General features: G+C 38.1%; 80 protein-coding genes. 51 read left to right on the forward strand and 29 right to left on the reverse strand.

What is annotated here, in order from left to right; translation table 11 throughout:
* Positions 1-331 precede the first annotated feature (331 nt).
* Positions 332-979: a YiiX/YebB-like N1pC/P60 family cysteine hydrolase gene (locus tag LVD47_RS18160; protein ID WP_236979465.1), complete on the reverse strand. Its 648-nt coding sequence runs from the start codon at positions 977-979 to the stop codon at positions 332-334.
* A gap of 185 nt (positions 980-1,164) precedes the next feature.
* Here LVD47_RS18160 and LVD47_RS18165 point away from each other — a divergent pair, with 185 nt between their 5' ends.
* The gene (locus LVD47_RS18165; protein ID WP_236979466.1) at positions 1,165-2,574 is read left to right on the forward strand and encodes an RNA-binding domain-containing protein; all 1,410 of its coding nucleotides are present in this window, start codon (positions 1,165-1,167) and stop codon (positions 2,572-2,574) included.
* A 679-nt stretch (positions 2,575-3,253) separates the two neighbouring features.
* Here LVD47_RS18165 and LVD47_RS18170 read toward each other — a convergent pair.
* The 6 genes from LVD47_RS18170 to LVD47_RS18195 form a co-directional block, all read right to left on the reverse strand.
* Positions 3,254-4,486, reverse strand: coding sequence for a hypothetical protein (locus LVD47_RS18170; protein ID WP_236979468.1), 1,233 nt, complete (start codon positions 4,484-4,486; stop codon positions 3,254-3,256).
* Positions 4,464-5,201 carry an SGNH/GDSL hydrolase family protein gene (locus tag LVD47_RS18175; protein ID WP_236979470.1) on the reverse strand — a complete coding sequence of 246 codons (738 nt, stop codon included), beginning with the start codon at positions 5,199-5,201 and terminating at the stop codon, positions 4,464-4,466. Before LVD47_RS18175 ends, LVD47_RS18170 begins: the two co-directional genes overlap by 23 nt.
* Positions 5,202-5,227: 26 nt before the next feature.
* Entirely contained in the window at positions 5,228-8,263 is a 3,036-nt protein-coding gene (locus LVD47_RS18180; RefSeq protein ID WP_236979472.1) for an FAD-dependent oxidoreductase, read from the reverse strand.
* Between the two features lie 44 nt (positions 8,264-8,307).
* Positions 8,308-9,759 carry a RagB/SusD family nutrient uptake outer membrane protein gene (locus LVD47_RS18185; RefSeq protein WP_236979473.1) on the reverse strand — a complete coding sequence of 484 codons (1,452 nt, stop codon included), beginning with the start codon at positions 9,757-9,759 and terminating at the stop codon, positions 8,308-8,310.
* 19 nt (positions 9,760-9,778) lie between these two features.
* Positions 9,779-13,099, reverse strand: coding sequence for a TonB-dependent receptor (locus LVD47_RS18190; RefSeq protein WP_236979474.1), 3,321 nt, complete (start codon positions 13,097-13,099; stop codon positions 9,779-9,781).
* Positions 13,100-13,203: 104 nt separating this feature from the next.
* Entirely contained in the window at positions 13,204-14,436 is a 1,233-nt protein-coding gene (locus tag LVD47_RS18195; protein WP_236979475.1) for a FecR family protein, read from the reverse strand.
* Between the two features lie 90 nt (positions 14,437-14,526).
* Between LVD47_RS18195 and LVD47_RS18200 the strand changes: the two genes are divergently transcribed.
* Positions 14,527-14,682 carry a hypothetical protein gene (locus LVD47_RS18200; RefSeq protein WP_236979476.1) on the forward strand — a complete coding sequence of 52 codons (156 nt, stop codon included), beginning with the start codon at positions 14,527-14,529 and terminating at the stop codon, positions 14,680-14,682.
* A gap of 761 nt (positions 14,683-15,443) precedes the next feature.
* On the opposite strand, the gene LVD47_RS18205 is transcribed toward LVD47_RS18200, so the two are convergent.
* Positions 15,444-15,737, reverse strand: a complete 294-nt coding sequence (locus tag LVD47_RS18205) for a nucleotidyltransferase family protein (protein WP_236979477.1) — start codon at positions 15,735-15,737, stop codon at positions 15,444-15,446.
* A 139-nt stretch (positions 15,738-15,876) separates the two neighbouring features.
* Here LVD47_RS18205 and LVD47_RS18210 point away from each other — a divergent pair, with 139 nt between their 5' ends.
* Positions 15,877-16,380 carry a hypothetical protein gene (locus tag LVD47_RS18210; protein ID WP_236979478.1) on the forward strand — a complete coding sequence of 168 codons (504 nt, stop codon included), beginning with the start codon at positions 15,877-15,879 and terminating at the stop codon, positions 16,378-16,380.
* Here the strand turns inward: LVD47_RS18210 and LVD47_RS18215 are convergent.
* Positions 16,337-16,873 (reverse strand): RNA polymerase sigma-70 factor, encoded by a 537-nt coding sequence (locus tag LVD47_RS18215; RefSeq protein ID WP_236979479.1) that lies wholly within the window; start codon positions 16,871-16,873, stop codon positions 16,337-16,339. The two genes, LVD47_RS18210 and LVD47_RS18215, sit on opposite strands and share 44 nt — an antisense overlap.
* Before the next feature lie 155 nt (positions 16,874-17,028).
* Between LVD47_RS18215 and LVD47_RS18220 the strand changes: the two genes are divergently transcribed.
* From LVD47_RS18220 to LVD47_RS18275, 12 genes are all read left to right on the forward strand, one after another.
* The gene (locus LVD47_RS18220) at positions 17,029-17,994 is read left to right on the forward strand and encodes a FecR family protein (protein WP_236979480.1); all 966 of its coding nucleotides are present in this window, start codon (positions 17,029-17,031) and stop codon (positions 17,992-17,994) included.
* 150 nt (positions 17,995-18,144) lie between these two features.
* On the forward strand, positions 18,145-21,567 hold the full coding sequence (locus tag LVD47_RS18225; RefSeq protein WP_236979481.1) for a SusC/RagA family TonB-linked outer membrane protein: 3,423 nt from the start codon (positions 18,145-18,147) through the stop codon (positions 21,565-21,567).
* A 33-nt stretch (positions 21,568-21,600) separates the two neighbouring features.
* Positions 21,601-23,367, forward strand: a complete 1,767-nt coding sequence (locus LVD47_RS18230) for a RagB/SusD family nutrient uptake outer membrane protein (protein ID WP_236979482.1) — start codon at positions 21,601-21,603, stop codon at positions 23,365-23,367.
* Complete coding sequence (locus LVD47_RS18235; RefSeq protein WP_236979483.1) at positions 23,364-25,523, forward strand: alpha/beta fold hydrolase; 2,160 nt, start codon at positions 23,364-23,366, stop codon at positions 25,521-25,523. The genes LVD47_RS18230 and LVD47_RS18235 overlap by 4 nt, the downstream gene beginning before the upstream one ends.
* A gap of 16 nt (positions 25,524-25,539) precedes the next feature.
* Positions 25,540-27,681 carry an alpha/beta fold hydrolase gene (locus LVD47_RS18240; RefSeq protein ID WP_236979487.1) on the forward strand — a complete coding sequence of 714 codons (2,142 nt, stop codon included), beginning with the start codon at positions 25,540-25,542 and terminating at the stop codon, positions 27,679-27,681.
* A 13-nt stretch (positions 27,682-27,694) separates the two neighbouring features.
* Complete coding sequence (locus LVD47_RS18245) at positions 27,695-30,094, forward strand: alpha/beta fold hydrolase (protein ID WP_236979488.1); 2,400 nt, start codon at positions 27,695-27,697, stop codon at positions 30,092-30,094.
* A gap of 117 nt (positions 30,095-30,211) precedes the next feature.
* The gene (locus tag LVD47_RS18250) at positions 30,212-30,412 is read left to right on the forward strand and encodes a hypothetical protein (protein ID WP_236979489.1); all 201 of its coding nucleotides are present in this window, start codon (positions 30,212-30,214) and stop codon (positions 30,410-30,412) included.
* Complete coding sequence (locus LVD47_RS18255; RefSeq protein WP_236979490.1) at positions 30,402-30,737, forward strand: addiction module toxin RelE; 336 nt, start codon at positions 30,402-30,404, stop codon at positions 30,735-30,737. Before LVD47_RS18250 ends, LVD47_RS18255 begins: the two co-directional genes overlap by 11 nt.
* A 135-nt stretch (positions 30,738-30,872) precedes the next feature.
* Positions 30,873-32,204, forward strand: a complete 1,332-nt coding sequence (locus LVD47_RS18260) for a sulfatase family protein (protein WP_236979491.1) — start codon at positions 30,873-30,875, stop codon at positions 32,202-32,204.
* Positions 32,205-32,206: 2 nt separating this feature from the next.
* Positions 32,207-33,658, forward strand: a complete 1,452-nt coding sequence (locus tag LVD47_RS18265) for a sulfatase (RefSeq protein WP_236979493.1) — start codon at positions 32,207-32,209, stop codon at positions 33,656-33,658.
* Between the two features lie 47 nt (positions 33,659-33,705).
* The gene (locus LVD47_RS18270; RefSeq protein ID WP_236979494.1) at positions 33,706-34,587 is read left to right on the forward strand and encodes an endonuclease/exonuclease/phosphatase family protein; all 882 of its coding nucleotides are present in this window, start codon (positions 33,706-33,708) and stop codon (positions 34,585-34,587) included.
* A 13-nt stretch (positions 34,588-34,600) separates the two neighbouring features.
* On the forward strand, positions 34,601-36,148 hold the full coding sequence (locus LVD47_RS18275) for a sulfatase family protein (RefSeq protein WP_236979495.1): 1,548 nt from the start codon (positions 34,601-34,603) through the stop codon (positions 36,146-36,148).
* Positions 36,149-36,323: 175 nt separating this feature from the next.
* Here LVD47_RS18275 and LVD47_RS18280 read toward each other — a convergent pair whose 3' ends face one another.
* From LVD47_RS18280 to LVD47_RS18290, 3 genes are all read right to left on the reverse strand, one after another.
* Positions 36,324-36,668 (reverse strand): hypothetical protein, encoded by a 345-nt coding sequence (locus tag LVD47_RS18280; protein WP_236979496.1) that lies wholly within the window; start codon positions 36,666-36,668, stop codon positions 36,324-36,326.
* 144 nt (positions 36,669-36,812) lie between these two features.
* Entirely contained in the window at positions 36,813-40,913 is a 4,101-nt protein-coding gene (locus LVD47_RS18285) for a hybrid sensor histidine kinase/response regulator transcription factor (protein WP_236979497.1), read from the reverse strand.
* Between the two features lie 171 nt (positions 40,914-41,084).
* Positions 41,085-42,191, reverse strand: coding sequence for a copper resistance protein NlpE N-terminal domain-containing protein (locus LVD47_RS18290; RefSeq protein WP_236979498.1), 1,107 nt, complete (start codon positions 42,189-42,191; stop codon positions 41,085-41,087).
* 43 nt (positions 42,192-42,234) lie between these two features.
* On the opposite strand from LVD47_RS18290, the gene LVD47_RS18295 reads away from it, so the two are divergent.
* Positions 42,235-43,605 carry an arylsulfatase gene (locus tag LVD47_RS18295; RefSeq protein WP_255785296.1) on the forward strand — a complete coding sequence of 457 codons (1,371 nt, stop codon included), beginning with the start codon at positions 42,235-42,237 and terminating at the stop codon, positions 43,603-43,605.
* A gap of 198 nt (positions 43,606-43,803) precedes the next feature.
* Here LVD47_RS18295 and LVD47_RS18300 read toward each other — a convergent pair whose 3' ends face one another.
* Both LVD47_RS18300 and LVD47_RS18305 read right to left on the reverse strand, forming a co-directional pair.
* A complete protein-coding gene (locus LVD47_RS18300) occupies positions 43,804-44,643 on the reverse strand; it encodes a ferritin-like domain-containing protein (RefSeq protein ID WP_236979502.1) in 840 nt (279 codons plus the stop codon).
* Between the two features lie 31 nt (positions 44,644-44,674).
* Positions 44,675-45,400, reverse strand: a complete 726-nt coding sequence (locus LVD47_RS18305; protein WP_236979504.1) for a ferritin-like domain-containing protein — start codon at positions 45,398-45,400, stop codon at positions 44,675-44,677.
* Between the two features lie 780 nt (positions 45,401-46,180).
* Between LVD47_RS18305 and LVD47_RS18310 the strand changes: the two genes are divergently transcribed.
* From LVD47_RS18310 to LVD47_RS18355, 10 genes are all read left to right on the forward strand, one after another.
* Positions 46,181-47,557 (forward strand): alkaline phosphatase PhoX, encoded by a 1,377-nt coding sequence (locus LVD47_RS18310; RefSeq protein ID WP_236979506.1) that lies wholly within the window; start codon positions 46,181-46,183, stop codon positions 47,555-47,557.
* 336 nt (positions 47,558-47,893) lie between these two features.
* A complete protein-coding gene (locus tag LVD47_RS18315; RefSeq protein WP_236979508.1) occupies positions 47,894-48,259 on the forward strand; it encodes a hypothetical protein in 366 nt (121 codons plus the stop codon).
* 154 nt (positions 48,260-48,413) lie between these two features.
* Entirely contained in the window at positions 48,414-49,310 is an 897-nt protein-coding gene (locus LVD47_RS18320) for a transporter family protein (protein ID WP_236979510.1), read from the forward strand.
* Positions 49,311-49,328: 18 nt separating this feature from the next.
* Positions 49,329-50,186, forward strand: a complete 858-nt coding sequence (locus tag LVD47_RS18325; RefSeq protein ID WP_236979511.1) for an MbnP family protein — start codon at positions 49,329-49,331, stop codon at positions 50,184-50,186.
* 21 nt (positions 50,187-50,207) lie between these two features.
* Positions 50,208-51,236, forward strand: a complete 1,029-nt coding sequence (locus LVD47_RS18330) for a cytochrome-c peroxidase (protein WP_236979512.1) — start codon at positions 50,208-50,210, stop codon at positions 51,234-51,236.
* 20 nt (positions 51,237-51,256) lie between these two features.
* Entirely contained in the window at positions 51,257-51,688 is a 432-nt protein-coding gene (locus LVD47_RS18335) for a hypothetical protein (protein ID WP_236979513.1), read from the forward strand.
* 144 nt (positions 51,689-51,832) lie between these two features.
* Complete coding sequence (locus LVD47_RS18340; protein WP_236979514.1) at positions 51,833-52,300, forward strand: hypothetical protein; 468 nt, start codon at positions 51,833-51,835, stop codon at positions 52,298-52,300.
* Between the two features lie 8 nt (positions 52,301-52,308).
* A complete protein-coding gene (locus LVD47_RS18345; protein ID WP_236979516.1) occupies positions 52,309-52,956 on the forward strand; it encodes an SCO family protein in 648 nt (215 codons plus the stop codon).
* Positions 52,957-53,030: 74 nt separating this feature from the next.
* Complete coding sequence (locus LVD47_RS18350; protein WP_236979517.1) at positions 53,031-55,346, forward strand: TonB-dependent receptor domain-containing protein; 2,316 nt, start codon at positions 53,031-53,033, stop codon at positions 55,344-55,346.
* Positions 55,347-55,435: 89 nt separating this feature from the next.
* Positions 55,436-56,680, forward strand: coding sequence for a PepSY-associated TM helix domain-containing protein (locus tag LVD47_RS18355; protein ID WP_236979518.1), 1,245 nt, complete (start codon positions 55,436-55,438; stop codon positions 56,678-56,680).
* Between the two features lie 339 nt (positions 56,681-57,019).
* On the opposite strand, the gene LVD47_RS18360 is transcribed toward LVD47_RS18355, so the two are convergent.
* Entirely contained in the window at positions 57,020-57,268 is a 249-nt protein-coding gene (locus LVD47_RS18360) for a DUF7218 family protein (RefSeq protein ID WP_236979519.1), read from the reverse strand.
* Positions 57,269-57,383: 115 nt separating this feature from the next.
* Complete coding sequence (locus LVD47_RS18365) at positions 57,384-57,578, reverse strand: CsbD family protein (protein ID WP_236979520.1); 195 nt, start codon at positions 57,576-57,578, stop codon at positions 57,384-57,386.
* 558 nt (positions 57,579-58,136) lie between these two features.
* Here LVD47_RS18365 and LVD47_RS18370 point away from each other — a divergent pair.
* Together LVD47_RS18370 and LVD47_RS18375 are read left to right on the forward strand one after the other, a co-directional pair.
* Positions 58,137-59,135 (forward strand): AraC family transcriptional regulator, encoded by a 999-nt coding sequence (locus LVD47_RS18370; protein WP_236979521.1) that lies wholly within the window; start codon positions 58,137-58,139, stop codon positions 59,133-59,135.
* Between the two features lie 622 nt (positions 59,136-59,757).
* Entirely contained in the window at positions 59,758-61,896 is a 2,139-nt protein-coding gene (locus LVD47_RS18375) for a catalase (protein WP_236979522.1), read from the forward strand.
* A 55-nt stretch (positions 61,897-61,951) separates the two neighbouring features.
* On the opposite strand, the gene LVD47_RS18380 is transcribed toward LVD47_RS18375, so the two are convergent.
* The 4 genes from LVD47_RS18380 to LVD47_RS18390 form a co-directional block, all read right to left on the reverse strand.
* Positions 61,952-62,491 (reverse strand): hypothetical protein, encoded by a 540-nt coding sequence (locus LVD47_RS18380; protein ID WP_236979523.1) that lies wholly within the window; start codon positions 62,489-62,491, stop codon positions 61,952-61,954.
* 302 nt (positions 62,492-62,793) lie between these two features.
* Positions 62,794-63,114 (reverse strand): four-helix bundle copper-binding protein, encoded by a 321-nt coding sequence (locus tag LVD47_RS24135; RefSeq protein WP_369427823.1) that lies wholly within the window; start codon positions 63,112-63,114, stop codon positions 62,794-62,796.
* 81 nt (positions 63,115-63,195) lie between these two features.
* Positions 63,196-63,627 carry a hypothetical protein gene (locus tag LVD47_RS18385; RefSeq protein ID WP_236979525.1) on the reverse strand — a complete coding sequence of 144 codons (432 nt, stop codon included), beginning with the start codon at positions 63,625-63,627 and terminating at the stop codon, positions 63,196-63,198.
* Positions 63,628-63,840: 213 nt separating this feature from the next.
* Complete coding sequence (locus tag LVD47_RS18390) at positions 63,841-64,305, reverse strand: DUF2267 domain-containing protein (protein WP_236979527.1); 465 nt, start codon at positions 64,303-64,305, stop codon at positions 63,841-63,843.
* Between the two features lie 614 nt (positions 64,306-64,919).
* Between LVD47_RS18390 and LVD47_RS18395 the strand changes: the two genes are divergently transcribed.
* The 12 genes from LVD47_RS18395 to LVD47_RS18450 all read left to right on the forward strand — a co-directional run bounded on the left by LVD47_RS18395 (position 64,920) and on the right by LVD47_RS18450 (position 77,625).
* Positions 64,920-66,755: a peptidase MATCAP family protein gene (locus LVD47_RS18395; protein WP_236979529.1), complete on the forward strand. Its 1,836-nt coding sequence runs from the start codon at positions 64,920-64,922 to the stop codon at positions 66,753-66,755.
* Complete coding sequence (locus tag LVD47_RS18400) at positions 66,752-67,807, forward strand: ATP-grasp domain-containing protein (protein ID WP_236979531.1); 1,056 nt, start codon at positions 66,752-66,754, stop codon at positions 67,805-67,807. Before LVD47_RS18395 ends, LVD47_RS18400 begins: the two co-directional genes overlap by 4 nt.
* A gap of 12 nt (positions 67,808-67,819) precedes the next feature.
* Positions 67,820-68,701, forward strand: coding sequence for a M14 family metallopeptidase (locus LVD47_RS18405; RefSeq protein WP_236979533.1), 882 nt, complete (start codon positions 67,820-67,822; stop codon positions 68,699-68,701).
* Between the two features lie 313 nt (positions 68,702-69,014).
* On the forward strand, positions 69,015-69,863 hold the full coding sequence (locus LVD47_RS18410) for an SDR family oxidoreductase (protein ID WP_236979535.1): 849 nt from the start codon (positions 69,015-69,017) through the stop codon (positions 69,861-69,863).
* Positions 69,864-70,313 carry a transporter substrate-binding domain-containing protein gene (locus LVD47_RS18415; protein WP_236979537.1) on the forward strand — a complete coding sequence of 150 codons (450 nt, stop codon included), beginning with the start codon at positions 69,864-69,866 and terminating at the stop codon, positions 70,311-70,313.
* Entirely contained in the window at positions 70,300-71,265 is a 966-nt protein-coding gene (locus tag LVD47_RS18420) for a cation diffusion facilitator family transporter (RefSeq protein ID WP_236979538.1), read from the forward strand. The genes LVD47_RS18415 and LVD47_RS18420 overlap by 14 nt, the downstream gene beginning before the upstream one ends.
* 275 nt (positions 71,266-71,540) lie before the next feature.
* On the forward strand, positions 71,541-72,533 hold the full coding sequence (gene sbnA / locus LVD47_RS18425; RefSeq protein WP_236979539.1) for a 2,3-diaminopropionate biosynthesis protein SbnA: 993 nt from the start codon (positions 71,541-71,543) through the stop codon (positions 72,531-72,533).
* Positions 72,484-74,280: an FAD/NAD(P)-binding protein gene (locus LVD47_RS18430; protein WP_236979541.1), complete on the forward strand. Its 1,797-nt coding sequence runs from the start codon at positions 72,484-72,486 to the stop codon at positions 74,278-74,280. Before sbnA ends, LVD47_RS18430 begins: the two co-directional genes overlap by 50 nt.
* Positions 74,261-75,679, forward strand: a complete 1,419-nt coding sequence (locus LVD47_RS18435; protein ID WP_236979543.1) for a type III PLP-dependent enzyme domain-containing protein — start codon at positions 74,261-74,263, stop codon at positions 75,677-75,679. The genes LVD47_RS18430 and LVD47_RS18435 overlap by 20 nt, the downstream gene beginning before the upstream one ends.
* Before the next feature lie 236 nt (positions 75,680-75,915).
* Positions 75,916-76,098 carry a hypothetical protein gene (locus tag LVD47_RS18440; protein ID WP_236979545.1) on the forward strand — a complete coding sequence of 61 codons (183 nt, stop codon included), beginning with the start codon at positions 75,916-75,918 and terminating at the stop codon, positions 76,096-76,098.
* A gap of 286 nt (positions 76,099-76,384) precedes the next feature.
* On the forward strand, positions 76,385-76,867 hold the full coding sequence (locus tag LVD47_RS18445) for a YciE/YciF ferroxidase family protein (protein WP_236979547.1): 483 nt from the start codon (positions 76,385-76,387) through the stop codon (positions 76,865-76,867).
* Positions 76,868-77,184: 317 nt separating this feature from the next.
* Entirely contained in the window at positions 77,185-77,625 is a 441-nt protein-coding gene (locus LVD47_RS18450; RefSeq protein ID WP_236979549.1) for a hypothetical protein, read from the forward strand.
* 334 nt (positions 77,626-77,959) lie between these two features.
* On the opposite strand, the gene LVD47_RS18455 is transcribed toward LVD47_RS18450, so the two are convergent.
* Positions 77,960-78,490 carry an RNA polymerase sigma factor gene (locus LVD47_RS18455; protein WP_236979550.1) on the reverse strand — a complete coding sequence of 177 codons (531 nt, stop codon included), beginning with the start codon at positions 78,488-78,490 and terminating at the stop codon, positions 77,960-77,962.
* 206 nt (positions 78,491-78,696) lie between these two features.
* On the opposite strand from LVD47_RS18455, the gene LVD47_RS18460 reads away from it, so the two are divergent.
* The 7 genes from LVD47_RS18460 to LVD47_RS18490 all read left to right on the forward strand — a co-directional run bounded on the left by LVD47_RS18460 (position 78,697) and on the right by LVD47_RS18490 (position 90,569).
* Positions 78,697-79,671, forward strand: a complete 975-nt coding sequence (locus LVD47_RS18460; RefSeq protein ID WP_236979551.1) for a FecR family protein — start codon at positions 78,697-78,699, stop codon at positions 79,669-79,671.
* A 73-nt stretch (positions 79,672-79,744) separates the two neighbouring features.
* Positions 79,745-83,203 carry a SusC/RagA family TonB-linked outer membrane protein gene (locus tag LVD47_RS18465; protein WP_236979552.1) on the forward strand — a complete coding sequence of 1,153 codons (3,459 nt, stop codon included), beginning with the start codon at positions 79,745-79,747 and terminating at the stop codon, positions 83,201-83,203.
* Between the two features lie 19 nt (positions 83,204-83,222).
* Positions 83,223-84,635, forward strand: coding sequence for a SusD/RagB family nutrient-binding outer membrane lipoprotein (locus LVD47_RS18470; protein WP_236979553.1), 1,413 nt, complete (start codon positions 83,223-83,225; stop codon positions 84,633-84,635).
* A gap of 92 nt (positions 84,636-84,727) precedes the next feature.
* A complete protein-coding gene (locus tag LVD47_RS18475; RefSeq protein WP_236979554.1) occupies positions 84,728-86,227 on the forward strand; it encodes a BNR-4 repeat-containing protein in 1,500 nt (499 codons plus the stop codon).
* 289 nt (positions 86,228-86,516) lie between these two features.
* Entirely contained in the window at positions 86,517-86,717 is a 201-nt protein-coding gene (locus LVD47_RS18480; protein ID WP_236979556.1) for a hypothetical protein, read from the forward strand.
* Positions 86,689-87,648 (forward strand): sulfatase-like hydrolase/transferase, encoded by a 960-nt coding sequence (locus LVD47_RS18485; RefSeq protein WP_236979559.1) that lies wholly within the window; start codon positions 86,689-86,691, stop codon positions 87,646-87,648. The genes LVD47_RS18480 and LVD47_RS18485 overlap by 29 nt, the downstream gene beginning before the upstream one ends.
* 245 nt (positions 87,649-87,893) lie before the next feature.
* The gene (locus tag LVD47_RS18490) at positions 87,894-90,569 is read left to right on the forward strand and encodes a heparinase II/III family protein (protein ID WP_236979561.1); all 2,676 of its coding nucleotides are present in this window, start codon (positions 87,894-87,896) and stop codon (positions 90,567-90,569) included.
* Positions 90,570-90,943: 374 nt separating this feature from the next.
* Here LVD47_RS18490 and lipA read toward each other — a convergent pair whose 3' ends face one another.
* Positions 90,944-91,807 (reverse strand): lipoyl synthase, encoded by an 864-nt coding sequence (gene lipA, locus LVD47_RS18495; protein ID WP_236979563.1) that lies wholly within the window; start codon positions 91,805-91,807, stop codon positions 90,944-90,946.
* A gap of 225 nt (positions 91,808-92,032) precedes the next feature.
* A complete protein-coding gene (locus LVD47_RS18500; RefSeq protein WP_236979565.1) occupies positions 92,033-92,827 on the reverse strand; it encodes a hypothetical protein in 795 nt (264 codons plus the stop codon).
* A gap of 144 nt (positions 92,828-92,971) precedes the next feature.
* On the opposite strand from LVD47_RS18500, the gene LVD47_RS18505 reads away from it, so the two are divergent.
* The 4 genes from LVD47_RS18505 to LVD47_RS18520 all read left to right on the forward strand — a co-directional run bounded on the left by LVD47_RS18505 (position 92,972) and on the right by LVD47_RS18520 (position 100,224).
* Entirely contained in the window at positions 92,972-94,468 is a 1,497-nt protein-coding gene (locus LVD47_RS18505) for a sodium:solute symporter (RefSeq protein ID WP_236979566.1), read from the forward strand.
* Positions 94,469-95,047: 579 nt separating this feature from the next.
* On the forward strand, positions 95,048-97,915 hold the full coding sequence (gene uvrA / locus LVD47_RS18510; protein ID WP_369427824.1) for an excinuclease ABC subunit UvrA: 2,868 nt from the start codon (positions 95,048-95,050) through the stop codon (positions 97,913-97,915).
* Between the two features lie 481 nt (positions 97,916-98,396).
* The gene (locus LVD47_RS18515; RefSeq protein ID WP_236979568.1) at positions 98,397-99,935 is read left to right on the forward strand and encodes a GH3 auxin-responsive promoter family protein; all 1,539 of its coding nucleotides are present in this window, start codon (positions 98,397-98,399) and stop codon (positions 99,933-99,935) included.
* A complete protein-coding gene (locus LVD47_RS18520; protein ID WP_236979569.1) occupies positions 99,925-100,224 on the forward strand; it encodes a hypothetical protein in 300 nt (99 codons plus the stop codon). Before LVD47_RS18515 ends, LVD47_RS18520 begins: the two co-directional genes overlap by 11 nt.
* Before the next feature lie 426 nt (positions 100,225-100,650).
* On the opposite strand, the gene LVD47_RS18525 is transcribed toward LVD47_RS18520, so the two are convergent.
* The 6 genes from LVD47_RS18525 to LVD47_RS18550 form a co-directional block, all read right to left on the reverse strand.
* Positions 100,651-101,742 (reverse strand): metallophosphoesterase, encoded by a 1,092-nt coding sequence (locus tag LVD47_RS18525; RefSeq protein ID WP_236979570.1) that lies wholly within the window; start codon positions 101,740-101,742, stop codon positions 100,651-100,653.
* Positions 101,743-101,947: 205 nt separating this feature from the next.
* Positions 101,948-102,775: a PI-PLC domain-containing protein gene (locus LVD47_RS18530; RefSeq protein WP_236979572.1), complete on the reverse strand. Its 828-nt coding sequence runs from the start codon at positions 102,773-102,775 to the stop codon at positions 101,948-101,950.
* 57 nt (positions 102,776-102,832) lie between these two features.
* Positions 102,833-103,825 (reverse strand): bile acid:sodium symporter family protein, encoded by a 993-nt coding sequence (locus LVD47_RS18535; protein ID WP_236979574.1) that lies wholly within the window; start codon positions 103,823-103,825, stop codon positions 102,833-102,835.
* A gap of 2 nt (positions 103,826-103,827) precedes the next feature.
* A complete protein-coding gene (locus tag LVD47_RS18540; protein WP_236979575.1) occupies positions 103,828-104,733 on the reverse strand; it encodes a dihydrodipicolinate synthase family protein in 906 nt (301 codons plus the stop codon).
* A complete protein-coding gene (gene dapA, locus LVD47_RS18545) occupies positions 104,714-105,646 on the reverse strand; it encodes a 4-hydroxy-tetrahydrodipicolinate synthase (RefSeq protein ID WP_236979576.1) in 933 nt (310 codons plus the stop codon). The genes LVD47_RS18540 and dapA overlap by 20 nt, the downstream gene beginning before the upstream one ends.
* A 7-nt stretch (positions 105,647-105,653) precedes the next feature.
* Positions 105,654-106,868 (reverse strand): exo-alpha-sialidase, encoded by a 1,215-nt coding sequence (locus tag LVD47_RS18550; RefSeq protein WP_236979577.1) that lies wholly within the window; start codon positions 106,866-106,868, stop codon positions 105,654-105,656.
* Between the last annotated feature and the right edge of the window lie 149 nt (positions 106,869-107,017).

The following is a 107,017-nucleotide window of genomic DNA, read 5'->3' on the forward strand; positions in this document are numbered from 1 at the left end:
ACTACTCTAAAGACAAAAATCGAACTTCACATTGTGAAAAAATATATTTGTTAAATCTTAATTCTTCCTAATGCGTATCCTTTCGGGACCCCGTAGTTATGACTATGTCTTCGTTTTCCCCTTCGTTATCGACGATTTTTCCCACCACATCGAACCCCGGCGATTCTGCCGGGACAGCCCGTCAAATTTATCGCATTTCGAGACCAAAACGTCCCGGATATAACCATTTCAAAGATAGTTTGTAAGAACATCCGTTCTAAACATCGACATAGGAAAAACGGAAATGATACATTGACAACACCAAGAATTACTGACCTCTAAAATTGACAGGTTATTGTATTTGATCCTCCGTAACCCTACCCAATATCTTTAGCTTTGGTGAGTTTGCCATTCCATTAGGATTACATCCGGGTAAGCCTTCGGGAATATCAATTCCCAACTCCTTATAATGATCTATCCAGGCTTTCGGAAATTCACCGGAATTTGCTGATTTAAAAGTCATCGACTCCAATTCAAATACTCCGAAATCTTCAAAAATAGTGTACACAAATTCAGAACAATAGTAGCCCGTATCTTCCAAAATATACGTAAAGTTATAAGGCTCCCCTATCAATGCCTCAGCGGCTAAAAGAACATCATCAAAGTCAACAAAAATCTGTGAGTCTACCCGATAAGCCACCACGTCTCTTTTTCCCTTATTCTTTACCGATTTGAATTCTTTCAACGGCTCACGAACCACTCCATTCTCCGAAGATGCATGAATCACATAGACGCTATCGTCTTCTATATCCACCACCCCCATATGTGAATAATTCGTGCCTTCGCTTGTTTGCGTTACGTCATTGATAGCCTGGGATAAAGAATCAGAAGTATTTCCGCGAAAGAGAATGTCTCCGTCCCGGAGTACAACCCGATCAAACTCCGAAGTATTACATGATACGACCACAAGTAGTATAATTCCCATAAATATCCGCATCATAATAATTGAGATTTACAGGTAAAGATAAGGAAAAAATGAAGTATTGGATTCGGAGAATAGATTGGAACCCACTTTTAGAGAACACATACAACAACAATCTTTCTCTTCTCATTTTCATATCGATCATAATTGTAAATAGATTATAAATCTGATCAAATAATGCCTACTTTTAAAGTTCATAAAAGATGACGCCAACACAACTCCAACATATCATCCAAAAAGGTGAAAGCATTGCCGTTGAGTTCAAAACCTCGATGAAAAAACTGAATAAAAATGCTTTTGAGTCTATATGTGCGTTTCTGAACCGAAGGGGTGGGCATTTGATATTAGGAGTGAACGACAAGAAAGAAATTACCGGAATCGATGAGCATGCTATCCGGCGAATATTGGATACCCTTGCCAAGAATGCCAATAATCCTCAAAAGCTCAATCCGCCTTATTATTTGTCTCCGGAAGTAATTGAAATCAAAGATAAGAAAATCATTGTCGTTTACGTACCGGAAAGTTCACAGGTCCATAGTACGGCCGGAAAGATATTCGATCGTAACGAAGACGGTGATTTTAACATCACCAACAATTCGGACCTGGTCACGCAATTGTTTTTAAAAAAGCAGAAAACCTATTCTGAGAACCAGGTATTTCCTTATGCAACTATTGATGAATTTAAACCTGAGCTGTTTGACAAAGTGAGAACACTAGTACGCAGTCAAGGCCCCAACCACCCATGGATATCCATGAGCAATGAAGAAATACTGAAGTCAGCCGGGCTATACAAACAAGATATCCAAACGGGAAAATCCGGCTATACGCTCGCAGCGATTCTTTTGTTGGGTAAGGATGAGGTTGTATTAAGTGTATTACCCCACCATAAAACAGATGCCATCGTACGGATTGAAAATATAGATCGCTATGATGACCGGGATGATATCCGGGTAAACTTGTTTGAAAGCTATGATCGTTTAATGGCGTTTATGATCAAACATTTACCGGATAAATTTTATCAGGAAGGAGACCAACGAATCAGTCTTCGGGATCACATATTCAGGGAAGTAATTGGCAACCTTTTGATTCATCGTGAATTTGCCAATGGTTTTCCGGCCAAACTCATTATTGAAAAAGACAGAGTATATACGGAAAACTGGAACAAACCGCACGGTCATGGCAATATTGACCCTGTTAATTTCACTCCTTATCCTAAAAATCCTATGATCGCCCGTTTCTTTAAGGAAATCGGTTGGGTGGACGAATTAGGTTCGGGGGTTCGCAAGGTTTTCAAGTTTACACCGTTATATACCCCCGGTGCAAAACCCGAATTTATTGAGCAGGATGTTTTTAAAGCGCTAATTCCTTTGACTACCCAGAAGACTACCCAGAAGACTACCCAGAAGACTACCCAGAAGACTACCCAGAAAACGGAAGACCGAATTGTAGCGCTGTTAAAAGAAAATCCCGAATTCAGTAGAACACAGATTGCGCAGGTATTGGGAGATATTACGGAAGACGGAGTAAAATACCATCTAAGCAAACTCAGGGAATCTGAAAAAATAGTAAGAATCGGACCTGACAGAGGCGGATATTGGAAAGTGATGGAGTAGCATTCATAAAAAGACATTGAAAAAAAAGTACAGTTGTTAGTATATTACACAATGATGCAACCTTGAATTAGTACATTTTTTGTAGCCTACTGACACTTTTTCTCTTTTTTACTCTATCGAACGCATGCACTTCACAGCATAAATGTTAATATTAGAGAACTAAAAATAGAACTGGGGGGCATTCAATTTTTTATGTAACTAACCTTCCCGATAATAAAAATATTAGCTACTCTGATTACCCTGGCGCTTTGTTTTCCTGAAGCTACTTCACAATTTCATCTTGCCCCTGTATTGGGCGCAAGTATTTCCAGTTTCCGGCAGAAATAAAACACTTTTTCTGATTTCACTAACATCAACTAATTTTAAGCAGGACTTCATTCAAAATTAGACATAACAAACAAATTTAGTATTGGCTTTGAAGTTCACTATTCGCAATAAGGTACTAAAGGAGACCTTTACCCCAAAAAACCAAAGTTGGATCAATCAAGTCGATTCCCAACTGGGGAGGTTGGCTGGGTCTGACCACTCACTTAGGCAAACTGCTTGTAAATTTTCGCTACCATCATGAATTTAGCCAATTGAGCGAGATCCAGCTTACGGATCTCAATGGTGAATCTACAGGTGAAAATGGTCAATTATATGACAAAACCTTCCAAATCGGTTTGGGGTATTGCATTTTTTAATTATTATCTCGTTTAACTTGGTTATGCAATAATTCTTCTTCTTTCGTGGCTTTATCTGCTTTTGAACGCTTTTGAAGTTCATTATGTTTTCCTAAAAATTCAAGAGCTTTATTTGTAAGAAATTTATTGTCATTTTCTATTAAGCTTTTTACCTGTTGAATCGCTTTGATACTTACTTGATTCATCTTTCCCAATAAACTTATAATTTCGACTTGCAAAATTACAGGAAAAAATAATAGGCGGTCTTCAAAATAAGATAATACGCTTGAATCTGGGTTTTCAGTTTCTACTAATTTCCGAAGAATTCGAGCCTTTATGTTATAATCATGAACTATATTGAATCTATTCAAAAGACTGGTTTGAATGCTTATACAGTTTAAATCATTGTCCGTCAATAGATCAAGGATATGTTTAGTGACAAAAAAATTATCTGGAGTTATTTTGTTGATTAGAGCAACCTTTAATTTTCGATACTTATCCTCTTCTATATCGACATGATTCAAAAGCCATGAAATATCACTTATATCTCCATATTTAATGAGATATATTCCACCTTCCGGAGTCATTGCTTCAACTGCCCTCTTTGCAATGAAGCGAGCAGTTTGACCGTTTGCTATATGCCAAAGAGTATAACAGGTATAAACTGCTCCTTCAACGCATACATCATTTACCACTTTTACCGTCGCTGAAGTAATTGCATCTATTCTTTTATCATTTATACCATTTGATTGAACTAAGTCCTCAATACTATATGTTCCTAAAACAGATTGTGGGTTGGCCAGCAATCGATCTAATTTTTTGTAATCAGTTTTGGAGAAGGGAATATGATCTTTTTTAGTTAAGATTTCATTGCTTGGCAATTCAAAACCAACATACCTCCCTGCCATATTCCAATATATATTAACCTCTATAGGTAAGCACTCACCGGTTTTGCATACATAAGTTTTAATATTTCGACAGTAACCTATTGGTAATCTTTCTTTTGAATACAGCACATAAATACAACTACTACTTATACTATCATCAAAAGGGAGTTCTAATTTATTTCGATCTGTTTTTGAAATAAAACTAAACGGCATAGTATCAAGACAGACAATATTTTCAGAATTGATACAATTTACATTCCCATATTTCGATTTAATGATTAAATATTCATTACTCCCATATAGATAAACAAATACAGTAAGGAATCCTGAAATAACATTTTTAGTATTGATTAAGATATTCACAAATCATTTGTTTTAATTGTCCTGGATAGGTTTCCCCTTTTGTCGATCCCTCTCCTTTGACATTTATCCCATACGTTATAGAATCACCAAAGCATATAATCTTTAAACCATTCTTTATCTTATTTCCATTTTGCAAACTGTGAAATACTTCTCTTGCAATAATTCGATACCCCAGGCCAGTGGGGTGAACACCGTCTCTTGAACCGCTGTTATTTCTATTTCTTATGCATTTATCTTTATCGTGATTTGGTACTCCCAGTTCTACATAATATTTAAAAATATCGACAAAGGAGGTATTATATTTTTCTGATTTTTCTTTTAGTATTGCATTAATTGTTTGAAGCTTAAAATTTGGGGGATCAAAGAATTTATTCTTATCGTGTCTTTCAAATAAGTATACGGAATCAACTGGAGGTGGACTCACAAATAAAACACCTATTTTATTGATGTGAAATATCTTAATAAGCTCCTCTATGTTTTTTCCGAAAGCGTCATATGAGATCATTTTGGAGGTATTAACCATTTCATTTGTACCAATCATAACGACAACCCAATCCGGATTCTGAGATACCACATCCTTTTGAACTCGCGAAATCAACTCAAAAGTGGTATTCCCCCCTACCCCGGAATTTATAATCTCTAAATCACATTGACTAAAGCAAAAAAAGGGAATCAATAATACATTAAGCAAAAAATATGTCCTAGTTAAAAACACTTCATTATATATTTAAAAAGGATTCATTAATAAAGTTTTCTTTCAGACATTCGTAGTACTCCGCTCGCATGCCGGTAGAAATGACCTCTGAGGTCTTTGGAATAATTAATAAGTATTTCCTTCCCTAAGCCTTTATAATCCCCGCATCTATACAGTGCTCTTGCCAATATCAGCTCTCTTAATGAATTTCTTCTTATTACATTATCCAACAAACTAGGTTGAATAATTCTTTTAGAAAATACCTTTTCATTGATTTCTTTCGAAGTAATAATATCCGGCATTGAATGCCCACTCATACCTTCCATTATTAATAAGTCATAAAGAGGTTTTGCACCTTCTTTTCTTTCAATCATTTCCAGTGCTTTACTTACCGCCCTAAAATGAGAAAAAGCACTTTCAGGGTTTAATTTTTCTGCAAGCCTGACAATAGTAGATAATGCGTTTTTTTTCTTTGTTTTGCCAAGAGCAATAATCAAACTGTCAAGATAGCTCATACTTGCCCCAAACTGTCCACCGGCTGCTTTAAATTCCCAACCCTCATCCCAGTCTTCATAAGAGTCTATTTTCTCCTGAAGCACTTGCCAGCCCTCATCATTGCCACACATTCCCAAAATCAAAGCATATAACAATCTATCGGATTCAATACGAGAGGAATTGAATTTAGATTCCAGTACTGGAATAGATTTATTTTTGTCCCAAAGAATAATTTCCAAACCTTGTAAATCATTCACTACGTTGTCAGAAGCTGCTTCTATCATTTCTAAAGTCGGTGGGTAATTGTCCCGATCTGTGATAACCGCATTGGGTAAGCTTTCAATTTTTACAAGTTCTTTTTGAAGCGCTTTAATATCTACATATCTTATATACTGATTTTTTTTAGCTACCATGGAGGAAGCCCACCCTACTGCATAACCCTGATTTTGTAAGCACGCTTGCATTCTTATAACAGGCATAGCATCCCTGTGAGCACTCGCTCCCAACCCTGTAACAATAATGCCTTCTAATCCTTTCGGCAACAAAGATCTGAAAGGCACATATGCTTTTACATCTATTCCTCCCAATTCTGGAGGTTTCAGTGCAAAAAATGGTTCTTCAGTAAAACCATGTGTATCAAAAGAACTTTGATGAATTGAGATGGTATCCGGATAAGTCCTTCCGTTATAGATATCGAGAGCCGACACAGTAAAATCTCCGACCACCCTGCGTCGTTCACGTGTCTGCGGTAATTTCCCAATATCATATTGATCTTTAAATTTATCCTTTGCAACTATAAATGCACGCCACACATCCAACATGTCGGTATCATCTATGTATGTCCAATCCGTATTATTATAAAAATCATCAAAATTCTTATATGGCAATCCTGAACCCTGCACTGCAACAGAACTTCCATCCACATATGCAAAATCTGCTCCTGCTGAAATTGCAATATCTGCGCCTCCGGTAGAATCAATAATAGTATGTCCCAATACTACTCCTTTTCCATATGGAGTAGCCACAACTACACCTTTGACCCTTCCTTGATCTACATAAGCTCCACATCCTATAACCCCAAACCAAATCGTACCTCCTGAGTTTCTAATTTCTCTTCTGTAATATTCGATTTTCCAATCAAACACCCATTCTCCCAAATTGTCTTTTTTTCTTGTAGTATCCTCCCCCATTTCACTTACTCCAACATCAATTTCACGGGTAAATCCCTTGCGATACCCGTGATAATATTTCCCCACCATCCCAAAAGTCCCTATCCCCCCCAATCCATGCATATATTCTACAACCAAAGTATTAGCATTGTGACTTGCAGCACCGATTGTTGCAGGAGCACCGGACGTCCCTCCTCCTACAACTATTGTATCATACTCACCAAAAACTGGAAGGAAAGTTTCATTAGCCAATACTACTCCTTTGTTAAGCCTAGGTCGTAGTCCATCCAAAAGTTCGCCCACATCTCCCGAAACAACATCATAATCTCCCAAATCACCTTTAACACTTAAATTGGGATTATTAATTATTGTCGAAGATAAAACCGCTGAAGCTTTTCCTACTTGATCGGCAATTTGCAACATTGCCAATGGTTCTAACAATTGTTCCGCCAATTCTCTAGGAATATCGGCGCATCCTCCAAGTACGAATAAGTTTTCTTTATTTTTAGGTATAAAAGCATCTAAATCCAACTGATCGATAGTTAAGTTTTTGCTGCTAATTTTCTTCTTTGATACTACAGGGTCGGAAGGCACGAAAAAAAGCAGATCTCCTGAATCTACCTGACTGGCATTCCAGGTCAAGTCACGAATTTTTTGTTCGGCTTCTGCAAATGAAGCAAATGAATCATCCCGCATATCAACGGGAATCGAATATTCATAAGCATTATACGATTGATCCTTGAATATCAAAGGTTCAGGAAGCTGGTGTAACTTCATCCCCTTAGAATGATTTGCTTCTCTTCCTACAGTTATAAATTTAAATACTTGTTTTCCTTTCGGAAACCTTTCAAACTTTGCTCTACTCATCCTCGCTACCACAGCTCTAGGTGTAGCGTCAATTATTGTTTTTGCAAGAATAGCCTGACTTCCAGATCGATTGGAAATAATTATTCCTGAAAGAAGATCTTGTTTATCGGTTACCACATCGGCAACAAAACTGGAGTATAAAAAGTCTACCCCATTATCAATAAGCTCCTTGTCCAGAGTACGCTTCACGTGCAATGGGGTTGGTATTCCATTCTTATAGAGTTTGTCTGAGATTGGATGTTTTGGGATCTGTGTTCGAGGCCAAAAACGATAAGTTCCACATATATCATCACCCAGATAGGGCAAATCTGTAACAAGGCACACCTTAGCCAGATTTTGAGATGCGGCAACTGCTGCTGAAATAGCGGCTGTTGAACCGCCAATCACAACTACATCTACATCATAAGCGACTGGAATTGATCTTTCTGATTGATTGCAATATTTAACTGTTTCTTTTGAAACAGAACCCAAATCTGAAAAAGCTTGCAACGGATTATAAGATAATAAAGTAGCACCTACAGTTCCAGCCTGCAAAAATTTTCTTCTCTTCATAATTTTTGATTTTATAAAAAACTACACTGCTTACGAATCCTTAATCAGTACCCCGGATTTTGGTCGGCTTTACTTATAGCAGGATTATTATTAATTTCATTTTCAGGAATTGGCCAAAAGAATCGCTCATCAATGAATGTTTTGCCAACCTTGGCAAAAGCTTCTTTCACTCGCCCGGTTCTTTTCAAATCATACCACCGTCTTCTTTCGAGAATAAACTCATATCCCCTTTCGCGTAAAACCACATTACGAAACTCTTCTTTTGTCATTCCGGAACTAAAATCAACAGGTGAACTTTGTTCAGGATCATACCCGTAAGCCCTGCGTTTAACCATATTGAGCCTTTCCAGAGCTAATTCCGATGGTCCCCCCTGGACCATATTTGAAGCTTCTGCGTATATTAACAAAGCCTCAGGATATCTAAAAACAGGGATTGAATAAATTGACTGACCATCAGGCGTTTTAATAAATTTTTTAAATAAAATAGGAGATGTTGATGGTAGAGAGACCAACTCCCCATTTCCATCCTGATAATGGGTGTATAGATTAAAGTCCTTTCGTAGATCTTGATCGTTCCAATCATTACCTATCCATGAATTTGAATCTGGTAACCAGGCATAATAGCCACTTCCCAAATTCCAGGGCAAAGCATTTGCCCGGTGCATAAAGGTCGCTACTGCGTACTGAACCGTAGTTGAATGGTGAACAGACATAACATCTTCTGATGACGTTTGGGTCGCAAATATTTTATAAAAATCATTGGGTTTATTAATAGATACCAAAGAATACACTTCACTATTAATAATGTCACTAGCCTTTTCTGCAGCTTTTTCCCATTCTTCAAGGGTCAAATAAACCTGTGCCAAAAGCATCTTTGCCGCCCATTTAGATGCTTTACCGGTATTCTCTCCCACATCATTTGGAAGACTCTTTTCAGCGAATGAAAGATCTTCAACGATCAAATCATAAACTTTATCCTCTGGCTCTCTTGGAGCTTCTAACGTACTAAAGTCATTTGGGGCATGCAATCTAATAGGAATTGGACCAAAATTCCTGACTAAATTAAAGTAGGACATTGCCCTTAAGAATCTTGCTTCAGCAATTATCCTATTCTTAGAATTTTCAGAAATATCCATTACGTTCGGAACATTATCCAAAACATCATTGGATCGATTAATAGTATTGTAAAAGGAATTCCAACAAGCCGCAGCGTAGTTGATACCACGAAAATCCAAGAGTTGATCAAAATAAGAAATAGGTCCTTGCCCTCCCCTTCCATTTAAATAATCTCCATGTAAAACTTCCATGAGATAAACCTCTATGCTAAAATAATTGGGGCTTAGAGTAGAATAAACTCCATTGATCGCTTTTTGGGCATCACTTTCATTCTGGTAAAAGTTTACTTTTGAAATAAAATCCTTAGGAACTTCCTCCAGAGAATTTTCACAGGAGGTATGCCACATAATAAATACTATCGCCAATAAAATATTTTTCATTATTCTTAAATTTTTTCAATTAAAAATTAAATCTTACTCCTACTGAAAAAACCTTACTCATGGGGTATGCACTTTCATCGACTCCTGTTGTTAAACGGTTCTCTATATTATTTGAATCCGTACCTGCAGTATTTACATCAGGATCAATTCCGGGATAACTTGTTACTGTAAATAGATTAGTACATAAAAAATAGATTTGAGCTCTTTCGACAAATTTCTTGACTGATATATTATATGCCAACCTCATGGATTTCATCCTGAAATAACTACCATTTTTTACAAATCGGTCCGAATCACTTATTTGACTCGATGAACTAACCTTAGGGTATTTTGCATTCGGATTGGGATTTTCCGCTGTCCAGTAATTCCCATATAAGTCTGCAAACTGATTAGAACCACGTTGAAATGAATTTAAATGAGTAGCAGCTGTAGCCCACCAGAGATTGTTTCCATTAACTCCTTCTAAAAAAATACTTAAATCGAAATTTTTATACGAAAAATTGGATGTGAGTCCGTAAATAAAATCAGGATAAGGATTACCAATAATGGTCCTATCTTGTATATTAATTTCACCATCATTGTTTAAATCAACATATTTTATGTATCCTTCTTCGTTAAGCCCGTTCTCAACGAAACCATAAAAGACACCTAAAGGTTCCCCCTCTCTTGCTAGACTTATATTTCCAAAAATCCCAACACCACCTCCATATATATCCGCCCCTCCTGCTAATTCGACTACTTCATTCCTGTTTACTGAAAATTGAGTCGAAATATCCCATTTGAATTCGGTTCTTAGAATATCTGCCCCTAGTGAAAGTTCAATTCCTTGATTTTGAATTTTTCCAATATTTTGAAGACTAGAGGTGAACCCAATAGAAGGAGGTAAAGGAACCGAGGCTAAAAGATCAGAAGTACTTTTCTTATAATAATCAAATGTTAACTTCAGTCGCTCATCAACCATCTCTATATCAAATCCAACATCAAACTGAGTAGTTGACTCCCATTTCAAATCACTATTGGCAATTCCAGCAGGCGCAAACCCTATTTCTTCAGTATGATTGCCATAAACTACTCGTTCAGCGCTAAGTCTATTTAAAGATTGATAGGGTGAAACTGCAGTATTGCCTGTAACTCCATAGCTAGTACGTATTTTTAAGTAGTTAATAAACTTTATATTTTGCATAAAAGATTCTTCCGTAACTCTCCATGCAAAAGCTCCTGATGGGAAAAGTCCCCACTTATTATTCTTTCCAAATCGAGATGATCCATCCCCCCTTATGCTAGCGGTTAATAAATATTTATCATTAAAAGAATAGTTTAGCCTTGATAGCCAGGATGCCAATGTCCATTCCGAATATCCAGATATTGGATTATTAATAATTTCTGCGGACCCCAAATTATAATTCTCGGTAATGTTATTTGAAAAGCCTCTTACACTAGCTGAAAAGCTCCTGGCTTTATACGTTTGATATGTAAAACCACCAAGTAATTTAAAATTGTGATTCTCATTTATATTCTTAGAATATGTTAAAATATTTTCTGTTAAAAATGAATTTTGGGTATAACTCGATTGAGCCCCTGATCCTATATCACCATCATATACGATTGGGATATAATCATCCCCACTTTGATCATCGTATTCGATTCCAATTAGTGTCTTAAAGGATATTTCATTTGTCAAATCTACATTCACTGATGTATTCCCAAGCACAGTATTATTCAAAACATTATTTTTTCTCGGCGGAAAGTAAATAGCCGGATTCTCCATTCCAATTGAACCGAAAGAATACACCTGACTAATTCTCACTATTCCACCTTCTTCATCATAAATTGGTAAAGTAGGAGGTGCAGCCATTGCTCCTGAAAGCATGCTCCCCCCATGTGCACTATTATCAACAGGGACACTTTCTCTTTCTCTCCTTGCCAAATTTGTATTTACCGCCCATCTGATTTTATCACTAAATTTATGGTCTAGGTTCAAGCGAAAAGACCCTTTTTCAACTCCAGAATATTTGATTATTCCATTTTGACCAAAGTAATTGCCAGATAGAGCAAACCTTGTTTTGGAAGTCCCGCCAGAAAACGTTAAAGTATGATTATTTAGCGGAGCATCTCTGAATATAAAATCTTGCCAATTCGTTCCAGGTCCCTGCACTTCATTCAAATCAAAATATGGCTCTTGTCCTGAATTTACTAACCATTCATTTGCAACTTCTGCATATTGTCTTGCATTCAACATTTCATAGCGATTAGTTTCAAATTGAATTCCGTATTGACTATGAATTTCAATTTTACTTTTTTGATTAGTACTTCCTTTTTTCGTACTGATCATAACTACACCATTCGCCCCTCTGGCTCCATAAATTGCTGTTGCTGATGCATCTTTTAATATATCAATTGATTCAATATCGGACGGATTAAGGAAACTAATATCTCCGGTAATTGGAAATCCATCTACAACATACAGAGGTTGATTACTTCCAATCATTGAATTCCCCCCTCGAATACGTACCTCAATTCTGCCCCCTGGTGTTCCTGAATTTTGTCTAACAGTTACTCCGGCAGCTTGCGATTTAAGAGCCTGTTCAACGTTATAAGAAGGCACTGCTTCCAATGCTTCAGTCTTAACTTGTGAGACAGCACCCGTCAAATCACTCTTCTTCTGCACTCCATACCCCACTACCACCAACTCATCCAGCGTCTCCGCATCTTCCATCATTTGAATACTGATTTCGGTTTGTCCGTTTACATCAAGCTCTTGTGTCTGATACCCCACGTATGAAAAAATCAAAACATCATCTTCCCCTGCATCTATGGAGTATCCACCGTCAAAATCCGTCACTGTCCCACGCGTAGTTCCTTTTACCTGAATATTTACGCCTATCAAAGGATCACCGCTTCTGTCCGTCACCTTCCCGATTATTGTCAATAGCAGATTTACAGTTACTGGTCGCATTACTCGACGTAATGGTAAGGGACGTAATCCTTTTGAAGGCTCTAAGATTTTTAGCCGCTCCGGAGGCTTTCGTGTAAATACAATCTGATCTTTCAAAATGGTGAACGAAATAGGAGAATCACTAAACATTTCTCCAAGGACATTTTCAACTGTTTCATTTCGAACTTTAAGAGACATTTTTCGAGATAGGTTGATAACGCCTTTTTCAAAGAAAAATCGGTAATCGGTCTGTACTTTAATTTCTTCAAGAATCTCATCCAGAGAGGCATTTTTCACGTCAATATTGATCCTTTCCTGCCCAAATCCCGTGGCAGCGGTTATTTGCATAACACAAAAAAACGTTAAAAACACCGATAGCTTCATCTTAAGGTGCTTGATTTTCATACCTTTATTAATGGTTTATGGTTAGTAAATTTATTTATTAATCATCTTGAGGGAAATGTGCCACCATTTCCCTTTTTGATTTTTCTGGTCCTGACCTTTTTATTTCATTTTTCTGATGTATCTTTTATTGTTATTAATCCATTTTCAATACTATAATCAAACGGCTTGCCCGTTGCAAATACCTCTAAAACGTCTTCTATATTTTCGTCTTCAAGCTGAAAATCCCCGTAAAACCGGGCATTTTCAAGTGTTTTACTTTTATTAATAATCGTCACACCGTAACTCCTCTCTACTTTTTTAATGATCTCATCAAAAGGTTCATCAACAAATACCAACCGATTGTCTTTCCAGGCGATATAGCTCAAGACATCCACCTGTTTTTTATCCCATTCATCACCGGTTTTGTGGTAAGTGACCAAATCTCCCGGCTTTAATGTGAGGTCCTGACGGTCCGTTTCAGATTGGTTATTTACCATTTCTAATTCTACAGCCCCTTCTACCAACACTGCCCTAACAGTATTATCCTCATCGTAAGCAGATACATTAAATTCCGTTCCCAACACTTTGACATTCATTTCATTGGTATGTACGGTAAAAGGACTATTCTCATTACGAGTTACGGAAAAATAAGCCTCTCCATTTTCCAATTCGACTTCCCGGGTTCCACCCTTCCCAAAAACAACGGGGTAACGAATAGTACTACCGGAATTAACATGGATCCGGGTTCCATCCGACAACGTAATCCCAAACCTTTTGCCGTGCGGAACCGTCAGCCGGTTGTACGCTGTCTCTTTATTGGTTGATAGGCCATCACCAGGACTGTAAATCAATTGATCTTTGCTTTTTGAAATAACTTGCGAACCGTTGCTTCCACTAATGGTATCGTTCCCCGTAATGTCGAGAATCCGTGTACTACCATCTGCTAACTGCAGAACGATCTCATCTCCACTCTCCTTCATAAAAGGTTCCGGATGTTCTTTGAATCCAACTATGTAAACTGCGTAGCCGGTTAAAACAAGACCTATAAAAACAGCGGCATACCTTACAATCCATGATATTTTCAGGACACTTTGTTTCTTTTCCTTACCAGATTTTTTCGTATTACCATCTACAGAGTTATATGATTCCATACCCACAAGCAAACGATCCCATGATTGGTCATTGTCCAAATATTCTGACGGTATTTGCCCGGTATCTTCACTCATTTCACGCATTTGATCCAATAAAGCCTGCAATCCCGGATCATTCTCCGTTTCGTTTTCCAAAATGGATTTCTCAGCAATCGTCAATTCTTTGCCCTGAATGATTTTTAGGTATATGTTGTGAAGTTCACTCATTAATTTTTGTACGTCTCTTTATCTGTTAGAGTCTAAAAAATTAAAATGATGTGAACGAAAGAATAATTTTTTCAAAAAAAATTTTAAATAGTGCTTTGTGAACTAAGTTGCTATGGTGTAAGTTGCGGGAATTTTGGCGCAGATCGAGGCGCAACGAGGAAAGATAGCCGGTCCCGATTTCTATCGTATTGGGAAGAATTAAGATTTAACTTACCTGCCCGCCAGGCAGGCGGGTATGACGATTAACAATGTTAAATTATGGGACATTAACAGTAGCTTTGATCAGCTTATTTAACTATTTTTTATCCTTTTGTCTTGACACAAAAGGATGAAAAGTCAAGACAAAATAATTGCTCTTTCACATGGCAGGCACCCGCCCCCTCGTATTTTGTCGATTGCTCGCGCGCATTTCTTGCATTAAAAATAACTGGTATAAAAGTTATGCATTGGACTCGATTAAACAATATGCAGATCTTGAAATGACTGCAATTACACCTAAGAAAAATAATTTATTCATTACTATCCTTGAAATATACCTGCCACCTTAAACTTTAATAGAAAGCAGGTTGTAATTTATGTACGACTTTTTTTCTTTTTCAACAGCATATGTAGCAAAAGGGCGTTAAGAATTTTCGAAGCCCTGGAGAAAATTTAGCTCTTTTGATACGGTTTTTGCTTGGGGGAAAGCAAAAAATGCCTTTGAAAAAGTGCCCTTTCTTTTGTTTCGTTTTCTTTGGGCACGCAAAGAAAATGAAAAGCCACAACAATAATTTGATTTTATAGTCATTTATAAGCACTTTGTTCGATCATATATATCACTACAAGTATTTAATCAATAGCATATTACATAGTCACAAACATAATATATGTTAACATTTACTTCATCCGTATGCGTTTTCTATCGGGATGACTGAGAAGCAACGAAGAAATGCACCAAAAGATCAAGACTTGGCATCAGGAGAATATCCTCAAGATATAGTAAATATGACCTTCTTTCCCTCTTCAATTTATATATACTGTACTTGTTCCAAAATAAGGTCTCTCAGTTGTTTTTTGAGTCCATTTTTTGTAACCAGATCCACTTTTCGATCAAAGAGCCGTTCCAGGTATATTTGAAGTGAAAAAAATTTCCATCCGATAGGCTTCTTAAGTTCGACAAGTAAATCTATATCGCTATCCTTATTAAAAGAGTCGCCCAAGGAGGACCCAAACAGTCCGATCTCTTTTACCGAATAATCACTAAAAAGAATGGGTTTCACTTCTTTTAGCTTGGATAATATGTCATTTTTTGTAAGAAACATAAATTAAAAATAACAAAATTTGGTCACTCCAACAAACATCATAAAAGATGCAGTCGGTTGATAAGGATATGATTATTTACAAGTAGAATCATATTTCATTACCATTTGTTGTGCTATCCATGAATGCCATTTTGGTTTTGTGGCAAACGACGAAATGATGTTCAATGATTACGGGAAAATTGCCCATCAAGAATGGATTCGGTTGAAAGAACGGTTCCCCCGTTTCCAGTTGGACGTGTTCCAGATCATGCCCAATCATATGCACGCCATTTTGGTATTGGATGATCTTGTAGGGGCAACCCTTGCGGTTAACCCTGATGATGGGGTAGAAACAAACGATAGGTCATGTGACGATAGGGCACAGGCAAGCCGTCCCCTATGGTTGGGGATAACATTGGGGCATATAAATCCCTGGTGGTCAACGAATGTTTATCGATATACAAATCACGAAATGAAATCATGGGGAAATTATGGCAACGTAATTATTATGAACATATCATCCGGAATCAGCAATCATATCAGAAAATTTCCAATTACATCATCAACAATCCGGTCCATTGGCAAACGGATAAATTTCACAAATAACCCTCCCGGTTGCCTTACCGCCCAAACTCTGACGCCAATTTTTCACGAAGGGTCCTGAATGCCCTAGTCATGTGGGTACGTACCGTGTTGATTGACACACCCAGGTCTTCCGCCGTATTTGCATAGGTCTTACCGTATAACACGCAATGAACAAAAACTTCCCTGCATTTTTCCGGAAGCTTATCTATTTCCAAATATATTCTTTGTTTAAATTCAATATCCATCAAGATCCCGTCATCAGCAGACAATAAATTCTCCATGCCCTGAATATTTTTTATCTCCTTCTTTTGTGAAATATATTTCAGTGAGGTATTTCGAATAATTTGAAAGCAGTACGACGTGAGATCCGATCGAACCGAATAATAACGTTTGTTTCTCCAGAAATCCATGAAAAAATCCTGAACAATATCTTCTGCAGCCTGGGGATTTTTCACAATACTATTGGCCCAAAGCAATAAACGATTGTGGTAATATCTAAAAAACACCTCAAATGCCTCTTTATTGTCATCCTGTTGGAGTCCAAATAGTATATCCTCAGGTGATCTCACCATATTTCAGAATAGTTAGAATGCAATAAAATTAAAAAATTAAAAAAAAAAAAAACATTTACGTAGTCCTGTTTTGATAAATTCTTGTATAGAATTTACAAAGGATAAATTCCAATGAAAGTTGGATTGTAAAGGATACTTCACAAATCACTATATAAATGAAAAGGGAAATACAATTATTATTGCAAAAATATCTGGAAAACAGATGTACTGAAGAAGAATTGGATCAGCTTTTTTCATATATGGCAAACCTTTCCCCTCATGAAGCGGAAGAGACAACAAGAAAACTGTGGAATTCTACACAATTCGTCCCATCTTCAGGTTCCGAACTGGAAATATTCAAGCAAAATATACTCCACAAAATCCAGTCAAACGACAATGAAAACTTTCGCAGTAAAAAGCAAAAGTCCCATATCACTCTTTTTATTACGACAGCTGCATGTATAGCTGTGATTATAACTTTCTTTTTCCTGGTATATTTACCTAAGGGTACCAATCCCATAACTATAGGCACCCTGGCTTCGGAACACAAAGAAATCAAATTACCCGACAATACCATTGTCACACTCAATGAAAACTCGCAAATCAGCTATTCTCCCGGCTTTTCCTCCCAGGACATCAGAACTGTAGAGCTGAAGGGAGAAGCCTATTTCAATGTTACTAAGGATAAAAAGAACAATAAACATTTTCAAGTCAAAACCCAAGGATTGACCATTGATGTTCTGGGAACTATATTTAATGTGAAATCTGACGAAAAAATGACGAGGATTTTCCTGGAAGAAGGCTCTATTCGACTTAAGATGGAGAATAATAGCCAACTTCTCATGCAGCCCGGGGAAGTAGTCACCTACTCCAATGAAGAAAACAAGATACTGTCATCAGAAGAGACCAAACCCCTCGTAGAAACTTCCTGGAAGGACAACATCATATTTTTTGACAAATTGCCACTCAGGGAAGTTATTTCTGAGGTAGAAAAAATGTATGATGTTAATCTGGTATTTGAACAATTACCAAAGCTTGAAAAGAAGATTAATGCCGGAATTCCCAAGAATGACCTGGAAACGACCATAAAGTCATTAGAAAAAATATTGGGAACCAACATAAAAATAAAGGATATGAAATAAAATAATTGTCGAAGCTTCCGTGAAACATACCTGGTTTGCCTGCCAAGCTTCAACCGGGATATCGAGAATAGTGAAGCTCCGACAATTAATTACTTAATAAATTGAAATAGTAAAATTATGGAATGTAAAGTTCTACACAAAAGTTTAAAGATGATTCTATTCATTTTTTTTGCGGCCCTTTTCAATTTACAAATCCAGGCTAGTCCCGGAAATGGACAGGAATTGCCAAATGAAGTACAACTTTCTAAGGCCTTGGATATTGTTAGTGAAAAGTACAACGTCGTTTTTTCTTATGAATGGGAACTGATTAAAGACCTGGAAGTAAACCTCCGACTTGATTCAAAAACAGAGTTAGGCGACTTAATCCAGAAAATTGCGAGGGAAACCAACTTGACCATTGAAAAAATCTCCAACAATTTCTTCGTGGTATATAAAGGGGATTCTGAAGCTGAAAACGATTCGAATTCACAATCGGGTGCACTGCCACGTCTCCAGAAAGACTGGAATGTCGCACCCCTGCAAGATGGTTATTCTATTTTTAGTCGAAAAAAATCTGTAAACCCGATTTCCGGTACCGTTGTAGATGAAAATGGTGAACCATTGATCGGGGCGACCGTACAGGTCAAAGAGGAACCCGGGAAGGGAACCGTCACTGATTTTGAAGGGAATTTTTCATTTGGAGATATCTCTCCAACTTCTACATTAGTGGTATCTTACATAGGATACAAAACAATAGAAGTGCCCGTTAATGAACGATCCGAAATCCAAATCACTTTAGAATCAGATTCCCAAACACTTGACGAGGTAATAGTTGTAGGATACGGAACCCAAAAGAAAAGCGATTTGACAGGTTCTGTCCAAAGACTTAATGGAGAAGATTTTAAAAATCAAAACGTAACACAAGTTGGGGAAATGTTGGCAGGAACCATTGCCGGATTTTCAGCGAATCAAAGTGCTGCACCGGCAGGTGGTAGTTCTATGGAAGTGCGAGGTCCTACCTCATTGACAGCTGGCACCTCACCTATGATTGTACTCGACGGTGTAATATATAACGGAAGTTTGCGCGATATCAATCCGGCAGATATTGAGACTATTGACATCCTCAAAGATGCCAGCTCGGCGGCTATTTTTGGAGCCAAAGCTGCTTCCGGAGTTGTTCTCATCACTACTACGAAGGGTACTTCCGGCAAACCGGTTATAAGCTATTCTTCAAAAATAGGCGTTTCTACACCTACGTACGAAAGACGACCATACTCACCACAGGAATATGTAGATTTCCGGGCAGATTATTTCAGGACGATTAACCCCGGCCAAAATTATAATTACTACACAAACCCCGATAATCTTCCAGGAGATGTAAGCCTTGATGAATGGAGAAATATGAGTGAAAGTCCATTACCGGATAACACTAATGAATATCTTAGGCGATTGAATTTCTTTCCCATCGAACAGGAAGAATATAAAGCAGGTAGATCAACAGACTGGTACGATGTGGTATTTAGGAACGGTGTCCGCCAAACGCATGATTTGAGCCTAAGCGGCGGATCAGAAAAAAGCAGTTATTACTGGTCTTTGGGCTACGTAGATAACGAAGGGCTGAGACTGGGTGATGAATATTCAGCTATAAGATCACGAATGAATGTGGATTTTGAAGTCTCGGATTGGTTGAATGTAGGAGTAAATGCTCAATTTTCAGATAGAGACGAAGGGGGAGTCCCTGGCAGCTGGAATATTTATTCCAACAGTCCTTTCGGAAGAGAATTTGACGAAGAGGGAAATGTAGAACGATTGGCACACGGACATACATTTCACCCATTGATTGATTATTACCGGGATGATCGGTTTCGAAAAGTAAATAGCTTATTTGCAAATTTATACGCAGATGTCAACCTTCCTCTGGGAATTGAATATCGATTGTCATTTCAACCAAGGTATGAAACAATGAAAGACCTTTACTTTAGGTCAACATCCGTTGAACTGGGCGGGGATCCTGCTCAGGACCTAAGTATGGGTGACCGACAGGAATATTCAAGACAAGAATGGATCCTTGACAATATTCTTAAATGGAATGAAACATTCGGCATTCACAATTTCGATGTGACACTTTTGTACAGTGCCGAACAAAATAAATATTGGAGTACAAGCCAATCCAATCAGAATATTACCCCCAACGAACAATTGGGGTATCACGGACTACAATTTGGTGATGGTCCTGCCATTGACAATGAAGATCGAATATTTACAGGAGAGGCATTAATGGCCCGGTTGAACTACACACTTCTAGACAAATACTTACTTACGGCATCCGTTAGAAGGGATGGATTTTCCGCTTTTGGGCAAGAACAACCCAGGGCTACTTTCCCAGCTGCAGCCCTTGCCTGGCAGGTGTCAAGAGAGAATTTTTACAATGAAAATTGGTTTATTAACCGTTTGAAAATGAGAATTTCCTGGGGTAGTAATGGGAACCGGGATATTGGGATATACTCGGCCCTGGCTCGTCTAAGTTCTGATTTGTGGTTTGATGGATCTACTCCTAGGGTAGGCTTGTTCAATTCTACTTTAGCTAATCCGGGATTGGTTTGGGAAAAAACCAACTCATTCAACGTGGGAATTGATCTTGGGTTTATAGGTAATCGAATAGATATAAGTATTGATGCTTACGATGCTACAACCACAAATCTCTTAATGAACAGAAGGCTTCCAAGCCTTACCGGATTTTCTAATGTAACAACCAATCTTGGAGAATTAAATAATAAAGGATTGGAATTAACCGTCAATTCTGTCAATATTAATTCCTCAAAAATAAACTGGAACTCGAATTTTGTCTTTTCACTCAACCGCAACAAGATTGTCTCTCTTTTCGGAGATATGGGAGAGTATACCTTGTTGGGCGAAACACAAGTTGGGGAATTACCCGATTATACGAATCAGTGGTTTCCCGGATATGCTATTGATGCGGTATGGGATTACGATAGAACAGGTGTATGGCAGCTTGGAGAAGAAGACGAAGCCGCTCAATATGTGATGAGACCCGGGGACTTCAAATCCGTTGATGTTAATCAAGACGGTATATATCGGGCAGAAGACGATAAGCAATTCATCGGATTTTTACAACCAAGGTTCAGATTAGGATTGGGAAATGATATTAACTTCCTTGACAATTGGTCTTTATCAATATTTTTGAGGGCTGATTTGGGTCATATTGGTGAGGAATCCGGGGCTTTAAACGGAGGAAATGAATCCAACGACCGCAGGGGAAGGAATGTTGGCCCGCTTCCTTATTGGACACCGGAAAATCCTATTAACGACTATGCCAGATTGGACTTACACACCGGAGGATACGGTGGAGGAATAAAGATTTACAGGTCGAGATCATTTTTTAGGGTACAGAATATCTCTTTGTCGTATTCCGTGCCAGAAGAAGTCATCGAACGGATAAAGCTGAAAAACTTACGGATTTTTGGGGCAGTTAGAAATATTATAACTGTAACGAAATGGCCGGGATGGGATCCTGAATCCGGTAATACCCCAATGCCTCAGACCTATAATGCAGGAATAAGTCTTTCACTTTAAATTAAATTTAGTCATCTATAAATGATTATAGCTATGAAAAATACGTATAAATTAATATCAATATTCTTTCTCATAACCGTTTCGCTTTTTTCTTGCAAAGACGAATGGCTCGAACCAGAACCATTGTCCTTCTTTTCACCCGGCAATGCCTATATTAGTGAAGATGGATTTGAGGCCATTCTGGTCAAAATGAGAAAAGATATCAGAAGAGAAGTTTCAGGAGGTGACGGAGGGTACCACTTTATTTCAATGGAGCATACCTTATCCGATCTTGCCATATCGATATTCCCTTCTGATTTAAGAATCATCACACCAAGTAACGGCCCTACCTGGCCTTATCTGAAAATGTATAATGATGTGTATGGGTTTATTAAAAACTCCAATGTCCTTATCGATAATATCGACAATATTGACTGGAGTGATCAGGCACTTCACGATAAAATATTAGCAGAAGCCCTATGGCATAGAGCATACTGGTATTACAGATTGGTTCATACTTATGGAGACATACCATGGGTTGGTCAAGAAATTGAGGGGGCAAAACTGGATTTCCAGACCTATTCACGTGAAGCCATTTTAAATAAAATTCAATCAGACCTCGAATGGGCAGCAGAGCATTTACCTGAGACTGCCGAGCGGTTAGGAGACATGACACAAGGTGCTGCTAACCACTTGCTTGCTAAGGTTTACCTGGCCAATACTAATTTTGACGGAGCTATAGAAGCAGCCAATAAAGTTATAAACGGTCCTTATGAATTGATGACCGAACGCTTTGGTATAGATGCAGACGATCCGGTACGTAATGTACAATGGGACCTCCATCGATGGCAAAACAGGAATATCGCCCAAAATAAAGAAACCATTTATGCCACCATTGATCGTCCTGATGGTCCTCCCGATGCGCGCTCCGGAGGCGTATACTCTAACCGGAGATATACCCCCTCTTACTGGAAAGTCCTGGAAAGTACCGGTCAAAGGGCGCACAATTGGAGTACTCCGGGAAGTGATACGCTGGGCATTGGCAATGCAGATGTGCGAACAAATGCCTATTGGCATTATACAATTTGGAAAGACGAAGGATATACATGGGAAACAACTCCTGATCTACGAAGATCTGACATCAACTGGATTGAAATGAACGAAATAACTGTAAATGCCCCTGGTTCCCCTCAATTAGGAGAGCCTTTGAGCAAAGAATTTTATGGTAGCCTAACAGATACTTTTGATACCTGGTATCCCTGGCCTCAATACAAAACTTTCGTCCTTACCCCAAATACCCGGCTACCCATAGGTGGTGAAGCTGACTGGTATATCTTCCGGCTTGCCGAAACCCATTTACTACGAGCGGAAGCCTATTTCTGGAAAGGAGAAATGGGATTGGCTGCAGAAGATATCAATATGGTACGGGCACGATCAAATGCCCCTTTAATCACTTCCGAAGAAGTGACAATTGACTATATTTTTGATGAAAGAGCCAGAGAATTGTACATGGAAGAACCCCGGCACAATGAAATGGTAAGGGTTTCATATATTATGGCACATGAAAATATTAACGGGTACAACCTGAATACCTTTAGCGAAAAAAACTGGTTTTTTGACAGAGTAATGCGCGTAAATAATCACTATCAAGAACCAAATCCTCCTATTTGGCGGGGTGCAATTGCTTATATTTCTCCTCATAATGTCCTATTGCCAATTCCTCAAAGCGTAATTGAAGCCAATACACAGGCAATAATCAATCAAAATGAAGGCTATGATGGAGCCCAAAACAATGTCGAACCTATACAAACAATAGAATGACAAGTAGCTACAACAAAATAGGATGTATAATTCTTCTCATTTTGATGGGTAACTTCTTGCCTGGGATTCAGAAAATTTATGGTCAGGGTTTGGAATCTGATCGTCAGGTAGTCAGCGGACTACCTGACCAACCTTTTTTGCCTGAATTATTAGAATTGAATTCTGGTGGGATTATCGAAGATATTTCTCACCCAGGTCAGTGGGAACAAAAAAGGGAGTGGATAAAAGAACAATATCAGTATTGGGTTTCCGGTTCAATTCCGGAAGCCCCTTCTGGTTTTGATTCCAAAATATTGTCAGAAAGAGAAGAAAACGGAGTGATAATCCGCATGGTAGAACTTCAATTTGGTCCGGAATATAAAGCAAAAATGACCCTGGAATTACTAATTCCACCTTCAGACCGTCCACTTCCAGTATTTATGACACAATGGAACCATCGTGGATGGGCACAGGTAGCTGTAAGAAGAGGGTATATTGGATGCGTTTATGCCGGAGCTGATGCCAAAGATGATACAGAAAATTATTCTGAAATTTATACTGGAAGTGATTTTGCAACACTGATGAAAAGAGCCTGGGGATGCCACCGTGCAGTTGATTATCTATACACTTTACCAGAAGTGGATACTAATAAAATAGCACTTACAGGACACTCCCGAAATGGAAAACAATCGCTCATGGCTGCAGCTTTCGACGACCGTATCGATGCAGTGGTAAGTAGTAGTGGTGGAACCGGCGGTGAAAGTCTGTTTCGATTTACCGATAATCGATTCGATACAGAATCAGTAGAAGAAATCACCCGGAAATTCCCCCATTGGTTCCATCCAAGGTTACGTCTTTTTTCCGGACAAGAGCATAAATTGCCCGTAGATCAACACTCCCTGATGGCACTGATAGCCCCCAGGGGGTTAATGTTGAGTTCCGCTATAACCGAAGGGCAAGGCAATCCTTGGGCAATTGGAAAAGCCTATAAATCCGTAGGAAAGGTATATGATTTTCTCGATGCTGAAGATCAAATAGCCATTAACTTGAGAGGAGGAAGACACGCTACAGCAGCCCGTGATATCGAAGATTTTGTAGATTTTTTCGATTTTATTTTTGGCCGGTCCGACAAACAACCAAAAAATGAAATATTCTACGACTATTCTTTTGATGAATGGCAGTCCAAGACGGGTGAATCCTTTGAGATGATACCCAAATTCGATCCATCAGATGTATCCACGAAAGGTATTAGAAACAAATTAAACTGGTTGCTAGGAGATGAACCTCCCGGTATATTGAATAATTCTGATCTAAGTTGGGAAAAGAGAAAAACAGAAGACGATTACCTGGGAGATGTCATTGGTCAACCCCGGTGGGATGGAATGCAGAAAATGCTGATTCGACCATACAACTCTATGGGGGATTATTTATGGGCAAACCTATACCTCCCGGAAAATGTAGAAATAAGCAACCATTCAATACAAGGAAAATACCCTTTGGTTATATTCTTACATGAATACTCCTACCCTACCGGATACAGAAGAAGAATAACACAGATATTAAAAGAACTTACTGAAAAGGGCTTTGCGGTTTTGGCTTTCGACCAGGCAGGATTTGGTACGCGGATTGAAGAAGCTAAAAATTTTTATGACCGTTATCCACGCTGGTCTCTCATGGGCAAAATGGTAGCAGATACAAGAAATATTATCAATGACGCAACCCAAAGAATTTCATTTGTCGATCCGGAAAAGGTATACCTGGCCGGTTATAGTCTTGGAGGTACAGTAGCACTTTTTACGGCAGTCCTAGATGATCGTGTAAAAGGAGTAGCCGTTTCGGGAGCCTTCGGTTCTTTCAAAACCACGGCTACTTCCATTGAGGGTAATCGCCATTATTCCCACTTACATGGGCTTATTCCCAGACTGGGACTATTTGAAGGGGAAGAATCCCATATTCCTGTAGATTTTGATGATATTTTAAATGCTATAGTTCCAAATCCAACTTTGGTAATCGCACCTACTGAAGACCGACACCACCCCAGACAGCATGTTGAAAAGATAATATCTAATGTCGATGAAAAAAATTCTTTAAAGTTTATCCAACCGGCAACATATGATGAATTTTCCCCAAATATGGTTCAATCTATGGCAAAATGGTTGGAAAAAATTTCTCAATAAAAAATTGTAATACACTATGAAATACGGCTTCATTATAGTAATCTTTATTGTAGCCGTATTTTGCAGTGTATTAAAAGGACAGTCCACAACGCCAATAGAACGGCAAAGATTTAATTCGCTTCCCGAAAATCCATTCCTTCCGACTCTACTGACTTTTGAGAATAAAACCAATACAAATTCCAATTTTCGATTAGAAGACTGGAAGCAAAATAAAAAGAAAATAAAAGAACAATACCAGTATTGGATCTCCGGATCAATTCCACCCCCCCCTTCTTTTCTTGATACCAGAATTATTTCAGAAAGGGAAGAGAACGGTGTAATAATTCGAATGATAGAACTGTATTTCGGTCCGGAGAAACAGGCTAAAATGACACTGGAATTACTAATCCCCCCTTCAGAATCCCCCCTTCCAGTATTTATGACACAATGGAATCACCGGGGATGGGCGCAAATAGCAATACGTAGAGGGTATATAGGTTGTATTTATGCCGGCGCAGATTCCAAGGATGATACTGAAAATTATTCGAATATTTATCCAGATGCCGACTTTGGCCGACTTATGAGGCGAGCATGGGGAGCTCATCGCGTAGTAGATTACTTATATTCTATACCCGAAATAGTGGATACTACTAAAATTGGTCTCACAGGTCACTCAAGAAATGCAAAACAATCACTCATGGCTGCAGCATTTGATGAAAGAATTGATGCTGTAGTTAGCAGTAGTGGTGGGACAGGCGCCGAAAATCCTTTTAGATTTACTGACGAAAGATTTGATAATAATCCGATAGAAGAAATTACGCGAAAAAACCCTTCATGGTTTCACCCCCGGATAAAACTGTTCATTGGCAAAGAACACAAACTTCCAATTGACCAACACTCCCTGATGGCCCTGATAGCCCCCAGGGGGTTAATGCTGAGTTCTGCTATTACCGAAGGACAGGGAAATCCCTGGGCTATTGAAAGAGCCTATAAATCTGTGAAAAAAGTGTATAATTTTCTCGATGCTGAAAATCACATAGCCATTAACTTGAGAGGAGGAAGACATGCCACAGCAGCCCGTGATATCGAAGATTTTATAGATTTTTTCGATTTTATTTTTGGCCGCTCCGACAAGCAGCCGAAAAATGAATTATTCTACGATTATTCTTTTGATAAATGGCAAATAAATACGGGGGAATCCTTTGAAAGACGGCCTACGTTTGATCAATCAGATGAATCCATACAAAGTATAAGGAAAAGATTAAACTGGTTGTTGGGGGAAGAACCTCCCGGAATATTAAATAATTCAGATCTTAGCTGGGAAAAAAGAAAAACAGAAGACGATTACCTGGGAGATGTCATTGGCCAGCACCGGTGGGAAGGAATGCAAAAAATGCTAATTCGGCCTTACAATTCTATAGGAGATTATCTTTGGGCGAACCTATACCTTCCGGAAAAGGTGGAAATAATAAACCATTCAATACAAGGAAAATATCCGTTGGTTATATTCTTGCATGAGTACGCTTACCCTTCTGGATACCGGAAAAAATTAACCCCTTTACTCCAACAATTAACCCGTCAGGGTTTTGCCGTAATAACTTTTGATCAAATTGGATTTGGCACACGAATTGAAGAAGCCAAACAATTCTACAACCGTTATCCAAAATGGTCCCTTATGGGTAAAATGGTAGCGGATACGAGAAATATAATCAATGATGCCTCTCAAAGAATTTCATTTATTGACACGGAAAAAGTATACCTGTCCGGGTATAGTATGGGAGGAGCAGTCGCTTTATTTGCGGCCGCTCTGGATGATCGGATAAAAGGAGTAGCCGTATCGGGAGCCTTTGGATCTTTCAAAAGACCAGATGCTTCTATTGAAGGAAATCGCCATTACTCACACTTACACGGACTAATTCCAAGGCTTGGACTTTTTGAAGGAAAGGAATCCTACATTCCTGTGGATTTCGACGATGTTTTACAAGGTATACTTCCCACACCGATTATGGTAATCGCCCCTACTGAAGACAGGCATCACCCCAAAAAACATGTTGAAGAAATTACTGCATCTATACAATCAAAAAGTAATTTACAGTTTATACAACCACCAACATATGATCATTTCTCCGAAGATATGATTCAAGACATGGTAAATTGGTTTAAAATTATTAACAATTAGAAAAAATATTCCAATGCAATTATCGATAAAACCTCTAGTCTTTATTACTCTTTCCACTCTAATATTAGGATTGATTTTGTCTTTTTCAAGTGATTTTCAACCGATCTACTCATCGAACACAATGGATGACCAATCTGCTGACACAACCAAACGTAAAGAATTATTACGCCAAATTGTCAACCTTCTTCCACCCGACAGACCAGGATATGGCAGGGTATCATACCTGGATTCGACATTCAATGACTGGCTAAAGAGAACCGGGGAACTTCCACCTGACTTTGATAAAATGCCCTCCATTCCCTCTTTACCCGACCCATTGACAATTGATGAAGGTAATAAAAACATACCCGTAAAAACTATGGAACAATGGAAGCAAAAAAGGGAATGGATGAAAGAGCAACTTCAATATTATATCACAGGCACCTTCCCTCCTGCCCCTGACAATCTCAAATCAAAAATTATCTCTGAAAAAATGGATGGGGAGGTAAAAGTACAAATGATCGAACTTTCTTTTGGCCCAAGCCATCAAGCCAAATTAACATTGGAATTAATGATCCCTCCCGGTACTGGGCCCTTTCCGGTGTTTATGAGCCAATGGAACCACAGAGAATGGGCACAAATTGCTGTAAGGAGAGGGTATATAGGATGTATATATGCCGGAGCAGACAGAAAGGATGACACAGAAGACTACAGTAGAATCTGGGCAGGTGAATATGATTTTACCAGATTAATGCGAAGGGCATACGGTTGTTTCAGGGCCATAGATTATTTATATACGCTTCCATTTGTTGACCGGGATAAAATTGGTCTCACCGGACATTCCAGGAACGGAAAGCAATCCCTTATGGCTGCTGCATTTGACGAAAGAATTACAGCCGTAATCACTAGCAGTGGCGGAACAGGAGCAGAAGTACCCTGGCGATATTGCTCCCAACCTTTTGACGTAGAGGACATCGCTTTACTCGCCTGTGCTCAGCCTTCCTGGCTTCATCCCCGGCTGCGTTTTTTTATAGGCCGTGAAGAAAAACTTCCCGTGGACCAAAACCACTTCATGGCCCTCATCGCTCCCAGAGGCTTGATGCTTAGCACCGCCATAAATGAAGTTGCCAGTAACCCCTGGGGTATTGAACAAGCATATAAACAAAGCAAAAAAGTATATGATTTCCTTGGAGACTCCCAACATATTGCCGTTAGAAACCGATACGGTAAACACAGTGTATCGGCCAGGGACCTGGAAGATTATATTGACTTTTTTGATTATGTCTTCGGACGAAGTGAATACAAACCCACGGAAGAGTTATTATACCCTTATTCCTTTGAAAAATGGAAAGAACGCACGGGCGAAGATATTGATCCAATGGATTTCCCCGATCGTTCCAAATCAAAATCCATACTGAAGAATGAAGAAAATAATATCTCTTCAATCACACAATGGGAAAAAGAAAGGAAAAATATCAATAAAACAATACAATGGATCCTCGGTGAAAAACCGGCAGGCGTTACCAATCCCGGCCCTGGAACCATTAAAAACCGGGGGCGGGGGGAAGAAAGTTTTGGTCATTTTTTACAACGCCCCGAACCAACTGAGAAAATGGGAAAAATGCCTGTAAGTCCATATGACGGTTTCGGAGATAATTTATTCGGGTACCTTTATTACCCTAAAGATAAAGTGGTCAAAAACGCCAAATTACCTGTTATTATTTATCTCCATGAATTTGATTATTCCAAAGGATTTACGTCCATGGGATTCGATCATGAAATTCAGTCGTATTTCGAAACACTGGTCGATAAAGGATTTGCTGTTTTTTCTTTCGATATGCTGGGCTTCGGAAATCGAATTGAAGAAGGAAGCAGGTTTTATGAAAGGTATCCCCGATGGTCTAAAATGGGTAAGATGGTCACCGACGTACAAAGTGCTGTAGATGCTCTCTCCAATATGGATGAAATAGATGAAAATAATATTTATGTTACCGGGTATTCACTGGGCGGAACAGTAGGATTATTAGCTACTGCCATTGATGAAAGAATAGCAGGGGTAGCCTCTTCTTCGGGATTTGTGCCCTGGCGAACCCCCGTATCAGGTAGCTCTTTGGAAAGTGTAAAGGCCTACTCTCACTATCACGGTTTATTACCCCGATTAGGCTTTTTTATAGGTCAGGAAGGTCATATTCCCGTAGACTTTAATGAAATAATAGCTAGCATTGCCCCGCGCCCCGTACTGATTGTTGCTCCAAGCCTTCAAAAAAATAAAAGGATAGAAGATATAGAGAACACTGTCCTACAGGCGGGAGAAATTTTTCAACTTCAGGAAAAGTCAGGCAATCTGCAGTTCGCCAGCCCTGAAGACTATGACCGATTTGCCGAAAGAGAACGAAAATATATTTACAAGTGGATCTCTGGACTAGAGGAGTAAATAAGATGTGAATGATTCGGGAACTGATTATACAATTTCTCCATTAAATACTTTTATAAAAAGTATCCTAAAACTCAATAATATATTTATATTTAAAAAAGTAAATACGTTAAAACTATGTCGGTACAATATTTGACAGATCAGGATGGGAATAAAACCGCTGTACTCATATCATTGAAGGACTGGGAAATCATAAAGAAAAAGTTACAGGAATTTCAATTCAAAGATCAAATGAAAGGGGTATTGGCCGATGTTGAAGATTTTAAAGCCGGAAATCTTGAAACTTATCCGTTGAAAGATCTCCTCGATGAGCTTTGATATACAATTTAGCAACAGATTTAAAAAAAGTGCTAAAAAATTAGCTAAAAAATATCCGTCCTTAAAACATGATTTAGAAAAGTTGGGAAAACAGCTTTCTAATAACCCTAATCTTGGAACGCCCTTAGGTAAAAATCTTTATAAAATCAGAATTTCAATAACTGGGAAAAAACGTGGAAAATCAGGAGGTGCCAGGGTTATCACTTGCGTTATTTTCAAATCTAAAACGGTTCTCTTAGCGGACATTTATGACAAAAAGAGGTTTGATACTATTGATGAAAATCAAATCTTACAGAACCTTATACAAGAGGGGTTTGGTTTATGATCAAATTCCGGGATCGTCCCTTTAAACAAGAGCGAATTATGAAAATTGCCGTATTTTCTTTCCTGCTAAAGCATTTTTTTGAATTTTGATTCAATCGAATCAATGTATTTACCTTATCTATTTGTATTATATAATATGAAACGTAACTTATTCTACAGACATTTCCCATTTCAGGTCTGCTTATCGGTGTTTATACTTTTATTCACATTTACCGTAAAGTCAGTTGCGCAGGAAAAACCTAACATCATCCTTATTATGGCCGATGATTTAGGCTATGAGACCCTCGGGTGCTATGGAAGCGATGATTATAATACACCGAATCTCGATAAAATGGCCGATGAGGGCATGTTATTTGAAAATTGCCATTCAATGCCTTTGTGTACACCTTCCCGTGTCCAAATAATGACAGGGAAATACAACTTCCGAAATTATGTTGGTTTCGGTATCCTTGACCCTAAGGAAAAAACCTTTGGGCACAGAATGCAGGAAGAGGGTTACAAAACCTGTATAGCCGGTAAATGGCAATTGTATGGGAATGACGTACAGCGAAAATTGGTTAACGGCAAATTAGGAAGTCTCCCCGATCAGGCGGGATTTGATTCTTATAGCCTCTGGCAGGTGAAAGACCGAGGATTTCGCTACAAAAGCCCTACTATAGATACAAAAGAAAAAGGACTGCAAACCTATCCCGGTGAATACGGACCGGACCTGTTTGTTGATTATATTGAAGATTTTATGGAAACAAATCAGGATCATCCATTTTTCGTATACTATCCTATGTGTATTACACACGATCCATTTTTACCAACACCCTTTTCAAACGGATTCAATAGTTACGATCCGGAAAAAAGAACCAATGATGCCAAATATTTTGGAGAAATGGTCAATTATATGGACCACCTTGTGGGACGGATAATTAAAAAGGTGGAAAGCCTGGACCTTTCGGAAAATACCTTGATATTATTTGTTGGAGACAACGGTACTGACAGGGATGTTACCTCGAATTTCCAGGGCCAAAAACTAAAAGGGAACAAGGGATACACTAATGATTTGGGTACACATGTGCCCTTAATTGCAAAGTGGCAGGGAACGATTGAACCGGGCGTAGTAAATTCACACCTTATTGATTTCACAGATTTTGTACCTACTCTACTGGATGTCTCAATGAGTGAAATAAACCGCAATCAGCTGATATTGGATGGAATAAGTTTTTTCCCACAATTAAAAGGCGAAAGAAAAGCTGAAACTCGTGATTGGATTTTTTGCCATTACGCACCCAATTGGGGAAAGTTTGAACCGAGGAGGTATGTCTTTGATACCCAATTAAAACTATATGAAAACGGAGAGATTTATGATTTATCAAAAGATCTTTACGAAACCACCCCAATCCATAAATCTCACCTTGGTCGTAAACAACTGAAAAAAATAAAAACTTTCGAATCGGTATTAGCCAAAATGAATAATTAAATATGAGATCAATAATTCTGATCATTGCAAGTCTGTGCAGTCTTCCCGCATTTTCGCAACAAAACGAGAAGCCCAATGTACTTTTTATTATTGCTGATGACTTAACGACTACAGCGCTTTCCACTTATGAGAATACCCTTTCCAAAACGCCTAATATTGATAACTTGGCGGCTTCCGGCACCTTGTACACACGTGCTTACTGCCAGTATCCGGTTTGCGGTCCATCACGGGCATCTATGATGTTCGGATACTATCCTAGCGCTACCCAAACGTATGGATATGTCAGCGGACGTGAAAATATAGGCCCTGATAGAAAATCCTGGTCCCAGCTATTCAAAGACAATGGATACTATACTGCCCGCGTCAGTAAAATTTACCACATGGGGGTCCCCGGTGATATTGAAAAAGGTTCCAATGGAACAGATGACGAAGCATCATGGAATGAACGCTTCAATAGCCAGGGTCCTGAATGGAAGGCCGAAGGGGAAGCTGAATTAGTACAAAATAATCCCTACGGATTGAACCCGCGCAAAGGAGGGAACGTAATGACCACGGTAAAAGCCGATGGAGATGACCTTGTACATTCCGATGGTAAAACAGCTGAAAAAGCCTCTGAGCTCATAAGAAAACATAAAAATGAACCTTTTTTTATGGCCGTAGGTTTTGTGCGTCCTCATGTTCCTTTTGTAGCTCCGAAAAGCTATTTCAAACCCTATCCGCATGAACAAATGGTGCTTCCCCCTATGGTACAAAATGACTGGGACGATATACCTGAAAGAGGGATAAACTATGTAACCAGCCTCAATGCCCAAATGTCGGAAGAACAGGAGAAGAAAGCGGTAGCAGCTTACTATGCTTCAGTAGCATATATGGATGCCCAGATAGGCAAAGTACTCAATACACTTAAAGAAGAAGGACTCGAAGACAACACCATCATTATTTTCACATCTGACCACGGATTCCATCTTGGTGAACATCGCTTTTGGATGAAAGTATCATTGCATGAAGAATCTGTACGGGTTCCAATGATTATAAAAGTACCGGGGAAAAAACCGGGTATTTGCCATTCCTTTGCAGAGCTCCTTGATTTGTATCCTACTGTCGCTGAATTGGCCGGTTTAGAATATTCAGACCACATACAGGGAAAAAGTTTGATTGAAACATTGGAAAACCCCGCTAAAAAAGTAAGAGATATGGCTTTTTCAATGCACCGTTGGCGCGGCAAGTTTGCCTATTTAATTCGTACCGAAAAATGGGCCTATATTCAATACGATGAAGATGCATCTGGAGGTATGGAACTCTTTGATATGGATCACGACTCAAAACAATACAACAACCTGGCGCATAACCCTCAATATGCTGAAGTAGTGGAATTAATGCAAAATAAATTAAAGACCAAATTGCAAGAAGTAAGAGAAAACGATCTGGGTATTGAGTACAGTGCAGACAATTAAATATACAAATATAACCCGTCGGTGCGGGATGTAAAAAAGGCAATACCTTGATAAAATTAAAGATTATATTATTGGCATTGACTATTTCATGGGGCTGTACAAATCCGAATGAGTCCGAAATGTACCTCATGAGCTTTAACATACGCTACGATAACCCTGAAGACGGGAAAAACCGATGGTCCAACAGATTACCTATAATTGATAAATACCTTAATGGTCGTAAACCAGACATTGTGGGTATGCAAGAAGTAACCTACAGACAATTAACTGATTTAATATCCGTTTTACATGACTACCAATATGTGGGTAAAGGAAGAGAGGATGGTAAAACCAAGGGAGAGCATACTCCTATATTTTGGAAGCAAGAAAGGTTTTCTCTGCTAGAAAATTCGCAGTTTTGGCTTTCTGAAAACCCTGAATCTATTGGCATCCCGGGTTGGGATGCAGCATTGCCGAGAATAGTAACATGGGTAAAACTACTCGACAACCATACGAATCAATCAATATGGCTGTTCAATACGCACTTTGATCACAAAGGCATTATCGCCAGGGATAAAAGTATTGAATTGATAAAAGATAAAATACTGGAGATTGCACCTTCCGGCCCTGTAGTGGTAATGGGTGACTTCAACATTAGAAGAGAACACCACAAATTCGGGGATTCGATATATTATCATTTAATTAATACATTTAAAGATGAAGCAGGACTGGTGCCTTCTGAAAATTACGCAAAAGAAGTTGTCAACAAAGGAACCTCCGGGAATGGGTTTGATGAAAAATGGAAGACTCGTCCCCCTTATTCCGTAGATTATATATTTACAAATGAGTACTTTAGCATCCATACACACAACCTAGACTATATTATAGAGGATGAAATTTTTATTTCGGACCATTGGCCTGTCACCTCACTAGTCTCACTTAAATATTAAACACCTACGAATTATGAAGCTTAAATTAATTGCGATCCTACTTTCTATTCACTTACTTTTTTCCTGTAGTAATCAAGATCGGGAGGGTACTATAGAAAGCCGTACCAATATTATTTTTATTATGACGGATGACCATTCATACCAAACCCTGAGTGCATACGACGACCGGTTTATTAATACACCAAACTTAGACCGAATTGCTAAAGACGGGGTATTATTTGCCAATAGTTTTGTCACCAATTCTATTTGTGGCCCCAGCAGAGCAACTATGATTACCGGTAAGTTCAGCCATAAAAATGGATTTCCTGATAACCGCAGTACATTCGACGGATCTCAACCCACCCTTCCTAAATATTTGCAAAAGGCAGGATACGAAACGGCAATCGTAGGGAAATGGCACCTAAAAAGTGTGCCTACTGGATTTGACCACTCTGAAGTACTGATAGGCCAGGGTAATTACTACAATCCGGTATTCATTGAAAACGGAGACACCACCCGAAGTGAGGGATACGTTACGGATATTATTACTGATAAAAGCCTTGATTGGCTGAATCAAAGAGATACGAAAAAACCTTTTTGTCTCTTATTACACCACAAAGCCACACATCGGGTTTGGAAACCGGATACCAGTCTTTTCAATACTTTTCAGGATGTGACCTTTGAAATACCAAATACCTATTTTGATGATTATGAAGGGCGAACGGCTGCAGCGGAACAAAAATTGAGTATTATCGAAGATATGGACCTGGTGTATGATTTGAAAATGCTGGACAAAGAAGGAGAAATCAAAACCAAATATCGCCGCAATTTCCAAATTATGTACAATCGCTTTACCGAAGAACAAAAAAAAGCATGGGATAAATATTACGATCCGATTATCGCAGAATTCAAAGAGGCGAATTTATCAGGCAAAGAACTCGCGAAATGGAAATATCAACGGTACATGGAAGATTATTTAAAATGTGTAAAATCCGTAGATAATAATGTAGGAAGAGTTCTCGATTACCTGGAAGAAAAAGGCTTATCGGATAATACATTGGTGGTTTATACCTCTGATCAGGGGTTTTACATGGGAGAACATGGGTGGTTTGATAAGCGATTTATGTATGAAGAATCTATGAGAACACCTCTTTTAATGAGATTTCCCAAAAATATAAAGGCTGCGGGAAAAATTGATGAATTAGTTCAAAATATCGACTACGCCCCTACTATCCTAGACCTTGCCGGAGTAAAGATCCCATCTGATATGCAAGGGGAATCACTTGTACCATTAGTTACCGGTAAAAAAGAAGATATCAGGGAAGCTTTATACTACCACTACTATGAATACCCTAATGAACATATGGTAAAACGTCATTACGGAATCAGAACAGATCGATATAAACTCATACACTTTTATAATGATATTGACGATTGGGAATTATTTGACCTTCAGAAAGATCCTGGTGAAATGAATGACCTTTACGGAAAAGAAGGGTATGAGAAAATCACTGCAAACCTAAAAGAAAAACTGGAAAAATTGCAGGTCAGGTATGAGGATACGGACCGCAGTACCTATTGAAATGAAGGCAATTACCATATAAAATAAAATTCTACTTTTAATAAAAAATCTTCCATCGATAAATGCTAAAATACAAAAGTCATCCTACTCTTTTGCGGGATGACTTTTGGCATAAAAAGATTGTTACTGACTTATTCTTAGTGGATTAATGTTTTGTAGACTTCCGGCCAACAGTTTAAGTCGGTTTGATAGTAAAATCTACTATCAAATTGTAAATCTTGTTGGTTTCCACTCCTTTTGTATTCGTTATTTTATAGTTTAATTTTTCTTTTATAAAATGATCTATAGATTTTTCTCTGGTATCCGTCTTCAATACTACTAATTCATTTTCACTCGTAATAAAAAAGGAAATTCGTACTTTTTCATCGAATTCTCCTTTGACATCCGGATCTTTTAGTAAGGTATATATGTGTTTTCTCAACTTGGAAAATGGATCTTTTTCCACTTCCGATCCATAGATTAATGGGCATGCCGCTGTTGACACAAATAGTACTAAAAGCAAAGGGTAATAGTTTTTCATCTCGTTTTGTTTTTCTTTCAGGAATTTAATATCTCTTTTATAAACTTAGAAAATCCCCATTATTCTTAGTATAACAAATCGGACAATTCATATAACACAACGGACAAAGTTCATATTCAGATGAACTTCAAACCATTACAAACATCAAAAAGAACGTACTTCTGATGGAGAATGTCCGTATTCTTCTTTATAACATTTTGAAAAATAAGCAGGATCATTAAATCCTACCTTATAACAAATTTCATTTATAGCATAGTCAGTAGATTGTATTAACCTTTTAGCGTATTGCAGTCTATATTTTCGTATCAAATGAGTCGGTGTAAGATCAAATAAAGCTTTTATTTTTCTCCTCATCTGGCGATCACTTATATTTAAAAAGGCACCAAGGTCTGCTGGGGAGAAATTTTCATTATCCTTCTCTTCCTCAATCTTCCTCATGACCTTAGCGATAAAATCTTTGTCAGTCGAATTTATGGCTACCCCTTTTAAGGTATCTGTAAACCCATTCGAAAAGCTTTTCTGCAACCTTGCCCTCTGTTGAAGCAAATTCTCAATCCAGGACTCCAGTTCCCGGGAAGAAAACGGTTTTGTAATATAATGGTCTGCCCCGGATTCTATTCCTTTTAGCCGGTCATCAGACATCGCCCGTGCCGTAAGGATAATAATCGGGATATGGCTAGTACGCATATCAACCTTCAACTTTTCGCAAAGCGTTACTCCGTCCATTCCAGGCATCATTAAATCAGTAATAATCAAATCAGGAACTGATTCTATGGCTATTTCATAACCTTCTGAACCATCCGAAGCACAAATCACCTGATAGTTTTTATTGACAATTTGTGCAATAAAATCTTGTAAATCAAGAGTGTCTTCAATGATTAAAACCAGGGGTTTATTTTTATTATCAATACGGGTTTCCAACTCAATATTGCTCGCCCCATTGTCATTAAAATCCATCTGGGGTAATGATGGTTGAAAATCACGCGTATCCAACACCTCCTCAATAACTACTGGGATAACAAAAATAAACTGCACACCATAGTCTGTATTTTCAGCCCAAATATTCCCCCCGTGCATTCCTATCATTTGTTTGGCAATAGTAAGTCCCAATCCGGAACTGGAATTACTTTTTTCTGTAGAATAATATTTATCAAAAAGTCGGGGGAAAACATCATTAGGAATAGTTGAACCGGAATTTTCAATTATGACTTGTACTTCGTTATTTTGTAGGCTATTTTGTAATCTTTCCACCCGAATTTCAATCATTCCTCCATCCGGAGTGTTTTTAAATGCATTGGAAACCAGGTTGTGAAAAACCTTCTCAATTCCCTCAGCATCAATATGAGTGCAAATAGAATCCGAATTTGAGAAAAATGAAAAGCTAATTGCGCGTGAACTTGCGTAATAATCGTATGAAGAGGCCAACCCTTTTACAAACCCTACAAATTCTATCCTGGAATACTCCAGCTTAAACCCTTTATTTTCAATCCTTCCAATATCAATAATCTGGTTTATAAGGTCTAAAAGTCGATCAGAATTTTTAAGAACTCCCAATAGCGTTTGACGATGGTCATAGACAGTTACTTTTTCCAGTAAATCCTCCACAGGACCTTTGATCATAGTCAGTGGAGTCCGTAGATCGTGTGATATATTGTCAAAGAAATTCGTCTTCAATCGACTAATTTCAAGGACTTTCTCTTTTTCCATTTTTTCAAACAGTAGAGAATTCTTCAACCGTTGCCTGTGCAAATAGTATCTATACCAAAGAATTAATAAAAAGCTTACTCCAATTAAATAAATGAAATAGGCAACGTTGGTTTTCCAAAACGGGGGAAGGATATGCAACTTAAGTGCTGTCCCTTGTTCATTCCAGACACCATCACTATTGGACGCTTTAACTTTAAAAATATAGTTCCCCGGGGGGATGTTGGTATACGTAGCAACCCGGCTTTCTTCGGCTTTGATCCACTCTGAATTAAACCCTTCCAATGTATAGACATATTGGTTATTCAAAGGATTGGAAAATTCAAGAGCTGCAAACTTCAAGCTAAAAATATTAGCATTATATGGCAACTTAATTCCATCACTAAAATCGATTGACTTATTCAAAATACCGGTACCATTACTCAAATTAATTTTCCGATTGGCAATTTTTAATTCCGTTATGGCAATTGGAGGAATGCTTTCATTTCTTGAAATTTCTTCAGGTTTGAAGTAATTTAGCCCCTGAATACCGCCAAAATATAAGGTCCCACTCTCTCCAAGATGAAATGCACCTGAATTAAATTCATCGCTTTGCAAACCGTCATAACTATTAAAGTTTTGAAACATTTTAGTTCTGGGATCATATCTGGCAATCCCTTTATTGGTACTCATCCATAGATTTCCGCTTTTGTCAGGTAAAATTCCATACACCACATTATTGGGCAATCCATCTTTTTCAGTTATGTGCTGAAAACGGTTTTCATAAATATAAAATCTATTTACACCTCCACCAGCTGTCCCCAACCACAAAATACTATCAGGTTTGTCCGGATCGGGTAAAATGCACTTAATATCATTGAAATTGAGGCTTTGGAAGTTGGCAGGGTCATGATTATACAAAACTTGCTCACCAGATCCAGGGTCAAATTTTATAAGTCCGGTATACGAATTAATCCAAAAATTAGAATATTTGTCTTCGTATATCGATTCATACCTGGGTGCACCTGGCGGTGGCAAACTGGAATACAAGTCATATATATCAAAAATTCCTTTTTCTTCATTCAACCTACAAATAAAACTCTCGCAAATCACCCAAATTTTACCATTCTTGTCTTCAAAGACTTCATAGACAATTTTTCCCGGTAGCCCTCCCTTTTTACCGATGTCTTTCTTATAGTGTTTTATTTCCTGTGTAGATGGATCATACCGGTACAATCCTTCGAAACTTCCAAACCACATAATTCCATTATCCTGCTGGATAATCGACCAGGCTTCTGTATTCCCAAAATCTTCCACATGCTTTGAATCTGTTTCAAAACTCTTGAAAATATTATTTACCGGATCCCATTTATATAATAACCCCGCACTAATCCATACATTTTCATCATGGTCTTCAAATATAGACCTAATACTAAAATGCTGCAACCGGTCTTCTGGATTAAATGGTTTTCTAAAGGTTCCAAACCTATTTGAATGTCTGCTATAAATACTAACTCCTGCACCATTGGAACCAAGCCACATAACTCCCGATCGATCTCGAAAAACCTTGTAAACACCGATTTTGGGAATGGTGGTTGATTTTCCCTCCAAAAAATTAAAGGAATAATTCAATGTATCAAATACAATCAAATCTTCCGGAGTACCCAACCAAATCTTCCCATCCGGCCCCTGTTCCATTGATACAATATTCCCCCATCCCCTACGGTAGACAGCATAACGATGTTGAAACATTCTACAAGTAGCTTCTATATCCTTTCCACCCACTTTCCTTCCGGGTTGATACAAATACAAACCACTAATACCCCCAATCCAAAACCTCCCAAATTCATCCTTTAAAATTGAAAAGACATCTTCATCTGTGCTATTAGCAATAAAAGCAGGTAATGGGATCTTCTCGCTATTAGCCACTTCAGTATCATTAAATATCGTCTTATAAAAGCCATCCTTAGTCACAGCCCATAGAATCGAATCTTTCTCATATAGTAACTCATTAATAATAAGTGGTACATTTCCACTATCAAATGGTCTAAAAGTTTTATCTTCAAAATTGCCTCTTAAAACACCTTTCCCTTTCGTACCGATGAATATAGTGCCGTCGTTTCCCCCGACAATATCACTAATACTAAATTTAGAATTTTGCTCTCCTTCAATTGTCATATGGTGAAAGCATTCATTCACCGGATCATATACGTCGACCATACCGTCTTGGGTACCAATCCAAATTTTACCGCTAGGATCTTCAAATAAAGCCTTGATATTATTATTAACTAATGAGGTAGTATCTTCCGGAGAATGCGTGTAATTGACAAATTCATAGCCATCATATCTATTCAACCCATCTTTCGTCCCAAACCACATAAATCCTTTCCGGTCCTGAATGATATCCAGTACTGCATTCTGTGTCAATCCTTCCGTTATCGTCAAAAATCGAAACTGGCTTTTCTGGAATTGACAATATAAATTCGGGGTATTAAGACAAAAAATAATTATGACAACTAATGTCCTAGCCCCCATTGAAAAAACAGTATTACTATTTTCCATAGGTCAGAGTCCGGTTTAGCTATTAATCCTGGCATCAGTACTTGATAACCCTTTCCTTGTTGATATGAAAAGTGAGTGGGTAAAGTTAGTCAGTATGAGAAGTCTTCAAAGATACTAAATAATTACTATATATTTTTTCAAACCCCCGATAATTTAAAATATATGTACAAATCAATGTTCAAATACCAACCTGTTCCCTGGTGAAGTAAAAACTAATTTCTTTCCAGAATAAAAGTAGCTAATTTGGTGGCCATTTATGACAGAAAAAAATTGTTGCTCTAGGTCAATACCCGGACAAGACATTTTGGTAGTAGACAAATCACCAAAAGTAATTGAATTACCATCAACACGGGCCATTGAATTAAAAGTATTACAAATTCCCTTTCCTCGAATATTTCCATCCTCAAATAAGAGGTAAGGTAGTTCTGATGATCCGGATTCTTCCATAATGTCCCGATCATTAATCCGTATTAATTTCCATTGCCCGGATAATGGTAAATAATCCGTTCTGTAATTACCACATCCAGCAAAGTTTTCCATTTTGTCCATAGAGTCGGTTTTAATCTTTATTTCTACTTTGTAATCATGCATCTGGCCTGACATATTATCCTGACAGCTGACTCTGTCAACATCCACTAATAAATAGTTTTCTCCTGATTCAATCTCACAACTCCATGAATTGTAATCCGGAGAGTAGGTGATTTCCGGCATCACTGTCGTAAATTCGGGTTCAGATGGAAACAGGGAGTTAAAGTGAATTTCATTCTTTGCAAAATTAAAATTGACGTTCCAAAACGGCTCATTACCACTACCTTTGAAATCATAAATACGAGAAGTGCTGCCTATTTCGCCATTGACTTCTGCCCTTTCAGGCTCATCTTTCCAAAGAATAAAATCATCAGAATATTCCCCCTGAATGGATTCCGACTGATTTCCAAGTACAAATAATTGGTCGTCCAATACCATCAATTTATTTTGCTCAATTATTTTACTTTCCAATGTAATAATAGAATCACCTGACCGTGAATATTTACCAGTAACAGTACTGGATCTGTCCTCCTTGCCAATATAGGTTGTTTGTAAAGTAAACGTTTCTGAACCACCGATCTCCAGTTTGACTGAGACCCCGGGGCAATCTTCACATGGCAATAATCCGTAATAGGTTCCAGCTAATTCATCTACACTTTCTCGTTGATTAACGCATGAACTGACAGCAAGTATTAAAAACAAAAATATTTTTACCCCAGTCCCTGAGTTCACTTTATAAATTATATTCATTTTTTTATTTTCACACAACATTAAACTTCAAATTTACCAGTAAATGAAAACTTATTATTGCAAAGTTTTATTGATCTTAGGAATATATATTTTTTTCACCACTAATATTCGATGTCAACAGACAAATCCCAATATAATTTTCATCATGGCTGATGATCTTGGTTACGGAGATTTAGGTTGCTACGGTCAGGACAAAATATTAACACCTAACATCGACCGATTAAGATCGGAAGGATTACAGTTTACCCAGGCTTACGCGGGAAGTAGTGTTTGCGCACCTTCCAGATGCAGTTTGTTAACCGGAAAGCACAACGGTCACAACCGGGTTCGTGACAATATCCCACATGGTACTTTTTTGCAACCTGATGATTTTACTATTGCTGAAATGATGAAAAAAGCGGGATATACGACCGGGGCTATAGGAAAATGGGGATTGGGAAATCCAGGAACCTGGGGGATACCCACTCGCCAAGGTTTTGACTATTTCTACGGGCACCTCAACCAGGACCAGGCACATTTTTACTACCCGGATTATCTTTGGGATAATACAGATATTGATTTACTAAGCGGAAACAGGGGCGAAAAGAAAAATGAATATACGCACGACCTTTTTACAAAAAAAGCCATTTCATTTATCAGGGAGAATCGAAATTCACCATTTTTTCTCTATTTATCTTACACGATACCCCATTTCTCTGATTATAACAAAGATTCCCCGAATCTCTACATTGTTCCTTCTGATGCCCCATATTCCGAAAAAGAGTGGTCACAAACTTCAAAAAATTATGCTGCTATGGTTAGTCGAATGGATAAAGACATCGGACAGATAAACCAATTGGTTCAAGATCTGGCGTTAGAAGAAAATACAATTATAATTTTTACCAGCGACAACGGCCCCCTTGACTATGTAGAAAAAGCCTATACTTTTTTTGATAGTAATGGTAAGTATAGAGGAGGTAAAAGGGATTTGTATGAGGGTGGAATACGGGTGCCTATGATAATAAAGTGGCGAAATCAGGTAGCATCTAATTCCTCCACAGATACACCCATAGCCTTCTGGGACTTTCTACCTACCTTCGCTGATATTTTGGATTATCCGGGTTCCATTACATCCGATGGCCGATCTTTTTTGCCCGTTCTTAAGGGCAAATCGATACAAGATCCTGACTATTTTTATTGGGATTACGGCCATGTTAGGGATACATTTCTGCAAGCAGTACGATCCGACCAGTTCAAATTAATAGCCAAACATTCCAAAGATAGGATAGCTTACGAATTATACGACCTTGATAGGGACCCTGAAGAGAGTAAAAATATAATAGACCTAAATACTCCTGTCGCTAATCAACTTAAAGAATATCTAGTTCAGGCATATGACTACTCGGAAAACTACCCCAGGAAAATATCAAAATAAAAAACGGCCCTTATTGTAAAGGCCGTTTCCATCCTCCTTTTAAAGGTAAAAGGGAGTCATTAGAAATCAAGTGCCGAATAAAATCGGCTCATAGTTGAAAATCAATGATCCGGTCAAACAAAACTTATGAACTTAAATGGAAAATGGATATTGAAATTCAATTCTTTGCAATAAAACAAGATTTCTAAAAATTATGCTTTATGTTGTAATAAACAGACTGGCAATGGTAGTTGCCGTATCACCTGACATTGGCTCATCATACGCTTGAGTAGCGGCTTCAGATGTAAATGGACTGCCGCTTCCCAGTGTAGTGACATCTACCCCAGCCTGGTTGATATTTTCTTCTCCATTATAAACGGCCTGGGTGGCTTCCGGCATTCCAGCTCCACGCTCTTTTTCAGTAATCCAACCATCAAGGCCACGCAGCCTTCTAATTTCCGATGCATGTCTCGCTTCTACGGAATGTATTTGCAACCCGGCTGTCAATACAGCCCCATCACTTACTCCCATTAAATTACCAGCTTGCCCTTTATAAGCTCTTACACCCGTATCTTCGAAAGCCTGGGCTAAAGCCAGTAATTGGGCGTAAGCCGTTTCTTGCCCCACGCCACTTTCGTTAAATGGGTCAAAAGCACCCCCAACCGTAAAATCAAATGTTGGTTTATCGACTGAATTATCAGCCAATACACTCTGTAAAAAAGCTACATGAGCCGATTCATGCTTAGAAATTTGCATATATACTGCTTCAGCTCTGGGATTACCGGCCAACACCCCGGAATCCAAAGCCTTAAGATAGAATTCGTCCTCCAGATACTCCAATGTCAAAGCTAATTGCAACGCCGAAATATGATCTTCATTAATAGTATTGGGTCCTGCAGCCTTTACCTTATTTCCCATTGCTCCCAAACCTAATGGAATCGCAGCTAATGCCACTTTTTTTCCCAATTCTCCCATCTGGCCAAATACAGCCCTTCGGGATGTTCTCTTTTCTTCCAGATTGTCGGTTGTAAATTCATTTAAAAACTTTATAATACTCATAATATTTCTTTTTATTTATTTATTAATTGAATTAAGGTAATTGGTTAGCCGTGAAAGGAGTACTAAAGAATCCACCTGCAGCTTGAATGATTTCGGATGGATTTAATGCACCATCCAACCCATTAGAATCTACGATATCATCACCCGCAAAAGCCAGGTAGTCATCCATATCATTGCCTAAAATGCTGCGAATTGCAGCTGCATGTCTGGCCTCTACCGAAACAATCTTTCCGGCCATAACAAGATAATCTGCGGTCTCAATAATCCTGCCCGCACCATTATATGCCAGTACACCTGTATCTTCAAGTACTTTGGCTGTCCCGAGAACAGAATCCCTGCTGCTAAAATCGACGTCCGCAAAATTAAACTCCAATGACTCGGGTAAAATTTGCTCTTCACTGAAGTTCGCATTAAGTGCCGCCTTGAAAAACTCGCGGTGATTAACTTCGTGATTGTATAAATCCTCCAAAATCATCTGCTCCTCCCCAGACGCACCGGACCAATAACTCCCATTGACAACTCGAGTATAGAAGGCTGACTCGAGTTGTTCCAAAGCGTACGCATAATTCAGAACACCTAAGTCCCCACCCCCCAGGTCAAAAACCTCCGGGTTTGGATCAGTAATCATATCATCGTCATCACAACTAATTAACAAGCCAGCTCCCGCCATTGCCAGTCCGCTTACTTTTATAAAATTTCTGCGAGAATTTGGGGTCTTGCCAGAAATCTTTTGATTCAAAACTAATTTACTTTTCATAATGGATAATTTTTAATTGTCATTTTGAATCATTTACGACAATAGCTAGGCTTTGGATTTTTTAGATCCCAATTTTTTATTTTTTACCAAATCCTTAACACTAATTCAATGTATTAATGACAGATAGTGTTTCATCTTTCTAAAATTCTAAAATTTAAATCCAAATACATTCGGTTTTCCATAAGGATTCCACTGATCCAATACACTAAAGGCGCAAAGTCACCCCTTAAAAGGTTCCATTTGTAAATTTTCTATTAACATTAGGAACAGAGTGATAATTTGTGTTAGGACTTTTATATTTTTAACCTGCCTTATTCGTATTAAATCCACTATAAAGAAATCCCTTCGGGAAAAGCTTTCGGGGTGAATAATGGTGGAGATTAATTGTAACTAATTATTTTACAATCAATCTTGCAAGGATGCGAAAGGCAATGGCAAAATATTCGTTACCCCAACCAGCTTCTTTCTCGCAGGATGGGAGAATGATCAAATATTGAGACATTGACTTATATTTTGCCATTCTGAAATTCATACTGGTATTTCTTGTCTGTAACCTACTAGTAGTGTTATAGCCGGCACTTTCGACCGTTGGAAAAAACCAGGTGAATGTTTATGGGTAAGATTTATGGCATGAAAATAGAAATTACAGCATTAGACTCTTACGAAATTAATGTTCGCAAAATACTACTACCTTATGCCAAAATATTACAAATTGCGGATAATACAGTTTCCTATTTTTGGAGTTATACTGCAATCATTTTTTGACTTAAAATTTATGCAATGTCTAGTAGAAGAAAATTTATCCGAAATGCAAGCGTAATCAGTATGGGATTTATGGGTTTGCACAAATTGGCATTCAGTCTGCCTTCTCTTGATGAAAAAGTTGGTTATGGTCCGTTATTAAAAGGATTGGATGATGTGATTGAGCTGCCAAAAGGCTTTAAATATAAAATTATCTCCCGGAAAGGAAACAAAATGTCCGATGGGTTCTTCCAGCCCGGATTAAGCGATGGAATGGCAGTTTTTGATGTAAATGGAAAGACTATTCTAGTCCGTAACCACGAGGTATCCCCGGGGGATATGGAACAGGGTCCCTATGGTCCCGAAGACGAGTTATTATCCAAAATGGATAAGGATCTAATATACGATTACGGCCGGGGAAAAAGAATCGGGGTTGGTGGAACTTCCAATGTCATATTTAATGAAGATACCATGGAAGTTGAAAAAGAATTCTTAAGCCTTACCGGGACGTATAGGAATTGTGCAGGTGGTCCTACTCCCTGGGGAACCTGGGTTACCTGCGAAGAAACAACCGAAAGAGCTAACGATTTTCTCGAAAAAGACCACGGTTACAATTTTGAAGTAATAGCTACAGACAAAGTAGGCGTTCAAAAACCGGTGCCTTTGAAGGCGATGGGTAGGTTCTCGCATGAAGCTGTCGCTGTTGACCCGGATACGGGAATCGTTTACGAAACAGAAGATGACAGTGAAGGGTTAATTTATCGCTTTATACCGGACACCTATGGAGATTTGTCCAGTGGAAAACTCCAGGCTCTCGCCATCAAAGGACGTCCATCTTGCGACACCAGAAATTGGAAAAAACTGGATTCGGAGCCCATTGAACTCAATACTCCTATGGAAGTGGAATGGATAGACCTGGAAGATATTGATTCCCCTAATAGCGACCTGAATCAAAGGGGATTTGAAAAAGGAGCAGCCCGTTTTGCCAGGGGGGAAGGAATGTGGTATGGTAATGATGAAATTTATTTTGCCTGCACCAATGGAGGGAAAGAAAACAACGGCCAAATATTCAAATACATCCCCGGTAAAAATGAAGGGAAACCTAATGAGTCCGAAGCTCCGGGCCAATTGGAATTATTTATAGAATCGGTAGATTCAGATCTGATGCGCTTTGCCGATAATCTGACTGTATCCCCCTGGGGAGATGTTGTACTAGCGGAGGACCAAAGTACCCCAAGACTGGTAGGAGTTACCCCGGAGGGTAAGATGTATCATATCGCCCGGAATATTGGATATAAATCCGAATTTGCAGGAGTTTGCTTTTCCCCGTCCGGGAAAACACTTTTTGTTAATATACAGGGACCGGGATTGACGCTTGCCATCCAGGGGCCATGGAGCGGGAACAAGTCAATCTGATAGAGACTTAGAGGGATTATTCTGCTTGAAGTATCCGAAGGTTCCGATGCATTGAGGTGTCCAGGTTCCGATGCCGGAAGAATGCTACACGGTAAAAGTCCAGTGACTATACAACGTATCGTTTCCCAACTAGTTTGGCACATTGAATTGAAATAAAAACTTCGTGCCAACTTACAATATTTTATCTGATCAACCTGTCGTGGTTTGGAAAGCCTGACAGGTTGATAATTGGTATGGGAAGAAGCAGTACATGATCAAACTATTTTGCTAAATGAATTCATCAAAATTTATGAATTTTGCTTATCCGGTTTAGCATTTTTTGCTAAATTTGTTCTTGTGAGACATTTTTCCTGGATATTAATCTTTACTATTTCGCTGGTTTCATTCAAAGATGTGACCACTTATGTCCTTTTCAAGGTCAACCAGGATTATATTGCTGAAAATCTCTGTGTCTACAAGATCACACCTGAAATGCTCTGCTATGGTAGTTGCTTTTTGGAAGATGCACTGGAAAAAAATGCAGAAGACCGGCAGGAATTACCCAATTCCCAATTGGAAGACCGGCAAATCAACCTTATTGACAATGACTATCAGCCTTTTGTGAAAAATTATACTCTTGTCAGAGATGATAATTTCCAATATGCTGACCAGTATACCTTTCTATATTCGGACAACTTATTCCATCCTCCGAAATTTATATAACCACTTCGTTGACAATTTTGATTGAGATAAAGAGTTCCGAGCAGCTTTGATGATAATGCTATCAGAACCCAGGCATAGTCCTATGAAAATCTTTGATCAAATGCTGTCAGCACTCTGCACGTATAATTTTTAAAAAATGTAAAATATTGGCTATATGTATAGAATAGCCCTGATGGGAGCATTGTGTATAATGCTTTCTCAACAACAAAATTACGCCTGCGATGCTTGTGGATGCGGAATTGCAGGGAGTGGTATCGGAGTAATGACTTCTTACCGGAATAATTTCGTACGATTATCATGGCAATCCGCACGATATGAATCGCTTGCTGAATATGGGAGTGGCTCCAGCGATCATTTTCAAATAGTGGACCTGGCGGGCAGATACTATTTATCTGACCGGCTCAAAGTAACTATGAATTTGCCATACCGTATAAACCATAGGGTAAATACTAATGAAAATACATTGAGGAATGGACTTGGCGACGTACGAATAACAGCTAATTATTCATGGCTCAACAATTGGTTGAATAAGGACGGGTCAAGTTTGCTTTTTGAAACGGGATTGGGATTAAAATTACCTACGGGCACTTATGATCCGGATATACACGATTCCAATCTACCTGAGAATTTCAACCTGGGACAAGGAAACCTTGGGATAGTATTCGAACCTACACTGGTATATAGCAGGCAACGGTGGGGAATTGCTCTTAGCAGTTCCGCACAAATCAACACCGCCTCTGCCGATGGGTATAAATTCGGGCATCAATGGATATCCGGGTTGAATTTTTTCCATGAATTCAATATTGGTAAAGTGGAAATAATACCACAACTGGGGGCAAACGGTGAATACATTTCCAGGGACCGGTATAAAAACGATAATTATGTTCACGGTACAGGGGGAAAAGGCCTTTTTGCCAACGCCGGGCTCAACATTCAACAGGATTCATGGTTGGTGGGTATTCAATATTCGATACCTGTCCAACAAAGTTTTTCCCAGGGAGAAGTAGAAAGCAAAAATCGCCTGGCCGTGCAATTATCCTATATTTTTTAATACTCAAATTTCAAAATAATGAAATCATTTATTAAACATATAATCATACTATTAAGCAGCATATTTATTTTGACTTCATGTGACGATTCTGAAGATATTCAGCCTGTGGCAGGAGAAGTCACTATCGATTTTGATAATATAGCCATCATCGACGGGGTTCAAAGACAATTACAAATGGTAGAACCCGGCAACCAGGATTATCAATATGAGAATGAAATGGGCCAGGAATTCAATATTACGATGTTGAAATATTTTGTTTCTTCCATCGTACTGGAAGGACCGGATGGCGCCTATTATGAAGATCCTTTGGAAGTAACTGCCGCAGAAGCTAAGGGGTATTACCTTATCGATGAAGGTGAATCATCCAGTCAACGTATCACATTGGAAAACGTGCCTGCCGGAAAATACAATAAAATCACTTTTACAATTGGTGTTGATGAAGAAGGCGTAGTGGAAGGGGCTGCCGGAGGCTCCCTTGACCCGGCGACCAATGGCATGTTCTGGAACTGGAACTCCGGCTATGTAGCTCTTAAACTGGAAGGGCATTCGGAAGCATCGGTGGGAGGTGCCAGTGGAAACACAGTAAATCCGGATATAGAGCACGGAATGGCTTACCATGTAGGCGGATGGAAAGACATTGACGGAACGGCATTTGTGTATAACAACAAGAGACTGGAATATTCCTTCGACACAGCTCTCAATGTAGACGGCACGGGTGAACCCAACATTCATATGGTAATGGACCTGCTTGGATTGTTTAAAGGCACTAATGCCATAGACTTTTCAGGAAATAATAATGTACATAAGCCCTCTGACGGCAAATCCCTGGCCGAGAACTTCAAGGGTGCATTTGCCTTTGATCATATTCATCAGTAAGAAGACAACCATGGTGAGTTGATGATACGCCCGAAATACATAGTCATATTTTGCCTTTTTACAACAGGGATCTTTTATTCGTGTAGCAAGGTTGGTAATATTTCCCCGGACATTATAAAACTGGAAACACCGGACTATTTTCCATCTCCTACCTATCCGTTAAATACGAATCCCTTAAGCGAAAAAGGTGTTAAATTGGGCAAACAATTGTTCAATGAACCCCTTCTTTCTATTGATAATAGTGTAGCCTGTTCAAACTGCCATTCAAAGGGAGTAGCATTTACGGATGCCCAGCACAACCCAAGTATTGGTATTCACGAAAGGGTCGGGACACGTAATGCCCCACCCATTTTCAACCTGGCTTTTAGAAGGGAGTTTTTCTGGGACGGTAGTTCATCTGTACTTGATTTTGTCCCTTTGGCAGCCATTGAAAACGAAGTGGAAATGGGGGAAACACTGAATAATGTTGTCACCAAACTAAACGACCACAAGGAATATCCCAACTTGTTTAGAGAAGTATATCCGGAAGCAGATACTATTACAGGGCCTTTTGTGTTGAAAGCCATTTCTCAGTACCTACTTGTTTTGATATCATCCAATTCACCATACGACCAAAATTTGAGGGGCGAAACCGAATTAAGCAAGAAGGAAAAAAGGGGTGAAATGGTTTTTATTGAAAATTGCCAGGGTTGCCATAGCGGAGCACTATTTACCAGTGAAGAATTCAAGAACAATGGGTTGGACACTATTTTCAAAGATTCAGGAAGGGAAGGAATTACCGAATGGCCGGGTGACCGGGGAAAGTTTTTAATACCAAGTCTGAGGAATATTGAATTAACTGCGCCATACATGCACGACGGACGTTTTGAGACGATACGGGAAGTACTGGATTTTTACGACCAAAACGTATTACCCTCTCCCACACTGGCCGAAGAATTGAACGAAAACGGAGAATTAGGTATTCCTCTGACAGAGGACCAAAAGGACGATCTCGAGGCATTTTTATATACACTTACCGATATATCTTTTATTCAAAATACTGAATTTTAAAATATTATAAATTCTAAAACATGAAAAATATAATTCTCATAGCCATTATAATATTTCCATTTTACTCCTGTGAAAAAGAAAACAATGACATGGAACCCGGAACCGAATATGCCTATCACGCGCATATAAAATCTCCCGGTTCTGAAGTAAAAAATCTTAACGACAAGATCCATATCAACGTACTATTTGAAAGCCATTCCGGTGAAATCGTACATAATATCAAAATTGAAATAAGGGATAAAGAAGATGTCAACAATGTGGCCTATTTGCATGAAGAACATGTTCACGAAGAAATTTCCTATGATTTTCATGAAGACCTGGTCCTCTCAGCCGAAAATGGGTTTAAGGGTTCCACTGACTGGATTATGGAAGCATCAGTATGGAGCCACGACGCCGAAGAAGATGATAGCCTGGTGGCAGAGGAGATCGAATTTCACATACATCCTAACTAGCCCTAGCCTTAATACCCATTTACGCCAAATGTAACGTCTTCCATATACAATGGAAAGTAAATTGCGGATAGTTGAGCTTTGACTAATTCTTTATCACACCCTTTCGTAATAAAAACGTATGGGATATTCAAAAATAAATACATCATGAAAATAATTCAAAATATAATTTTTGCAATTCTGATTCCCCTTGTCGGATGCCAAAACAGTAAGGATTCCGAAAGCCAATCTATACCGGAAGCAAAGATAGTTTTCACTGAGGCCATGACCATTCATGACGAGGTAATGCCACGGATGGATGAAATTCACAAGCTAAAAAAAGAACTGACATTACAGTTGGGAAAAATTGAATCCAAAGAAGTAATTGAGAAAATTAAGATAACCATTTCCGATCTTGAAAAAGCGGACGATGGTATGATGGACTGGATGCACAATGTAGTAAAGTATCCGGATCAAAGCACAAAAGAAGAAGGTCACACAGGCCACGACCATAGTGTACACGACGCAGACACATCTTTATCCATTCACCTGGAACAAAAAGAAGCCATCATACAAGTAAAATCAGATATGGTAAGTGCTATTGACAAGGCAAAAAAATTAGTCAACCCAAAATAAAAACTAATATGAAATCCCTTTGGATCATACCATTCATCTATTTTTTTTCCTGTGGTGACATCCCCCGGCAGACGCTTCCAATCCTTGGCCGCAAATTAGTCAAGGAAACCATCGTGGATGGCCAAAAAGTTATCGATTCTGTATATCCTACTATACAGGATTTTCGATTCATGGACCAGGATAGCAACTGGATTACCCGGGAATTGATGGAAGGAAAAATCTATATAGCCGATTTCTTTTTTACTACTTGCCCTACGATTTGCCCGGTCATGAAAAGGAACATGAAAAAAGTGTATGAAAAATACAAGAATGACGATGAGATATGGATTCTGTCCCATACCATTGACCCAAAACACGACACCATACCCGTCTTGAAAAAATATGCAGATGCTATTAACGTTGACGCAGAACATCACTGGCACTTTCTTACAGGTAACAGGGATTCCATTTTTGATTTGGCAGAACGCAGTTATATGGTTAGTGCCGAAGAGGATCCCAATGCGCCCGGTGGGGCTGTTCACAGCGGTGCATTTATTCTAATCGATAAAAAAGGAAGGATCAGGGGATATTACGACGGCACCGATGAGCAAGATGTACTTCGATTGATTAGAGATATAAAACTATTAAATCCAAAACGTAACAATCTACGTAAATAATCCAACCAAAGACTTAACATTATTGATTCCAGGTAATCAAAACAAAATTCCATACCAACTATAAAGATTATATTATGAAATATCATCTACCTTTTACCATACTGATTTTATTATTTCCCATACTCCTGCTTTCCCAGGAAACCGCTACAGGGGTTATCAAAAATCACCAGACGGGTGAAGCACTACCCTATGCAGTAATTTATAATACCACAAATGATCAATCCGCTATATCTGACCTTCAGGGCAAATTTGAAATAGATGCAACGTCTGGTAAAGATACTTTGGTGATTAGCTCACTGGGATTCGTCAATAAAAATATAGTTGCCAAAACTTCCATGTCTGTGGCATTAAAGTCAAACACTTTTGCCCTTGAAGAGGTAGTGGTCAGTTTTAATCGGGAACAGGAAAATCGAACAAATGCTCCTGTTGCCATATCCACACTAAGCCCTGCAGTCATTTCTGACAACAAACCCACTACTATAGATCAGGTATTGAACCAGAGCCCCGGTGTTTACATGGTTGATCTGGGAAATGAACAACATACCATGAGTATTCGCAAGCCTATTGACTATGGAGCATCATACTTATATATGGAAGATGGGGTGCCCATCCGTACTTCAGGAGTTTTCAACCACAATGCACTCATTGAAATAAATATGGCAAATGTGAGTCGAATAGAAATCGTCCGCGGGCCTTCATCCAGTTTGTATGGAAGTGAAGCCATCGGCGGAGCTGTCAATTTTATTACACAAAAACCTTCGGTTTCCCCTACAGCCGGAATTACACTTCAAGGAAACGATATAGGATACAAGAGAGCCGACTTTTATGCTTCGAACACCTTTGAAAAATTGGGTATTCGGTTTTCTGGTTATTACGCAGACCAGCAAAATGGCACCCTGGCACACAGTGATTTTAATAAATTAGCCCTGAGTCTTTCCGCCAATTATTTCGTAAGTGAAAAAACCGAACTTAACTGGAGCAACTCACTCGTTGATTATTATTCCGACATGTCGGGTTCCCTGGACAGTATGGACTTCTACAGTAAATCTTACGGCTCCAATCAAACATTCACAAACAGACAAGTTAATGCGTTTCGATCCAAACTGGCAATAAACCACTACTGGAATACCCGGGCAAAATCGTCATTAACCGGATATTTCAGGGACAACTCCATAAAACAAAACCCATCTTATCGTGTAGCTGATGATTTCAAGCCGTGGATACCCTCCGGGGATCCGAACCTGGCTCACGGTCAATTAAATGACAACAGCTTTCAAAGCTATGGATTGATCGCACAACATAAGCAAGATTATGACTGGCTCAATAGCAGTCTCATTGGTGGATTAAGTCTGGATTATAGCCCTAATACCTACAACGCCGATTACATTCAAATCTTTAAAAACGATGATGGAGTTTATGAATCCTTTGCGAAAACAGATAGTGTCCTTTCGGACTATCACACAGACCTGGTAAATGTCGCTGCCTATTTCCAGGGCACAATAGAACCAGTAGAAAACCTAAAAATATCCGGTGCATTGCGCTTCGATAATTTCAACTATAATTTCGAAAATAATCTCGGTAAAAATTCATTTACCGCAGTCCTGGACGGTAAAAATATTTTTAGCCGGTTTACGCCGAAAATTGGTGTTACTTATGACTTGCAAAATAATAAGGGAATATACGCCAACTTCAGTCAGGGGTTTGTTCCTCCACAGGTAACCGAATTGTATGTTGGGAATAAAATCCCTACTCTCAAACCAGTTTTTTATAGCAATTATGAAATTGGGGGCTGGATGAATTTTGCCAACCAAAAAGCAAAACTGGAATTGAGTATATATAGAATGGACGGACTCAATGAAATCATCTCCGTATTACAAAATGACGGTACAAGTATTCGTCAAAACGCCGGGGAAACCACCCACCAGGGTATTGAATACTCTTTAATGGTCAATCCAATTTCTGCCTTATCCATTAGGGTAAGCGGCACTTATGCCATTCATAAATTCCTGGATTATGAAGATTCCGGCATGGAGTTTTTTGACAACAGGATGCCGCAAGCCCCAAACAATATTGTAAACGCTCAATTGAGCTATAAACCAAAATTTATAGACGGATTTAGATTCAGCGTGGAATGGCAACACCTCGATTCCTACTTTATGGATGCTGCCAACACTGTAGAATATGAAGGATACGACATATTTAATGTACGTGCCGGATATAGGTGGAATGCATTTGAAATTTGGGTAAACGCAATAAACACTACGGATCAACTCTATGCCACAGTCGCCCGTGCCAATGCCTGGGGCCAAACGTATAGTGTAGGGAATCCGCGAAATTTCAATATTGGAATCGGATATCATTTTGGTAAAGAAGAAAAAACTAATCGATAATTCATTAGTAAGGCTGGAGGCAGATCACACTAATCCTGCAGTTGGTAATAAATATACACTTGCGTGATTTAACCCTAAAAATCAGTTCAATGAAAAAACATAAAAACACCTACCAATGGCTATGGAAATGGCATTTTATCGGGGGTATAATTGCACTCCCATTCATAATTATCCTGGCTGTAACCGGAATTATTTATCTGTTTAAAGATGCTTATGAAAAACCTATTTATAAGGATGTAAAAGAAGTTTCCATAGGTAATGAACGGGTTAGCTATGACCGGCAATGGGAGTTAGCTAAAGAATCAGCTGTAGCCCCACCTCATACAATGTTACTGCCTCAAACTAACAACGAGGCTACTGAATTTGTATCCGGAAGGTTCGCCAGGGAATCAAGCATCTATATCGATCCCTATAAAAACCTTGTCACTAATGAAATAATTTCAAGCGAGACAGACATGTTCCAGGTCAGGAAGCTCCACGGCGAACTGCTGACCGGTAAATTTGGTACGAAGATCGTAGAGTTAGTCGCCAGTTGGATGGTAGTACTTCTTTTATCCGGTCTGTATTTATTCTGGCCAAGAAATAATGGTGGCGGAATCAAATCATTTTTCCGGATACGAAGGAATGGAAATAAGCGTATATTTTACAGGGACTTGCATGCTGTCATGGGATTTTGGTCTTCACTGTTAATACTCTTGATCCTGGCAGGTGGATTGCCCTGGACCGATATTTTCGGTAACAATTTTGCATGGTTACAAAAGAAAACCAACGCTGGGTATCCCAAGGAATGGAATGGCCAGTTTTTTGAATCCACACCCATTGGGGTGCCGCTATCCCTGGATGATATGGCGGAAATTGCCAATAAAGAAAATCTTACCGGAGAGGTAGGAATTACTCTGCCCCAGAACCCAACGGCTGTCTTTAGTGTATCTAACACTACACCAGATTTATCACACCGTAAGATGATCCATTTCGATCAATATTCCGGGAAAATGGTTAAAGAGTTAAGCTGGAAGGATGTAGGCCCTATGATACAGGGAAGAATGTGGGTAATGGAGTTTCACCAGGGGCATTTTGGTTGGTGGAACTGGCTATTGGTCCTGTTCACCGCTATTGGAATTTTGGTATTGAGCATTGCCGCATTGATCTCATACATCAAAAGAAAAAAGCGTGGATCGTGGAGCATTCCAAGGACTTCAAAAGACTTGAAAGTTGGGAAAGGAGTAATCATATCCATTATACTTTTGGGTATTATACTTCCATTATTTGGGTTGAGTATTATTGTTATTTCCCTGTGGGAATGGATGTCTACTTCATACAATAAGTCCAAATAGAAGTAAAATCCTGGTGATACTGTGATAAACTAATTTGCTTAATGGGATTGAGCTAAGGAAACAGAGTATCCCCTGGCATTTTGGTCGCGAAACGCAATAAATTTGACCAGCTTGTCCCGGCAGAATCGCCGAGGTTCCGTGTGCAGGAGAAAATGAACGACATAGAAGAATGACGAATGAAGTGCGACTAAAAAAAGCCGCACTGACTGTACGGAAATGGGATCTAAGAGGAACCGAAAAATCCTTTTTTCGGGGTCTCCTGTATTAATCGACGTAGGTATATTATCCAACGACTTTTACCTTTTACAAAATTGAGAAGCATGTTAGTAAAGCCATTTGTTAATGATTCCGTATAGCTTTGATTAGTTCTTTTTTATTCATTTTACTGTATCCATTCAGGCCTATTTTTCGAGCCAACCGGGTTAAATCCTCTACGGTTCGATCTTCATATTTCTTCGCTTTTCCACCTTTTTCTCCGGCATTTTCCGTGTTAGCAATCCTTGCGGCTTTCTCCTTGCTCATACCATCGTCCCGAAGAGCCTCGTATTGTTCCCTGTTTTTGATTCGATTCATTTGCTTCTTTGCCATGATAATAATTTTTTACAAAAGAGGGCCGGTTCGTCTAAAGAACCGGACTTTGCGCTTCCAGGTATTTTAATACACATGGGTTTTCCTCTTTATGTTTTTTATAAAAAATGCTGAATTACACAAAAGTGTTTACATAGTTTTTCAGTTCATTTTGTGACATGCCTGTTCTTTTCTGAAGCCTTCCTATCAACTCCACTTCTTTACCTTTTTCGTACTTTAAATCGTCATGTGTGAGATGTCCGTACTTCTGTTGAAACTTTCCTCTTAGAAGATTCCAATTCCCTCTGATTTTGTTTTCTAATGAATCCATAATAATTTATTTTATTGATTTACTTTAATCATTTCATGTATTTATTAATACGAACATTTCACAATATAATTCTTTCACTTCAACCAATTAACGTATGTTAAATAAAAATAAACAGCAATTGCATTATTAAAAGGAAGTGAAATACAATCAAAACAACTTCGACTATTATGCATGTATTATTATAATTTATTATCGAAAGCATAAATCTATATTCCAATTACATTAAGTATCGAACAAATGCTATGATATGCCCGGGAAAGCATTCATTATCGCATGAATTTTTGTTTGGAAAGCTCCGGACTTGGAAAGGCCGAATTTTAATAGCAATATTGGATGGCGAATATTTCATATATCATAAACATTGTATTTGTTAAAAAGAAATATTTTATACAAAACCGACATATGTTCCGTTTATATATGGTACACAGCAAATTAAAAAGCATAGAGCAATCTCCTAATTTGCATCAATTTAATACCTCAAGAGATTCCATACGACATTGTTTATTTTATCACAAGGAATTCACTATTAAATGAAGTGGATTTTTAAAATTTACTCCTATGGATCTTAATCAAAAAAGACGAAGCATCCCCGGCAACTTAGCCTTTTCTTCACACCTACTTAATTCCCGGAAAAAGGGTAGTAACTGGAGCCAAATAACCCACCCTATATCAGAAAACCTATCCTATCTGGAATATTCATTTTGTCTTTCAGAAAGTGAGGATGTGATCATTTCCAGCATCAATGAGGAAGGATTTTACTTCCTGCATTGTTGGAAGGGGACTTTTACACTAGCATTTGAAAACGGGGAAGAAAAAACCATTAACCCTTTTCACAATGCTATTATTTTTGATGGCTTTACTCGTGTCATTAAACTAAAGCTTAAAAAGGAAATTAATTATAAATTTTGCATAATTGGTTTCAATAAACCGGCCACCTCAGCAAAAGAATTACTTTATTCCTCTTACTACCGGTTCAAAGTAGCTTATTGTGAGCAAATTAGATGTACTACATTTATGTACCTGGGGAAACAAAATTTGAGATTATTGGATAAAATCAATATCCTTTCCCGGATGTCAAAAGAAGGTATAGCTTCCGAGCTTATTATGGAAGGGCTCATCTATGAAATACTGGGGCTAAAAATGCAACAAATGTTGAATAGCATAAATTCCAAACAATTGGACAATGGGACTCTCACTTGTCGCGATATAGAACAAATACAGGATGTTTCAAGTTATATCAAAAAGAATCCCTCTTTAGATTATACCATAAAGTTTTTATGCACTAAAACCGGTCTTTCACCGGCCAAACTTCAGGAAGGATTTAAAAAAATGCATAACAAAACAGCAATTAATTTCATACGAAATATACGGTTGGAAAAATCAGCAGAACTTATGGAAAAAACGGATATGAATATTTCACAAATCGTATACAGCATCGGTTTAACCAGTCGAAGCTATTTTTCCAAAATATTCAAAAAAAGATATAATTGCTCACCTAAATATTTTCGAGAGCAATATAAAAGTTTGATATCTAAAAATTCCTTGATGGAGGTATAGGTTGAATTTCCATGCTTTTGAGAACAAGGAAGAATATTTTTTGCGTCAAAATATAATTTAATAGCATACATCCCTACAAATATTTCATATTATTTTTGATGTAATTATATATAAGAGTATATAGAGCGATTTATTGTAATTGTAAGGATGATACTCTAAATCCATTAGTAAAATTTAAAGAGGTCTTCAAAGTATCAAAGATCCATATTGCAAGAACTGACCAATTATTATTACAAAGAATTGGCTTGTCTGGATGACAAATTCGACTAGAATATATTGTTCTCAAGAGTACCTGTAAAAACTACAAGATAGTCGGACTTGAAAAAGCCTATCAACTGCATCCCTTTTTTCAGGACGTAAGCTTTAATTTTGAACCTTCTGATGAGAAGCCCATTGACTATACCCTAATACGAATTACAGCACGGGTCTGCAGACAGCAATTATATCTGCTATATATCTGTCCGCATTTTATATGCTTTAACACCAGACATATTGAAAAGAATGGTTAGGTAAACCCAAAAGTCATACTCAACTTTTCAACCCGGGTGCAAATTTTGAGGTGGATCAGTTTATTTTTTCGAATTCAGATTTAAACTATATCAACAATAAAAATAACAAAGTTATGAAAGAACAAAATCCAAAAAAGAAAGACACCAAAAAAGCTAAAGACCTCGAAAAGGATACAAAAGAGATAAAGGACTCTACATTCACCACCAATCAAGGGGTTAAAGTTAATGACACCAATAATTCTCTTAAAGCGGGGGAACGAGGGGCTACTTTACTGGAAGACTTTTTACTACGTGAAAAGATAACAAACTTTGATCATGAACGGATACCGGAACGCATAGTCCATGCCCGGGGTAGCGGTGCTCACGGGTATTTCGAATTATATGAGAACCTAGAGGAATACAGTAAAGCCGGTATACTGAACGATACCAGCAGAAAGACTCCTGTATTTGTCCGTTTTTCGACCGTCGCAGGTTCAAAAGGTTCGACAGACCTGGCCCGGGACGTACGTGGATTTGCCGTTAAATTGTATACCGAAGAAGGCACATGGGATATGGTATGCAATAATATGCCTATCTTTTTTATACAAGATGCTATGAAATTTCCGGATCTCATACATTCTGTAAAACCGGAACCCAATCGGGAAATACCACAAGCGGCCTCTGCTCATGATACTTTTTATGATTTTGTATCACACACACCCGAAACACTACATAATCAAATTTGGTTAATGAGTGATCGTGCGATTCCACGAAGTTATAGGATGATGGAAGGATTTGGAATCCACACTTTCAGGCTTATCAATAAAAAGGGGGAAGCCCATTTCGTGAAATTTCATTGGAAGCCCATGCTGGGAATACATTCCGTCACGTGGGATGAAGCGGTGAAAATAAGCGGAGCAGATTCTGATTTTCATCGACGTGATCTATGGGAGGCTATAGAATCAGGGCATTATCCTGAATGGGAGCTTGGGCTACAAATCATACCGGAAGAAGATGAACACAAATTTGACTTCGACTTATTGGACCCTACCAAGCTGATACCGGAAGAAATGGTGCCGGTAAAACGAGTTGGTAAAATGACTTTAAATAAAAATCCCGAAAATTTCTTTGCAGAAACCGAACAAGTGGCTTTTTTACCCGGACATATTATCCCTGGGATTGACTTCACCAACGACCCGCTACTCCAGGGGCGTTTGTTCTCCTATCGAGATACACAGTTGTCCAGATTAGGGAGTCCCAATTTTCATCAAATACCCATTAACAGGCCTGTGATTCCCACTCAAAATAACCAACGGGATGCTAAAATGCAGACATCCATCCCCAAAGGGAAAACTGCTTACTTCCCTAATTCAATCAGTGGAGGGTGTCCTCATTTGTCTAAGATCAGTGAAGGGGCATTTCACGCTTATGAAGAGAGAATAGATGCAAATAAAATTCGAAGCCGGAGCGAAAGTTTTAGTGATCATTTTTCCCAACCGGCGTTATTTTATAGAAGTCTTTCCTCCTGGGAAAAAGCACATCTTGCCGATGCTTATATTTTTGAATTGGGCAAATGTACATATGACCATATTAAAGAACGCATGCTGTGGTTGCTTAATCAAATTGATGAAACACTTGCAGGGAAAGTAGCAACAGGCCTGGGAACGGATATTCCCAACAATATTAAGCAGCCTATAAATCAAGCAATAGGGGCAGATGCAGACGTAGATAGGCACCAACCGGGCCCTAAAAAAACATACCTGGATGAAGACCCTGCCCTGAGTCAGGCCAATACGAAATTTAATAGTATTGAAACCAGACAAATTGCAGTATTGGCAACCAACGGATTTTCTAGGAAAAATGTAAGCGCAATAAAAGATAAATTGGAAAAAGAAGGGGCCATGCTCCATATAGTTGCACCTCAGGGAGGGACTATTCTATGTGATTCAAATACGGAACACAAAGTACATGCTCCAATAATGACTACGGAAAGTGTATTATTTGATGCCGTATATATACCCGGTGGCCAGAAATCCATTCAAGGTTTACTTGAAAATAAAAAATATATAAAATTCATTAACGAAGCTTTTAAACATTGTAAGGCAATAGCTGCCAGCGGGGAAGGAGAACAAATGTTGGATAAGACCTACGTCAGTGATTATAAAGATGATGCTGCTGTCCTTATCAATAAAAAGCCTGAGGAATTTATTAAAGCGATTTCCAACCATAGAAATTGGGATAGGATGGAAATTACAGACCAAATTCCGATATAATTGTTGATCATGTATACATGGGATTTAAACATAAAAGAAAACGGTGCTGATTATCTTAATCCGGATCAGTTTCATCTTTTTTCTGGATGTGCGGATGATCAGTACCTAATCCCACAATTTTTATAATACCTATAATAATATTATTGAGCATCAGTATTACCGTTATCATCATCCCACTTAAAAGAGAAGAGAAAATCAATGTCGCCCAATAAATAAGATTAAACCACGAAGTTGGTATATTTTCGGCTTCTGTGATAGGGATATTGGATAATTGAAACAAGATGAGGGTACCAATAAATAGAATAGTATCAAATTTAGCAATAGTTAACACCTGCTTATAATGCTCGTTTTTTAATTCGGACTTCGTTGATCCCGTACTTATGCCCAATAGCGTCAATAATAGGGCCAATATAGTAGCTGATGCTAATACAATGGTATTACATAACATAGTGATGCCATTGAGCGAAGCTCTAATGAGTTGCTTCGCTTCATACCCCGATAGATTCCCCAATAAAAAGACACCTAAAGAGGTAAATACTGTGGCCAGTAAACCACCAATCAAAGGACCTCTGTTATATTTGATAAAACCTTTCATGAATAATGTTTTTTAACTTGCCAGTTATTGCAACGATGGGCCAAATCATTAAAAAAAGATTCTTACAGATTGTAATAAACGATATACCTAAGAGCATTGTATATGCTAATGAGAAGATTCCATCCAAATATTCCTTGGGAAAGGATAGCTTTAAATAAATCCATTAAATGGACTGTCCCGAAAATTCAGGATCAAATCTACCCCCTGAGCACTCGGAGTTCTCTCCGCCATGAAAATTCATACAAAATCTAATAAAATATAACGGTTCCGCTGATTTATTCAGGATAAAAAAACTTTAAAAATTAGATCAAATAGGATAAGCAAGCATCGCTACATTCTCTACAAGACGCAGCACATTCTTTACAATGTTGATTGTCATGCATTTCACATTCCTGTGCACACTTTTTACAAATATCACTGCAGTAATTTATTAGTGCCCTTATATCAGAGAAGTTTGTGCTAAGCAAATTTGCAGTGGCGGTACAAATAACTGCACATGCTCTATCCGTACGAATGCAATCTATCATTTTCCGGGGATCATCTTCGTCCAAACACGCATCAGCACAATAGTTACAATGCGCTGCACAGTCATTAAGGATTTTAATTAAATCTAGATTTTCCATTCTATAAAATTTTTATTTAAAAATTAAAAGTAGATATTGCTCAACCAACCTAAGCTTTGTAATCATTTAGAATTCAATATACTAGTCAGGAGAGTGTTCTTCCTTCCATTTAAGATATGAATTATATTGCCCTGGCGAAAGAATTGACTTTAATACCTTTTCTTCCTGTTTTTCCATAGCAAGGGTATCCACCTTTTCATCTAATTGTTGACGATAATCAAGATTACTCTGTTCAAATCTTTTAATTTGATCATCAGTCATTCCCAGCACTCTGTACATAGTAGCCCAATCTCTTTGCTGATTTCTGCTCATGTTGGATAGCCCGTTATTTGGAGTCCTTTGAGCGGACGGAGAATCACCGTTGTTCCAGGCTGCAGTATCATCCATTGGATCGCGTTCTCTATCCTCGTGGTTAAATAAACCATTTTGATTATCATTTCCGTTGTTAGAATTATTACACGAGATTGTTATTAAAAGGCAAATACTGATAATATATAAATTTATACTTTTCATAATTTAATATGTTTATTCTAATCAATATTAGATATATAATTGAATAGATATTGACTCAATGCTATTTTATATTGACCTGATAAAATTGATTATCAGTTCCTGATTACCTTCGTGCTCCATTTTAACAGTCTGCATCACCAGTACTTACTTGTTGGGAAATTCATTGAATCACCGAATACGATCCTTTCTTATAACGGAGATGTGTCTTATCCATCAAATGCTTGACATTTTAGAATCCAGATATTCTTTTATTTCTTTAGGCATTTGATTTATTATGTGACTTGATTGCGCTTTAGGGAGAAATCGTTCCAGGGAATTCAGTGTATCAGAAATGATTACTTCCGTGGGTTTTTTCCAGGGAAACTGCCTTTCACCGTATTGATTTTGAAGTGTTTTCACACTCGATTTCATTTCCTCTAAAGTCATATAGTCAAGTGGTGGATGCTCCGCAAATTTCCACCCTTGTACATACACACCTTTTAGAATTATTGGCAAAGGAGATATAAGATCAAAAGATTCTCCAATATGTATTCTATCCCGTATGGTATGCATTACCGCACGCCAAATTTTGAACACTCTTTTTTTCTCCTCTGGATGTCCTAATTCTTTTGAAAGCTCATCCATGTATATTTCTGATACTTGAGTAAGTTTTTCAAAATTTAAATCTTCGCCCGCCATAATAAAAATAATTTATTTTAATAAACAATACAAATATTAATTAAACAACTACATTGAATACAAACCCCTTATAATACATAAAAGATATCTTTATTAATTAGTATGCAAGTGAGCAATAATAATTTTATTGGACCAAAAGAATATTTTTTAGCGATAAGAATAAAGAAAATGAACAGTCCAATTTCTCTTCAACGAGAGCAATCAGGAAAGATACCGTCCATCTTTCTCCTCATATCGGACCGGGTAAATTTATTATTGACTGCTCCGTTATCGGGGTTCGGAGAAAATAACTACAGTGTAACTATATGCTCTAAAAAAATTATTTTTGATTCATACGAATAAATCGGTTTATATTAACTTTTCCTTTATATAAAAACATCTTCACAAATACGTAATTATAAATACCTGCTATACTACTGATAATTTAGTTTGACGGGCATTCATTGAACGTGATTGGAACCGTGTATGCTTATCCATAAAGTTCTGTCATTGCCACACTAAAATTACATAGTGCCTGGTAAATACACAAACATGGTTGAGAGAACAGTCAAACCATAACATAAGGAGTAAAAACCAACTATTTTAACTATTAATCTAAAAGAGCAACCAATACTATGGAATGGGATGAAATAGATTATAAAAAATTTAAAAGCCAATTGAGTGAAGCTACTATTGTGGAGCAGATTCTTCCTAATGGAGGTTTCCTTCACATAGAAGAAAAGCTATCCTTTATTTTGATATACCGGAAAAAATCTAATGATGAAGGAACAGATAAATTAGTAAAAGCCATCGGATCTTACTTGCTTATTGGTGATGACGATCTTTCAAAGTATTCAAGGTTACTTAAAATTTTAATTGATTTTTTTACGAAAAAATACAATTCATATTTACTTTTTGAAATCTACTGCGGCCCTGTTCAAAGTTCCACTTTCATTATTAAGGGACCTTCACATAAATTACCGGCTACCCTGCAAGTACTAAAAGAAAAATTAGAAAATATACCCAATAGTTCCAGTAACAAGTCAATGGACGTGGTAATAGAACAGACTAAGAAAAGACATCCAAAAGAACAAAGCCCTATTATAAATATTCAAAATGCAAAGGTTAGTGGTGCACTCCTCATTGCTCTTGAAGTTCCCCCAGTATATCGGGATGACAATGGAAAATTTTATCCGATATTTTTTCAATCCTTTAGGAATCATTTTGTAAAAGCCATACAAAAGGCACTCTTCGAATATTTACGTGTTCAGACTACTTCCGGAATTGGTAGTTATTACGCTTTAGGTAAAAGTCAAATTCAGGAAGAAGTACTAAAAATAGACCGACAGCTAACTGAAATACAAAATAGTTATCAGTTTCTCATACAAGTGGCACCTGTAAACCTCGATAATATAAGAAAAAAATTTTTTCAAAGTAATTTCAAAAAATTATTAAAATATCATTACCGTCTTCTAACGGCTGATCCGGATTTACTTAAAAGAAAACTATTCAATCTTAAAATTGAGAAAATAGATGATCCTGCATTATTTTACATTTTCAAGGAAAAAAGAGAAGAGCTGGACCAACAAATATCCATGCTGGGTGAAAGAGGAACAAAAAATTTTTTCTATAACAGTATCCGCATATACAAAGGAGTAAATAAAGAACTTTTAACCGAAGCTACTGCTATTTTAAAAAATGTTCCCGAAGAAAGCTCTAAAACCCAGGATGTAATAAGTGCCAATGAATTCGCAAAACTTGCCGAAGACGAGTTTGAAGAATATCGCAAGCAGGATTCTTTTTTTAAAAGCAGGATCCACCTCAGAAAAGACTTGAATATTTTGATGGTATCCAGAGGAGAATTGTATGTTCCGTCAACATTGCAAGTTCCTTCCCGGGAGGCCAAAGCACTGATCCAACATGAAATCGGAACCCATGCACTGACATATCACAATGGCAAAGAACAACCTCTGACACAGCTGTCGATTGGTCTGGCCGAATATGAAACTTTACAGGAAGGGATTTCTGTGCTTTCAGAATACTTTAGCGATGGACTAACAGGAAATCGGTTACGAATGCTGGCGGGAAGGGTGATCGCAGGAAACGAGTTACTTAAAGATGCAAACTTTCATGAAGTATTTTTCAAGTTGTACGCAGAATTTGATTTTTCCAAGGAACGTGCATTTAACATTACAGCCAGGGTGTTTCAGGGTGGGGGCTTTCTTAAAGACATAATTTATCTACGCGGATTATTGCAAGCGATAAAATATTTAAAAGAAGATGGAGAACTAACCCCTTTACTCGCCGGGAAATTTGCAATAAAACATCTTGACGTTATTAGAGATCTGACAAAGAGGGAAATTCTTTTAAAGCCTAAATTGACTCCGAGATATATGCAAATGGATTCATTCCAGGAAAAATTTACGAAAATTAAGGAAGGTATACCTCTCTTTAAAATGATATCATCATGAAAATTGGTTTTGTTTTAAATAGCTTTAATACGGAAAGTTGTGGCACTTCCATAATTCTAATGAATAAAGCGTGCCAGATGGGACACAGTGTCTATGCTCTTGATGTTGAAGACTTCGTCTTTTCCAACCGTTCTTATATGGAAGTTTATTCCTACAAAATTAAAAAGTGCAAAGAGTTGTCATCACCCCAAGATTGCCTTGATCAACTCAAAGATCTAAATCTGACGAAAAGGAAAATTTCACTACGAGAACTGGATGTTCTTTTCCTCAGAAACAACCCTACTGAAGAAAACGCTACAAGATATTGGGCAGAACATGCCGGGATTGCATTTGGCAGATTAGCTCAACAGGAGGGTATTCTGGTATTAAATGATGCTTATGGTCTATCGGAGGCTTTTATAGATAAACTTTATTTTGAAGAACTTCCGAAATGCATTAAACCGGCTTCTATCATTACGCGATATAAAAATGAAATTCTAGAGTTCTGGAATAAGCACGATAAAAAAATGATATTAAAGCCTTTACAAGGTTCCGGAGGTAAAAATGTATATCTAATAAATAAAAAAGAAAAGAATATAAATCAAATAATAGATGCCATTTCAGAACAAGGATACATCATAGCCCAGGAATATCTTCCTGAAGTAGAAGACAGTGGTGATATTCGTGTAATAATGATGAACGGTAAACTATTGGAAGAAAATGGAGAAAAAGCACTAATCGGAAGAATAAACAAAAACAAGGAAGAGTTTCGCAGTAATTTTAAAGTCGGAGCAACAGCCACCAATAGTCAGTTAACACCAGCTATTGAAGAAATCATTAAACTTACCTCTCCCAGGTTAATTAGAGACGGTTTGTTTTTTGTCGGCCTCGACATCGTAAAAGATAAACTAATAGAAATAAATGTGTTAAGCCCGGGAGGACTGGGAAGGTTTAAAGATATAGGCTTACCTGACTTTGCAAAAACTGTAATAACGGCTATCGAGCGTAAACTTTACTATAAAAAAAAATACAACGGACGGTTCAGTAATAGAGAATTAGCGACAATGGATTAATGCATATAAACGATGAAAAGAATAATCGGTACATATTCTGATAATAAGGAAGCGTTGTTATTGGTAACGGCGGGGATTCATGGCAATGAGCCAAGTGGTATAATTGCCATGGAAAAAGTATTTTCCCGACTTAAATATTATCAACCCCTTATCAAAGGAACTATCGTAGGAATACGAGGAAACATTGGTGGACTGAAAAATGCAAAACGTTTTTTGGAAGAAGATCTTAACCGTATCTGGACTAAAGAGAATATTCTTTCTGAAAAAACTGATACAACAGAAAAAGAAGAAATGATGGATATATTAGATGTCATCCGTTTCTTCTCAGAAAAAGAATACACTAAAAATTACTTTTTAGACTGCCATACCACCTCAGCTGAAACCCAACCTTTTATTTCGGTACAGGACGTTGGTGAAAATGATAACTGGGCGCATTTATTTCCACTACCTGTTGTTCGTGGTTTTAGTGATATGGTAAATGGTTGTATCGATCATTATTTGAGCAGAAGAGGAATGACCGGGTTCGTGTCGGAAGCAGGGCAACACAATTCACTTTCAGCATTAAAAAATCAAGAGTGTTTAATTTGGTTGGTGATTGAAAAAGCATGTGGACTAAATTTCGATCAAATCCCTAAATTGTCCAAATACATTGAAACGTTCCGTAATAGTATAAAAGAACAATCCACTTTCGAAATTATCCATAGATATACTTTGGCAGAAGGAGATCGATTTGTAATGGAGCCCGGATTTTTTAACTTTCAAAAAATCGAAAAAGGAGAAAAATTGGCTACGCATAACGATAAAGAAGTAAGGAGTCGTTGGGATTCCTATATCTTCATGCCGTTATACCAATCGCAGGGGGAGGATGGTTTTTATATAATAGATCGTGTTTAGATAGGATCATTTCCGGTTCGGGTATTCAATATAGATGTTCTTATAAATGCATATATCCTTTCGGATTAGAATGAAAAAGATTCATAAAAATAATACAAGAAACTACAAAGAATGAAAAATGGGAAATAGTCGATTACATCAAGGGATTAAATTCAACATTGTTCGATATCATTTTTTCTCCACAGAGCTTATTTAAACCATGGTTATAGAATCGCAGCAGTAGTATTATCTCTAACCACAAAATGCCTTTTACCTACTCAATTCCTTGATTTATTAATATCTAATTTTATTTCTATCACTAATTTATACAATCATGAAAACACCAAAATCATTTCCACATCAATCCCAATCCCTTCCCGGGCAGCAACACAAAATGTATCCAACACCGGATATTATTCGGGAAAATTACAAGGGAAGCAAAAAATTACACAATAAAATAGCGCTTATTACAGGGGGAGACAGCGGTATAGGACGGAGTGTTGCTGTCCATTTTGCAAGAGAAGGTGCTAATGTAGCTATCATCTACCTTTCAGAAGATAATGATGCGAAAAAAACCAAGGAAATGGTTGAAAATGAAGGACAAAAATGCTTACTAATAAAAGGGGATCTCAAGGAAGAAAATTTCAGTTCTTTTGCAGTCGATAAATGTGTATCTGAATTCAACGGACTTAACATTTTAGTTAATAATGCAGCAATTCAGTTCTCTAAAGATTCTGTAGAGGAAATAAGCACCGAACAGTTACGTAAAACCTTTGAAACGAATATTTATCCTTATTTCTTCATTGTTAGAAGAGCATTGGACTATTTATCAGAGGGTGACACAATTATCCATACCAGTTCAGTCACAGCTTATAGAGGTAGTGAACATTTGTTAGATTATTCAAGCACCAAAGGGGCTATAGTTAGTTTTACCCGGTCTTTATCTAAATCACTTGCAAAGAAAAATATCAGGGTAAACGGAATAGCTCCCGGACCTATCTGGACCCCGCTTATTCCTGCAACTTTTGATGATGTAACCGAATTTGGCCAGGATACACCGTTGGGTCGGGCGGGTCAACCCAGCGAACTTGGTCCTGCCTATGTCTTCCTGGCTTCTGAAGACAGTAGTTATATGACCGGACAATTTATTCACATCAATGGTGGCGAAATAATTGGATCATAAATGTTGAATTTATCAAAATCATATCCAACTTTACTGGTACTCCTCGCCCTAACTGCGTGTAATTTCCCCAAGGATCCACACAGTGCATTTGAAAATGCCAGAAAAAACGGACTAAAGATCGGAGTGGTTCATAATCCCCCTTACACAAAAGTTGAAAACACAACTTTTTCGGGGAGTGAAATTCTTTACCTAAGAGAGTTTTGTAAGAAAGAGAGGCTTCAATATCATTTTGAATTCGGAAATGAAACTTATCTTATTAAAAAACTAAAGGAATATAAACTCGATATAGTCGCAGGTGGATTCCAGGAATCATCGATTTGGAAGAAAGAAGCCGGTATATCAAAACCCTACGATAAGAAGCATGTGTTTTTAATCCCGAAAGGAGAAAATCAGCTTTTGTATTATTTGGAAAATTTTATAGCAAACAACAAGCTAAATGAAAAAAAATAATAAACAATATGAGCTACCTTCTCACCTGCAACCCGTTCTAAAAAAATCAAAGAAACTGGAATGGATTACCTTAATCTATATATGTTCAGTAATTATACTTATGTATTCTGTTATGGGATCTTCCCAGGCAATGAAAACAGCCTGGATCGAAGATGTTCTGAGCTTGTTACCGGCCATCAGTTTTCTGGTGGCCTCGAATCTATATAGTAAAGCTCCAACTAATATTTTTCCTTATGGATATCACAGGGTATTCAGCATTGCCTTTTTGACAGGTTCTGTTGCACTATTTTCTATGGGGATCTACCTATTTATAGACTCAACACATTCCTTATGGGTTCAAGATCGACCTACCATAGGCGCCGTCACAATTTTTGAAAATCAATTTTGGGAAGGATGGATTATGATCGCGGCATTAGCTTACAGCTCACTACCATCCATTGTATTGGGATATATGAAACAACCGTTGGCTAAAAAACTTCACAATAAAATACTCTTTATAGATGCAAAAACACAGAAAGCCGATTATCTGACCGCATTTGCAGCCATGATAGGAATTATGGGAGTTGGTGCTGGTTTTTGGTGGGCAGATGCTGCAACTGCTCTATTTATTTCAGTCTCAGTTACAAAAGATGGTTATCAAAATCTATCGAATGCTGTAGGTGATCTCATGGATCGACGTCCCGTACAAGTAAATTCACATAAAAAAGATGAGTTGGTGGAAAAAATTGCCAAAGAAGTTGAGAGTTGGATTTGGGTAAAAAACTCCCGCGTTCGTTTCAGGGAACACGGCCAGGTATACTTCGGGGAAGTATATATAATTCCCAATTCTAATGAAATTTCCCTCCCTAAAATTGAAGAAGGAATAAATAAAATTAAGGAACTCCACTGGAAAATCCATGATGTTACCATTATGCAAGTTTCTTGCTTTTCCCCCAACTCAGGCAGTGATTAGAAGTATAACATTTGAGACAGGTTGAGGACACTTACACAGACTATTAACATCCCTCATTTCAAATGATCGGAACATAAAATACTTGAAATGCAAAATATTGATACTCTTTTTGAGTTGTTAACGTTTATTATGCATTGGTTATTCCCAAATACAAAAGGTAGCTAAATTTTAAAACTTGCCTCAAAAGGATATTTAAATTATGTAATTACGGATAATTCCAACTTAACATAATTAATTTTCATCCCCTGGATATTTTAAAATATGAAACATATATTATGATCAAAAAACTTAGATCCTTTAGAGCTGGTGCTACCCCTCTAATAGAACTGCACTATATATTTGAGAAGGAGAGATTTGATATGTACGCCAAACTGGAATATATGAATCCTGGGGGCAGTCTCAAAGATCGCACCTCAAAAGCCATTCTTCTCAATGCCCTGGAAGAAGGCAAGATCAATAAAAAGACAACTATAATAGAATCAACTTCCGGCAACATGGGTATTGGTTTGGCACGAATATGCAAACACCTGGGATTGCCGCTCATTCTGGTCATTGATCCGTATATAAATGCCATTACGATTAAAATTCTAAAAGTCTATGGTGTAGATATTATTCAGGTAGACACTGAAGATGGCAATGGCGGATATTTAAAAAGTAGAATGAAGAAAGTCCGTGAATTAATCGATTGCACCCCTAATAGTTTCAATCCCGACCAGTATCGCAATCGCATTAGTCCTCAGGCTCATTATCAAACCGTCAGGGAAATTATAGACCAGTTACCGAAACCACCTGATTATGTAATAGTACCTACCAGTACTTGCGGCACTTTGATGGGGATCTCACGCGCTTTTAAAGACTATTACAATATTTCACCTTATATAATCGCGGTGGATGTAAAAGGCAGCATTATTTTTGACGACAAACCAAAGAAAAGAAGAATACCCGGAATGGGCTCTTCGCGAAAATCGGATTTTTTGGATATGAAATATATCGATGAAGTTGTCCTTGTCTCGGAAGACGAGATCATCAAAGCTTGCCATAAACTTATGGAAAAGGAAAGCATCCTTATAGGGGGTTCCTCCGGAGCAGTAGTTGCTGCAATAGAAAAGCTCAGGAAGAATGTAGAACCGAATAGGACCGTTATTGGAATTTTTGCTGACAGTGGAGAAAGATATCTCGATACTATATTCAATCCGCTATGGCTAAAAAAGAATAAAAATGATCTGGAAGAAGAAACACTTGAGACAAGAAACCATTTCGAATACTAAAATACTGGATGACTATATTTCCCGGTCAATTTCCGTATCGACGAAAGCTATTTCCATCGCTATCATCGGGGGTGGCCCCAAAGGCATGTATGCCCTGGAACGTTTATTAAGTGAACTACAAGCATGTGAAATTGAATGCGAAATACATTGGTTCAACGAAGACCTTTTTTTTGGGTGTGGCCCCAATTTCCGGACCACTCAGCCTGAATACCTTTTAATAAACTTCAGTATTGGAAACGTGAATGCACATACACCGAACCACAAAAATTCGATCATCAGGGAATTTCCAGGTATGTATCAATGGGTACGAAACAACTGCCGAAAGAACCTAACAGTTCGCCCTACCGATTTTGCTTCCAGGGCATTAACAGGCATCTATTTACAAAATTACCTAACCCATATTTTACAAAATCTACCCCTCAATATTTCTCTGTCTCTTATCCCTGTAGGAATCTACAATATTAAACAAAAGAGTGACGGACGTCTGAATTTCCCCCATTTTTCTCCCACCTCTTATAGTAGTGTGCTTTTATGTACAGGGCATTGTTATACAAACACCACCCCGGACAAAACAGATGTTCATCCTTCCTGTCATTACTTGTCTTCTCCATACCCCATAGAAAAATTATCTTCACTCAATAACCAGAATCCCATTGCAATAATGGGAATGGGACTAACATTTATTGATGTTGCATTGGCCCTGACGGAAGGGAAAGGCGGTTCATTTATCGAAAAGCCGGATATGACTTATACTCCTTGCGGAAAAGAACCGATTCTTTATCCGTTTTCAAGGAACAACCTGCCTATGATTCCACGCCCGGGCACCTATAAAGACCGTTATCAGCTGAGATATATCCACCGGAACTGGATAGATTCCTTAAGTAAAAAAGGAAAAATTGATTTTGTAACAACGGTATTGCCGGTCGTGAAAAAAGAAATTCAATTTGCATATTATTCCACCCTACTAAAAACGAGAGATGAAGAATTCATTAGCAATTATATTTTACGCCTAAACCCGGAAGAAATTTTCGATTGGGAAAAATTGCTCTTTCCGAGTTTCAATAAGAAAAAATATACTACCTATCAGCAATTTGTCGAAAGATACATGGAATCTATGATCCTTGAAGCAAAAAAAAGTGAGTTGGAAAGCCCCATATTGGCCGCAGCCGCTGTATGGAGGGAAGCATCTCCACTTATAAATCAACTATATAAATTTAATGGTTTTACAGGTAGTTCTATGCAACTATTTCTTCAATATTGGCATGGAAACTTCTCGCGAGTCAGTTTCGGCCCTCCCATAGAAAATATGAAGAAAATATTAGCTTTAACCAAAGCACGGATTATCCGATTTGAATTTAAAAGCGTCGAAAAAATAAATAAAAGCAGAATGGGCATTGAACTGGTTAGCCCCCATAAAAAATTCTTGTTTAAAACGTTTATTAATGCGCGAATTGCTCGTTCAAAATTTAGTATTGACAATAATGCTTTGTATTCTAATTTAAAAAACCAGGGATTAGCAAAAGCCCTTTTCAACGAAAAATTTTGTGTAGACTCGATTGAAATCGGCAAGAACGGTCGCTTGATTCCCTCCGTTGAATCCCCTCATTATCCGCAATTATATGCCTATGGCACACCCACTGAAGGAACTGTATTGGATAATGATACACTATCCCGCAAGTTCCATGATTTTGGATCGATGTGGGCCAAGACTATAAAAAACCAAGTTTATGAATTCCAAAACAGCTGATGATCTACCTAAACTCACCCCGATTATCCACCCGTGGGTAAATAGGTGTCTAAGACAGAAAAAATTAATAAACCGGGCGTTAAGAATATACGGTTCTCCCATTAATATTCATAATACAATCCCATTTGAAGAAAATGTTCGAAAATTTAAATCCATTTTTGAAAAATACGGTCTCAAGCACCGCATTTACTTCGCAAGAAAGGCCAATAAATGTATCTCTTTCCCAAAGGCCGCTTATACAATGGGCGAAGCAATAGATACAGCCAGTTTGCGGGAACTAAGCCAGTGTCTATCCCTCGGAATTCCCGGAAGAAAAATAATAACTACAGCTGCTGTAAAAAACCAAAAACTTCTCAAAACCGCTGTTAACGACTCGGTTCCCATCGTAGTGGATAATGATGACGAATGTCTACTTATACAATCTATAGGTGAAGAAACAGGTCTTGAAATCCCCGTAATAATCCGGGTCAGCCATTTTGTACAAAATGGAGAAAAATTGTACAGCAGATTTGGTTTCCCGGTAGACCACATCGCCGATTGGATCCGGATGAACCTGGGAGAAAACCAAAAATATAATAAGCTCAGCTACCGGGGTTTGCATTTTCATCTCAACGGATATTCCTTTGAGCATCGCGCTATTGCTTTGTGCCGGTGCCTGGATGCTATAAAACAATTAAAAGCCTATGGTTTTGAGACCAAATCATTGGATATGGGTGGTGGGTTTCTTGTCAATTACCTACTCCACAAATATCAATGGGATTCATTTTTCACAGAATTAAAAAGTGCACTTTTGGGCAAGAGGAGCCAAATAACTTTTGCCAACGATGGGCTTGGGTACAGAGTATATAAAGGGAATATCATCGGGGAACCCAATGTATATCCATTTTATAATGAACTCAATAAGGAAAAAGTCCTGGAAGCCATCCTTACATATCAATGCAATGGTGGTTCACCCCTCTGGAAAAGAATATCAGATTCCCAGGTTGAACTTAGGATTGAACCCGGACGTTCGTTATTGGATCAGGCAGGCATAACAATCGCCCGGGTTTGCTTTCGAAAAAAAGATACCGAAGACAATTTATTGATAGGCGTGGAAATGAACCGTACCCAACTAAGAAGTTCAAGTGCTGATTTTTTATTAGACCCCATTCATATACCCATAGAGAAAACATCTTCCCACCCCTCTTCGGGATATTTGGTCGGAGCATACTGCCTGGAACAAGAATTAATCCTTAAAAGGAAAATTAGTTTCTCCACGTTACCGAAAGTTGGAGATTGGATTGTTTTTCCAAACACCGCCGGTTATATGATGCACTTCTATGAATCCGAAGCTCATTTGTTTGAATTGGCGACGAATTTGTTTTACAAGGAAAATGATTTGGTCAAAGATGGAAGCTGAATTCAATACTTCATCTACCCGAAAACTCTGGCGAATATTTTTAACGACGCTTGCCCTCCTAAGGTCTACCGTATAAGGACACATCTTTTTTTAACAATCTAGTAGCGTACCTATCGCACGCAATATAATGTTTCTATCCTATTTCTACCCACTCTTTATCCCGCTGGGACAATTTCGAAGAGTGCCGTACATACGTACCTTCAATAGGTACTCACTGTAGGTATACCCGGGGCGTTTTGGTTGGCCGGTTTGATGGGTTGGGAAAAATCGTCGATGACGAAGAGAAAAACGCAGGCATAGTCGTAACTACGGCGTCCCGGAAACATTCGGGATTCGATGAAGTAAGCGGCGATTTTCCCTCGCCCCGAAGGGATCCCAATGGGACAGAAACTGGTCAAATTAAATCGGTTTGGGTATGAAAGTGGGTACAATTGTTAATTCCCATGCCTTAGGTACGGTATATGTGAGGAATGCACGATGGATTTGAGTGGATATAATGTTTTTTTAGATGTGTACAAACTACAGTCCTATGGTAGGTAGTCTCAGAAAAGGCTTTCAATTTAAGTTTATTTGGGATAAGCTCCGGTATTTGCTCAATTAATTTAAATATTAACCCAATAACTGAATTCATGTGATTTGGTTAGCAACACCCATTTTTATTACCTATATTAAGATAATTCAATAATTACGAAATAAAATTTAAAAATGGAAAATTTAAAAGAATTATTTGAGCAGCAGATACAGGATCTTTATAGTGCAGAAGATCAATTAGTAGAAGCTTTACCCAAAATGGTAATGAATGCCAGTGATGAAAAACTGAAAAGAGCCTTTGAAAATCACCTGGATGAAACAAAGCAACACAAAATGAGATTGAAGGAAATTTGTGACCAACTGGAAATAAATCCTAACGGCGAAACCTGTAAGGCCATGAAAGGTCTTATAAAGGAAGCTGAAAACTTTCTTAATGAAGTAAAGGATGACGACGTAAAGCAAGCAGGAATGATCGCGGAAGCACAAAGGGTAGAGCACTATGAAATTTCAGGATACGGAACAGCAGCGAGATATGCCAAAGAATTGGGATATGACGACATCGCCAAAAAGCTTCAAAGCACCTTGCATGAGGAATATAATGCAGACGACGTCCTAACTAACTTAGCGGAAAATCGACTAAACAAAAAGGCTAGCTGATCTTTTGAATCATCAAAGCCCGTCATAGAAACGGGCTTTGATTAACTTAAACCCGGAAAATGCACAACATTTTCCGCCCGGAGGGTAGACGGATTGCAAAATGTTAATTATTAGATAGTTATGAAGTAAATGCTAATTTGTCAGTTTCGTGTCACACCCCAAATTTGGGGTATAAATATTTTGCATTTGTCTAGGTTAACCCTGACATATTACTTTGAAAAGTAACTATTTTAAAAGTGATATCGTCATTATTCATGATTTTGTCATGAATAAAGCGGGTTAAAATAGAGGAAAATTAATTTGGAAGTTCTTCATATATGAATGTAACCACTTTTTTAATAGCCTGGATTTTATCAGTAATTACCATGACGTTGTTTAGTGCCCTTATCGCACGAATTACCGGAAAGAAAATGGTAGAACCCGTCTTGATCAGTGAACTGATTCATCGATTTTATTATCGTTCCGGTGGCACCCGACGCAGTCTTTATATAGGATGGGCGATTCATTTTTTAGTGGGTATTTTCTTTCTGTTATTGTATGAACTATTATGGCTTCTCACAGGTTTTGAACGGGTTCTATTGTGGGGATTTGTCTTCGGTGCTATCATGGGAATTTTAGGTATACTGGGCTGGATCGGAATATTTATTATTCACCCCCGGCCGCCGAAATTGCATTTTACACTTTATTACCTCCAGCTATTTTTTGCCCATATAGTATTTAGTATTACTTCTTTAATCATATATCACATATTTCTCTGACTATATTATATCAGTGTAGTTTATAGTGTGGTTCATTAAATCTTTTCTTTGACGCCCTAAAAAGGAATATAAATACACAAGTTCACGAGAACTGATATATTTTACCTGTATTTGAAATAAGCCGGCCTCTGTAAACCCGCTTTCCTTACAAATATTTCTTTTTCCCAATTTTACGGATACTTTCTACCATGGTGTGCTAAATATTCTATTACACCTCAAATTGCAAAGGATTATCCCTGAGTATATTCACTCCAAATTTCAAGAATATTTAGGATTCAAACAACTTAAAAACGGAGAAGACCGGGTAGTATTTAACGAAATAAGAGGAGTTAATTCACAATAATCCGATAATCAATAATATCATTATACTCTCTGTAGAAATGTGATTCCGGACATAATTATTAGCCTGTACGAGATGGTTTTTCACTGTATTCGGGGATAAATTAAGCTTTTCAGCTATATCCTTTAACGAAAGGTCCTGAAATTTGCTCATACGGTATACGGTCTGCTGTCGCGGGGGAAGGGCATTAATGGTTTGATCCAAAATAGAGCGCATGTGTTCTTCATCGATACGCTTTTCCATATCAGTACAGGCGTTTTCCCAAATTTGTATAAACTGCTCATGATTCTTCCGGTCCCGGGCGGCTTTGCGGAAATAATCAATAACCCTGTTCTTGGTGGTGAGGAAAACATATCTATTAATATCTTCCATATCCAGTACCTTGTCCTTATTCAGGCAAAGGGATAAAAATACTTCCTGGGTAAGGTCTTTGGCCAAATCCTCATTATACACGTTGGACAGGATAAAGCCGTACACTTTATCTTTGTATAATAAAAAAACCTGTTCCATACTATCGTACGCCATCCACCATATATATTCTAAAAAGACTAATAAAGTAGCCTATTCAATAATAAAGCTAAAAAAAATTTAAAAAAGTTGCTTACCACTAGTCCTGAATCCTATTTACATCGTTTTATATAACCTCAAAACGACAATACAAATATACACTAAAGACATTATTGTCTCAAAGAAATCAAACAATTATTTGAAAATGATAAAATTTATATGATTTGAAATCAAAAATAGATATAGAAACTATCTACCGAAAATATCTCAATAAAACCGCCAGCAAAGAGGAGATCGAATGGCTCCTTGACTGGATGTATAAAAATAATAATTCAGATATCCTTTTGAAAGAAATGGAAAGAAATTGGGATGCTTCCAATTCTAGTTTCAAAGGTAGTTGGAAAGAAATTGAGCAGCAATTAGCCATTGCTGAAAGGAAAGCTTCCCCACGAAAAGTCCGTTATTTGAAGTTTGTAAAATACGCAGCTGCAGCTATTATTATACCCCTTATAGCAACCCTTGGTATCTGGTGGTTGACTTCGCAGCAAGATATTTACTACTCAACAGAATATGGTGAAACCCAATCCATAGAACTTCCAGATGGCAGCCAGATAATCCTCAATGCCAATTCTGAAATTTCATGGTCGGGCAATTGGGAGAAGACCGGTTCCCGAAAAGTAACCTTAAATGGGGAGGCTTTTTTTGATGTGGTACAAATATCCGATACAGAAAAAGTAAAAATTCCCTTTGATGTAATAACGGAGGACATCACGATAAAGGTTCTGGGTACTTCATTCAATGTAAGCAACAGGTCGGAAGAAACAAATGTTTACCTGGAATCGGGCAAAGTGGAATTAGATTTTAAGGATCTTACGTTAGAAAATGAAGAAATGGTCCCGGGAGAATCCATAAATTATTCAAAAATTAATGGTAATGTTTCCCGGCACAATAGCACATTAGTAGAAAGTGCTTCCTGGAAAGACGGCAGTTTGATTTATAAGCAAGAGCCTTTATCGCGAGTTCTACGGGATATAAAAAACAATTACGGTAAAAAAATAGAGGTAAATGACTCCACCCTGTTAAATAAAAAGGTAACGGTTGGGCTTCCTTATACTAATTGGGAAATGGTCGTCGAATCACTTGAGTTGATGCTTGATCTCAATATACAAAAAACAAAAGATGGAATAATATTACAATAAGATAGAAAAAGTGAACAGGAAATTGCGTGGGACCGGTTTCCTGCCCACTATTCGTTAACTAAAAAATCCAAAGATGAAAGTAAGTAAATTATGTGAAAAATCTTACATGATGTGGTTATTATGTTTGTTCTTCATACAGTGGCAACTACCTGCCCTACAAGCAAAAGAAATGGCTCCTCGGGACAAGATTGAGCTCTCGAAAGCCATTAGTATGGTGAGCAACCAATACAAAGTTCTATTCAATTACGATCAGGAACTGGTAGCTGACATTAAAGTAAACTATTCAAAAGACGAAAGCAAAACCGTACATGAAGCCATTTCCGATCTTTTACAAGAAACCAATCTCGAATTCAAAATTTTTGACGATCGATATGTAATCCTCTACAAAAGAGACAAAGAAGGCATGAAATCGCTTCGAAAGATGGTGGACCATTTCCAGGGAATTCTCGATAAAGATGATGGCATTCCGCACAAAAAATACAGGCCTGTTAAACCCATATCTCCCTTAGAAAGAAAGAATTTATCGAATAGAAGAGTAGTGTTGAATATACATGGCAAGGTGACAGACCAAAATGGAGAACCGCTAATTGGTGTTAATGTATTGGTCAAGGGTACTAATAATGGTACATCAACCGATTTTAATGGTGAATTTACTATTGAAGATATTGATGCCAATGCCGTAATAATATTTTCTTATATCGGATATCGGACTAAGGAGGTTTCAATAAGTGGAAAAAACAACATCAATGTGTCTCTCGAAGAAGACCTTCAGACATTGGATGAAGTGGTGGTAACTGCATTTGGTATAGAAAGGGAAAAGAAGGCATTAAGTTATTCCGTTCAGGAATTGGAAGGAGAGTCGATTTCCGCTGTAGGAAATGCAAATGTAGTAAACAGTTTACAAGGTAAGGTAGCCGGAGTAATAGTAAAACAATATTCCGGAGCTCCGGGAACTCAGCATCGCGTAACGATTCGCGGAAGTCGAACTTTTACCGGCAATAACGAACCGCTATATGTGATTGACGGGTTGCCGGTAGCAAGCGGAGGGAGGACCGTCGATATCAATCCAAACGATGTCAAATCCATTAATGTGTTAAAAGGGCCTACCGCAGCGGCCCTCTATGGACTAAGAGCATCCAACGGTGTCATAATAATTGAAACTAAAAAAGGCGAAGGTATATCCGGCGGCAAGCCGACAATTTCTTTTGAAACCAATTACAATTTTGATCAACTATCTCTAAAACCCGACCTCCAGACCACGTATGCCCAGGGAGAAAATGGACAATTTGTGCCCTATTCGGCTTTTTCCTGGGGCCCGCGGATAGATACCATGGGAATTTATGTCAATCAACTGGGAGAAATGGAAGAAGCGGCCATATACGATAATGTAGGAGATCTTTTTAAAACGGGTGGAACATCCAATACCAATTTATTAATATCCAATTCACTGGATAAAGGGAATTATGCAATTAATTTTGGCTTTACCGATCAGGAAGGAATTTTGGACAATTTTGATATGCAGAGGATCAATGCCAAATTCGCAGGTGGCTATGATCTATCCAACCAATTAAAAATCAGCACTTCGATAAACTATACCAATAATGTGAGAGGAAGTGTTGATTTGCCCTGGTGGGGAACATTTGCAGTACCGGTTTCATACAATTTAAAGGATAAACCTACTCATGAACCCGGAGAACCTTACAAGCAAATCAATTTTAGAGGACAGCATGCCAATTATTACTGGGCTTTGGAAAATAATTATTCCGATGCCAGGACATCACGTACTTTTGGCAATATCAGTTTGGACTACACCCCGGTCGAATGGTTGAAATTCAACTACCGTTTTGGTTTGGATAATTTTACCGATTCAAGAAAGGCTGTTACTGAGAAAGGCTCTAACAGGACTGATCCACCAAGTGGAGGTACCATTAACAATAGTATCCGGGATTATCAACAAATCAATTCGAATCTAAATATAACTTTTGATCACAAAATTTCCGACGACTTCCAATTCGATTTTATGGTGGGAAATGAGTTTTATGATATTCGTTCTATAAATGTATCGAACAATGGCTCCGATATTGTAATAGGCGGATTTCACCATATATCCAATACGTTAACACAAACTACCGATGAAAGCCTTTCCCGCAGTAGAGTATTCGGGTTATTCGGAAATCTTTCTCTTTCATGGAAAAGTGCCGTTTTCCTTAATGCTACGGGAAGAAATGACGTAGTATCAAATATGCCTCGTAATAATCGCTCCTTTTTTTACCCTTCTGTAGGTCTCGGGGTTGCATTTACGGAATTTTTATCGATTCCTGAGAGTATACTTACATTTGGAAAATTGAGAGTGAGTGTTGCTGAAGTCGGACAGGCCGGTCCGGCTCATTCTACAGAAAATTTATATGTTACGGGATCGCCCGGGGGCTTTAACTTTCCTTATCAGGGACTCAATGCCTTTTCACATAGTAATCAACTAAATGCCAATGACCTTAGTCCGGAAAATACCAGTACTTTCGAAATAGGAGCTGATCTGAGATTTTTAAACAACAGATTGGGGATAGACTATACATATTATGACTCTAAGGCCAGCGGTCAAATATATAGAGTTCCTATTGCTCTTTCTACCGGATATTCCAGTGAACTCAGGAATGCCGGAGAGATGAGTATCAAAGGACATGAGATGATGTTGAATATTACGCCAATAGAGACAACTCATTTCCGATGGGATCTCACAACTAATTTCACGACCTACAAAAACAAGGTCATTTCACTTGCCGAAGGGATTGATCAACTTGAACTCGGAGGATTTCGGGTCACTTTGGTAGCTCAACCCGGGGAAGAATATCCTTCCCTGAGAGGCTGGGGTTATTTGCGCGATCCGGCAAGCGGTGAAGTTGTGGTAGATCATCGAACCCAATTGCCCAATGGCAACACCAATCCGAGATACGGAATGCCCTTGCGCTCCACCGAACAAGTTATTCTTGGTAGTGCACAACCCGACTTCGAAATTGGATTTGGCAACCAATTATCATTTAAAAATATAACCATTTCCATGCAATTGGACTGGAGGCAAGGAGGAAAAGTATCTTCCGGTTATAACCGTCTTGGAAAATTATACGGTGTACTCAGTGAAACTGAAAACAGGGAATCAACAGATTATATTTTTCCAGGTAAAAAAGGATATTATGGAGAAAACGGAAACATCATTATTGAAGGAGATAATGACATAGCCATTGCCAGAGGCTGGGAATTTTTTAGACGCAATCAGGACCAAATCAGTGAATCGAACGTATACGATGCTACTTTTTTAAGACTGAGGGAATTAAAAATCACTTACGATCTACCAAAAAAATGGACAGAAAGTTCCTTTGCAAAATCCGCATCGTTTTACCTTATCGGACGAAACCTGTGGCTAAATGCCTCCATGCCACATTTTGACCCGGAAATGTTCAACCAGTCCGAGGGAGAATCGTATAACACCTATCCCCAAACAAAAAGTTTTGGTGGAGGTATCCGCATCAATTTGTAAATATTCAAATCGTAAAATCATGAAAAACACAATATATTTCGTTTTTATATGGCTTATTGTCTTCGGACTCAGTGGTTGCAGTGAAGACAAACTAGATGAAATTAATAAAAACCCAAACGCTCCAACAGATGTGCCTATATCTTTATTGCTACCTCATGCCATAATAAATACTATTTCCGGAATAGCCGGAGACGGTGCCGGGGAATTTGCTTGTTTTTTTGTCGAACATAATACAAATGTTCATTTAAACCAAAGACTGCCAAATAATGTAAATAATACAGTTTGGTCCCGAGTTTATCCAAATTTAAATGATTTGCAAACCATTATTGAAAAAGGATCTGAAGGTGGTAGTGAAGAAGGGCAGTTCGTAGCAGTAGGTATCGCCAAAATTTTATATGCATATACCTTAAGTGTTGGAACCGACTTGTTCGGAGACATGCCTCATTCCGAAGCATTAAAAGGAAGCCTGGATCGTTCGCCGATATTTGATGACCAGGAAACCATTTATACTTTCATGCAGCAATTTTTGGATCAGGCTATCGCAGATCTTGAAAAACCATCCATAGGAAATGTTCAAGGCACGGATTTGATTTTTCACGGAAATACGGAAATGTGGAAAAAAACAGCCTATGCATTAAAAGCACGTTTGTACAACCGGCTTAGCAATATTAATCCCAATTCTTCCGCCCAGGACGCTTTAAACTCTTTGCACCAGGCATACCTCTTACCGGAAGAAGGGTTCATATTTGATGGCTATCTTACCGGGAATACAAATGACAACCCATGGACCGGCTGGCAAAAGAGTGAACAAACCTATGCCGTAAGTCAAACTTTTGTGGATTTGGTAATGAGTTTTTCTGAAAGTAGCTTAATCGATCCAAGAGCTGAAAAGTGGTTCACAAAAATAGATGGGGAATTTGTAGGAGCTCCCAGTGGGGAAGCACAATCTGACTTAACTCATTCTACTTATTCGGCACCATCCCCCCAAACAGTGTTATTCGACGAAGCACCTCAACCTATAATCACCTATGATGAGATGAAATTCATTGAAGCAGAAGCAAATTTACGATTAGGAAATGCCCAGGAGGCAAATTCAGCATATGAAGAAGCAGTGATCGAGGCATGTCGCAGATCCGGTATTTCGGAGGAAGATATTAATGCATATACAAACCAGGGAACGGTTTTCCCCGGTGAAAGTGGGTTAACTTTGGATCATATCATAAAACAAAAGTATATTTCCTTCTGGATGTTTCAGTCATTGGAAGCTTATAATGATCAGCGAAGAACGGGAATTCCCGAAATGAATGATCCAAGAGGAACGCCACTGAGACTGCCTTATCCTCCTTCTGAAGTAAACAGGAATCGCAACACACCTTCGGACATCAATGATATTACTATTTACGAAAAGCCTGTATGGTGGGCAAAAGACTAGTCCATATTTTTGTTTGACTAAAGGATCTATTTTATACGCTTTACTTATTTCGACTCCATACATTTTATAACTCAATCAAAATCAAACACTTGATGAATAATCTTTTATATCTTTTAAGTGCAATTTCTTTTCTGAGTATTGTACAATGTACTTCTCAAAAAAAAGATTCGCGAGAACAGAGTGTCACAAACAAAGAAGCGGTCCATCCCGATCTGGTAAAAAATGAAGGTATACTACATAACACCAAACTTGATGGGTATCGGGGCATTTGGTACATGAACCAGCCATTGGAAAATGAGTATAAATTCAAATATAGTGGTGGACTTGGTACGTATTGTGCAAAACATAACCCCTTTGCTATATATCGTCCCGAAGTCAATAAAACTTTTTTCTGCTATGGGGGCACTGATCCTGAAAATTCCACCCTATTGCATATGGTATCCTATTATGATCATACCACAGGAAAAGTTCCCAGGCCTACACTTCTACTGGATAAACAAACCACAGATGCTCACGACAATCCGGTCATTTCGATAGATGAAGAGGGATATATTTATATTTTTTCCACCAGTCATGGTACATCACGTCCATCCTATATACATAGAAGTAAAGAGCCGTATGATATTAATTTCTTTGAAAAGATAGAGGCCAACAAATTGGAAGAAGATAAAAGAGTTCCTATGACCAATTTTTCTTATATGCAAAGTTGGTATTTACCGGGAAATGGATTTGTGAATTTCTTTACCAGATATAACTATCCGGCAGCGCGGACCATTTGTTTTATGACCAGTCCCGACGGTGAAAACTGGTCGGAGTGGAAACGCATTGCAGCCATTAAAAAAGGCCATTACCAGATTTCAGCCATCGGACAGGACATTGCCGGTTCCGCATTTAATTTTCACCCTGACACTCAGGAAAAGAACGGCTTAAACTGGAGGACAAATCTATATTATGTAGAAACATCTGATTTTGGAAAAACATGGCAATCGGCAGATGGAACAAAACTAAAGCTACCGCTTACTGAAATAGAAAATCCGGCCCTGATTTATGATTATTACAACGAAGGTCTGAATGTATACATGAAAGATATTACTTATGACCAGGAAAATCATCCGGTAATTCTTTATATTACTTCGAAAGGCTTTGAAGCCGGTCCGAAAAATGATCCGCGAACATGGCGAACGGCCCGATGGAATGGTGAAGAATGGATTATCAGAGATATAACCACTTCAGATAATAACTATGACATGGGATCATTGTATATTGAAAAAGACGGTACCTGGAAAATCATTGCCCCTACCGAAACCGGACCACAGCCTTATAATCCAGGTGGTGAGGTCGCATTATGGGAAAGTAAAGATCAGGGAAATTCTTGGTCCAGAATTAAACAAATGACAAAGAACAGTAGCTTTAACCATTCTTATGTCCGAAGGCCACTAAATGCCCATCCGGATTTCTATGGATTTTGGGCAGACGGGCACGGTAGACAAAAGTCTAAATCAAGATTATACATCAGTAATAAAAATGGTGATGTTTTTATGTTGCCACCTGTAATGGAAAATAAAGCTGAAAAGCCAGTAAAAATACAATAACAATAATATTTGATACAAATTCTAAATCTAATATCCTCTTCATCGCCGTATATGATCTCAGGCCCCAACTCGGGGCCTATGGAGAGGATTATATGGTGACGCCGCACATGGATCAACTAGCCAGGGCAGAAAGGTTGTTTACGAACCACTATATTACGGTTCCTTCCTTCGGGCCATAGCGGTATTCTTTATTGACAGGTCAATACCCTACAAGTACTGATGACTCAACAACAACAATATCTTTTACAATGCCACAGCCGGGAAGCCAAAAGGGGAAAGACCCGAATCAATGGCGGAATCTTTCCGCAGAAACGAGTATTTTACGGTCGGCATGGGGAAAATCAATCATTCCGCTGACGGTTTTGTATACGGCTATACGGATCCTCTATCCGATGTCAGGGAATTAACCCACAACTGGGATGCATTTCATTTCAACGCCGGAAAATGGAAAACAGGGTGGAATGCATTTTTTTGCCTACGCCGGTGGTGAAATCCACAAAAGCCTGGATCGGCAGGTAAAACCTTACGAATCAGGACCTAATGGTGATAATAACTATCCTGACGGATTGACGGCAGAAGTGGCAGTAGAAAAATTACGAGAACTAAAAGAAAAAGCAGAACCATTCTTTATGGCTGTGGGATTTTTCAAGCCCCACCTTCCCTTTACATCTCCACAAGAATACTGGAATTTATATGATGAAGAAAATTTACCATTGACAAACTCTCACGAAATACCAAAGAACACCCACAAAGCCAGCCTTCAGGAAAGCGGTGAGTTCAATGGATATAGACAAGGAGAAGAAAAAGCGGGATTGAGTCACGAATTGAGTGATTCCTACGCCCGCAAAGTGAGGCATGCGTATTTTGCTGCCACCAGTTACGTAGATGCCCAAGTAGGTAAAGTAATAGAAGCTTTGGAGAAAAATGGCCTGGCAGATAATACAGTTATCGTCTTGTGGGGTGACCATGGATGGCATCTTGGAGACCACAGGGTATGGGGAAAACATACATTATCCGAATATGCACTGCGTAGTGCACTCATAGTTAAAACCCCGGGTATCACTGCCCCGGGAACCCCTTCAAATGCTATAGTCGAAACGGTTGATATCTACCCCACTTTAATGGACCTTACCAACCAGGAAATACCAGATTATCTGGAAGGTAAATCATTTGAAAATATTCTACGAGATCCTAATGCCAACTCCGATAGTACCGCTTTTAGTTACTTCCGGAAAGGTATTACAATGCGGACCCCGCGCTATCGGTTGACAAAGTATTTCAGGGACGAACATCCCGACACGGAATTATATGACTATAAGACTGATCCCTTTGAAACCCAAAACATTGCTGAAGATAATTCTGACATAGTCAACTCCTTGATGAGAAAGTTGGAAAAAGGAAATACAGGATTGTATAACTAACCTGAGCTCGACGGATAGTTATACGGAAGAAGAATATACAAGGAAGCGTCCTAATGCTATATCGGGATAAAAGAAAAGAACGCAGTAGATTCAACTTCTCGATCCAAACTTGAGATTCAGTGCTATTAATAGATCCAAGAATAAAATATTGAATTTGATATTGAAGGGTCTTTAGCTGCGGATTCTCATTGCCAGTACCTAAACCATTGAATAAATCCTTATATTACCAATTCAAAGAGAGTTGTATGAAAAAATATCAGTGGTTACCTACCGAATACAATAGAAGAAGATTTATTGTAAATGCTTTAAAAATAATGGGTGGAATGGTAATTAGCCCTCCATGGCCTTTTTTGACTTCTCACAAGGAAAATGCTAATTTCACAGAACCTCTCCATGACTGGTCACTTTGGGAAGAATTTCGGGATGAAATAAACCATCCTGCCCTTTCAATCAAAGAAATCGATCTTAACAATGCCCTGGAGAATATAAAAAATCATACCTGGGCGAAAAACTACTTAAACAATATAGTAAGAAAAGCAAACCATCATTTAAAAGTACTTGAAAACTATGACCTGGAACTGCTTATAGAAGAAACAACCCCGGGTGATCCCTTGTGGACTCCCTGCCCTTCATGCAGAGAAAAAGGGAATCCTGTTCATCCACATGGTAGTTGGCAATGGAATATTTTGGCCCCTGATCAGTTAAAATGTAAAGTTTGTTCTGAGGTATTCCCCCATACGGATTATCCGGAAGATAAAGTATTAAAAACTTCCTGGGGAAAGCCCCAAACAATAACTTATTACGGTGGTGAGACATTTACCATTTTTGGCTTTAAACAAGGGTTACCCAGCTTCACTGCCAATATAAGGTCACGTAAAGTCCAGTGGGCTGCTGACGCTTCTCGAACATTAGCCGAAGCCTATTTACTTACCAAAGAAGACCGATATGCACAAAAAACTAAAGAATTACTATTGAGATTGGCTTCTTGTTATCCTAATTGGTTAGTTCATGTAGGTTATGGAGAATATGCAGATATGGATCCCAAAGAAGCAGCACTCCATATCAATGAACTACCACAACCGGAAATCACCCCTCCACCAAACCATCCAGATTACAAACTATGGACGGGATTCTGGAGTGCCGGAAGAGCGAGTGGGGTAGGTTTGGAATCAGATTTTATCCGTAAAGTTGTTGAGGCTTATGATTTTACCTGTGAAGCGAGGACCGAGGATAATCGACTCGTTTATTATTCACAAGACAAAACAAAAATCGAAAAGGATCTACTACTGGAAAGCACAGTACTCCTGGTATGTGATAAAAAAATCAATAATAAATCTGTAAGTAATAGGACCGCTGTGGCCCTGGTTGGCATCTGTGTGGGACATCCGGAATTAGTCCGATTTGGGTTAGAAGGGTTTGAAAAAACCGTATATGAGTGGTTTTTATCAGATGGCGCTACCAGTGAATCCCCCTTTTATGGGTTAATGACGTTAGGCGGTATTTGGGATCTTGTCCAGGCGACCCGAAATTACAGTGACCCAAAAGGATTTACAGATAAGAATGGCAGTAGGATTGACCATTTAAACGTATATAAAGATCCCCAATTTGGTAAAATTTGGCAAGCTTTTTATATGGGATTGCAAGGAGATTTATCTTATCCTTCATACGCTGACTCCTTTCCTGGATTGAAATTAGATTCTTCATATGTAGAATTAATGGCAGCTAATTACCCCAATCATCCGGAATACCTGGCACTTCTAAAAGAAATTTGCGGGAATGATTTATCAAAACCGAGCGGCCCGGTCCCGGAAGAATATTACCAAGACGGCGAAGCAGAACTTCAGATGATTTCGCTGGAGCTTCCCTATGATCTCGCAAAACCCCAAAGTCCATCATCTTTCCCGCTCTATTACAGAAAGCCGGAAATCAATAATAAATCAACCCCCGAATTAAAGTTTGAAAGCTGGAATCCACCTGACCTCCGAATAGCTCATTTACGCACCGGCACTCATGGCAGGGAAAGTTTGGTTTTACTAAGTGCGAGCCATTGGGGAATTCACCATGAAAAAGATTCTTTGAATATCTCCTACTGGAAGAACGGTGTAGAAATACTTTCAGACCTGGGATATTTATGGGATCACCCTTTAAAACCAAATAATATACGGACTTTAGCTCACAATACCGTTTTGATTGACGAAAAGGAACAGATTGGAAAAGGAAGGAAAGGGGAAATATCAATATTTCAAACCTCCAAAAATGTACGGTTTGCTGAAGCCAACTCTGCTGCTTACGATCAAATAAAAACCTACAACCGAAAATCAGTAATTATTGACCACGGAAATGGCCAAAATTATTTAATTGATGTTTTTGATGTAGAAGGAGGTCAAATTCAAGATTATGTATTTCACATAAATGATCTAAATTGGACAACATCTGGCCCTTCTTTAAATCCCACTACAGATCAACTATATGATTTCAAGAATATAAAGTCTTTACCTACAGACCAGGTTATAAGGTTAAATTGGCAAAATAAAAACATGAATTGTCAGGCATGGATCGTACCACATACTAAGGAAAAGATGTTTATCGGGGAAGGATGGGGACAAAGGGATTGGGAAGATTCCGACATTGGGAGAACTATACCCTATATAGTTCGCAGAACCAGTGGGCAAGGGATAAAAACATTTATTTCATTATTCGAAGGACAAATTTCTCAAAACCCTATTGTAAAAAGCCTGGAGTATATAAAGGAACAATCTTTATTAAAAGTAGAAACAGGACTGGGAACAGATTATATATCCTGGTCGCTCCATAAAAAACCGATTGTAATAAATGAAGAAGATATTAGCTTGGAAGGTGTTGGCAAGGTAGCTGTTATTTCAACAAAAAAAGGGGAAGTTGTTTGGTCCTTTATCGCTTAATAAAAACCGGTTCGAATCTGTATTCTATTATAGAAAAATTAGTGAATATCTTATTGCATACTTTTAAAAAAAGACATGGCAAAATATCTCACATAGGATTTTAAAATTATTACAGGTACTACTTCAATCACAAAAGAAGACTTGATAAATGCTTCCGATAAGCAAAATTGGGAGTTTGCCAGACAAAAGGGTACATAATTATAGCTCAAGATTTAGACTTTAACGTTCTAATTACACTCTATGATGTCACCCTCAATTTTTTTGAAATTAAGGTAGGGGATGTAAAGACAAAGGTCATCTTAGAATTATTGCCTCATTAAGAAAACGAAATCAATTCCTTTATGAATGATAAAAATTCTGGGAACTTAGAAATTTCAAATATGCCTTTCCGCATGATATGAAGATCTCACCAACGGAGCACTTTCCACAAAGTCAAATCCCATTTTATACCCTTCTTCCTTATAAAATTCAAAAGTATCAGGATGGATGAATTCTGCCACTTCCATATGCATTTTAGTTGGTTGAAGGTATTGTCCGATAGTCATTACATCACAACCGTGAGCGACCAGGTCTTCCATGATTTGTAATACTTCGTCCCGGGTCTCGCCAAGTCCCACCATAATTCCTGATTTAGTGCGCTTACCGTAATCTTTCGTTCTTTGAATCTGGTCAAGGCTCCTCTGGTATTTGGCTTGTGGTCGAACCAATCTGTACAATCGCTCCACCGTCTCCATATTATGCGATACCACTTCCTGCCCAGCACTGATCATTCGCTCCAGGGCCGACCATGTAGAACGTACATCGGGAATCAGCGTCTCTATAGTGGTCTCCGGGCTTTTCTCTTTTACTGCACGGACAGTTTGATACCAGATCTCGGCACCCCGGTCCTTCAATTCGTCCCGGTTCACTGAAGTGAGTACTGCGTGTTTTACCTGCATTAAGGCAATGGCCTCCGCGACCCTTTCCGGCTCACCTTCATCATATTCCGGAGGCCTTCCGGTCTTGACCGCACAAAACGAACATGATCGGGTACATACGTTACCCAATATCATAAAAGTAGCAGTACCTGCTCCCCAACACTCTCCCATATTGGGACAATTACCACTTTGGCAAATAGTGTGCAATTGATACTTATCAACTAAATTCCGGACTTTTTTATAGTTTTCACCGATTGGTAACTTAACTCTCAACCAATCGGGACGTTTTTTCCTTTTCTCAACTACAGGTAGATCAATCATAGAAACATTTTTTTTGATCATTCAATTGTTCATGCAGACCGAATGCGTCTACAATTTTACAAGCTTTCCTTTAAATATACGAATTCTTGCCAGGGAATAACAATGGGATTGATGAATAAGTTTAAAAAAGCATCATTGAAGAACACTAAAAACCAATTGTAAAAAATCTAAATTTCCGATTCTCTATAGAAATACTTGTTGTAAAGACGGTATGCCATTTTGATCTTACTGCCTTCGCCCAAATTGCAAGGCCACATAAAAATTCAGGAAGAAAGGTTTATCAGATTGGTCTACCATTAGAGGTATGGACGAAAAATAAAAATCCAGCATTAAACCAACTTCCGTAGAAAGGATAGTTCTGGGGTCCTGGCCCCAATCAAAAACCAACCCACCCTGGGCGTGGATTCCAGGTGTAAATTGCATTTCACCCAGACCATAACGAAAAGGGGATTTACCAAAAATATCTTCGTCGTTGAGGAATTTTTCCCGGTTCTCTTCGGTATATTTGATGTGTTCGAAATCCCTCCCAAAAAATCCATCCGTCTCTTCTACTACCTGGATATAATAAGGCTTAAGCAATCCCGCAGAAATTCCATATCGATAAGTATATCCTACCTGGACGCTTTTCACAGGACCCTTTTCACTTAAATAAACTCTTTTGCCCTTTGAAGCTCGTAGGGTATAAAATGAATTTTGTTTCCCGTAGGAATAGTTTTTATAAAATCCGCGACTTATACTAGATTTCAAAGCCTGAATTCCACTGCTTAATTCTTTGGGATGTCGAATTTGACCAATTTCAAATTGGAAGTAATCATTGGTATAGAAATTAGGTATGGTACCAAAACTATATCCCAATTGAAATCCAACTGGGGAAAGTTTTAGATTGACCTGACGGGTTTTAGTGAAAATTTCCTGCTTGGATGGTTGTTCCGGTTTCGGCCAACGTATTGCCTGGGAAGTAGCTTCCAAACTAAATCCTAATAGAAAAAGGCAACACAAATATTTTAAAAACCGATCCATGCGTCTCTAATTAAGGTTCATACAATTTACAAAATTTTTTGCAATTCTTTTTAAAACATTGATATTATATTCGCAAATATGTTATTACTCACGGAAGTAGCTTACTAGCAAATGTTTAAACTACTTCAAAAAAGATCAACTCACATGATTTCACCCTGGGTCGTATTAGCTGTAGTAGGAGTTTATTTCTCCGTACTCATTATAATTTCCCGAATCACATCCAGAAATTCTGGAAATGAGGACTTTTTTATAGGTAACAGAGAATCCCCCTGGTATGTTGTAGCTTTTGGAATGATTGGGGCTACTTTATCAGGCGTTACCTTTATCAGTGTGCCTGGATGGGTGGGGGATTCCCAATTTTCCTACCTCCAAATGGCCATAGGATACATTTTTGGCTATTTGGTAATAGCATACGTTCTGATGCCTACCTATTATAAGCTGGGTCTTACCTCAATATATGGATATCTGGATCAGCGTTTTGGTGTAAGTAGTTACAAAACCGGAGCCGCGTACTTCCTTTTATCAAGGGTAATTGGTGCGTCTTTCAGGTTGTTTTTAGTAGCCATTGTACTGCAACAGTATTTAATGACACCTCTTGGCGTACCTTTTTGGATAACAGTTGCATTAACCATTATATTAATATGGGTATATACTTCAAAGGGAGGGATAAAAACCATTATATGGACCGACACCATACAAACCCTAAGTATCATTTTGGTCCTCATTGCAACCATAATATCAATCATGGGATTTTTTGATTGGGGAATAAGGGATATGGTTACAGCAGTTTCCACAAGTGAAAACTCTCAAATTTTCTTCTTTGATGGGGGCTGGTCCGACCCAAATAACTTCTGGAAACAATTTCTTTCTGGAATGTTCATTACCATAGTCATGACTGGTCTGGACCAGGATATGATGCAAAAAAACCTTAGCATAAGAAGTATCGGTGATGCCCAAAAGAATATGAATACTTTCAACATAGTCCTCTTTTTTGTCATATTATTATTCCTCATTATGGGTGCATTGTTGTATATGTATGCAGAAGCCAATGGCATTGGAATACCCAATCGAATCGTAGGGGATGAAGCTGTTCCTTCTACAGATCTTTTATTCCCTACCATTGCCATGGAACATCTGGGTCCGGCAGTGGGTGTTTTATTTTTAATAGGACTAATAGCAGCGGCCTATAGTTCTGCAGATTCTGCCCTTACCTCCCTGACTACTTCATTTTGCATTGACTTTCTGAATTTTGAAAAAAGTGAGGCTACAGACAAGAAGAAAGAACAAACACGAAAAATTGTACATGTATCTTTTTCAATATTACTGTTTATTGCTATTCAAATTTTCTGGTGGATTAATGACGAAGCCGTTATTTCGTCATTGTTCAAAGTAGCGGGATATACATATGGACCGCTTTTAGGCCTTTTTGCTTTTGGATTTTACAGCAAAAGGACCATTGTAGACAAATGGGCACCTGTCATTTGTGTTTTGGCTCCTGTTCTGAGTTTTATTTTAAATCTCAATTCCGAAAAATGGTTAAACGGATACCAGTTTGGATTTGAACTTCTCCTGGTAAACGGAGCCCTGACCATTATCGGGTTATTTATTGTAAGTAGGAAAGTGCCTAAAGTACAAAGTTAATTTGAGTGCCTAAAGTTTGAAGTTATAAGCACTTAAAGTTTAGCTGAGCACGAAAATATAGTATATATGAATAAGGATATTGATTGTATACTTGATCACTAAATTCATTATTGTTTTGCTTCTTTTAATAAAGAATTTCCTTCCTGGTTTTGTGCCTAAAAGGGTATGGACCATAGGATTCAAACTACATCAATACCGCGAACCACTTAGAGCTTACAGCCTTCCACAATAAAATCTAAAATGTCTTTACAATATACAGACCAAATCCCTTACTTTTGTAGTTTTTACCTGAGTTCGTTGAATATTTAGGTTTCAGACCGCTTGAGAATAGTAAGTTCCGTCTATCCAGGGTGATTATATAGTGGACTATTTAGAGCCCATTATTGGAAGAAGATCGCTGTTTTCAATTGGCCAACAAATTCCGAATGATTTCGGGATGAGGTAAAAAGCTTGAAGAGGACCGGCGCATATACGGCGTTGTCTCCCTTGCTTTATTCCGATAAAGCTGCAGGAATCCGCCTTGCACATTCACTTTCCTCTCCATCTGAACCTATAACTATTCCTCAAACCCAGATTATTATTGAACTCAAACTCAGTACATTGAAAGAACAGGAATTTATAAAAGTCACTGGTGCCAGGGAAAACAACCTGAAGAACCTCGATGTCAATATTCCTCGTAATAAATTCGTAGTTATTACCGGAATTAGTGGCAGTGGCAAATCATCCCTGGCTTTCGATACCATATATGCTGAAGGACAACGCCGCTATATGGAAACCTTTGGTATTTATGCCCGGCAATTCATTGGGAAAATGGAACGGCCGGACGTTGACCAAATCACGGGTTTGAGTCCGGTTATTTCGATTGAACAAAAAACAAGTGGTTGGAACCCCAGGTCTACTGTGGGTACTATAACGGAACTTTACGATCTTTTTCGCCTCCTTTTTGCCCGAATTGGTGAAGCATACTCCTGGAAGTCCGGGAAAAAAATGAAAAAGTTCACGGAGAATGAAATAATCGACCAGATGTACGAAGAACACATCAACAGAAAAATCGTTATTTTAGCTCCTGTAGTAAGAGGCCGAAAAGGTCACTACCGCGAATTGTTTGACCAAATCCGTAAACAAGGTTTTACCAAAGTACGTATAGATGGTGAAATACAGGAGCTCAAAAAGGGATTAAAAGTAGAACGGTATAAGATACACGATATAGAAGTGGTAATTGACCGAATCAAGGTTATCGAGGAACGAAGGGATCGGTTGGAAAATTCTATTGCTTCTGCTCTTCGAATGGGCGAAGGCCTGATTTTTATTCATGATATAGAATCCGATACCATCAATAGGTTTAGCAAAGACCTGATGGATATGGAAGGCGGAATTTCTTACGAAGACCCTTCTCCCAATACATTTTCCTTTAATTCCCCTTATGGAGCATGTCCCAGGTGTAATGGACTGGGCTATTTAAATGAAGTAGACATCTCAAAAGTCATCCCGGATGATTCTATATCTATAAGTAAAGGGGGAATAGCCCCTTTCGGGGAACGCAGGGAAAACCGGACATTTGAACAATTAAAGGCCATAGCCAAAAAATATAAGTTCACACTTGGTACTCCCGTCAGGGAAATACCTGAGAAAGCTATGGAAATTATCCTGCATGGTGGAGGAGATGATTTGGAATTGGGACTCACCAACAATTACTCTGATTATTCACTGGCAGCCGAAGGAATAATAAAAATGTTAGAGAGATGGTACGATGATACTTCTTCTGAGAAAATCCGTAAGTGGGCAGAAGAATTCATGACATTAAATACTTGCAGTGATTGTGGAGGGTACCGGCTAAAAAAGGAATCATTACATTTCAAAATTGCTGAGAACCACATTGGCGAAGTAGCTACGCTCGACCTCGATGAACTTTCACTGTGGTTAAAGAGGTTGCCAGAGCAACTCAATGAGAAACAAAAGTTAATCGGGACCGAAGTATTAAAAGAGATCAATACTCGACTCCATTTTCTATTAGATGTCGGGCTGGATTACTTATCGCTTAACAGGCCTGCAAGATCCTTGTCTGGAGGGGAATCACAGCGGACGCGGCTGGCCAATCAAATAGGCTCCCAATTAAGCGGAATAACCTATATTATGGACGAACCCTCCATAGGACTTCATCAACGGGATAATCACCGACTGATCAAAGCTCTAAAAAACTTAACCAAATCCGACAACACCGTGTTGGTGGTAGAACATGATGAAGACATTATGATGGCTTCGGACTATCTGATAGATATTGGTCCCGGTGCAGGTAAACTGGGTGGCGAAATCGTAGCGGAAGGTAGCCCGGAAGAAGTGAGATTATCACATAAAAGCCTGACAGGAAAATACCTGGCTGGAGAGGTGGAAATTTCCATTCCGAAAGAAAGGAGAAAAGGAAATGGTTTATATCTCGAAATAGAAGGTGCAACCGGCCACAACCTAAAAGAAGTCAACGTAAAAATCCCTCTCAATACCCTTACTTGTGTAACCGGGGTTTCTGGTAGTGGGAAATCGAGCTTAATCAATGAAACCCTTTACCCTATTCTTCGAAAACATTTTTATAATAGTCTAAAAGACCCGCTTCCCTACAAAAGCATTTCCGGAATCGACCACATTGACAAAGTTGTTGATATTGATCAATCACCAATAGGACGAACGCCAAGATCCAACCCTGCTACATACACAAAAGTGTTTACGGATATTCGAAAATTATTTGCCGAAGTACCGGAAGCAAAAATCCGTGGCTATAAAATTGGCCGCTTTTCTTTCAATGTAAAAGGCGGAAGATGTGAAGATTGCAAAGGCGCAGGAATGAAAGAAATTGAAATGAATTTTATTCCCAATGTATATGTTGAATGCCCTACTTGCTTTGGGAACAGATTCAACCGCGAGACACTGGAAATTCAATATAAGGGGAAAACCATTAGTGATGTTCTCAAAATGACTGTAGACGATGCTGTTGATTTTTTTGAACCAGTCCCAAAAGTCTTTCGTAAATTAAAAACAATTCAGGATGTTGGTCTGGGTTATATTTCCCTGGGCCAATCTGCAACATCCCTTTCAGGGGGAGAAGCGCAACGCGTAAAATTAGCTGAAGAATTGTCAAAAAGGGATACCGGAAAAACCCTTTATATTCTTGATGAACCGACAACAGGCCTTCATTTCGAAGATATCGCACGGTTGTTACAGGTCGTTCAGAAACTGGTAAGCAAGGGGAATACTTTCATAATTATTGAGCACAATTTGGATGTTATCAAAACTGCAGACCATATCATTGATATAGGACCCGAAGGAGGGCGCCACGGTGGAAGAATTGTGGCTGAAGGTACCCCGGAACAAGTATCTGAAGTCGAAGAAAGCAAAACATCTGTATTTTTGAAACAAATTTTAACACCGAAAACTGCTGAAGCCAAACAAGATTGACCAGACTGTCAATACCCATACCATAAGTAATTGAAAATTTGATTTTAGTCCTTCTTTAGCCTATAAAGATCACTCATTTTCCGGACAGATGTTTAAACTTGAACCTAATATCCGTGGATCCAAAATAGATGTTGAGGTATCGCTAGCAGACTAGCTATATAGTATTCACTACGAGATAATTACACATCTAAGACAAGACCTCAGTTCCAGACCATCTTCCCAATTGAGTGATGAATATTTTGTCGTACCACAAAATGCTTCCATTGGGACAATATCTGGGGGACGTGTCGCAACCTGACATATATCCGACAGGAGTCTAACCCTGGCCCGTAAGATGAAAATCAATTAGTTACTTCCCATTGTAACCTTTATTCCTAAGGCTGTCTGGAATAAAGCAGTTGAGGCCGTTGTAACATCCAATCCAATATTCCCTGATAATTGAAAACTTTTCTTATCATTGTATTGTCACCTATACGCAGAAATGAAAGGTTTAATAAACAAAACGCTTAAACTATTTTTAAAATCGAGGTACAATGCATTAAAAAATGCTTTTGAAAATCCTTTGGATACCCAGCAAGAGTTATTTGAATACCTAATAGATACTGCAGCACATACCGAATGGGGACGAAAATATCGCTACAATGATATAAAAAATTATAATACCTTCCGGCAAAGAGTACCTGTGTCGGATTACGAAGACCTAAAACCCTGGATATCTCGAATGATGTATGGGGAAAAAGATATTTTATGGCCCGGAAAAGTAAAATGGTTTTCAAAATCAAGCGGTACTACCAGCGACAAATCAAAGTTTATCCCCGTTTCAGAAGAAAACTTCGATGGTTGTCATAAGAAAGGAACCTGGGATACCATAGCTATTATGTATCATAACAATCCGGACATACAACTTTTTGAGAAAAAAAGCTTAATACTGGGTGGCTCCTTATCTCATTTCAATCCTCATCCCGAAACTATATATGGAGATGTATCGGCCATTATGATTACGAATATGCCATTGATCGGACGTCCTTTTTACACCCCTGACGTAAAGGTTGCCATAATGGACGATTGGGAAAAGAAATTAGAACTCACCGCAGAATTAACTATCAAAGATAAAGATATAGCATCTATCGGTGGTGTCCCTACCTGGAATTTGGTCCTTTTTCGTAGGATCATGGAGAAAACAGGCGCAAAAAACATGTTGGAAGTATGGCCCAAACTCCGTATTTATATTCATGGCGGGGTAAATTTTGCTCCTTATAAATCTCAATTTCAAAAGCTAATACCGCGTGATGACTTCATATTCCAGGAGGTATATAATGCGTCAGAAGGGTATTTTGGCACTCAACTTTCTCCAGATCAAAAGGACCTGTTATTGTTGACAGACAACGGGGTCTTCTACGAATTTATCCCTAAGGACGAAATTGATCATAAAAATCCTACCGTGCTTTCCCTGAAAGAAGTAGAAGTTGGGAAGATTTATGCCCTGTTGATATCCACTAATGCCGGGTTGTGGAGATATAAAATCGGGGATACCGTCCAGTTCACTGGTAAGAATCCATATACCTTCAAGATTGTCGGCAGGACAAAACAATTTATCAATGCGTTTGGTGAAGAAGTGATGGTCCACAATACGGATACGGCTTTAAGCAGTGTTAGTGAAAAATTAAATTGCCTTATTAAAGATTATTCAGTAGCTCCCGTTTATCTGGATGACAATCAAAAAGGACAACACGAATGGTTAATTGAATTTGAAAAAGAACCGGAGAATCTCAAACAATTCGAAATAGAACTTGACCGGGAATTGCAACAGTTAAATTCCGATTATGAAGCTAAAAGAGCCAAAAATCTGGCATTGGAACTATTGAGTGTAAAATCCTTGCCAAAAGGAACGTTTGAAGGATGGCTTAAATACAAAAACCGACAGGGGGCCCAGGTCAAGGTTCCACGCTTATCCAATGACAGGAAATATGTAAAAGACATTTTAGATTACCTCCAAATCGAACATTCCAATGGACTATGACCTTTTGCGAAATTCTTTTCAAATTGAAAAAGGGAGTAAAGAAATTTCTGAGGAAGAATTATTGGAAATGCTCACCGGGAGGATATCATCCATGATCGATGAAAATACCGATTTATTATTTAGTCTTTTGTATCGCCTGGATATTAGCGAGGCTAAAATTAAGAAAGTCATTGACCGACAAAAGGACGAATCCATATCCCGGGGATTAGCCAAATTGGTATTGGAACGACAAAAAGAACGATTGCGTACAAAAGCAAAGTATCGCTCGGATGATTTTTATTTTGAATAACATTTTTCGAAAGTTGTAACTTTTACAATATTAGTCTGTCATAAAACTTGTAGAAATTAATATATCAAGCGCATTCGAATCCGTATATACCAAAAATTAAGTATGTGATGCATATCAGCTCTTTTTCCAGATAGCTATCAATTGATTAAACCAGATAAGTCATTTTAAATGAGAGCTTCTTTAAAAACCTCCTAATAGCCCAGATATAACAATGTTATTTCCTTCGCTCTCATCAAAATACAATGTAAGATTTTGCAATAGCCTTTAATCTCTAGGAGGTATAATTCAACTTTTTCTCCGTGTAAAATATATGATATGGTTCTATTTATAGATAAAGTTATTAACCTAATTTCCATCCAGACAGATATTAGCATTTATCATCTTTCGTTCACTAACACCCCATAACATTTTAGATCAAAAAAGGATTTACTTTTTCATAAAAGGCTCAAAATCAACTGACAATTTAAAATTATGCATTTTTGGATCCGGAACGACTTTCGAATTATACATTATTTTATTCTTTAAAGTGTTAAAAGTAACTACTTCAATTTCACTTTTATTTGGATAAAACCGATATAATCGCAAAGGTCCAGGTTTTACCATATAATCACTTAAAAGTATATCAACTCGATTACCACTTTCACCATATTGATTTATATACATGGAATTTGTTCGACTTTGATCTCCACAAAAAACTAATTTAAGATTCTTATGCCTTGCAAAAAGCTTTTCCCACAATTCCTGAGCAGAATTACCTCTTTCACCATGAATTTTCACCCATTTCATTATTCCTTTCGGATCTGTATAATACCCTTTGCGCTCCAAGGGTTTTTCTAATGGTCCCAAAACCATATGGGATGTGATTATTGCAAATCGGTCTTTATATTGATCCATTACGTCATTAGCCCATTCAATAACATTATTTGGAGCATTACACTCAATATGAAGGATTACAAAATCAATGCCATTGGCAGAAAATAATTGAAAACTATTAGCATTATTTCCTGAGATACCAGGATCACTAATAGTTTCATTAAAATAGCCTCCATACCAACTAAATTTATCAAACCTCTTTGCCGGAAAATATTTTTGAAACAATGATGAATTCCCTTTTAGAGTCATATCGTGGTTTCCAACTGCTACCCCATAAGGTACCAGACCATGAATTAAATCCATATTTTCACGTGCAATTTTCCACTGATCATCATTGTTCTTATCTACTATATCTCCTACATGACTTACGAAAACTATATTTTGTCGATCAATATTTTTTGCTATCCATTGTGTTTGGGATAAAAACACAGGATTTGTCACCGCCTCTTTACTGTCAGGTTCCTTTTTTGTCCCTTTTCCAAAATATTCCTGAGTATCGGGAATAACTACTATACTAAAACCACCTTCTGATATATTTTTTAACCGGTCGTCTTTCTGAACTTGACCTATAACTTGATAGCTACACCCAGTATTTAAAATAATAACGATAAACCAAATTTGATAAAAGTTTAAATATTTAAACATTACTAATTAATTGAGTTCGTCTAAAGTACGCAGATATAGATATATACTCTTTTTAAATTAATGTTAATTCGAATTTTACAACAATATGATACATGTTAATGCTATTCCCATACAATTGAAATAAACTATAAATACTAATTAAATTGAAGAACCTTTCAACTAAAGCATCGTTAAAATTATTTGCTAAACACCTTTCTCGAAAACTTCACGTTCCCAAATAATTCACCAATCTTTCCACATCATCCGTCCCGATAATATCCACTCCGTTTTCCAGGAGTAAATCCCAAAAAGCCTCAGTATCCCGATTTCCCCAAAAACGAAGCTTTAGTCCAGCGCTATGAACTCTTCCTACGATTTTTCTTATTTTTTCCTGTTCACTCGGAGGACACTCCCCTATACCATTCCAGTTTCCTATCACTCTGTACGAAGAACTGACTATAAAAACCTTGTCGCGTAATGATGCTTGCTCACTAGCATATATCGGATCGGTTAACCGTCCGTCGATATATACATTCTCCGGTAAATAAAGCCAACTATCCGGTTCCGGGCGATTACCACTTATGACAATTTTTACAGGCTTTCGGGTATCGAACACGTCCGGATTTTCTTCGTAAACATCCAGTATCCAATCCATTACAGCATTCCTTTCATTTTTGATATCAAACATAACAGCCAGGTCAAGAGCAGTATCCGGGTAAGGGTAGCTGTTATTCTCTTTCATCAAATGTTTGAGTGGTTTCAAGTACTTTTCTTCGAATGATATGGGTTTTTCGAGTTCGGACGGATCATGGGCCACTACTACTTTCCCTTCATGATAGTACAAATCAACCTCAATTATTCCTACTTTATGGTTAAATGCATTCCAAAACGGTTCTTCTTTTTGGTAATCGTTGTGGGAGTGGATGGATTGGGGAGATAATTCCGGGTTTTGGCCGTTCAATACAATGGATAGTGAAAGAATAAAGAGAGTTGTGAGAAAGTGGGTAGTTTGCATGGTGAGTGGTTTGGTCGGTGAAATAAAATTAAGGTTCAAAGGAATTATTTTCTCTCCTTAATTTTTTTTTATAAAAATATTTACATTCTAAGTTAGTCAAGTTTTGTTGGCTTTTCCCCAAAAAGAAGCTAATATTGAACCAACAAATGCGCTCCACGGCCCATATATAGCAGAACCGAGTGCCGCCCTTACACTTTCTAAAACTTCAAATGCAATACCCGTTGCCATACCACCATTTTGAATGCCAACTTCAATTGAAATTGTCCTTGCTTCAATTTTGCTATATCCCAAAAATCTTGTACAATAGTAACCTAGTAGATAGCCACCTGCATTTTGGCATAAGATAGCAAAGAATATAGTAACTCCAATTTCCAATATATCGTCAATAGACAATGCAATAGTGATAGCTATTATTAAACATATGCAAAGCATAGCTACCGAAGGTAAAACTCTTTTAATTTGGGTTGAAAATTTCGGGAAAATCCCATTTAGTGTTATCCCTAAAATCAAAGGAAGTAGAACCAGCTTCAAGATTGAAAAGAACATTGCACTAAACTCAATATTCACAAAACTTCCCGAGAGTAATTTCATTGCAATCGGCGTTAAAAAAGGTGACAGCAAAGTTGAAACGGCAGTTACAGAAATGGAAAGTGCAACGTTTGCTTTTGACAAATAAGCTATCACATTGGAACTTACTCCTCCCGGGCAAGAACCGATTAAAACTAAACCAACTGCAATTTCATCAGGCAGTTGAAATATTCCCGCAAAGGCAAAACCGGACAGGGGCATAATCATATATTGCAATCCAATCCCGATTAATATTAACTTCGGTTTGTGAAAAACCCGAACTAAGTCCTTAATTGTTAAAGTTGTCCCCATTCCCAAAAGAATAATCTGAACCATGGGTCCTATAAAAGACTTAAGTTGAAAGTCTCCCCAAGAGATAAAAGAAGATGGAAAAATAAATGCAAATAAAGCAAATGCACTTGCTAAAAATGTAAATCTAAACCTTTCAATTTTCCTAAAAAAAAGACTACCTATTGCTGCCGCAATAAACAGAAACCCCAATAATAACATTAAAAAATGCATAACTATAGACTCAGCGCATTAATTCGTGAATGAGCCTTTTCTAATTGAAACTTCATATCTACTAGTAGATCATTATCTGGCACACCAAGTGGATGTCTCGAAAAACCACCTGATCTACCTTGCAAATTGACAAGTGCTTTGACCTTACTTGGATAGGGTTTAATAAAATATGACATGACTACAGGAAGTAATATTTTCTGAATTTTTATAGCTTTTAAATAATCACCATTTCTAAAAGCATTCCATTGTAGTAGACAGGCTTCTGGCATTACTGTGGCTAAAGCAGAAATCATTCCACAAGCCCCCGATGCATAGCACCCAAATAACAATTGATCGCATGCAGCAAAAACTCTGAAATTGTTGTCTGACAAACTTACTAATTCTGCTAGCTTTATAGGTTCTACTTGCTTTATTCCTATTACCCAATCTAACTTTGAAATTTTCAAAAACTCAACTGGGGTTATTAAATTAGATTGCACAACATTATAGATAATTATTGGCATTCTTAATTCATCGCTCAACTGTCGAAAAAATTCAAAATTCTCTCTTTCGGTTGCACCATGGTAAAATACAGGTGTTATCAAAAGTACATCTACTCCTATTGTTTTTAGGGCTTTGCCTACTTCAATAACATCAGAAGTTGCATTTTTGATGATTCCTCCATAGACAGGAATACTTTTATCATTACATTCTACAAGCAGTTCATTGCACCGAATGATTTCAGAATTAGTGAGCATTGCACCCTCTCCAGTACTCCCACCTACACTGATGCCTTGAATCCCATAGTCTAACAAATATCTGGCCTCTTTTTTAAAAGATTCTTCATCCAATTTACCTTCCACATCAAATGGGACAACCATAGGTGGAATTATACCGCCTAAACTCTCACTAAGCTCCAACACTGGCATTACTTGATAATATTTTAAGGGTTCTATTTACATTTTCAATTTCCTCTTCGTTTCCACCAGACAAAGGTAGCCGGGGTCTACCTGCATCAATATCATTGAGAAGTAGCGCCTCCTTCCACAAAGCAGCAGGGTTTATTCTAGAGTTTTGTCCCATGACCCTTAGAACTGGAAACAAATTGCGCTGCATTTCTGCTGCAGTATCTACTTTCCCTTTCAAAAATAAATTGATCATTTCACGTATTCTATTTCCAAATAAATGTGACGCTCCACTTACAACACCGCCTATTCGAGAGCTCCCTCCTTGGGCATAAGTTTCAAGAATCATGGTATCATCTCCATTGTAAATAATAAAATCCTCAGGTGTGCTATTTAGGTAAGTTGTAATTTGCTTTGGGTTGAGTTCTGCCTCATCTTTTATAGCTACTATATTTTCAATTTTAGCCAATTTTCCTAACGTCCCGGGATCAATGTTAACCCCTGTGAATATCGGTATATTATAAAGGATTATAGGAATGCCTACGGAATCAGCAACTTTAGTAAAATGATTCAATATTTCCTTTTGAGTGGGCTTTGTAAAATAGGGTGCAATTACCATAGCAGCTTGAAAGCCCATAGCCTCTGCAGATTGCGTCAAATTAATTGTCTCGATTGTTGAAATACAACCTGTCCCTGCAATCAAGGGAATTTCATTGTAGCAATCCTCTTTGACAGCCTGAAATAAACTTAGTCGTTCATTAAATGTCATAGAAAAAAATTCACCAGTCGTGCCTGATAAAATAATTGAATCAGCATTACCAGATGAAATTAAATATCTAGCTAATTGTCTTGCCTTTTCCAAATCCAGAGATTGATCTTCTCTAAATGGAGTAAGCATTGGTACTAAAATCTTACCAAATGTTTTTTGTAAGTTCATTTATATATTATTTTAATTTTTCTATTGAAATGATGGCTAATTCAGCAGAATTATTATTTAAAAGTTGCCTTCCTTCCCCTTTTCGTCCTTGCTTTCCACCATCATTTGAATACACGACATATAAAGATCCATCATGTTCAATGGCGTACGGATAAGCTAATTTAACTTTAGGATGTGATTCAACTTCTTCACCCAACAAAACTGCATCTCTAATCTTGAATATTTTAGAAAATTCCTTTTCACCTGGTCTACTAATGGCAATTGTAAGTGGCCGCCTATCATTCCCTGAATTACTTGTAGTGCTGGATATTAAATACCGTTGACCTGTGGATAAAATTCCAGCATATGGTTTAGTGGCAGCCATGGGCATGTTACTTGGTTTTAGTTTTGTCCAGGTCTCGCCAAAATCACGACTAAAAGATACCCACGCCAATGGATGTGAATAATTTTCAACTTTAGGCGTATTAAAGCTAGAACGTGCAATTAGTAATATATCAGAAGAATCCACTATTATACTTGACTCGCCCCATATATTAGCATCTGTTGGGATCTTTATTACTGACCATTTTTTCGTAATATCACTATTATTACAAATAGCAACTGCTGGTGGGTTCCCGTTTCCAACAGAAAATCCTGCCATGATAATATTACCATTTTTCATTTTAACAGGTTCTTGAAGGGGCCAAAATCCATCTTCCGCAATAATACCCCTGGAAGACCATGTATTTGTGCTTTTATTCCACTTAAAAGCTCGTGTATGAACATTGTTTAATTCACCGTCAAAGGAACCCATCAATGACCACATGGAATTCTTATCCGAATAAAATACTCCGTGACTAATAGCTCCATTTTCTAATGGCTTACCGACGGGAATGAGGGTATCAAAAGATTTCAAGTTTTTAGATTGATAAGAATTTGCAACTTCTCCTGCTGTATTCTCTACCCCTTTATTATGACCAAATGAAACAAACCATGAATTCTCAAAATTAGCAATTGCTACTCCATGAAGAAATCTATAGCCATCGCTTTCTGGTTCATATTTTTTAATAGTCCTAAATTCAACATCTTTAATCTGTCGAATCTCCTCCTTACTTGGAACTTCTTGATACTTCCATATTTTTATTAATTCCTCTTCAGTTACAGTTCCCTGCCCGCATAGAAAGTTGAAGTTAGATATAAATAGGGATAGTAATAGACCCCATTGTAAATTACAATAGTACATAATTATGTTATTTAAAGAATTTATAAATTCGCCCCCCTTAACTCAGAAATTAGTAGATGTTTTTAGCCAGTCGTCGAGTAAACCCGGGCATCTCAGCCCGAGATTCTCACAGAACCGTACGTGACAGTCTCCCGTCATACGGCTCTTAT

Source organism: Membranihabitans maritimus (genome assembly GCF_021729145.1).
Lineage (GTDB): Bacteria > Bacteroidota > Bacteroidia > Chitinophagales > Saprospiraceae > Membranihabitans > Membranihabitans maritimus.

Coding starts and splice junctions, on each gene's coding strand:
- LVD47_RS18160 (WP_236979465.1), bottom strand. CDS start 979: ATGATGCGGATATTTATGGGAATTATACTACTTGTGGTCGTATCATGT.
- LVD47_RS18165 (WP_236979466.1), top strand. CDS start 1,165: ATGACGCCAACACAACTCCAACATATCATCCAAAAAGGTGAAAGCATT.
- LVD47_RS18180 (WP_236979472.1), bottom strand. CDS start 8,263: ATGAAGAGAAGAAAATTTTTGCAGGCTGGAACTGTAGGTGCTACTTTA.
- LVD47_RS18185 (WP_236979473.1), bottom strand. CDS start 9,759: ATGAAAAATATTTTATTGGCGATAGTATTTATTATGTGGCATACCTCC.
- LVD47_RS18190 (WP_236979474.1), bottom strand. CDS start 13,099: ATGAAAATCAAGCACCTTAAGATGAAGCTATCGGTGTTTTTAACGTTT.
- LVD47_RS18195 (WP_236979475.1), bottom strand. CDS start 14,436: ATGAGTGAACTTCACAACATATACCTAAAAATCATTCAGGGCAAAGAA.
- LVD47_RS18205 (WP_236979477.1), bottom strand. CDS start 15,737: ATGTTTCTTACAAAAAATGACATATTATCCAAGCTAAAAGAAGTGAAA.
- LVD47_RS18215 (WP_236979479.1), bottom strand. CDS start 16,873: ATGGTGAGATCACCTGAGGATATACTATTTGGACTCCAACAGGATGAC.
- LVD47_RS18220 (WP_236979480.1), top strand. CDS start 17,029: ATGAAAAGGGAAATACAATTATTATTGCAAAAATATCTGGAAAACAGA.
- LVD47_RS18225 (WP_236979481.1), top strand. CDS start 18,145: ATGATTCTATTCATTTTTTTTGCGGCCCTTTTCAATTTACAAATCCAG.
- LVD47_RS18230 (WP_236979482.1), top strand. CDS start 21,601: ATGAAAAATACGTATAAATTAATATCAATATTCTTTCTCATAACCGTT.
- LVD47_RS18235 (WP_236979483.1), top strand. CDS start 23,364: ATGACAAGTAGCTACAACAAAATAGGATGTATAATTCTTCTCATTTTG.
- LVD47_RS18240 (WP_236979487.1), top strand. CDS start 25,540: ATGAAATACGGCTTCATTATAGTAATCTTTATTGTAGCCGTATTTTGC.
- LVD47_RS18245 (WP_236979488.1), top strand. CDS start 27,695: ATGCAATTATCGATAAAACCTCTAGTCTTTATTACTCTTTCCACTCTA.
- LVD47_RS18250 (WP_236979489.1), top strand. CDS start 30,212: ATGTCGGTACAATATTTGACAGATCAGGATGGGAATAAAACCGCTGTA.
- LVD47_RS18255 (WP_236979490.1), top strand. CDS start 30,402: ATGAGCTTTGATATACAATTTAGCAACAGATTTAAAAAAAGTGCTAAA.
- LVD47_RS18260 (WP_236979491.1), top strand. CDS start 30,873: ATGAAACGTAACTTATTCTACAGACATTTCCCATTTCAGGTCTGCTTA.
- LVD47_RS18265 (WP_236979493.1), top strand. CDS start 32,207: ATGAGATCAATAATTCTGATCATTGCAAGTCTGTGCAGTCTTCCCGCA.
- LVD47_RS18275 (WP_236979495.1), top strand. CDS start 34,601: ATGAAGCTTAAATTAATTGCGATCCTACTTTCTATTCACTTACTTTTT.
- LVD47_RS18280 (WP_236979496.1), bottom strand. CDS start 36,668: ATGAAAAACTATTACCCTTTGCTTTTAGTACTATTTGTGTCAACAGCG.
- LVD47_RS18285 (WP_236979497.1), bottom strand. CDS start 40,913: ATGGAAAATAGTAATACTGTTTTTTCAATGGGGGCTAGGACATTAGTT.
- LVD47_RS18290 (WP_236979498.1), bottom strand. CDS start 42,191: ATGAATATAATTTATAAAGTGAACTCAGGGACTGGGGTAAAAATATTT.
- LVD47_RS18295 (WP_255785296.1), top strand. CDS start 42,235: ATGAAAACTTATTATTGCAAAGTTTTATTGATCTTAGGAATATATATT.
- LVD47_RS18300 (WP_236979502.1), bottom strand. CDS start 44,643: ATGAGTATTATAAAGTTTTTAAATGAATTTACAACCGACAATCTGGAA.
- LVD47_RS18305 (WP_236979504.1), bottom strand. CDS start 45,400: ATGAAAAGTAAATTAGTTTTGAATCAAAAGATTTCTGGCAAGACCCCA.
- LVD47_RS18310 (WP_236979506.1), top strand. CDS start 46,181: ATGTCTAGTAGAAGAAAATTTATCCGAAATGCAAGCGTAATCAGTATG.
- LVD47_RS18320 (WP_236979510.1), top strand. CDS start 48,414: ATGTATAGAATAGCCCTGATGGGAGCATTGTGTATAATGCTTTCTCAA.
- LVD47_RS18325 (WP_236979511.1), top strand. CDS start 49,329: ATGAAATCATTTATTAAACATATAATCATACTATTAAGCAGCATATTT.
- LVD47_RS18330 (WP_236979512.1), top strand. CDS start 50,208: ATGATACGCCCGAAATACATAGTCATATTTTGCCTTTTTACAACAGGG.
- LVD47_RS18335 (WP_236979513.1), top strand. CDS start 51,257: ATGAAAAATATAATTCTCATAGCCATTATAATATTTCCATTTTACTCC.
- LVD47_RS18340 (WP_236979514.1), top strand. CDS start 51,833: ATGAAAATAATTCAAAATATAATTTTTGCAATTCTGATTCCCCTTGTC.
- LVD47_RS18345 (WP_236979516.1), top strand. CDS start 52,309: ATGAAATCCCTTTGGATCATACCATTCATCTATTTTTTTTCCTGTGGT.
- LVD47_RS18350 (WP_236979517.1), top strand. CDS start 53,031: ATGAAATATCATCTACCTTTTACCATACTGATTTTATTATTTCCCATA.
- LVD47_RS18355 (WP_236979518.1), top strand. CDS start 55,436: ATGAAAAAACATAAAAACACCTACCAATGGCTATGGAAATGGCATTTT.
- LVD47_RS18360 (WP_236979519.1), bottom strand. CDS start 57,268: ATGGCAAAGAAGCAAATGAATCGAATCAAAAACAGGGAACAATACGAG.
- LVD47_RS18365 (WP_236979520.1), bottom strand. CDS start 57,578: ATGGATTCATTAGAAAACAAAATCAGAGGGAATTGGAATCTTCTAAGA.
- LVD47_RS18370 (WP_236979521.1), top strand. CDS start 58,137: ATGGATCTTAATCAAAAAAGACGAAGCATCCCCGGCAACTTAGCCTTT.
- LVD47_RS18375 (WP_236979522.1), top strand. CDS start 59,758: ATGAAAGAACAAAATCCAAAAAAGAAAGACACCAAAAAAGCTAAAGAC.
- LVD47_RS18380 (WP_236979523.1), bottom strand. CDS start 62,491: ATGAAAGGTTTTATCAAATATAACAGAGGTCCTTTGATTGGTGGTTTA.
- LVD47_RS24135 (WP_369427823.1), bottom strand. CDS start 63,114: ATGGAAAATCTAGATTTAATTAAAATCCTTAATGACTGTGCAGCGCAT.
- LVD47_RS18385 (WP_236979525.1), bottom strand. CDS start 63,627: ATGAAAAGTATAAATTTATATATTATCAGTATTTGCCTTTTAATAACA.
- LVD47_RS18390 (WP_236979527.1), bottom strand. CDS start 64,305: ATGGCGGGCGAAGATTTAAATTTTGAAAAACTTACTCAAGTATCAGAA.
- LVD47_RS18395 (WP_236979529.1), top strand. CDS start 64,920: ATGGAATGGGATGAAATAGATTATAAAAAATTTAAAAGCCAATTGAGT.
- LVD47_RS18400 (WP_236979531.1), top strand. CDS start 66,752: ATGAAAATTGGTTTTGTTTTAAATAGCTTTAATACGGAAAGTTGTGGC.
- LVD47_RS18405 (WP_236979533.1), top strand. CDS start 67,820: ATGAAAAGAATAATCGGTACATATTCTGATAATAAGGAAGCGTTGTTA.
- LVD47_RS18410 (WP_236979535.1), top strand. CDS start 69,015: ATGAAAACACCAAAATCATTTCCACATCAATCCCAATCCCTTCCCGGG.
- LVD47_RS18415 (WP_236979537.1), top strand. CDS start 69,864: ATGTTGAATTTATCAAAATCATATCCAACTTTACTGGTACTCCTCGCC.
- LVD47_RS18420 (WP_236979538.1), top strand. CDS start 70,300: ATGAAAAAAAATAATAAACAATATGAGCTACCTTCTCACCTGCAACCC.
- sbnA (WP_236979539.1), top strand. CDS start 71,541: ATGATCAAAAAACTTAGATCCTTTAGAGCTGGTGCTACCCCTCTAATA.
- LVD47_RS18430 (WP_236979541.1), top strand. CDS start 72,484: ATGATCTGGAAGAAGAAACACTTGAGACAAGAAACCATTTCGAATACT.
- LVD47_RS18435 (WP_236979543.1), top strand. CDS start 74,261: ATGAATTCCAAAACAGCTGATGATCTACCTAAACTCACCCCGATTATC.
- LVD47_RS18445 (WP_236979547.1), top strand. CDS start 76,385: ATGGAAAATTTAAAAGAATTATTTGAGCAGCAGATACAGGATCTTTAT.
- LVD47_RS18450 (WP_236979549.1), top strand. CDS start 77,185: ATGAATGTAACCACTTTTTTAATAGCCTGGATTTTATCAGTAATTACC.
- LVD47_RS18455 (WP_236979550.1), bottom strand. CDS start 78,490: ATGGCGTACGATAGTATGGAACAGGTTTTTTTATTATACAAAGATAAA.
- LVD47_RS18465 (WP_236979552.1), top strand. CDS start 79,745: ATGAAAGTAAGTAAATTATGTGAAAAATCTTACATGATGTGGTTATTA.
- LVD47_RS18470 (WP_236979553.1), top strand. CDS start 83,223: ATGAAAAACACAATATATTTCGTTTTTATATGGCTTATTGTCTTCGGA.
- LVD47_RS18475 (WP_236979554.1), top strand. CDS start 84,728: ATGAATAATCTTTTATATCTTTTAAGTGCAATTTCTTTTCTGAGTATT.
- LVD47_RS18480 (WP_236979556.1), top strand. CDS start 86,517: ATGGCGGAATCTTTCCGCAGAAACGAGTATTTTACGGTCGGCATGGGG.
- LVD47_RS18485 (WP_236979559.1), top strand. CDS start 86,689: ATGCATTTTTTTGCCTACGCCGGTGGTGAAATCCACAAAAGCCTGGAT.
- LVD47_RS18490 (WP_236979561.1), top strand. CDS start 87,894: ATGAAAAAATATCAGTGGTTACCTACCGAATACAATAGAAGAAGATTT.
- lipA (WP_236979563.1), bottom strand. CDS start 91,807: ATGATTGATCTACCTGTAGTTGAGAAAAGGAAAAAACGTCCCGATTGG.
- LVD47_RS18500 (WP_236979565.1), bottom strand. CDS start 92,827: ATGGATCGGTTTTTAAAATATTTGTGTTGCCTTTTTCTATTAGGATTT.
- LVD47_RS18505 (WP_236979566.1), top strand. CDS start 92,972: ATGATTTCACCCTGGGTCGTATTAGCTGTAGTAGGAGTTTATTTCTCC.
- LVD47_RS18515 (WP_236979568.1), top strand. CDS start 98,397: ATGAAAGGTTTAATAAACAAAACGCTTAAACTATTTTTAAAATCGAGG.
- LVD47_RS18520 (WP_236979569.1), top strand. CDS start 99,925: ATGGACTATGACCTTTTGCGAAATTCTTTTCAAATTGAAAAAGGGAGT.
- LVD47_RS18525 (WP_236979570.1), bottom strand. CDS start 101,742: ATGTTTAAATATTTAAACTTTTATCAAATTTGGTTTATCGTTATTATT.
- LVD47_RS18535 (WP_236979574.1), bottom strand. CDS start 103,825: ATGCATTTTTTAATGTTATTATTGGGGTTTCTGTTTATTGCGGCAGCA.
- LVD47_RS18540 (WP_236979575.1), bottom strand. CDS start 104,733: ATGCCAGTGTTGGAGCTTAGTGAGAGTTTAGGCGGTATAATTCCACCT.
- dapA (WP_236979576.1), bottom strand. CDS start 105,646: ATGAACTTACAAAAAACATTTGGTAAGATTTTAGTACCAATGCTTACT.
- LVD47_RS18550 (WP_236979577.1), bottom strand. CDS start 106,868: ATGTACTATTGTAATTTACAATGGGGTCTATTACTATCCCTATTTATA.